General features: G+C 38.5%; 102 protein-coding genes, 9 pseudogenes and 1 riboswitch. Of the genes and pseudogenes, 85 read left to right on the top strand and 26 right to left on the bottom strand.

What is annotated here, in order from left to right; translation table 11 throughout:
• The first annotated feature begins 112 nt into the window (after positions 1-112).
• The 3 genes and pseudogenes from BSO02S_RS17965 to pgoN all read left to right on the top strand — a co-directional run.
• Entirely contained in the window at positions 113-538 is a 426-nt protein-coding gene (locus BSO02S_RS17965) for a hypothetical protein (protein ID WP_342352009.1), read from the top strand.
• A 354-nt stretch (positions 539-892) separates the two neighbouring features.
• On the top strand, positions 893-4,084 hold the full coding sequence (locus BSO02S_RS17960; RefSeq protein ID WP_066070489.1) for a DEAD/DEAH box helicase: 3,192 nt from the start codon (positions 893-895) through the stop codon (positions 4,082-4,084).
• 18 nt (positions 4,085-4,102) lie between these two features.
• A pseudogene (pgoN, locus tag BSO02S_RS26500) lies at positions 4,103-4,426 on the top strand (glyoxal/methylglyoxal reductase); the annotation flags it as partial.
• A gap of 82 nt (positions 4,427-4,508) precedes the next feature.
• Here pgoN and BSO02S_RS17955 read toward each other — a convergent pair.
• Positions 4,509-5,093 carry a M15 family metallopeptidase gene (locus BSO02S_RS17955; RefSeq protein WP_084375086.1) on the bottom strand — a complete coding sequence of 195 codons (585 nt, stop codon included), beginning with the start codon at positions 5,091-5,093 and terminating at the stop codon, positions 4,509-4,511.
• A 198-nt stretch (positions 5,094-5,291) separates the two neighbouring features.
• On the opposite strand from BSO02S_RS17955, the gene BSO02S_RS17950 reads away from it, so the two are divergent.
• From BSO02S_RS17950 to BSO02S_RS17915, 7 genes are all read left to right on the top strand, one after another.
• Positions 5,292-6,032, top strand: a complete 741-nt coding sequence (locus tag BSO02S_RS17950) for a GntR family transcriptional regulator (protein WP_066070486.1) — start codon at positions 5,292-5,294, stop codon at positions 6,030-6,032.
• 249 nt (positions 6,033-6,281) lie between these two features.
• Positions 6,282-7,001, top strand: coding sequence for a purine-nucleoside phosphorylase (deoD, locus tag BSO02S_RS17945; protein ID WP_066070483.1), 720 nt, complete (start codon positions 6,282-6,284; stop codon positions 6,999-7,001).
• Between the two features lie 79 nt (positions 7,002-7,080).
• Positions 7,081-8,439, top strand: a complete 1,359-nt coding sequence (locus BSO02S_RS17940; protein WP_425320406.1) for an MFS transporter — start codon at positions 7,081-7,083, stop codon at positions 8,437-8,439.
• Positions 8,440-8,671: 232 nt separating this feature from the next.
• Complete coding sequence (locus BSO02S_RS17935; protein ID WP_066070477.1) at positions 8,672-9,070, top strand: VOC family protein; 399 nt, start codon at positions 8,672-8,674, stop codon at positions 9,068-9,070.
• Positions 9,071-9,953: 883 nt separating this feature from the next.
• Positions 9,954-10,571 carry a LysE/ArgO family amino acid transporter gene (locus BSO02S_RS17925; RefSeq protein ID WP_066070471.1) on the top strand — a complete coding sequence of 206 codons (618 nt, stop codon included), beginning with the start codon at positions 9,954-9,956 and terminating at the stop codon, positions 10,569-10,571.
• Between the two features lie 60 nt (positions 10,572-10,631).
• The gene (locus BSO02S_RS17920) at positions 10,632-10,856 is read left to right on the top strand and encodes a hypothetical protein (RefSeq protein WP_066070468.1); all 225 of its coding nucleotides are present in this window, start codon (positions 10,632-10,634) and stop codon (positions 10,854-10,856) included.
• A 58-nt stretch (positions 10,857-10,914) separates the two neighbouring features.
• Positions 10,915-11,466 (top strand): hypothetical protein, encoded by a 552-nt coding sequence (locus BSO02S_RS17915; protein ID WP_157081477.1) that lies wholly within the window; start codon positions 10,915-10,917, stop codon positions 11,464-11,466.
• A gap of 286 nt (positions 11,467-11,752) precedes the next feature.
• Here the strand turns inward: BSO02S_RS17915 and BSO02S_RS17910 are convergent, their stop codons facing one another.
• From BSO02S_RS17910 to BSO02S_RS17900, 3 genes are all read right to left on the bottom strand, one after another.
• Complete coding sequence (locus BSO02S_RS17910) at positions 11,753-12,211, bottom strand: DUF2269 family protein (RefSeq protein ID WP_066070462.1); 459 nt, start codon at positions 12,209-12,211, stop codon at positions 11,753-11,755.
• Positions 12,211-12,954, bottom strand: a complete 744-nt coding sequence (locus BSO02S_RS17905; RefSeq protein WP_066070460.1) for an NAD(P)-dependent oxidoreductase — start codon at positions 12,952-12,954, stop codon at positions 12,211-12,213. The genes BSO02S_RS17910 and BSO02S_RS17905 overlap by 1 nt, the downstream gene beginning before the upstream one ends.
• A gap of 340 nt (positions 12,955-13,294) precedes the next feature.
• On the bottom strand, positions 13,295-13,627 hold the full coding sequence (locus BSO02S_RS17900; RefSeq protein WP_066070457.1) for a winged helix-turn-helix transcriptional regulator: 333 nt from the start codon (positions 13,625-13,627) through the stop codon (positions 13,295-13,297).
• Positions 13,628-13,889: 262 nt separating this feature from the next.
• Positions 13,890-13,993, top strand: a riboswitch (SAM riboswitch).
• A 108-nt stretch (positions 13,994-14,101) separates the two neighbouring features.
• Here BSO02S_RS17900 and BSO02S_RS17895 point away from each other — a divergent pair.
• Positions 14,102-15,138: pseudogene (locus tag BSO02S_RS17895) on the top strand (LLM class flavin-dependent oxidoreductase).
• Positions 15,139-15,165: 27 nt separating this feature from the next.
• On the top strand, positions 15,166-16,122 hold the full coding sequence (locus BSO02S_RS17890) for an ATP-grasp domain-containing protein (protein ID WP_066070456.1): 957 nt from the start codon (positions 15,166-15,168) through the stop codon (positions 16,120-16,122).
• A 196-nt stretch (positions 16,123-16,318) separates the two neighbouring features.
• Here the strand turns inward: BSO02S_RS17890 and BSO02S_RS17885 are convergent, their stop codons facing one another.
• The gene (locus BSO02S_RS17885; RefSeq protein WP_066070453.1) at positions 16,319-18,115 is read right to left on the bottom strand and encodes a dihydroorotate dehydrogenase; all 1,797 of its coding nucleotides are present in this window, start codon (positions 18,113-18,115) and stop codon (positions 16,319-16,321) included.
• Between the two features lie 54 nt (positions 18,116-18,169).
• Positions 18,170-19,282: a site-2 protease family protein gene (locus tag BSO02S_RS17880; protein WP_066070450.1), complete on the bottom strand. Its 1,113-nt coding sequence runs from the start codon at positions 19,280-19,282 to the stop codon at positions 18,170-18,172.
• A gap of 478 nt (positions 19,283-19,760) precedes the next feature.
• Between BSO02S_RS17880 and BSO02S_RS17870 the strand changes: the two genes are divergently transcribed.
• The 10 genes from BSO02S_RS17870 to BSO02S_RS17825 all read left to right on the top strand — a co-directional run bounded on the left by BSO02S_RS17870 (position 19,761) and on the right by BSO02S_RS17825 (position 27,883).
• Positions 19,761-19,949 (top strand): hypothetical protein, encoded by a 189-nt coding sequence (locus BSO02S_RS17870; RefSeq protein WP_066070444.1) that lies wholly within the window; start codon positions 19,761-19,763, stop codon positions 19,947-19,949.
• Positions 19,950-20,037: 88 nt separating this feature from the next.
• On the top strand, positions 20,038-20,220 hold the full coding sequence (locus tag BSO02S_RS17865) for a hypothetical protein (protein WP_066070442.1): 183 nt from the start codon (positions 20,038-20,040) through the stop codon (positions 20,218-20,220).
• Between the two features lie 16 nt (positions 20,221-20,236).
• Positions 20,237-20,578 carry a hypothetical protein gene (locus BSO02S_RS17860; protein WP_066070440.1) on the top strand — a complete coding sequence of 114 codons (342 nt, stop codon included), beginning with the start codon at positions 20,237-20,239 and terminating at the stop codon, positions 20,576-20,578.
• Between the two features lie 100 nt (positions 20,579-20,678).
• Positions 20,679-21,566 (top strand): aminoglycoside 6-adenylyltransferase, encoded by an 888-nt coding sequence (locus BSO02S_RS17855; RefSeq protein ID WP_066070436.1) that lies wholly within the window; start codon positions 20,679-20,681, stop codon positions 21,564-21,566.
• A 208-nt stretch (positions 21,567-21,774) separates the two neighbouring features.
• On the top strand, positions 21,775-22,389 hold the full coding sequence (locus tag BSO02S_RS17850; RefSeq protein ID WP_235846958.1) for a VanZ family protein: 615 nt from the start codon (positions 21,775-21,777) through the stop codon (positions 22,387-22,389).
• A gap of 210 nt (positions 22,390-22,599) precedes the next feature.
• Positions 22,600-23,487 carry an NAD-dependent epimerase/dehydratase family protein gene (locus tag BSO02S_RS17845; protein WP_066070434.1) on the top strand — a complete coding sequence of 296 codons (888 nt, stop codon included), beginning with the start codon at positions 22,600-22,602 and terminating at the stop codon, positions 23,485-23,487.
• Positions 23,488-23,944: 457 nt separating this feature from the next.
• Complete coding sequence (locus tag BSO02S_RS17840; protein ID WP_066070429.1) at positions 23,945-24,439, top strand: PTS sugar transporter subunit IIA; 495 nt, start codon at positions 23,945-23,947, stop codon at positions 24,437-24,439.
• Between the two features lie 159 nt (positions 24,440-24,598).
• Positions 24,599-26,137 (top strand): maltose/glucose-specific PTS transporter subunit IIC, encoded by a 1,539-nt coding sequence (locus BSO02S_RS17835; RefSeq protein ID WP_066070427.1) that lies wholly within the window; start codon positions 24,599-24,601, stop codon positions 26,135-26,137.
• A gap of 33 nt (positions 26,138-26,170) precedes the next feature.
• Positions 26,171-26,863 (top strand): N-acetylmannosamine-6-phosphate 2-epimerase, encoded by a 693-nt coding sequence (locus BSO02S_RS17830; protein ID WP_066070424.1) that lies wholly within the window; start codon positions 26,171-26,173, stop codon positions 26,861-26,863.
• A gap of 177 nt (positions 26,864-27,040) precedes the next feature.
• Positions 27,041-27,883 (top strand): MurR/RpiR family transcriptional regulator, encoded by an 843-nt coding sequence (locus tag BSO02S_RS17825; protein WP_066070423.1) that lies wholly within the window; start codon positions 27,041-27,043, stop codon positions 27,881-27,883.
• Here the strand turns inward: BSO02S_RS17825 and BSO02S_RS17820 are convergent.
• Entirely contained in the window at positions 27,880-28,350 is a 471-nt protein-coding gene (locus BSO02S_RS17820; RefSeq protein WP_066070420.1) for a divergent PAP2 family protein, read from the bottom strand. The two genes, BSO02S_RS17825 and BSO02S_RS17820, sit on opposite strands and share 4 nt — an antisense overlap.
• Before the next feature lie 435 nt (positions 28,351-28,785).
• Complete coding sequence (locus BSO02S_RS17815; protein ID WP_066070417.1) at positions 28,786-29,697, bottom strand: EamA family transporter; 912 nt, start codon at positions 29,695-29,697, stop codon at positions 28,786-28,788.
• A gap of 335 nt (positions 29,698-30,032) precedes the next feature.
• On the opposite strand from BSO02S_RS17815, the gene BSO02S_RS17810 reads away from it, so the two are divergent.
• The 6 genes and pseudogenes from BSO02S_RS17810 (at position 30,033) to BSO02S_RS17790 (ending at position 33,128) form a co-directional block, all read left to right on the top strand.
• On the top strand, positions 30,033-30,518 hold the full coding sequence (locus BSO02S_RS17810; protein ID WP_066070504.1) for a hypothetical protein: 486 nt from the start codon (positions 30,033-30,035) through the stop codon (positions 30,516-30,518).
• Positions 30,484-31,059 carry a hypothetical protein gene (locus BSO02S_RS17805; protein ID WP_235846957.1) on the top strand — a complete coding sequence of 192 codons (576 nt, stop codon included), beginning with the start codon at positions 30,484-30,486 and terminating at the stop codon, positions 31,057-31,059. The genes BSO02S_RS17810 and BSO02S_RS17805 overlap by 35 nt, the downstream gene beginning before the upstream one ends.
• A 134-nt stretch (positions 31,060-31,193) precedes the next feature.
• On the top strand, positions 31,194-31,619 hold the full coding sequence (locus BSO02S_RS17800; protein WP_066070411.1) for a hypothetical protein: 426 nt from the start codon (positions 31,194-31,196) through the stop codon (positions 31,617-31,619).
• Positions 31,595-31,792: pseudogene (locus tag BSO02S_RS28525) on the top strand (DUF1835 domain-containing protein); the annotation flags it as partial. The gene BSO02S_RS17800 and the pseudogene BSO02S_RS28525, both read left to right, overlap by 25 nt.
• A gap of 51 nt (positions 31,793-31,843) precedes the next feature.
• Positions 31,844-32,314, top strand: a complete 471-nt coding sequence (locus BSO02S_RS17795) for a DUF3658 domain-containing protein (protein ID WP_169802767.1) — start codon at positions 31,844-31,846, stop codon at positions 32,312-32,314.
• 169 nt (positions 32,315-32,483) lie between these two features.
• Positions 32,484-33,128: pseudogene (locus BSO02S_RS17790) on the top strand (response regulator).
• Here the strand turns inward: BSO02S_RS17790 and BSO02S_RS28065 are convergent.
• A pseudogene (locus BSO02S_RS28065) lies at positions 33,104-33,247 on the bottom strand (DMT family transporter); the annotation flags it as partial. The pseudogenes BSO02S_RS17790 and BSO02S_RS28065 overlap by 25 nt on opposite strands.
• Positions 33,248-33,326: 79 nt before the next feature.
• On the opposite strand from BSO02S_RS28065, the gene BSO02S_RS17785 reads away from it, so the two are divergent.
• Both BSO02S_RS17785 and BSO02S_RS17780 read left to right on the top strand, forming a co-directional pair.
• Positions 33,327-34,862: a multicopper oxidase family protein gene (locus BSO02S_RS17785; protein ID WP_066070405.1), complete on the top strand. Its 1,536-nt coding sequence runs from the start codon at positions 33,327-33,329 to the stop codon at positions 34,860-34,862.
• 226 nt (positions 34,863-35,088) lie between these two features.
• Positions 35,089-36,159 carry an LLM class flavin-dependent oxidoreductase gene (locus BSO02S_RS17780; RefSeq protein ID WP_066070402.1) on the top strand — a complete coding sequence of 357 codons (1,071 nt, stop codon included), beginning with the start codon at positions 35,089-35,091 and terminating at the stop codon, positions 36,157-36,159.
• 50 nt (positions 36,160-36,209) lie between these two features.
• Here BSO02S_RS17780 and BSO02S_RS17775 read toward each other — a convergent pair whose 3' ends face one another.
• Positions 36,210-36,392 carry a hypothetical protein gene (locus BSO02S_RS17775; protein WP_066070400.1) on the bottom strand — a complete coding sequence of 61 codons (183 nt, stop codon included), beginning with the start codon at positions 36,390-36,392 and terminating at the stop codon, positions 36,210-36,212.
• Between the two features lie 467 nt (positions 36,393-36,859).
• Here BSO02S_RS17775 and BSO02S_RS17770 point away from each other — a divergent pair, with 467 nt between their 5' ends.
• The 14 genes and pseudogenes from BSO02S_RS17770 (at position 36,860) to BSO02S_RS17710 (ending at position 46,987) form a co-directional block, all read left to right on the top strand.
• Entirely contained in the window at positions 36,860-37,834 is a 975-nt protein-coding gene (locus BSO02S_RS17770) for a UCP032817 domain-containing protein (protein WP_066070398.1), read from the top strand.
• Positions 37,835-37,891: 57 nt separating this feature from the next.
• Positions 37,892-38,344: a DUF3995 domain-containing protein gene (locus tag BSO02S_RS17765; RefSeq protein WP_066070396.1), complete on the top strand. Its 453-nt coding sequence runs from the start codon at positions 37,892-37,894 to the stop codon at positions 38,342-38,344.
• Positions 38,345-38,354: 10 nt separating this feature from the next.
• Positions 38,355-38,567 (top strand): annotated as a pseudogene (locus BSO02S_RS26495) (GNAT family N-acetyltransferase); the annotation flags it as partial.
• 14 nt (positions 38,568-38,581) lie between these two features.
• Positions 38,582-38,959, top strand: coding sequence for an SRPBCC family protein (locus BSO02S_RS17760; RefSeq protein WP_066070392.1), 378 nt, complete (start codon positions 38,582-38,584; stop codon positions 38,957-38,959).
• Between the two features lie 314 nt (positions 38,960-39,273).
• Positions 39,274-39,840 carry a sigma-70 family RNA polymerase sigma factor gene (locus tag BSO02S_RS17755; RefSeq protein ID WP_066070389.1) on the top strand — a complete coding sequence of 189 codons (567 nt, stop codon included), beginning with the start codon at positions 39,274-39,276 and terminating at the stop codon, positions 39,838-39,840.
• Positions 39,821-40,531, top strand: a complete 711-nt coding sequence (locus BSO02S_RS17750; RefSeq protein ID WP_066070385.1) for a helix-turn-helix domain-containing protein — start codon at positions 39,821-39,823, stop codon at positions 40,529-40,531. The genes BSO02S_RS17755 and BSO02S_RS17750 overlap by 20 nt, the downstream gene beginning before the upstream one ends.
• Before the next feature lie 250 nt (positions 40,532-40,781).
• The gene (locus tag BSO02S_RS17745) at positions 40,782-40,997 is read left to right on the top strand and encodes a hypothetical protein (RefSeq protein ID WP_066070382.1); all 216 of its coding nucleotides are present in this window, start codon (positions 40,782-40,784) and stop codon (positions 40,995-40,997) included.
• 238 nt (positions 40,998-41,235) lie between these two features.
• Positions 41,236-42,105 carry a hypothetical protein gene (locus BSO02S_RS17740; protein WP_066070379.1) on the top strand — a complete coding sequence of 290 codons (870 nt, stop codon included), beginning with the start codon at positions 41,236-41,238 and terminating at the stop codon, positions 42,103-42,105.
• A 75-nt stretch (positions 42,106-42,180) separates the two neighbouring features.
• Positions 42,181-42,936 carry an ABC transporter ATP-binding protein gene (locus BSO02S_RS17735; RefSeq protein WP_066070376.1) on the top strand — a complete coding sequence of 252 codons (756 nt, stop codon included), beginning with the start codon at positions 42,181-42,183 and terminating at the stop codon, positions 42,934-42,936.
• Entirely contained in the window at positions 42,911-43,642 is a 732-nt protein-coding gene (locus BSO02S_RS17730) for an ABC transporter permease (protein ID WP_066070371.1), read from the top strand. Before BSO02S_RS17735 ends, BSO02S_RS17730 begins: the two co-directional genes overlap by 26 nt.
• Before the next feature lie 12 nt (positions 43,643-43,654).
• Positions 43,655-45,115 carry a sensor histidine kinase gene (locus tag BSO02S_RS17725; protein WP_066070368.1) on the top strand — a complete coding sequence of 487 codons (1,461 nt, stop codon included), beginning with the start codon at positions 43,655-43,657 and terminating at the stop codon, positions 45,113-45,115.
• Positions 45,112-45,804, top strand: a complete 693-nt coding sequence (locus BSO02S_RS17720; RefSeq protein ID WP_066070365.1) for a response regulator transcription factor — start codon at positions 45,112-45,114, stop codon at positions 45,802-45,804. Before BSO02S_RS17725 ends, BSO02S_RS17720 begins: the two co-directional genes overlap by 4 nt.
• A 191-nt stretch (positions 45,805-45,995) precedes the next feature.
• Complete coding sequence (locus tag BSO02S_RS17715) at positions 45,996-46,517, top strand: DUF2269 family protein (RefSeq protein WP_066070364.1); 522 nt, start codon at positions 45,996-45,998, stop codon at positions 46,515-46,517.
• Positions 46,518-46,537: 20 nt separating this feature from the next.
• Positions 46,538-46,987 (top strand): DUF6220 domain-containing protein, encoded by a 450-nt coding sequence (locus tag BSO02S_RS17710; RefSeq protein WP_142303755.1) that lies wholly within the window; start codon positions 46,538-46,540, stop codon positions 46,985-46,987.
• Between the two features lie 225 nt (positions 46,988-47,212).
• Here BSO02S_RS17710 and BSO02S_RS17705 read toward each other — a convergent pair whose 3' ends face one another.
• A complete protein-coding gene (locus tag BSO02S_RS17705; RefSeq protein ID WP_066070358.1) occupies positions 47,213-47,845 on the bottom strand; it encodes an NUDIX hydrolase in 633 nt (210 codons plus the stop codon).
• Positions 47,846-48,118: 273 nt separating this feature from the next.
• On the opposite strand from BSO02S_RS17705, the gene BSO02S_RS17700 reads away from it, so the two are divergent.
• Complete coding sequence (locus BSO02S_RS17700; RefSeq protein WP_066070355.1) at positions 48,119-48,646, top strand: DinB family protein; 528 nt, start codon at positions 48,119-48,121, stop codon at positions 48,644-48,646.
• Positions 48,647-48,695: 49 nt separating this feature from the next.
• Here the strand turns inward: BSO02S_RS17700 and BSO02S_RS17695 are convergent, their stop codons facing one another.
• The gene (locus tag BSO02S_RS17695) at positions 48,696-49,541 is read right to left on the bottom strand and encodes a helix-turn-helix transcriptional regulator (RefSeq protein ID WP_066070353.1); all 846 of its coding nucleotides are present in this window, start codon (positions 49,539-49,541) and stop codon (positions 48,696-48,698) included.
• A 107-nt stretch (positions 49,542-49,648) separates the two neighbouring features.
• Between BSO02S_RS17695 and fabF the strand changes: the two genes are divergently transcribed.
• Both fabF and BSO02S_RS17685 read left to right on the top strand, forming a co-directional pair.
• Complete coding sequence (gene fabF / locus BSO02S_RS17690) at positions 49,649-50,899, top strand: beta-ketoacyl-ACP synthase II (RefSeq protein WP_066070349.1); 1,251 nt, start codon at positions 49,649-49,651, stop codon at positions 50,897-50,899.
• 374 nt (positions 50,900-51,273) lie between these two features.
• Positions 51,274-52,521, top strand: coding sequence for a cation:dicarboxylate symporter family transporter (locus BSO02S_RS17685; RefSeq protein WP_066070346.1), 1,248 nt, complete (start codon positions 51,274-51,276; stop codon positions 52,519-52,521).
• Between the two features lie 125 nt (positions 52,522-52,646).
• On the opposite strand, the gene BSO02S_RS17680 is transcribed toward BSO02S_RS17685, so the two are convergent.
• Positions 52,647-53,105 carry a Dps family protein gene (locus BSO02S_RS17680; RefSeq protein WP_066070341.1) on the bottom strand — a complete coding sequence of 153 codons (459 nt, stop codon included), beginning with the start codon at positions 53,103-53,105 and terminating at the stop codon, positions 52,647-52,649.
• 192 nt (positions 53,106-53,297) lie between these two features.
• Between BSO02S_RS17680 and BSO02S_RS26490 the strand changes: the two genes are divergently transcribed.
• Both BSO02S_RS26490 and BSO02S_RS17675 read left to right on the top strand, forming a co-directional pair.
• A complete protein-coding gene (locus BSO02S_RS26490) occupies positions 53,298-53,462 on the top strand; it encodes a DUF1328 domain-containing protein (RefSeq protein WP_084375081.1) in 165 nt (54 codons plus the stop codon).
• A 78-nt stretch (positions 53,463-53,540) separates the two neighbouring features.
• A complete protein-coding gene (locus tag BSO02S_RS17675) occupies positions 53,541-54,023 on the top strand; it encodes a hypothetical protein (protein ID WP_066070338.1) in 483 nt (160 codons plus the stop codon).
• A gap of 120 nt (positions 54,024-54,143) precedes the next feature.
• Here BSO02S_RS17675 and BSO02S_RS26485 read toward each other — a convergent pair.
• From BSO02S_RS26485 to BSO02S_RS28055, 3 genes and pseudogenes are all read right to left on the bottom strand, one after another.
• Positions 54,144-54,281, bottom strand: a pseudogene (locus BSO02S_RS26485) (GntT/GntP/DsdX family permease); the annotation flags it as partial.
• Positions 54,239-54,595, bottom strand: a pseudogene (locus BSO02S_RS28060) (hypothetical protein); the annotation flags it as partial. The pseudogenes BSO02S_RS28060 and BSO02S_RS26485, both read right to left, overlap by 43 nt.
• A 120-nt stretch (positions 54,596-54,715) precedes the next feature.
• The gene (locus tag BSO02S_RS28055; protein WP_066070336.1) at positions 54,716-54,901 is read right to left on the bottom strand and encodes a hypothetical protein; all 186 of its coding nucleotides are present in this window, start codon (positions 54,899-54,901) and stop codon (positions 54,716-54,718) included.
• Between the two features lie 295 nt (positions 54,902-55,196).
• Here BSO02S_RS28055 and BSO02S_RS17665 point away from each other — a divergent pair, with 295 nt between their 5' ends.
• Positions 55,197-56,501 (top strand): VTT domain-containing protein, encoded by a 1,305-nt coding sequence (locus BSO02S_RS17665; protein WP_066070501.1) that lies wholly within the window; start codon positions 55,197-55,199, stop codon positions 56,499-56,501.
• A 62-nt stretch (positions 56,502-56,563) separates the two neighbouring features.
• Here BSO02S_RS17665 and mprF read toward each other — a convergent pair whose 3' ends face one another.
• Positions 56,564-59,098: a bifunctional lysylphosphatidylglycerol flippase/synthetase MprF gene (mprF, locus tag BSO02S_RS17660; protein ID WP_066070333.1), complete on the bottom strand. Its 2,535-nt coding sequence runs from the start codon at positions 59,096-59,098 to the stop codon at positions 56,564-56,566.
• 419 nt (positions 59,099-59,517) lie between these two features.
• Here mprF and BSO02S_RS17655 point away from each other — a divergent pair, with 419 nt between their 5' ends.
• Entirely contained in the window at positions 59,518-60,225 is a 708-nt protein-coding gene (locus tag BSO02S_RS17655; RefSeq protein WP_066070330.1) for an MOSC domain-containing protein, read from the top strand.
• A gap of 95 nt (positions 60,226-60,320) precedes the next feature.
• Entirely contained in the window at positions 60,321-60,593 is a 273-nt protein-coding gene (locus BSO02S_RS17650; protein ID WP_066070327.1) for a hypothetical protein, read from the top strand.
• A gap of 56 nt (positions 60,594-60,649) precedes the next feature.
• Here the strand turns inward: BSO02S_RS17650 and BSO02S_RS17645 are convergent, their stop codons facing one another.
• Positions 60,650-61,840: a macrolide family glycosyltransferase gene (locus BSO02S_RS17645; RefSeq protein WP_066070324.1), complete on the bottom strand. Its 1,191-nt coding sequence runs from the start codon at positions 61,838-61,840 to the stop codon at positions 60,650-60,652.
• Between the two features lie 237 nt (positions 61,841-62,077).
• Between BSO02S_RS17645 and BSO02S_RS17640 the strand changes: the two genes are divergently transcribed.
• Positions 62,078-62,884 carry a GNAT family N-acetyltransferase gene (locus BSO02S_RS17640; protein ID WP_066070320.1) on the top strand — a complete coding sequence of 269 codons (807 nt, stop codon included), beginning with the start codon at positions 62,078-62,080 and terminating at the stop codon, positions 62,882-62,884.
• A 14-nt stretch (positions 62,885-62,898) separates the two neighbouring features.
• On the opposite strand, the gene BSO02S_RS17635 is transcribed toward BSO02S_RS17640, so the two are convergent.
• Positions 62,899-63,240, bottom strand: a complete 342-nt coding sequence (locus BSO02S_RS17635) for a DUF3889 domain-containing protein (RefSeq protein ID WP_066070317.1) — start codon at positions 63,238-63,240, stop codon at positions 62,899-62,901.
• A gap of 117 nt (positions 63,241-63,357) precedes the next feature.
• Between BSO02S_RS17635 and BSO02S_RS17630 the strand changes: the two genes are divergently transcribed.
• The 8 genes from BSO02S_RS17630 (at position 63,358) to modA (ending at position 69,221) form a co-directional block, all read left to right on the top strand.
• Complete coding sequence (locus tag BSO02S_RS17630; protein WP_066070314.1) at positions 63,358-64,185, top strand: PP2C family serine/threonine-protein phosphatase; 828 nt, start codon at positions 63,358-63,360, stop codon at positions 64,183-64,185.
• Between the two features lie 5 nt (positions 64,186-64,190).
• Complete coding sequence (locus BSO02S_RS17625; protein WP_066070308.1) at positions 64,191-64,862, top strand: alpha/beta family hydrolase; 672 nt, start codon at positions 64,191-64,193, stop codon at positions 64,860-64,862.
• Positions 64,863-64,920: 58 nt separating this feature from the next.
• Positions 64,921-65,775, top strand: a complete 855-nt coding sequence (locus BSO02S_RS17620; RefSeq protein WP_066070305.1) for a DUF4362 domain-containing protein — start codon at positions 64,921-64,923, stop codon at positions 65,773-65,775.
• A gap of 175 nt (positions 65,776-65,950) precedes the next feature.
• Complete coding sequence (locus tag BSO02S_RS17615) at positions 65,951-66,448, top strand: GNAT family N-acetyltransferase (protein ID WP_066070302.1); 498 nt, start codon at positions 65,951-65,953, stop codon at positions 66,446-66,448.
• A 124-nt stretch (positions 66,449-66,572) separates the two neighbouring features.
• On the top strand, positions 66,573-66,986 hold the full coding sequence (locus BSO02S_RS17610) for a VOC family protein (RefSeq protein WP_066070299.1): 414 nt from the start codon (positions 66,573-66,575) through the stop codon (positions 66,984-66,986).
• A gap of 156 nt (positions 66,987-67,142) precedes the next feature.
• Entirely contained in the window at positions 67,143-67,373 is a 231-nt protein-coding gene (locus tag BSO02S_RS17605) for a hypothetical protein (protein ID WP_066070295.1), read from the top strand.
• 194 nt (positions 67,374-67,567) lie between these two features.
• The gene (locus tag BSO02S_RS17600) at positions 67,568-68,383 is read left to right on the top strand and encodes a lipid II flippase Amj family protein (RefSeq protein ID WP_066070293.1); all 816 of its coding nucleotides are present in this window, start codon (positions 67,568-67,570) and stop codon (positions 68,381-68,383) included.
• Between the two features lie 46 nt (positions 68,384-68,429).
• Positions 68,430-69,221: a molybdate ABC transporter substrate-binding protein gene (modA, locus tag BSO02S_RS17595; RefSeq protein ID WP_066070498.1), complete on the top strand. Its 792-nt coding sequence runs from the start codon at positions 68,430-68,432 to the stop codon at positions 69,219-69,221.
• Positions 69,222-69,339: 118 nt separating this feature from the next.
• Here the strand turns inward: modA and BSO02S_RS17590 are convergent, their stop codons facing one another.
• The 3 genes from BSO02S_RS17590 to BSO02S_RS17580 form a co-directional block, all read right to left on the bottom strand.
• A complete protein-coding gene (locus BSO02S_RS17590; protein ID WP_066070290.1) occupies positions 69,340-69,957 on the bottom strand; it encodes an NUDIX hydrolase in 618 nt (205 codons plus the stop codon).
• Between the two features lie 406 nt (positions 69,958-70,363).
• Positions 70,364-71,038, bottom strand: a complete 675-nt coding sequence (locus BSO02S_RS17585) for a YwrJ family protein (RefSeq protein WP_066070287.1) — start codon at positions 71,036-71,038, stop codon at positions 70,364-70,366.
• Positions 71,039-71,066: 28 nt separating this feature from the next.
• Positions 71,067-72,428, bottom strand: coding sequence for an arsenic transporter (locus BSO02S_RS17580; RefSeq protein ID WP_066070285.1), 1,362 nt, complete (start codon positions 72,426-72,428; stop codon positions 71,067-71,069).
• 272 nt (positions 72,429-72,700) lie between these two features.
• Between BSO02S_RS17580 and BSO02S_RS17575 the strand changes: the two genes are divergently transcribed.
• Positions 72,701-73,207 (top strand): GNAT family N-acetyltransferase, encoded by a 507-nt coding sequence (locus BSO02S_RS17575; protein WP_066070282.1) that lies wholly within the window; start codon positions 72,701-72,703, stop codon positions 73,205-73,207.
• 99 nt (positions 73,208-73,306) lie between these two features.
• Here BSO02S_RS17575 and BSO02S_RS17570 read toward each other — a convergent pair whose 3' ends face one another.
• Positions 73,307-73,525: a hypothetical protein gene (locus BSO02S_RS17570; protein ID WP_066070279.1), complete on the bottom strand. Its 219-nt coding sequence runs from the start codon at positions 73,523-73,525 to the stop codon at positions 73,307-73,309.
• 485 nt (positions 73,526-74,010) lie between these two features.
• On the opposite strand from BSO02S_RS17570, the gene BSO02S_RS17565 reads away from it, so the two are divergent.
• Both BSO02S_RS17565 and BSO02S_RS17560 read left to right on the top strand, forming a co-directional pair.
• Positions 74,011-75,252 carry an MFS transporter gene (locus BSO02S_RS17565; RefSeq protein ID WP_066070276.1) on the top strand — a complete coding sequence of 414 codons (1,242 nt, stop codon included), beginning with the start codon at positions 74,011-74,013 and terminating at the stop codon, positions 75,250-75,252.
• Between the two features lie 196 nt (positions 75,253-75,448).
• On the top strand, positions 75,449-76,867 hold the full coding sequence (locus BSO02S_RS17560; RefSeq protein ID WP_142303753.1) for a hypothetical protein: 1,419 nt from the start codon (positions 75,449-75,451) through the stop codon (positions 76,865-76,867).
• Positions 76,868-76,965: 98 nt separating this feature from the next.
• On the opposite strand, the gene BSO02S_RS17555 is transcribed toward BSO02S_RS17560, so the two are convergent.
• Positions 76,966-77,331 carry a YbaN family protein gene (locus BSO02S_RS17555; RefSeq protein WP_268876013.1) on the bottom strand — a complete coding sequence of 122 codons (366 nt, stop codon included), beginning with the start codon at positions 77,329-77,331 and terminating at the stop codon, positions 76,966-76,968.
• A gap of 203 nt (positions 77,332-77,534) precedes the next feature.
• Between BSO02S_RS17555 and BSO02S_RS17550 the strand changes: the two genes are divergently transcribed.
• The 12 genes from BSO02S_RS17550 to BSO02S_RS17495 all read left to right on the top strand — a co-directional run bounded on the left by BSO02S_RS17550 (position 77,535) and on the right by BSO02S_RS17495 (position 91,875).
• Positions 77,535-77,990 carry a DUF2269 family protein gene (locus tag BSO02S_RS17550; RefSeq protein WP_096190900.1) on the top strand — a complete coding sequence of 152 codons (456 nt, stop codon included), beginning with the start codon at positions 77,535-77,537 and terminating at the stop codon, positions 77,988-77,990.
• Between the two features lie 407 nt (positions 77,991-78,397).
• Positions 78,398-79,306 (top strand): sugar ABC transporter substrate-binding protein, encoded by a 909-nt coding sequence (locus BSO02S_RS17545; protein ID WP_142303752.1) that lies wholly within the window; start codon positions 78,398-78,400, stop codon positions 79,304-79,306.
• A gap of 6 nt (positions 79,307-79,312) precedes the next feature.
• Positions 79,313-80,752: a sensor histidine kinase gene (locus BSO02S_RS17540; RefSeq protein WP_066070264.1), complete on the top strand. Its 1,440-nt coding sequence runs from the start codon at positions 79,313-79,315 to the stop codon at positions 80,750-80,752.
• Position 80,753: 1 nt separating this feature from the next.
• A complete protein-coding gene (locus tag BSO02S_RS17535) occupies positions 80,754-81,854 on the top strand; it encodes a response regulator transcription factor (protein WP_066070261.1) in 1,101 nt (366 codons plus the stop codon).
• Between the two features lie 96 nt (positions 81,855-81,950).
• Positions 81,951-83,039, top strand: a complete 1,089-nt coding sequence (locus BSO02S_RS17530; protein WP_066070260.1) for a sugar ABC transporter substrate-binding protein — start codon at positions 81,951-81,953, stop codon at positions 83,037-83,039.
• Positions 83,040-83,142: 103 nt separating this feature from the next.
• Complete coding sequence (locus BSO02S_RS17525) at positions 83,143-86,793, top strand: FIMAH domain-containing protein (protein WP_066070258.1); 3,651 nt, start codon at positions 83,143-83,145, stop codon at positions 86,791-86,793.
• Positions 86,794-86,931: 138 nt separating this feature from the next.
• A complete protein-coding gene (locus tag BSO02S_RS17520; RefSeq protein WP_066070255.1) occupies positions 86,932-88,194 on the top strand; it encodes an ABC transporter substrate-binding protein in 1,263 nt (420 codons plus the stop codon).
• A gap of 49 nt (positions 88,195-88,243) precedes the next feature.
• The gene (locus tag BSO02S_RS17515) at positions 88,244-89,128 is read left to right on the top strand and encodes a carbohydrate ABC transporter permease (protein WP_066070252.1); all 885 of its coding nucleotides are present in this window, start codon (positions 88,244-88,246) and stop codon (positions 89,126-89,128) included.
• Positions 89,128-89,976, top strand: a complete 849-nt coding sequence (locus BSO02S_RS17510; RefSeq protein WP_066070249.1) for a carbohydrate ABC transporter permease — start codon at positions 89,128-89,130, stop codon at positions 89,974-89,976. The genes BSO02S_RS17515 and BSO02S_RS17510 overlap by 1 nt, the downstream gene beginning before the upstream one ends.
• Positions 89,973-90,719 carry a glucosamine-6-phosphate deaminase gene (locus tag BSO02S_RS17505; protein ID WP_066070246.1) on the top strand — a complete coding sequence of 249 codons (747 nt, stop codon included), beginning with the start codon at positions 89,973-89,975 and terminating at the stop codon, positions 90,717-90,719. Before BSO02S_RS17510 ends, BSO02S_RS17505 begins: the two co-directional genes overlap by 4 nt.
• 164 nt (positions 90,720-90,883) lie before the next feature.
• Entirely contained in the window at positions 90,884-91,396 is a 513-nt protein-coding gene (locus BSO02S_RS17500) for an alpha/beta fold hydrolase (protein ID WP_066070243.1), read from the top strand.
• A 140-nt stretch (positions 91,397-91,536) separates the two neighbouring features.
• Positions 91,537-91,875 carry a hypothetical protein gene (locus tag BSO02S_RS17495; RefSeq protein ID WP_169802766.1) on the top strand — a complete coding sequence of 113 codons (339 nt, stop codon included), beginning with the start codon at positions 91,537-91,539 and terminating at the stop codon, positions 91,873-91,875.
• 19 nt (positions 91,876-91,894) lie between these two features.
• Here BSO02S_RS17495 and BSO02S_RS17490 read toward each other — a convergent pair whose 3' ends face one another.
• A complete protein-coding gene (locus BSO02S_RS17490) occupies positions 91,895-92,692 on the bottom strand; it encodes an alpha/beta hydrolase (protein WP_066070237.1) in 798 nt (265 codons plus the stop codon).
• A gap of 880 nt (positions 92,693-93,572) precedes the next feature.
• On the opposite strand from BSO02S_RS17490, the gene BSO02S_RS17485 reads away from it, so the two are divergent.
• The 6 genes and pseudogenes from BSO02S_RS17485 to lepB all read left to right on the top strand — a co-directional run bounded on the left by BSO02S_RS17485 (position 93,573) and on the right by lepB (position 100,266).
• Complete coding sequence (locus BSO02S_RS17485) at positions 93,573-95,207, top strand: M4 family metallopeptidase (protein ID WP_066070234.1); 1,635 nt, start codon at positions 93,573-93,575, stop codon at positions 95,205-95,207.
• Between the two features lie 597 nt (positions 95,208-95,804).
• A pseudogene (locus BSO02S_RS17480) lies at positions 95,805-96,145 on the top strand (PadR family transcriptional regulator).
• A gap of 167 nt (positions 96,146-96,312) precedes the next feature.
• Positions 96,313-96,849, top strand: a complete 537-nt coding sequence (locus tag BSO02S_RS17475) for a sigma-70 family RNA polymerase sigma factor (protein WP_066070231.1) — start codon at positions 96,313-96,315, stop codon at positions 96,847-96,849.
• Positions 96,827-98,167 (top strand): DUF4179 domain-containing protein, encoded by a 1,341-nt coding sequence (locus BSO02S_RS17470; protein WP_066070228.1) that lies wholly within the window; start codon positions 96,827-96,829, stop codon positions 98,165-98,167. Before BSO02S_RS17475 ends, BSO02S_RS17470 begins: the two co-directional genes overlap by 23 nt.
• A gap of 760 nt (positions 98,168-98,927) precedes the next feature.
• Positions 98,928-99,536, top strand: a complete 609-nt coding sequence (locus BSO02S_RS17465; RefSeq protein WP_066070225.1) for a transglutaminase-like domain-containing protein — start codon at positions 98,928-98,930, stop codon at positions 99,534-99,536.
• A 187-nt stretch (positions 99,537-99,723) separates the two neighbouring features.
• Positions 99,724-100,266 carry a signal peptidase I gene (lepB, locus tag BSO02S_RS17460; protein ID WP_066070223.1) on the top strand — a complete coding sequence of 181 codons (543 nt, stop codon included), beginning with the start codon at positions 99,724-99,726 and terminating at the stop codon, positions 100,264-100,266.
• A gap of 37 nt (positions 100,267-100,303) precedes the next feature.
• Here lepB and BSO02S_RS17455 read toward each other — a convergent pair whose 3' ends face one another.
• On the bottom strand, positions 100,304-101,035 hold the full coding sequence (locus BSO02S_RS17455; RefSeq protein ID WP_066070220.1) for a class I SAM-dependent methyltransferase: 732 nt from the start codon (positions 101,033-101,035) through the stop codon (positions 100,304-100,306).
• A gap of 246 nt (positions 101,036-101,281) precedes the next feature.
• On the opposite strand from BSO02S_RS17455, the gene BSO02S_RS17450 reads away from it, so the two are divergent.
• The 3 genes from BSO02S_RS17450 to BSO02S_RS17435 all read left to right on the top strand — a co-directional run bounded on the left by BSO02S_RS17450 (position 101,282) and on the right by BSO02S_RS17435 (position 103,363).
• Positions 101,282-101,812 (top strand): AAA family ATPase, encoded by a 531-nt coding sequence (locus tag BSO02S_RS17450; protein WP_066070492.1) that lies wholly within the window; start codon positions 101,282-101,284, stop codon positions 101,810-101,812.
• A 195-nt stretch (positions 101,813-102,007) separates the two neighbouring features.
• Positions 102,008-102,289: a hypothetical protein gene (locus BSO02S_RS17440; RefSeq protein ID WP_066070215.1), complete on the top strand. Its 282-nt coding sequence runs from the start codon at positions 102,008-102,010 to the stop codon at positions 102,287-102,289.
• A gap of 282 nt (positions 102,290-102,571) precedes the next feature.
• Positions 102,572-103,363: a GNAT family N-acetyltransferase gene (locus tag BSO02S_RS17435; protein ID WP_235846955.1), complete on the top strand. Its 792-nt coding sequence runs from the start codon at positions 102,572-102,574 to the stop codon at positions 103,361-103,363.
• Positions 103,364-103,637 lie beyond the last annotated feature (274 nt).

Genomic DNA, 103,637 nt, shown 5'->3' with positions numbered 1-103,637 from the left:
AAATATCCAACGTTAGGGGTAACTGCCTTTCCGAAAGCAGCAAGCAAGTGTTCATTTGAATACCATTATTTGCTAAACTAAAAGAAAGTGTTTTTTCAGGAGGAATGAGAAAGTGGAACGTCTGCCATTTGAACGCCCAACTGAACATTACGATGATCGAGTTTTCTCAATTGATGAGCAAATTTGTGTGTTGCTAAAAAAGAGAAAAGAAGTTTCAAATAATAACCCGGGATTCCCGCCTCCTGAATATATCACGAAGTGGGCTGGACAGTTTGAACTGTATGAGGATTTATTAAACTCGGTATTTGGGACACTGCGAATGGAGGACGAATTTAAACCTCGTGTGGAACCTAAGAATTTTATCAAGCATCTGCCAATCTTAAAATCCGTTGAAAAAGACGCCAAATTGTACACGGTAACCTTTATTCGTCAGTTTGAGAATGCCAGCGTTGTCCAACTAAATATTGATTGGGACAATTCAAATGATGAGCAAGATGACCTGCACCGCTTACGCCATCATCATCATAGATTTTTCTAATTGGATTTAGGGGAACTGTACGAGTGCCGACTGAGCGGGGGAGGTGGTTCGGATGGTAACTACAGACATGATTTTATTGTGTCGCCGCCAATACCAGATGATTATTCCGGAATGGAGCTGGTTTTTAAAGAATATCAGGGTCCATTTAAGGGAAAGCCAACAGGTTTTGAAATTGTTTTCCATGTAGATTAGGGTAGTCGGAAGCAATAAACGCTAAAATCAATTACCCCGATTTTAGCGTTTATTGCTTTAATTTTTTTTGCTAAAAAGTAAAAGGTTACCTGCCCTTATGGTACAATCACTAGGAATCAATATCGGATTATCAAACAATCCTCAAAGGAAGGGGCAGGGCAAGTGGACATAACATTAAATCATAAACTCATCAAAGAAATGTGCGGCGCTGTCTCCTTCAAACGAGGAGATTATTTTTGTCGGACGAATAAAGTAACCTTTGAACAATACCGTCCTGACCATTGTCAAGCAACGGTAACAGGTGAGGAAATGTTCCATGTTACGATTGAAATGGATGCTAATGAAAAAATTCGAACAAAATGCAGCTGTCCTAAGCTCGCTTCTTTTGATAAGGATTGTCAGCATATTGCGGCCGTTTTATTGGCGATTTACGAGCATCAATGTCAAGGGACCATCCCGACATTAACAAATACATCCAATCAGGAACTGACAGAAGGTTTATTAAATCTTTTCACTAATCAACCTGCCCGATTGAGCGGTCATCAGCTTCACTTTGAAAAAAGAGAGGTGCTTGATGTTGAGTTTACTTGTAAACCTGTCAAAATCGGCAATGGACAGAATATCTTCGGTATAGAAATGAAACTCGGGTCAAGCCAAGTGGAAAAAATCCGCGCTTTTCTCGGGAAAGTGAAAGATGGAATTCCAAGCATACTATCCAATTCATTCACGTACGACCCTCGTCTGCATTGCTTTCAAAGAGAAACAGATGCGGTTATTCAACAGCTCATCCAAGTGATTCGTGATGAAAAGGTCTATGCGGATCCGGTGCCTGACACCGAACAAAATCAGCTGTTGCTTATTCCATCATCCGCTTGGGAACGGCTCCTTCCTTCATTACTCATTGCCCCACTGGTGAAGCTGGAGATTGCTGGGCAAACCTTTGCTGGTCTGCATGTAACAGATGAACCGCTGCCATTAGAGTTTGACTTTCTTGAAACGAGTGAACAGGGCTATCAACTGAAGGTGAAGGGATTTAGCCGGATGGTTGTCCTTGAATCCTATCAGTCTGTTCTCTATGATGGGAAATTGAAACAGCTGGAAAGTCAGGACTGTCAAAGACTTTCGGACCTGAAGCGGATGTTGGCTGCATCAGGAACCAATCAAATTCCGATTCCGCAAGACCAGATTCATTTCTTTCTTGAGAAAGTGGCTCAAGGGTTAAAAAGACTAGGACATGTTTCGATTTCTGAAGCATTAACCAAGCAATTTATGAAGACACCTTTGGTAGCCAAGCTCTACTTGGACCGTGTGAAAAATCGTCTCTTAGCTGGTCTCGAATTTCACTATGAAAATAGGATTATCAATCCATTGGAAAAAAGAGAACTCCCAGCAGGTCCGTTGTTTGTAAGGGATGTGGACAAGGAAGAAAGCATCCTCCAACTAATGGAGGATAGCTCGTTTGCCAAGACGGATGGCGGTTATTTTTTGCATAATGAAGAGATGGAGTATGACTTTTTAGCTTATGTCGTTCCTAAGCTTCAAAAGCTTGTGCAAATTTATGCAACCACGGCCGTAAGAAATCGGATTTTCAGAGGACCTGCCCGTCCGCAGATAAGGGTGAAGGTCAAAAAGGAGCGGACTAATTGGCTGGAATTCAAATTTGAAATGGACGGTATCCCCGAAAGACAAATACGTGACATTTTATCCGCTTTAGAGGAAAAGCGGAAATATTATCGGATGCCTAATGGATCGCTGCTCTCGCTCCAGACGAAGGAAATGGAAGAAATTCAGCGTTTTCTTTATTCACCTCTTGTCAAGAATAAAGATATCGCCAATGGATTGGATTTACCGATTGAGCAGAGTCTTCAGCTCCTGGATTCTGTGGATGTGGGCGATGCCTACAAGTTAGAGGAATCGTTCCGTCAGCTCATGGATCACCTTCGCAACCCAGGCCGTTTGGAGTTTGAGGTGCCAATGAGTTTAGATCCAATCCTTAAAGATTATCAAAAGATTGGGTTTAAGTGGATGAAGACCCTTGCCTTCTATGGCTTCGGCGGAATTTTAGCCGATGATATGGGACTTGGGAAGACAATTCAAAGCATCGCGTTTATTGTGTCAGTCCTTCCCGATATCCGTAAAAATAACCAACCGGCACTCGTTGTTTGCCCATCATCCGTGACGTATAACTGGCTAAGTGAACTTAGGAAGTTTGCTCCTAACCTGCAAGCGGTTGTCATCGATGGAACAAAAGCAGAGCGGACCATGCTGCTTAACGAAGGACTAGGTACTGATGTGATGATCATCTCCTACCCGTTATTACGCCGGGAGATTACCTGGTTTGCGAAACAATCCTTTCATACCGTGTTTTTTGATGAGGCCCAGGCATTTAAAAATCCATTGACCCAAACAGCCCGTGCGGTAAAGAAGCTGCAGGCAGCCCATCGCTTTGCGCTGACTGGTACACCGGTCGAGAATTCGACAGAGGAGCTGTGGTCGATTTTTCACGTCGTCTTTCCGGAATTGTTCCTTGGGTTAAAGGAATATAGCAAGCTGACAAGGAAAAACATTGCCCGAAGAATCCGCCCCTTTTTACTGCGCCGGTTGAAGGAGGATGTGCTGTCAGAGCTTCCTGAAAAAATAGAGTCGAGGGAATCGGTGGAGTTACTGCCTGAACAAAAGAAGCTGTATATGGCCTATTTGGCAAAACTAAGGCATGACACATTGAAGCATCTCGACAAGGATACGATTCGAAAAAATAGGATTAAAATTTTGGCCGGTTTGACGCGCCTGCGGCAGATTTGTTGTCATCCAGGCTTGTTCGTGGATGGGTATAAAGGAAGCTCAGCGAAATTTGAACAGCTTCTGCAAATTATCGAAGAATCAAGGCTTTCTGGAAGAAGGGTGTTAATTTTTTCGCAGTTTACGAAAATGCTTGGTCTCATAGGTAGAGCCTTAACTGAGAAGGGGCTGCCGTTCTTTTACCTTGATGGACAAACACCCTCTGAAGAACGCTTGGAAATCTGTCAGCGATTTAATCAGGGCGAACGGGATTTATTCCTGATTTCTTTGAAAGCGGGAGGGACTGGCCTGAACCTAATGGGGGCGGATACCGTTATATTATATGATACGTGGTGGAATCCCGCCGTTGAGGAACAAGCAGCCGACCGAGCTCATCGGATGGGACAGAAAAACGTTGTCCAGGTCATCAAGCTTGTTGCCCGCGGAACGATTGAAGAAAAGATGAATGAACTGCAAGATAAAAAAAGACATCTTATTGAAGAAATCATTGAATCTGAAGCGAAAGGCGTCTCCACTCTAACTGAAGAGGATATTCGAGAGATATTGATGATCTAGCAGGGAGCTTCAAATCAACAAAAGGAGCTTCAGGCCTTTTGTAAAAAAGAAGGAATTCAACTGGAAGCGTGGTCGCCATTAAAACAAGGTTAGCTGCTTAACAAGCCTATTCTTGTAGATATCGCTCATAAATATAATAAATCGGTTGCCCAAGTTATCCTACGCTGGGATCTTCAAAATGGAGTTGTTACGATCCCGAAGTCAATCAAAGAACACCGCATTATTGAAAACGCAGATGTCTTTAATTTTGAATTATCCACAGAGGACATGGGAAAAATCGATGGCTTAAATCAGGATAGCCGCGCTGGCTCACACCCGGACACAATGACCGCAGGCTTTTAATTAAACCTGTAATTAATTGAAAAGCAAAAACTGTCCTAATGAGATGTTCATAAGGACAGTTTTTTGTGTGGGACTTTCCGAGCTACTTTGTATCGGCTGTCAAGGATGCTTCAGTAGGTCTCTCCCCATTCTGTAATTTGGCAATTGTCAATCCAAAATCCATTTGTAGATGGGGATAATCTTTAAATTTAGCCCAATCGCCACCCCAGTCAAACCCTAAAGTTTTTGCTAATTTAACAACCTCGGTCCAATCTGCTTTTCCATTTTTATTTCCATCATATTGCATATCCCAAATCACATTTCCTGAAGGGGTCTTTAACGCAAAATCAATGGCAAGCCCAAAATTGTGATAGGACTCTCCCCCTTTTGCATAGGTTACAATATTCCCTTCTGCCGACCGCCCTTTTTCATAAAGTTGATTCTGATTTTCCGCACTTCGGAAACCATCAGTAATCACGATTACAATTCCTTTATCCGCTGCTTGTTGAATTAATTGATTGCTCCGTTCTTTCACAATTGGATGGAGCTCAGTCGGTAATGAATCAGAACGATTTATTTTCGATTCCGTAAAAGGATTGGATCCATTAATATACAAAATAAAGAATAGGATAGCAATCAGCACGAGAGAAAATATATAAAATGAACTTCCTATCCGTTTTAGTTTCAACGTTTAAAATTCCTTTCGTATCTATAATCTTTTCACTATCTAAGACGTAAATCCTAGCCTCATAGTTTCACATTTTTACATACCTGCCTTTTCCATTCGAAAGTTTACGGTATAATGGTGTTATTATATCATCAATGTTGGTGATAACGACTCAGTTATAAATCCATTTTTAAAAACAAAAATTAGGTGTGAGGCAGTATGAATTTTAATCAAGAAGATTTGAGTAAATCAAAAAAACCACTATATATTATCGTATACGATAAGCTATATAAGCTGATTATGGAAGGGACGTTTCCACCTGATAGCAAACTGCCAACGGAACCTGAATTGGCAAAAATGTTGGGGGTAAGCCGAATGACATTGAGACAGGCTTTGGCTCTGTTGCAAGATGATGGCTTAGTCAAAAATGTTCATGGGAAAGGCAATTTTATTACAAAGTTTCATAAAAATCGCCATACGGCCGGACTCGAGAAAGTGGGAAACCCGCTTTACAAATGTCATTCGGAAACGATTGATGAAGTGGAGCTGAATTTCAGGATTGATTTGGTCAGTGATTATGCTGAGGAAGTATTAAAGAAAAAAATGGCGGCTGTTGTTGCTTTCGAACGATGGTATAAAAGTGGCAATAACGTGGTGGCCTATGCGTTGACAATGATGGCAGTCGAAACCGTGACCGAATTAAATCTAGAACTGCAGAATGACAAGCAATTATTAGACATGCTTGAAGAGAAAGTATATGAGCTTGCCAATTCTTCAACCATTGAAATCAAACGTTCGGTTGCTGTAAATAAAACTTTGCAGAAATATCAACTTTTTAAGGGTGAGGAATGCGATCTAATCCTGGAAAGCGTCTATATTAGCGATCAATATCCCATTGTATACAACAAATACTATATCCCAAAAGAGTTCAGTCAGATTAGAATTAATGCAGCTAAATAAATTGTTTTCCTAGAGCCTAACAGTGTAATTTCTTTATGAAAATACACTGTTTTTTTTTGTGAAAAAAAGCAAAACCTAAAAAAAATTATTGTTGCTAACGGAATAATTGTGTGCTATTCTTTGGTTGTATAAATTATATACAACTATTTATACAACTATACAACGTTGTTTGGGTATTCGGGTTATTATTGTAATATTTGAAAGCGGAAACAAGCCTAAAGTCTATTTAATCAAAAGGAGAGATTGATCATGAGTACATCGGAATTAAGAGAAACACCTCATATTAAACCTAATGGAGTAGAGATTGCCGAAACAATTCTATTACCAGGAGATCCATTGCGGGCCAAATTTATCGCAGAAACCTATTTGGAAGATGTGGTTCAGTTCAATGATGTCCGCAATATGTATGGTTACACGGGTACATTCAAAGGTAAAAGAATTTCTGTAATGGGAACGGGCATGGGGACACCAAGTATGAGTTTGTATTCATGGGAGCTCATTCATATATTTGGCGTGAAAAATTTAATTCGCATTGGGTCATGTGGAGCGATTCAAGATCAATTGAACTTGTATGATATCGTCTTTGCCATGGGAGCATCAACGGATTCCAATTATGTACAACAATACAATCTTCCAGGACAGTATTCAAATATTGCTTCGTTTGCACTTTTAGAGAAAGCGAAGAAAGTGGCTGACGAAAAAGGCCTTCCTGTTCACGTAGGAAATGTCCTTTCAAGCGACTTCTTTTATAATGCAGATCAAACAGCATTGGATAGATGGAGTAAGATGGGCATTTTATGTGCGGAAATGGAAACGGCGGGACTATATATGAATGCTGCCCATGCTGGCGTGAATGCATTAACCATTTTAACCGTAAGTGACCATATTTTTAGACATGAGCAAACAACAACGGAAGAAAGACAAACGGCGTTCACGAATATGATGGAAATTGCCTTGGAGCTTGCTTAAGAAGTACAGATTTTTTCGGGGAATTAGAGCACCTAAGAGGCAACGTGGAGAGGAAGTGTAGCAGATGACTACATTTAGCATGAATAAAGCCGAAACAGAGGCTGTTACGATAAAAAAGGCTGTCCCTATTTTATTATTATTGTTTGTTTTATGCTTGGTAATCGACAATTCTTTTAAAATTATTTCTGTAGATATGGCCAAAGACTTTGGTATTTCTGCGACAACAGTCAGCTGGCAATCTACTTTGGCAGGTCTTGTCATTGGGATTGGAGCGGTCGTCTATGCTGCGTTGGCTGACTCCATTAGCATTAGAAGGCTTTTGAGCGTTGGAATTATCTTAATTTGTGTCGGTTCATTAATGGGATATTTGTTTCAACATTCATTTGTGCTTGTTGTGGTATCACGTGTTATTCAAACAGCCGGGCTGGCATCAGCTGAAACGTTATATGTTATTTTTGTAACGAAGCATTTACCGGAAAAGGAACAAAAGAAATTTTTGGGATTCAGTACGAGCAGCTATGCCCTATCGTTGGTTATTGGCTCGTTGACAGGTGGCTATGTATCAACGTATTTACATTGGACAAGCCTATTTTTAGTCGCTCTTATCACAATCGTTCTACTTCCTTTTATCTTGAAATATCTTCCAAAGGGAAAAGGGAAGGGCAGCTATGTTGATGTCATTGGCTTGTTCCTGGTTGGGGTCATCGCCGCTTTTCTTATTTTATATATTTCAGGTTTTAATTGGATTTATTTACTCGTGTTTATCGCGGCAATTTTGTTATTCTTGGCGTATATAAGCAAGAGTTCAAAGTCATTTATTGATATTTCCTTTTTTAAAAATAAACGTTTTGTTTCACTGCTTGCTGTAGCGTTTGTGATTTACTCGGTTCAATTAGCGTATATTTTCTTGTTTCCGTTCCTGCTTGAAAATATTTATGGCATGAAGCTTGATACGATTTCGCTATTATTGATCCCAGCCTATGTTTTATCGGCAACTATTGGAGCTCTTTCCGGGAAAATTGCACAATTTCTTGGAAGTAAGCAATCAATTATTACAGCCATGGCTGGCATTACTGTAAGTGTATTATTGGGCGGATTGTTTATCCAAAGCTCGGTAGTTGTGTTCGTCATTTCGATGATTTTATTCTCCTCTTCCTTTGCACTCATGTATGCACCGATGATTGATTCATGTGTAAGTACAATTGCAAGGGAAAATTCCGGAACAGCGGTTGGATTCTATAACCTTGTTCTAAATGTAGCCGCTTCGATTGGAATTGCCTATACAGCAGCGATGATGGATTCACCATCTATGAAAAACAGCTTTTTAGGATATATCCATCTTGCAAATGCATCCTTATATAGCAATATCCTATTAACTTTAACAGTAATCTCTGCTTTCAGTTTAGTTATATACTGGGGATTCGTGGGACGAAAGTAATACCATTTTATAGGTAGATTGAATGGGAACCATGGGACTAAAAACGTAACGGATTTACTTCAGGGTGCAAACAATCAAATAACAAAGCAAAACACACGAGGTTTCTTATATGAAATCCCGTGTGTTTTTTTACTTTTATACCAACGATTATTAGTATGTTTATTGATAAATCACACCATAAAACCCATAATATAAACTAAAGGTCAGTTTAATGGAAAGGAGTTGATTTATAATGGAAAAGGTAACACCATTCTTAATGTTTCAAGACGGTAAGGCAGAGAATGCGATGAATTATTACACATCCCTCATTGAGGACTCAGCAATTACAAGTATTGTTCGATATGGTGCGAATGAAAGTGGGGATGAAGGAACTGTGATGCTCGCAACTTTTACCTTAAAAGGACAAGAATTTATGTGCATTGACAGTAATGTGAAGCATCAGTTTTCCTTTACACCGTCGTTCTCAATCTATCTTACCTGTCATACTGAAGAGGAACTTGACAATCTTTATCAAAAACTAATTGAAGGTGGACAAGCACTGATGCCTTTAGGCGATTATGGTTTCAGTAAAAAATTCGGTTGGGTAAATGACCGCTTCGGAGTTTCGTGGCAATTAAATCTTCCTAAATAAAAATGAATAACTTACTGTTTTCCTGCTGATACCCATCATCATAAAAGCATTAGTTATTCAACTATACTGCGTGCTTTAGTTGAAGAATACAATTAAAGATGAAAATGAGCTTGGGGATTTCCCAAGCTCATTTTTTGAGTGGTCTGTAATGTGAATTAGCTTGTTTATGTTAAAATATTTTCAATAAATTAACTTATGGAGAAATTTTTTACTATTTTAAAACGGAGAGTCGGGAGGAAATGAAACATTTTTATTTTGTTATTATACAAGCATTATTAATTCTCGTCCTTTTTGCAAATGAAATTCTATATAGAGCCATTAAATTACCTTTCTTGAGTAATAAGTTAATTTCATTATTAATTTATATATCAATTGGTGCGGTAACAATTTATTTTATTTATAAGTTTTATGATTTAATAAAAACTAAATTGCGATACAAAATATTATTGCATATAGCTGCTTTTATTATCGTTGCGTTAGCAATGTATATGGTGGCTTTATTTTCATAACAATAAAATTTCAACAAATTGTTCAATCATTAACGATTGAGCAATTTTTTTTTGTAAACAAAAAAAACCGCATTAGCGGTCTTTTTTGTTTGTCAGATGATATTCACTCTTTTGAAACACAATGTGAGCTCATTTGGGATATTACTGGCTTGTGAATTTTAGCGTGAATTACAACGTGAAAAACAGGTGAATTGCTCTGATATTTATATATGTGATTTTATGTTTTGCACCTCACAAGTAAACCCGTTACTAAAAACGTCCTGGGTTCTTTTTGGGTAAAATAGATAAAATCATCCTTTTAGGTGGAGACATTTCGAACAATTCAAACTACAATGAGATTAGCTACATATAATGCCAAATAAGGAGATTTGTCAATGTTAGCCTCATTTATTCATGGATTTATTCTTGCATTTGGACTCATTCTGCCACTTGGAGTTCAAAATGTTTTTGTTTTTAATCAAGGTGCGTTACAGCCACGTTTCATTAAAGCATTACCTGTTGTAATTACGGCTGCTTTGTGTGATACGCTTTTAATCTTGGTGGCTGTTTTAGGGGTTTCCTTCATCATTCTCGGATCATTTTGGATTAAGATGATTTTGATTGTGGGAGGGGGCGTCTTTTTAATTTATATGGGCTGGACCTCTTGGAATAGTAAACCAAGTATGGACAAAGAAGAAGCAGCGAAGAAATTTCCTTTAAAAAAGCAAATCTTTTTTGCCGCGTCTGTTTCCTTACTGAACCCTCATGCGATTATGGATACGGTTGGTGTCATTGGAACAAGTTCGTTGAAATACCAAGGGGAAGAAAAAGTCATATTTGCCGTTACCTGTATTTTGGTTTCCTGGCTTTGGTTTTTTGGGCTTGCCCTAGCGGGACGAATGAGTGGAAAATTGGATCAATCCGGAAGATTCATGCTGGTATTGAATAAACTATCAGCCATCGTTATGTGGGGGGCGGCTATTTACCTTGTCTTTTCTTTATTTAAAAATTAGGGCGATGCAAGGAATTTTTAGTACATAAAAGGCGAGGCATTGGAAATAGGTGAATATTTTATGGTTTGGATTAAAATTTTTGGATTAATTTTATCTATTATTTGTTTAGTGGCAGGACCTGTACAGTTGTATCGTTTTAAAAAAGAAGTTCAAAAACATGATGAAGGTCAGGTTATTACAGATAAATTGGCGAAAAAGTGGGTTAAGCGTTTGTATTGGGTGATCTTTTGGATTATCTTAGGAGTAATTTCTAGTATTGCAGCAACAATACTGAGCTATCTGTAAGCAATATTTAGACCTTTAATAATACCCTGAAAAAAATCGAATGTTGTTGGTTCGATTTTTGGTAGCAGTTCCAATATGGATCATGTACAGCATCGTCGTGGCTGTCATGTTTGTCTTTTTCCTGATTCGAAACCCTCTTTTATTCGGACGGGATACCGAAAAGATGATGACTTTTTTAAAGAAATCAAAAAGACCTTATTTTCAATTCCTTTATCACTTTCTTAATTATGATTTGTCAGAAGCGGAAAAAGCAATGGGGAAAATTCGCTCCGGAAAATTAAAAAGGATCATTGAAATGATGCTGCTCATAGAGCAAAAACAATTTGGGAAAGCAAAAGAACTGTTAGGGCAGATAGGAGAAAATAATGCAAAGTGGTATTCCTTTGCGTATATTGCAATGAGTGAAAGTGACACCGAAGCACTCAAGCAACATAAGGAGAAGATAAAAGATATCTACCTTTTAAAAACACTGGATGTTGACCAAGCCATTTATGACGGAAAAAGGGAAGAGGCGGTCGCGATGCTCGATGCCATGATTCCTAAGCTAAAAGGCTATAAATTACTGTCAGCCGTCCAGTTTCGCAAGCAAATTCAGGAGGGAAGGGTCTGAAAATTGATTAAAAATGGCGGGACCACATCTAATAACTGGTTCCGTTATCTATCACAAATATTAAAAATGTAAATTAAAATGAGAGCCAAATTGTATATGAATTTGACACTCATTTTTTATTGATAAAAGCGATTTGTGCAGAAATTACTCTAAAATTTGTATAGGAAAATGTACACCAAAATGAGAAGGGATAAATTTGAAAAAATGGCTCCCTTCATTATCATAGATCCCCGGATTCTGATGCGTTAGTGGTTAAAATGTGGTCAAGTCGCTCCCGTCGGCTTTTTTAAAAGGGCTTAACGACCATAAGCACCAATATGGTAATCATCAGCAGCTGTGCCGCCGTCTCGATTGGTACGATCTTTTTCATCAACAGTCCGAACTCGGCGGGTATTTCATTACCCTGGTCTTGACTTTCAGATACAATCTTTATGACCTTTTTCATACGCGGCTCGATCAATCCGTCGATCATGACGACCATGAGCAGCGATAAAAGGAAGGAAACATTCAGCCACATTTGAGATAACCCCATCTTGGTTATGATCATAAGCCAAACCCCGGTTATAATAAGTACGGCTCCGCCAATTTTAGGTATTATGGCAAGCTTGGTCGTTATACCAAAAGCAAAGCGCAGCTGACCGACGGTTCTAGCGGATCTTCGAATGATGGGCATCACGAAAGCTGGACCAATTATGGCGATCGAAGCCAATATATGCAAAACGAGCAGTAATCCAAACAAACCGATTATCTCCCTTCACCTCTGTGCACCAGAATATCGCTTTGATAGGCAAGACCGACCCTTTTTCTTTTAAACGATCCTCCGAGCTCTATATGGTCCAGCATACATTTCGCGACATCGTCATAAGCAACATCCAGCTCTTGAAGTCGGCTGAACAAGTGACGGGCTATATCTGCCTCGGAATATTCCTTGATCATCTCCGGAATCGGAACGGGTAAGGTTTCCGTTGTTACATGGAGATGAACCGGATCTGGATGCTCTATCGAAACAATCATTGTTCCCGGACACATAATGGACCAATCGAGTTGAGTCTGCTGTAGCCGTTCGAAATTCCGGTTGTGATTTTTATACTCAGGCGGGAAGCCGGGTAAATTGTTGCCGATAAGATCGGTATATGGAATACCCAGCAGTCCGGCTCCTCCCATTATCCATACACGCCCAGAGAAACTAGGTTGGAATTCACATTGGGTTATAATGTTATCGACGATACGAACAAACTCTTCACCCTGGCCCGCATGGCCGGCTGCAATAATAGCGGCGTCTTGATGCGCGAGCGCCTCACCGACGCTGACCGGGTCCATAATATCGGCCATGATCACCTTCACATGCTGTGCGGAACGCTCACCTAGTTGATCATAAAGCTTCTCAGAATTTCGCACAAATGCTGTCATTTCATGCCCCATTTTTATCCCTCGCGCCAACACTCTTTTTCCTGTATTCCCCGTCGCTCCAAAAACAATAATTTTCATTGTTCTTTCCTCCTCTTAAATGGCTCCTAATATTTGGTTAACTCAAGCTTAGCATCGTTTTAATATTATGTTAAGAACCCACTTTAAAGTACGGTACTTACTTAAAAGTAAGCATGACAGAATGGGAAGACTTAATTGTTCACGCGGAGTTCGGGGGGACAGGAAATATCAAAAGACAGATTGGCGACAATCCTACACTATCAGGAGTTTTATTAACTCAAGCCCGAAAATTAATTCATAACAGGAGTGCCGACTGTAGGTAAACAAAAGCTGCCCGGTATCCCGTGGCAGCTTTTGTTTTGAGTTGATTGAATTAGTGTACAAGTTCCTTGAACCAGCTTTAAGACGCTGATTCTTTATATTTCCGCTTATTATGATTTTCTCCCCAAGCGCACATGACTTCTGCTACAGGGATCAATGTTTTGCCGTATTCACTAAGGGAATATTCTACTTTTGGAGGGATGGTAGGGTAGATCGTTCTATTGACTATGCCTTCTCGTTCCAAATCTCGGAGATGTTGTGAAAGCATTTTTTGTGAAACATCAGGTATAAGCTTTTCCAGATCGTTGAATCGCTTATTGGATTCAATCAAATGCCATAAAATCATTGGCTTCCATTTGCCACCTAAAACATGAATGAGTGCCTCAACTGGACATTCACGCTGATGAATCATTGATAAATCCTCCCCTTACTTTTAAGTAAGTGCATTATCTAATGTAAACACTTAACAAAATTTTACAAGAGATATACAAACAAGTCAATCAAATGAAACTAAAAAGGAAGAGTTAACTTCATACTGAAACTGATTGGATGATAAAATTTCCTTTACCGTGTTTATAAGTTGTTATTTAGAGTTTAGAAATATTTGATTGACAATTTAATAAATTTAGACTATTATCACTTTAGTTAATTAAAAAATTGAATGTAAATTTTTCTTCTTATCCAGAGAGGTGGAGGGACTGGCCCTTTGAAGCCTCGGCAGCAGGTTCTTATGAATACTGTGCCAATTCCATCAAGCACATCGCTTGAAAGATGAGAAGAGGGTAATAAAACTCTCTTCTTAGGAAGAGAGTTTTTAATTTATACATAAATCCGACTTAAATAATAGGAAAACTATATAATTAGAATTGTAGAGGAGAGAATACAAATGAAATATGGCTTTTGGTTACCGATTTTTGGAGGCTGGTTACGTAATGTGGAGAATGAAAATATGCCGCCTACCTTTGATTATGCAAAGAAAGTAATACAATCCGCTGAAAAATGGGGATACTCGACTACCTTAATAGCTGAATTATATTTAAATGATATTAAAGGACCAGAGTATGACTCTCTTGAAGCTTGGTCTACAGCAGCAGCACTTGCAGCAGTGACGGAAAAAATTGAAATTATGACTGCGATTCGCCCTGGTTTTCATAATCCTGCTGTAGCGGCCAAAATGGCAGCAAATATTGATCAAATCAGTAATGGGCGTTTTACTCTTAACGTTGTTTCTGCTTGGTGGGCAGAAGAAGCACGTCAATATGGGGGTATTTTTACAGAACATGATGAGCGTTACGCTCGTACCGAAGAGTTTATTGATGTACTAAAAGGTTTATGGACAGAAGAAACCTTCAATTATTCTGGCCAATTTTACGAATTAAAGGATACGAAGCTTGCACCGAAACCTGTTCAAGGACCTAACCCGATTCTTTATGCAGGCGGTGAAAGTGAAAAAGGTAAGCAAACCATAGCGGAAAAATGTGATGCTTATGTTATGCACGGTGGTACAGTTGAAGAGATTGATAGAAAAATAACCGATATGAGGGCACTCCGTGAACAAACTGGAAATGCGCCATTTAGTTCATTTGGCATGGCTGCTTATGTTATTTGCCGTGATACAGAAGAAGAGGCTCTGGCTGAGCTTGAAAAAATCACGACTGTGAAAGATACTAGCGGATATGCTGGCTTTAAAGATTTCACTACTAAATCACATTTAGAGCAACAAATCAAATTACAGGATTACTCTTATCTAATCGCGGCCTACGACCGAATTTAGTAGGAACACCTGAGCAAATTGCAGATCGAATTTTACAATATGAAGACGCTGGCTTAGATTTATTGTTATTGCAATTTTCACCTCAATTAGAGGAAATGGAACGCTTTGCAAAGCAGGTTATGCCATTAGTTGAACAAAAACGTAGTTAAATAAAGAACTAGAAAGGTGACATAAAGATGAGCAAGGTATATGTGATCCATGAAAATAGTGAGTGGACAGTCCATTTAACAAAAAGGTTAGCGGAACTTGGTGTTCCTTATGAAGAATGGCATTTGGACGAAGGAACGCTAGATTTATCAAAAGAGCCCCCAGAAGGAATCTTCTATAGCCGAATGAGTGCATCTTCTCATACACGTAATCATCGTTTTGCAGCTGAATTTTCAGGGCAAGTATTGGCTTGGCTTGAAGCACATGGACGTTCGGTGATAAATGGAACGAGCGCACTAAAGCTAGAGGTTAGTAAGGTTTTACAATATTTGGAGTTAAACAAGTATGGTGTAAAGACTCCAAAAACTATTGCAGCGGTTGGAAAACAAAACATTTTAAAGGCAGCAGAAGCATTTGAAGGACAGTCCTTTATTACGAAGCATAACCGTGCCGGCAAAGGCTTAGGTGTTCAATTATTCCATAGTATAGAAGCTCTAAAAGCTTATGTGGAAGGACCTACATTCGAAGAACCGGTCGATGGAATTACCCTTATTCAAGAATACATTCAATCTCCTGAAAGCTACATAACCCGTTGTGAGTTCGTAGGGGGAAACTTTGTTTATGCAGTTAATGTTGATACCTCGGAAGGATTTGAACTTTGCCCAGCGGACGCATGCCAAATTGGCGATTTATTCTGCCCGGTAGGAGAAAAAGTAGAAGAGAAGCCTAAGTTTCAAATCATTGAAGGTTTTGAGGACGAAATTTTAGAAAAATATAAAAAGGTTCTAGCTGGTAATAAAATTCAAGTTGCTGGAATCGAGTTCATCAAAAATGCTGAAGGTGAAATTTTTACTTACGATATTAATACAAACACGAACTATAATTCTGATGCAGAAGCAAAAGCTGGAAAATACGGAATGCTCGAAGTAGCTTTATTATTAAAGAAGAAATTAGAAGAAAAATACGTAGCAACAGCAACGGCATAATTTAGAGATGTAACGAAAATTTCCTTGGAATTGACTGATAATGAAAGGGGTATTGAGAGTCTTCTTGATTTAATTAAAGAAGAAGAAAACCCCATAACACATCTAAGCCGTTCTCTTTTAGTGTACCCGCATAAGAAAAGGCACATATCAAATAATAGAAAAAAATAAGCCTACAGTGATGTCGGCTTATTTTTTTCTATTTCTTTTTTAATAAAAATGGCGCCGTGCAAATTACTCCAATTATGTATAGAACAACTGCTATATAAGCAGGTAGTAAGTGAACAAAATCAGTATAGCCAATAATAAAATGAGTGATAATCCCGGATAAAAATGCTGGAATGGCACCGATTGTAAAGGTCCACCAGACCCAGCTTTCTCCTTCACGAATTCCCCATAAGGCAAGCATTAATACCAGTAAGCCTACACTTAGCAGAGCACTGCCAAACCCGGCCCGGTCATGTGCAATCACAGGGATTAATCGTTCATTAAATTCGCTTAGCGCTTCCGTAGTAAGACATAAATAAGTAAGATCGGTTGGAACAAATATAGTTGATGCACCAACGATTGAGATTACAATTCCGCCAATCGTTAAAGCAAACCCTAAAAGGACAAACGATAATTGACCAATTAAGCTCAACTTCCAATCTTTATGATTGAAGAGGTTGGTGCTTGATGGCGCCGCTTTCGCATTTTGGGATTTCGTATATCCCAAAATAAATAACGGTAATAAAATAAGCCAAAACAATCCATGAAGCCATTCGAAATAACCATACCCGATAAATAATAGGATTCCAAGGAAGCCAATCATACCGGCGATATTGACCGCTTTTCTTGCCCAATGAAGGCCATACCTAATTCCGTGCCTCGAAAGCTGCATGTAGATGATTCCACCTGAAATCATGGTCCCTGAAAGAGTCATCCGGTCATGTGCCATAAAGTATAAAATGGCAGGGTTGAAAGCTAAGATATCTGTTCTCATTATCCCTAAAAAGGATTCATCATATGGAAGGATAATGGCGGTCATACTAAAAAACAATGCGATGAATCCAGCAACAGTAATGGCCAAACCAAACAACCAATACCACAGCCATCCTTTAGCCATCACGGATTCCTTCGGGAGCCTGTTGCTGTATGCCTCATTAATCCGCTTTGGCAGACCAGGTCCAGCAAATACATAATCAAAGCCTAACATGACAAGCGAAGCTCCGTTTTCCAATAATTTAATAGCATCTACTGGCTCTCTTACCCCGCTTGAAGTGATAATTGGCAATTCATCACCGAATATTCGCCTTAAGGCAGCAAGCATTTCGATTATCCCATCAGGCGAGTGCGCTCCATCAAGGAGTACCCCACTTGGATTATAGTTTTTCAGCTTATCAATATTCGCCGTATTTTCTGTTGAAAAAGCAAAAATAATGGGCTTACTTAATTTTTCTTGAAATTGGATATATTGATCAGCTGAAGCAAAAGCATTGCTGTCCAGAATAAATCCATCACTAAAAGGAAGGAGTTCTTCACAAATCTCAGTTATTTCCTGAAAAGTTCCCTCCACCCTGATAAAAAATGGCACCTTCTTTTTTTTAAGAGAGTGTAGTCGCGCCTTAACTGTAGATAGCTTTATAGATAAGTCGGAAAATCCCCTTACCTTTTCCTGTTTTTGATCTATGGAGAGTTTTTCCTTCCTTGCTGAACCTTGTATGGATACTGGGCCAATCTCAATGAAGCCAAAACCAAGGTTTTGAAAAGCTTTCAGTCCAGATAATTGTGGATCAATTTTCCCGCTTAATCCAACTGGAGTGGTAAACGGAACACCGAATAATTGTTTTTCGAGTTTATTAGAGGGTGCCATATGGCCAAGAAATTCTATCCATCCTTCCCCTATTGCCGAAGAAGATAACATACTCATCCCACGATGAATAAACTCCCGGCTAAAGGAGGGTGGCAGCTTATGAAGAATCGGCTTGAATATGGTGTGATACGACCAATCTGGCAAGGCTGATCTCCTCCCTTAATAAAAATTAGCACTTAGAAAAACAATGACATGTTTTTATCTATTCATGATTTTTTGTATTTCCGGATGGTTCATGAGAATTTCATTGCCATAATAATAGCTAAATGCCAGGGCAATGACTAGACCGATATAAATAAAAAATAACTGCATTTTTGTCTTCTTGCTCGTTTTATAATAGGTTTCCGTTGTCTGTACTTCTTTTTTGAAATTTGATACCTTTTCTTCTAAATTGTTGAGAATACCTTCGATAACTTGTTGATTGTTATGGATATCTTCTTCGCTCCATGTTTGAGTACCTGATAATTGTTGGAGATAAAGGTCCTTCTTCATTCTTTCAATTTCGGAATTCAGTTTATTTAATATTTCAGTAATTTCTTGATTTGAGACGTTCCATTTTGCTTTTCTAGCAATTTCTTGAACAGAATCTAGATTAGGTGATTCTTGCTTTAATCTTAGTACCAAGTGTTCAAGATCTTGTACTTCCATTTTATCTTTAGTTAAACTTTTTTGTTTTTTATATAATTTGTACCATTCTTTTGAACCGAGGATGACAATGATAAACCCTATGATACTAAAATGCATGACAGAAAAGGCTAATAATAATACAATCCCTAATCCCCATAATTTAGTACTAATCCCTGCTGCAATTCTTCCCCCATCTAATGGGGTAATCGGGATTAAATTAAATAAATTTATCATTCCGCCCAAATAAATCAGAAGTGCCCAGAATGATTCATGTGTATATAAATACAATGGAATGGCTGGCAAAAAGGCTAATAATCCAAATAAAGGACCCATGTATGCCAAAAACCCCTCGTCTTTTGCACTTTTTGGCATTTCCTTAAGGCCAATTACCGCACCCATAAAAGGAATAAATATAGCTGGGCTAACAGGCAGTTTCATCCTTTTAGCGGCATACATATGTCCCATTTCATGAACAAACAAAAGGTAGACTAAGGCCACGGCAAACGTCCAACCAAAAATAAGAGCATAGGTTCCGAGATAGATAATCATGCTTATAAGTGTATGAAGTTTAAGGAATTTTAAAACTACTAAAACGAATTTAAATTTACCTAATAATACTGCTCCAATTGTACCTAATATTCCCCAAGCGGTTTTCTTGCCGCCTTTAATATTCTCTTCTTTCAAATGAACATCCCCTTTAAAAAACAACACCTTTTGTAAAAGAAAAATATAGTCCTAAGTATATTATACAGGAAATTACAGAAGTGGAAGAAGGATTTAAAGTTTGGATTATCGAATTAAATGGAGTCAAAACATTAAATATAGGTGGAATTTATTATCGAGCAGGAACAATCGTTCAGATATTAAAATATTCCAAGAGGAATCAGTGTAATATACCATGGAAGAACAAGTGTGCAGCACTGTTGTGGATAAAGAAAAAAATTATTATTAAGTTGTTTATAGAGTTTTTCTTTTTGTATTAATATTGGAGGATTCTCAGAAGTAACATATGCATTACTTAAGGAATCCGGCTGCGGTTCCAGCCGGATTTTTCATATTCAATTACAAGGCTATTTAGTGGAAGAAGGGAAACACTCCTGTAACATAGAAATAATAGAAAACAAATAGATTTGGTTACCTATTATCAACTAAAAGGGGAATTATGGAATTTACTTTTAATAAGGCTCAAACCATTTATCTTTTTGCCGTTTTATTTATGTTTATTAATGCCGTCTTCATACCAGACGGTGAAAAATTAAAAGATATTTTGAGTATGATTATATTCTTAGTTGTTCTCATCGTATTCATTATAGGAAAGATAGTTAAGAAAAATAAAAGGGAAAAGCCTTAAAAAAATGGAATGAAGATTTAATGGAAATTAAGTAGTTTGGGGAACTAAATAATGTAGATTTTGTAGGACAGTTAGGGGGGATTCTTTTATGAGAATAGATAAACTTATCCTTACAGGAATATTGGCAGGTATTTACTCATTTCTATTAGATGGTTTTGAACAGGATTATGGACTGAATCATATATTAAGCAGTTTTGTCTTAATGATTTTAACAATTATAACAGGATATTTATTACATAGGTTCGGACGTAATAAGAAAAGAGAATTTTAACAAGGAGAAATGTAAAATGAAAATTATTGAATGGAATGTTGATGATATTGAACAAACAGTAGATTCTTTAGATGAAATGATTTTGGCTAATAAGCTAATTAATGAAATAAAAAGAGATGATTTTGACACAGATGAAATTAAAACAAAAGCTGCAATTGCAGTTTGTAAAATGAAATTGTTTGGAGAATATAACGCTTTACTGGTGAGAAATATGGAAGAGTATTTATCTGATGCAGAAGTATATGTATTGACTTGGGACGGTGAGGCATCGGATGGGGGAGACATGTTAAAGCTTGATGCCTTTAAGTTAGAAGAAATAATTAATGGAACTATATTTGGAGATACTAATGACTTTTGATTTTAAAAAAAACGGTGATATGCACATAAATAATGTAGCTAATTAGGGCGTGCCAGGCACCATCTCAATTTAAACGGAAACTCTATCGAGGAGAATAGCAATGAGAAGCGAAAAAGAAATGTATGATTTGATATTGGGGATTGCTCAAAAAGACGATAGAATTCGAGCGGTTTATATGAACGGTTCAAGAACCAACCCTAATGCTCCAAAGGATATCTTTCAGGACTATGATATTGTTTATGTCGTGACAGAAACAGCCTCTTTCATAAAAGATGAGACATGGATTCATAGTTTTGGAGATTTACTTATGATACAGGAGCCTGATAAAAATGATAAACTTGTTGGTTTGAATATGGATTTTGATAGGTCTTATGGATATTTAATGCTTTTTACAGATGGGAATCGAATAGACCTTCATATCGAAACCAAAGAGACAATGATTGCTGAATATGGCAATGATAAACTGACGGTTCCATTATTAGATAAAGACAACATTCTGCCACTCATTCCCGCTCCCACAGAAATTGATTACCAAGTAAAAAAACCAACAGAACCTATGTTTTATAGTTGTTGTAATGATTTTTGGTGGTGTTTTCAAAACGTTGCCAAAGGAATTTGGCGCGATGAATTACCATACGCAAAGCAAATGTTTGAAAATGTAATAAGAACTAAATTGGATGAGATGGTTTCTTGGTGGATCGGCATCAAGCACGACTTCCAAGTTTCAACGGGAAAGATGGGAAAGTATTTCAAAAAGTACCTTCCTGAACCCTATTGGGAGATGTATGAAAAAACTTATTCTGGCAATGATTATGAAAATTTTTGGGCCTCCATATTTGCCACTTGTGAATTGTTTCGAAGTTTAGCAAAAGTTGTTGCTGATAACTTATTGTTTACATATCCAATGGGTGACGATAAAAATATGACCAAATATCTAAAACATGTAAGAAATTTACCCTCTGGTGCAGAGGAAATACTACCTGAATAACAGAATACCAAAAAAACAAAAATGGCTTGATTCGTAGCCATTTTTGTTATTTCATAACTGGTACTAATCCCCTGCGCTTTTTGATTTTTGTTAATAAATGAATCAATTTGCGCCATATGTTTTTGATCATGTTCAATCATTCCAATAAAGTAAATAAGGGATATAAATTCTTGGGTCTGCTTGAAATTGAGGGAATGAGGATTAATGAATGGTAATTAAAATGAAAAACAGTGCATTCTGGCTATCGTTAGGTTTATCTCAGATTCTTTTTGTTATTTGTTTGCCGGTCTGGTTACGGCTTTTATCCTATCTTCACCCTATTGTTCTGGTAGTGGTGTGGATGTGTGTCACCATTTTTGTGTTTTTTTTCGTTTATTTTGCGCAGAAAGAAACCATACAAATCTCCAAAGCTATGATAAAAATTGTCTCGGGCATATATAGTGCAGGTTTATTGATTCTCCTATTTTTTCGCCCGGCAAACCAAGAGTATAGTAAAATTAATTACATCCCATTTAAAACAATCCTTGGCTTCCTTTCAGGAAATGGGAATTTTCTTATCGCATTTTATAATTTAGCAGCGAATATCCTTCTTTTTGTGCCATTTGGTGTGGTGACTTTACTGCTTAATAAAAATTCATCGAGGGGTCCGTTATTGTTCGTACCGGCTGTTGTCATTCTCCTAATCGAGACGACACAGCACCTTACAAGGCGTGGCAGTGCAGATATTGATGATTTCATCTTAAATCTGCTCGGGGTATGGATTGGCTACTTTTTGTATCCTTTGATTCAAAAAGTGGTGAAGGTTAAAGATTTGGAAGCCTAATCATTTTCTATTAACGACCTCAAACATTCAATGGGCGAATATAGGGCTCCAATGGGCGAATTCTAGGGTCTAATGAGCGAATTGGCGGATTCAATGGGCGAATTTTAAGGTTCAATGAGCGAATCTACAGGTTCAATCGGCAAATCTATAAGGCTGGGTCATCGAATACTGACCAATTACAAAAATAAAGATATTGGGAGGAAATGTTTCATGAAATCTGCGTTAATTCTTGGTGGAACACAGTTTGTTGGCAAAAGGTTAGTCCAATTACTATTAAATGAAGGGATGGAAGTGACCATCGCGACAAGGGGGAAAACTCCCGATTCCTTTGGTGATCAGGTGTCAAGATTGAAAATAAGTCGTGAGGATGCTAATTCCTTACAACAGGCCTTTCAAGATAAGAAATGGGATGTGGTTTTTGATCAAACCTGCTATTCTTCGCAAGAAGCCTTTGACACCCTGAAGGCTTTAGATGGGAAAATCCAGAAATATGTGTTTACCTCCAGTCAGGCTGTCTATGATTTCGGTACAAATCACAAGGAAGATAACTTTAATGCCCTAGACTATAAACCAATGTTAAAAAACAGGGGCGAGTACACCGGTTATGTTGGCTACCAGGAAGCAAAGCGAGCTGCTGAAGCGATGCTGTTTCAGAAGGCAAAGGTTCCCGTTGTGGCCGTCCGCTTTCCGATTATTGTCGGGAAAGATGATTATACCAATCGCTTAAAATTCCATGTGGATCATGTGGAAAATGGGAAAGCGATGTTCATTGAGAATCCTGACTTTAGATATAGCTTTATAGATTCGGAAGAAGCCGCTAAGTTTTTATTAGGGGTGGCCAAGTCCGATTTTCAGGGAGCGATTAACCCCGGCTCAAGTGATGATATTAGTTTAAGAGAATTAGTGACGTTAATCGAAGGGCTTACTGAAATAAAAGCCAATTTACAATTAAGTGGAGATCCATCGCCCTACAATTTGCCCGGTTCGTGGTCGGTCGATACTAGCCGTGCGAACGTACTAGGGTACAAATTTACACCATTAAAACAATTATTGGAAGAATTAATTCAGCACTATGCACTGGATTTTGATATTATCTGATTTTCAAACATTACAAAGCCCCTTGATTCAATCATCATAGGGGCCATGCTCTGTTTTCATGCAGTAGGTTAAGGAACAAATAGTCTGGAATCGGCTTATTATATTTAATGATTTATAGACATTCAAGGAAGCATCCATTTGTTGGGTGCTCTTCTTCCAGTACTGGCTCCGCCTTCGCCAAATACCATGATAGCCACGCGTGCTATCCCCTCTAATATGTATCATAACGCTATATTGTTAAAAAAATATGTCGTAGATGTTAATCATTAATTAAATTTCCTGGGATGTGGATTGAAATTCAATCGTACAATTACTAGCGCTGCGCACTTTTGTTACGTTAGAGAGTTGTTAAGTAATTTCACAAGGAATATTTGGTATAGACAACTGTACCTATAAAGTGCTAATATTTTTTCCTATTAAGAGCAAAGTAACAATTATCAAAAAGGAGAGATTTAAAATGTTTGGTTTTTTAAAAGGAAAAGAAAAAAATAATTCAAAGGAAATAAATGAGCAAGAATTTATTATGCCAATTGAAGGAGAGATCATTCCTATCACAGAAGTTGAAGACCCAGTATTCTCGGAGAAAATGATGGGTGATGGCTTTGCAATTATTCCGGAAAATGGGTTAGTCGTTTCGCCGGTCGATGGCGAAATCATGAATGTCTTCCCAACTAAGCATGCGATTGGAATTAAATCAAAAAAAGGATTTGAAATTCTCATCCATGTGGGCTTGGAAACCGTCAATTTAAAAGGTGAAGGTTTTACTGTTCTCGTGGAAGAAGGAAAGAAAGTTACAAAAGGAAAAGAGCTATTGAGGTTTGATCTTGAGTATATTAAAAAAGCTGCCGCTTCGTCTGTCACACCAGTAATATTTACAAATGCAAAAAGTATAACCTTGAAAAAAAAAGGGAAAATAACGCTAGGAGAAAGCGGTATAATATCCATTCAATAATATCGAGTAAGAGGATTACAAATAATAATCCGATCTTTTTATGAAAATCTTTTCACTAAATAGTCTGCAGATACGAAAAGCCTTAAAAGCGCATTCATCTATATTGAATGTGTCTTTTTTTAATATATATTTAAGATATGAAAAAAGGAGGTAGAAGCGATGAAAAAGTTTTTTGAAATAGCCCAGCAATTTGGTAAGTCGTTTATGCTTCCAATAGCTGTCTTACCAGCTGCAGGTTTACTACTAGGTATAGGTGGTGCGCTATCAAACCCAAATACAGTGTTAGCGTATCCATTTTTAGATATTACATGGCTTCAAGCGATATTTACGATTATGAGTTCGGCAGGAAGTATTGTTTTTGGGAACCTACCGATTATTTTTGCTGTCGGTGTCGCAGTTGGTTTAGCTCGTTCAGATAAAGGAACAGCTGGATTGGCAGCAATGATTGGATATTTTGTTATGAATAGTACGATAAATGCCCTGCTCTCAATTACTGGGAAAATTGCTAAGGATAATTTAGCTGGAGCAGGTCAAGGAATGGCTGTTGGTATCCAAACGTTGGAAACAGGTGTGTTTGGCGGGATTATCATTGGGATTATCGCAGCCCTATTACACAATAAATATAATAAAATTCAGCTTCCACAAGTGTTAGGCTTTTTCGGGGGCTCAAGATTTATTCCAATTGTTGTATCCTTTACAGCAATCTTTGCAGGGGCCGTTCTATTTGTTGTTTGGCCTTTTGTCCAACATTTCATTAACCAATTAGGAACATTGGTTAACAATACAGGTGTAATCGGTACATTAATCTATGGCTTTGTCTTACGGATGCTTGGACCCTTAGGCCTACATCATATTTTCTATTTACCATTCTGGCAAACGGCTTTAGGTGGCACAATGGAGATTGGCGGGAAACTTGTAAGCGGTACCCAAAACATCTTTTTTGCGCAATTGGCGGATCCGGGTACAAAACATTATTACGAGGGAGTTTCCAGGTTTATGTCTGGTAGGTTTATTACCATGATGTTTGGTCTGCCAGGAGCAGCACTAGCTATTTATCATTGTGCTAAGCCCAAAAATAAAAAACTAGTCGCAGGGATTCTTCTATCTGCTGCCTTAACTTCTTTCTTAACAGGAATAACGGAACCGCTTGAATTCAGCTTTTTATTTGTCGCTCCAATTCTCTATGTGGTCCATGCTGTATTTGATGGATTAGCTTTTATGATGGCTGATATCTTTAATATCACAGTTGGACAAACCTTCTCCGGAGGATTTATTGATTTCACGCTATTTGGTATTCTTCAAGGTGAGGCTAAAACAAACTGGATTTATGTATTGTTTGTCGGAATTCCATGGTTCTTCTTATATTATTTTACATTTAAATTTCTAATCAGGAAAAAGAATCTTAAAGTTCTTGGTCGTGAGGATGATGAAAAAGGTGTTTCTGTTAATCAAGTAGCAGTTACTGACCGTGCTAAAACCATTGTTGAAGGTTTAGGCGGATCACAAAATATTGATATAGTGGATTGCTGTGCTACTCGTTTACGTGTCACAGTCAAGGATGAAGCATTATTTAATGAGGACATTATTAAACAAACAGGTTCAAAAGGGATTGTTAAAAAAGGAAATGGTGTACAAATTATTTACGGCCCACAGGTTACAATTGTAAAAAATGAAGTTGAAGAGTACTTGGGTCATTGAGAAATGAACTTTTTCTACAAGGACGTGTATTGAATGCAACCAGTATTAGATCAAATCTATAAAGGATTAATCGTTTCTTGTCAGGCATTAGAGGGTGAACCATTACACAGCTCATTCATTATGGGACGTATGGCAGTAGCCGCTAAGGAAGGAGGGGCAGTTGGGATCCGTGCAAACTCTGTTTCTGATATTTTGGAGATCAAAAAACAAGTTAAGCTTCCTGTTATTGGGATTATCAAGCAAGTATACGGAGAACAGCCTGTTTTTATCACTCCAACCATGAAAGAAATCGATGCCTTAATGGAAACAGGCGCAGACATTATTGCGACAGATGCAACCGCTCGTATTAGACCTGACGGCAGCACATTAGAGCAATTTTTTAAAAAGATAAAAGAAAAATATCCGCATGTACTTTTGATGGCAGATGTATCCTCTGTTGAGGAAGCGATTTATGCTGACAATCTTGGGTTTGATATTATCGCACCAACTTTGTATGGTTACACGGAGGATACAAGAGGATTGAAGATTGATCATAACGAGTATAAAGTTATTAAAGAGATGATAAAACAAGTGAAGAATGCAAAGGTGATTGCCGAAGGAAATGTCTCTACGCCAGAAATCGCCCGTTCATTGGTAGAAAGTAATGTACATGCGGTAGTTGTAGGTGGAGCCATTACAAGACCACAGCAAATCACGAAAAGATTTGTTGATGCATTGCAAAAGTAATTCATTTGTAACGAACATAACGAATCAATTAAAAGGCTTTATAATCAAAATGACTCAGCATGATGTTTGAGTCATTTTTGTTATGAAGCTGTTTTATATGCCTATAAAATGTTATTGTCGAAAATGGTTATCCTAACTATGAGTGAGTTTAGAAAATATCCTAATAAAGGAGATTATATGGAATACCTTGGAGAAAATCTCATACACGGAATTGAGTGCAGTATGGACAAGTTAACAAATACAGAGGAGGAAATAGCAAATTATATCATTGAACATCCAGAGGAAATTAGCCAATTGTCAATTAGTCAAATTGCTGGAAAGCTCCATATTTCTCCAGCCACGATCACACGTTTTTGCCAAAAAATTTCCTTTTCAGGGTTTAATGAATTCAGGCACGAATTGAAACGGTATGTTGACCTTAGAAACAAACCAACCACGACCACTGATATTAAGCAAATCGATTATTTTGCGAAATTATATCAAAACCATCTCAATATTATCGACAAGACCTTCCAAAAAGTCACTTATTATGATATTCAGCAAGCAGTAGCCCTTCTCACTAAGGCTAGAAAAGTTCATGTTTATGGAATTGGCAACTCAGGAATTGCTGCACAGGAATTTAAATCGAAGTTTTTTCGAATTGGCTTAAATGTAGAGACCGTTACAGATCCACATCAAGCGGTCATGGATGCAGCATTAAGCACAGAAGATAGTGTCGTGATTGGCATATCTGTTTCAGGGAAGACCAAAGAAGTCATTAATGCAGTTAATATTGCCAAGAAACAAGGTGCATCTGTTCTCGTTTTTACTGGTGAAAAAGATTCAGAGCTAGCAGGGATGGCTGATATAACCCTAATGGTTATGAATAAAAGTAATATGCATATGGGACAGAATATATCTCCATCCTTACCACTCTTATTACTCTTTGATTTAGTCTATACCGAGCTCATAGCCAAAGACTATAAGAACAGAATTCAAATTCGCGATAAAACATTGCAGGCCTTATATGATACTTATTAAAACGGAAAGAACTGATATGTTAGACCGCCAACTATGATTCCTGTTATTGCGCCAAAAAAAACTTCTGCTGGCTGGTGACCTAATAATTCTTTTAGCTTTTCTCTGGACTCCGTTTTCTTTAAATTGGGGTCCTTTAATGTTTCGATGAGAAGATTGAAATTAGCTAACAAAGTATTTAAAACTTCTGCATGGTAGCCTGCATGTCTTCGAACCCCGGTCGCATCATGCATGACAATCATGGAAACCACCACACAAATGGCGAACTCATTTGACTGAATTCCTGAAGTTAATCCAATCGCTGTTGTTAAAGAAATAATGGTTGCTGTATGTGAACTGGGCATTCCACCCGTACTAAACATCAGATTCCATTTTAATTCTCTTGAAATTATATAGTGTATAGGTATTTTTACGAATTGGGCAATTAGCATACCTAATAGCGCTGCTAAAATGGGATAGGATAAAAACATTTTATTCCCCCTAATGATTGTTTGATGAACATCTTTAAATCGGTTGTAAAATACAATAATATTTTATTGGAAATCATTTAGGAAATCCAAATTATAATCAAGAAGACAGGACCTTTGTAAATGGCTTAACTATTGGAAAGACCTAGGCTAATTTTATCCAAGAAACAGGGATCGCTGCATTCAATTCTAGTCCTTTTCATTATATGAAAAAACTGTCCATCATACTCGAGCGTCAAGAATATTATTGACCAACAGTTGGTGAGTATAAAGATGTTAATAAGTTAATATTAGCAGAAAAGTGAAACAAAGTATGAAGAAATGATTCTAAAAGTTTCGAGGAAGGTAATGATGAAGGACAAATCCGTGAGGAAGCCAAAGAGATCTGTCCTTCATCTTCATGTGGGCCTTATAAAAAGCGGACGGTCCCCGCCAATCTTAAGATACAGATTCACTTTTCAATGAGACCGACTTCATTTTTGCTTTGGACATCTTTACATTTCCCGCCACAATTCCAGCTAATATTAACGCAACCCCGAGCCATTGGGATATACTCACGTTTTCGGCTAAAACGAGCGAAGATAAGATCACAGCAACCGGAAGTTCAGAGGCGGTCAAAATGGTGCCAAGCCCAGGCCCGATATGCGGCATTCCGATAGAAAATAACAGCGGCGGCAAAGCTACGCCAAATAAACCAAGAAACAAACCATACGGTGCCACGCCCATTAAAACAGGTAAATGGAATAAATCCGTGGGCGGAAACAGTAATAAGACAGTAATTAACCCGCCAGTGGAAAGAAAAGCACTTTTCTGCACTGGTGGTATATCTTTTTCCACGGAGCTGCTAAGAAAAATGAAAGTAGTATAAGTTAAAGCGGAAAGTAATCCCCAAACGGTTCCCTGCCAGGTAATTTCCCCGCTGCTTTCTGCAATTAAGCCGGCTGCAAAAATCGAGCCAATCACCAAAATTCCAATCGAAACAACCTTACCAGTTGTCGGTTTCTTTTTATAAAAAATCCACTCAAAGAACGAGCCAATCCAGACAAATTGAAATAAAAAGATGATTGCGAGTGAGGCATGAAGTGTTTGCAGTGATTGATAGTAAAACACACCAGTTAAACCGATCGGAATCCCTGATAAAAGTAATTTCCCTATTTTAGGAAGGGTAAGTTTCTTCTTTTTTGAAAAAAGAGCCACCATCCAGATTAACAATGTCCCAAGTAAGTATTGGCTCCCTGTCACCTCTGTTACAGTAAAACCAGCGGAATAAGCAAGCTTTACAAAAGTCGATAAGGCTCCGTAACAGCATCCCCCGATAAAAACAATTAATGCGTATTGCCAAGTTTTCATATTATTACCCCTTTCAATCAATAAATCAAAGTATTTCAGCATATCTGCCCCGTTAAACGCAAAAAAACCACACAGCTATCATAAGAAAGCTGTGTGGCGAAAATAGAGAAATCTCTAAAAAAGTCCACAAACAAATAAATTTTGGTATTTAGTTTGACTTTGTTACTTTAAAATAATTGAGAATGAATGTCAATAAAATTTTACAAATAAAATTGCAAACAGCATTCCTGCTATACAAAACAATATGCAATCATATGGACAGATCCCTACTGAATATAATAGGAAGGCATATTTAAGGAGTAGGGAAATGAAAAGGAGGGGTGATCTTCTTGAAAATGGACTCCAATCAGTGGAATGGTTATCTTACAGCCATTGAGGCAGCATTAGAGAAAGGGATGGCTGCAAAGGAGGTCGCTTGCTCTATAACGACCGGTTTTCGGGTGATTCCTTCACTACGGAATGCACCAGGGTTGAACCCCTACCATGCTTCCGTGGCAGATGTCGGCTACGGTTTTGATGCGGTTCGGGGGACGATTGAGCGGTTTCGTAATGGCGAAGCGATTCCTCTTGTAAAAGAAATGCTAGTCTTTGACCTTGATACATTGCGAATCAGCGAAAAACAATTGAGCCCGAATTTTGATCTAGTAGCAAAAGAATCGACATCAGCTACCTTTTATTTAATCGAGCAAAGCCGGTATTTAAATCAACAAATTGCTGAAAACATTAACGAGGCTATCAGGTACGGCAAAGCCCTTCTTGGACCGGAATGGAATGTGATTCTGAAACGTGTCCAAAACATTCAGTCCATTCCGCGTCTTTAGCAGATTATGTAAAGGAGAGTTGGAAATGGCTCAAAAACCTTCGATAAATATGAGTGAGGCGGAACAACAGCGTTTGTTGGATTGGTGGAACGCGACAGAAAAAGGTGTATTGGTGGTTAGACGTTTAGTTTCATTGATTACTGAGCTCAGGCTCCATCCTGAATCGAGCCGCGCTGATGGAATGATTCTTTTTTACCGTGCTGCATCAGAGGTTTCTTACGGGTATGCAGGGATGAGGGGCTGTATCCGTCGTGCTTTTTCTAATGAATATTCTGAGTTTCTGCAGAATAATATTGTCAGATGTCACAGCTTTGCTCGCAGGTTTTCTGTGGATACGAAGGTACTCTTGGAACGGGTCGCCAAACAAATCAACGGGGCCAACGCATTGTTGATTGTAGAACGGATCCGGGAAACACTTCGAGAAAATGATGCAATTCTAACCGAAATAGAGCGTAAAGCAAATGCATTTTTTGGGCAAGATACCTTTCAATCTCTGCAAAGCAACCTGATGAATTCCATCACTTTGCCGTTCTCCCAGTGACTGTCACCAGTTTTCACACAGCACAGTTTTTTAGAACCCACAAGAAATAGTCATTTGAATTTCTGCTATAATGAAGAGAAGATTGGTAAATTTATACTATTGAACATTTTGGGAATGGCTGGGGTTGATTGGTATTGAGAACGAAAGAAAATTATCCGTATATTTATTTTTTCGCGGAGCCCAATGTGGTGTTTGTTTTTAAAATTGAGGATGAAAAGTATCTAACTGTTTCGGAATTATCACGGCGTGGAGAATGGACACAGTTCGAGATCAACCATGAGGATGAATTTGAGACCTTTCATCATGAAGAATGGAAACATCTTGAGGGTCGAGGTTACATTCTTGGACAAGATGATACCAACATTATGGCCAAAAAAATAAATCAACTCATTCAAAAACAGCGCAAGTCTAAGCAAAAAAATGATAGGTCAGTAATTGCCCCGGTTCACCTCGTTTCCTCAGCATCTGCCGCTGGTGCTTTACGATATGGACTAGCGCGGCCCAAAACAGTCATTGGATTTGATGGTTTTTTTCAATCGGGCCCGTATGGAAGCTTGTAAGTAAAATAGGACAAGCCCATCGTAATGAATGGTTAAACGAGAATATTAATTCGGGGCATGATGAATATGAACGTGAAAATAATTTTACCAATACGTTGTTGGAGATAGAGGACTTACCCGCCAATGCTCCTATTTACATATGGTATGCCAATAATGGTGGCGAACAAACGGGGGTCAGGTACATTCTTCACTTATTAAAAGAAAAGGCTAATCAGATTTTTCTCATGAACACGACGGAACTCTATCAGCAATGGTTGGCTTCAAATGAAGAAATAAGGACAATTGTTCATACCGGTGAGCTTGACCTAGAACAATTAACATTCCTGTTTGAACAAAACAAGGCAGCCAGTCCTTTATCGCTGGAGGAAAGAAGTCACTTCCAAAGGGAATGGGAAGTACTAGCGCAATCAAAAGACGTTCTTCGTTTATGGGAAAATGGGGCGGTAACAGCAGTGCCAGATCATTTTTTCGACCCGCTCATCCTTAAAACAATTGAAAAGCTACATAAGGAACAGGAAAACAAAGATTTTATCAGAACTGGAAGAGTAATTGGTGAAGTGATCCATCAGATGGATGAGTCGGTTGGCGATGCTTATTTAGAGTACAGGATTAGACATTTAGTGTATAGCGGGGTCCTTGAGTTGAAAGGGATTCCAAAATCAATGAGGCATTACAGTGTGAAATTTCGTGATTGATAGGTTGGTGCCTGGCACCACCCGAAGTTTGTAGGATTTTGTCGATTGTTTATAGCGAAAGAGTAGGGCTACATTCGAAGAAGGCGCCCTTGTTCCTCTTTTATTGCAATTATGGCAGGTAGATAAAGTTACTCTTGGGAAGTGAAATGAGAGAGGAGTTCCCCATCCTATGAAAATTAAAGTGATAATCGCGGATGATAACTCGTTTATTCGGGAAGGTTTGAAAATCATTCTTTCTACATACAGGGAATTTGAAGTGTTGACACAATGAATGATGGAAAAGAGGCATGGCAGTATTGCCTAACGCATGCGGTCGACATTGCTCTTCTTGATGTTCGAATGCCCATATGAATGGGGTGGAAGCAACGAAGCTGATATCCGAGCAAACGAGCACTAAGCCAATTATATTAACCACCTTTGATGATGATGAATACATTCTTGATGCCATAAAAAATGGTGCTAAAGGATATTTATTAAAAAACATTGACCCGGAACAAATTCGTGATGCGATGAAGAGTGTCTTTAAAGGAAACAGCATTATTCAAGATGTTGATTTTTGAAAAAATAAAGGCGAATTTAATCGCAAAAAACGAAACAGAAACGAAAATAGATCTGACGCTCTTTACCGAGCGGGAACGAGAAATCATGTCGCTCCTCGCAAAGGGCTATTCAAATAAAGCCTTATCTAAACAATTGTTTATTTCATAAGGAACCGTTGCCAATTTATATCACCTCTATCTTAGGCAAGACTGGGCTTAAGCGCCGAACACAAATAGAGATTTACTATCTCATCACAAAGATTGGCGCAAAGTAATAGCTGATCGTGGCATTGGAAATCATCGTATATCGGTATGCCTCAAAAAGAAAGATCCAATTAAAGCCAACAGCCGCCCCTGATAATAGCAGTAGAATGGCATTTTCCTTTAATGCTTTAGTTAATCATGAATTGTGATATTGGTTGCTTTTTAAACATAAAGTGATGGTAACCATTTGTATAACTAGGAGTGGACCTATGAATCTTTCAAAATTTGTTGATGAACTTCCTGTGCCTTCTGTTTTAAAACCTCGTCAGAAAGATCGATTCCATACTTATTATGAAGTGAATATGACGCAGTTCAAGCAATCTCTCCATCGTGACCTGCCTGAGACAACAGTCTGGGGCTTTGAAGGTGTGTATCCAGGTCCAACCTTTGAGGTTGAAAGTGGTGAAAAAGTTTTTGTAAAGTGGATCAACAACTTGCCTGATAAGCATTTGCTGCCGGTCGACCATACGGTTCACGGTGCCCACTTGGGTGTTCCAGAAGTAAGAACAGTCATTCATCTGCACGGTGCAAGTGTGGAGTCGGAAAGTGACGGTTATCCGGAAGCTTGGTTCACGAAAGAGTTTGAGCAAGTAGGACCTCATTTTTCAAAGGAAATTTATCGCTATGATAATTTTATGCCGGCCTGCACCCTCTGGTATCATGATCACGTCATCGGGATTACCAGGCTTAATGTGTACGCAGGTTTAGCAGGATTTTATCTGATAAGAGATCAACGGGAACGTGAATTAAATTTACCAAGTGGACAATTTGATATTCCGCTGATTATCCAAGATAAATCCTTTCATTCAGATGGTTCACTCTCTTATCCGAAACAGCCAAAAAAACCAGTGCAGGAATTAGATACCTCTGTCATACCTGAATTTTTAGGTGATACCATCGTGGTGAATGGGAAAGTTTGGCCCTATTTCAACGTGGAACCACGTAAATACCGTTTCCGGCTGTTAAATGGATCGAATACCCGTTTTTACCGACTTAAGCTGGATTCGGAGCAGTTTCTTTACCATATTGCAACAGATAGTGGATTAATCGAATACCCGATTGGAATCAAAGAAGTCCTTTTGGCGCCTGCAGAACGGGTAGAAGTGATCATTGATTTCACTAAACTTGAAGGAAAACGAATCGTTATGACAAATGATGCCCCATTTCCGTTTCCAGCTGGCGAGTCAGTAGATTCTAATACGGTTGGAAAAGTGATGGAATTTCGAGTGGTTCTGCCTCTTTCAGACATTGATACGAGTGAGATTCCGTCCTTCATGGTGCCTTTTCCGAAAAGGAGAGTGCAGACAGCCTCAAAGTTCAGGTTTCTCACTTTAACAAGAAGATTTGATTCATACGGTCGGGAATTAATGCTGCTCAATGATCAAGATTGGGATGCACCGATAACCGAAAACCCTAAATTAGGACAGACAGAAGTATGGTATCTCCTCAACCTAACAAATGATGCCCACCCGATTCATCTTCACCTAGTCGATTTCCAAGTTATTGATCGCAGAGCCTTTGACGTCGAAAAATATAAACAGAAGAAAATTCTCGATTACACCGGCCCTGCAATGCCTCCGACTCCACAAGAAAGAGGACGGAAGGATACCGTCATCGCCTATTCTAATCAGGTTACTCGGATAATTATGAAATTTGGACCTTACACAGGATTGTATGTATGGCACTGTCATATCTTGGAGCATGAGGATTATGTCATGATGAGACCGTTTAGAGTCCTTCTTTAAAAAGGGAGGACACGATTCTTTTATCCCCAATCATTTTCACAGGTACTCCGGAAACCATCAGTAATGTGAATAACATTTCCCTTATCTCATTTGAGATGAATCTTCTGCTATCTTTACAAAAATTTTATCTCGATTTGATAATTATAAACTCGAGATGATTGCTTTTTTGAAGCATATGATAGTGGTAAGCAATTCAGTTGCAATGCAAATGTTAGGAGAGAGAAAGATGAAGAAAGAGTCGAAAACGAAACAATCCAGTATGGAAATAGGGATTTATACACTAGCTGATTTAGGAGCAGATCCGCAAACAGGGAACACCATTAGTGCAAGACAGCGGATTGTGGAGATTATTGAAGCGGGAAAAATGGCAGACGAGGCAGGGTTAGACGTATTCGGTGTTGGTGAACATCACCGTCTGGATTATGCAGTTTCAGCGCCGCCGGTTGTGTTGTCGGCCCTATCACAAGTCACAAAGAAAATAAAACTGACAAGTGCTACGACGGTTTTAAATACCGTTGACCCTGTCCGTTTATTCGAGGATTTTGCGACACTCGATCTTGTATCAAATGGTCGGGCTGAAATCATTGCAGGGCGTGGGGCGTTTGTCGAATCATTTCCTTTGTTTGGGTACGAATTGAGTCAGTATGATGAATTGTTTGAAGAAAATATTGAGCTTTTTCTGAAGTTGAATGCGGCTGAGAAAGTTACCTGGAACGGCCATTTTCGTTCAGGATTAAGTGATGCTGAAATTGCACCGCGGCCAGTGCAAGGTCAAATTCCATTATGGGTTGGGGTTGGAGGCACTCCGGAAAGTGCAGCACGTGCTGGGAGATTAGGTACGGGCTTAGCATTAGGGATACTTGGAGGCGATCCACTCCGGTTTAAGCCATTAGTGGACATTTACCGACAGGCTGCAAGTCAAGCTGGACATAGTCTCGAAGATTTGAAAGTTGGAGTAACGGGCCATACCTTTATTTCGAAAACGACACAAAAGGCTAAAGATGAATTCTTCCCCTATTATTCAAATTATTGGGGATACCTCAATCGCCAACATGGAATGGAGACAAAGATGTCCAGAGTTGATTTTGAACACCTGTCAGCGCCCGAAACGGCTTTATTTGTCGGAAGCTCACAGCAAATTATTGAAAAAATCCTCCGTCAATACGAGCTTTTCGGGCATCAGCGGTTTATTGCCCAAATGGACATAGGCGGTATGCCATATAAAAAAGTGGCCGAGAACATTGAACGATTAGCAACGGAGGTTGCGCCAGTCATTCGCAGGGAAACGAGCAAGTGATCATAATAAATATTCAAAATGGATAGTGCTTAGAAAATGGTTTAAAAAGGTTAATAAACTTTTCTAATACCGGATAAACGGATGGAGAATGAATTTTGCTGTTCATCTTTCATCGATAGAATTTGTTTACGTAAATTTAGGCGATAGACATGTCCTTTAATAGTTTGTAAAATACCATTTTTATCATAGTCAATTGTGATAAGTTTTCTCTCAGCCAGTTTTTTTAAAAACATTCAAATTCCCTCCTTCATAAGTAATGGCTCATACATTGCCATTGTAAACTGAACATATTAAGAAATAATGAAGTAGTTGTTAAGGATAGATGTTAAAAAGGTAAACATTTTGGAAATCAAGAAATCTCAAATCATAGAAGGGGTGCGAAGTATGTTTCGCATCCTTAAATAGTAAGTCCCCTTAATTGTATTATGTAAACGTTTTTCTTCTTCTTGAGATACCGTTAAAGTATCGTGAAGATTCTGTATATTAATGCGCGGCTGGATTAAAAAAATCTCAGAACTTGATAAAATATTGAAAAAGAGCTGGAAGTTGGTATGTAAACTATGAAATTAGAAAATGAAGGATTTCTCAACTGGTTTTTACCACGAAGTGAATGAAAATAAAAATTATTGAGAGGAGGGATATGGTAAATAAGTTAGATGGGAATTGAACCTATAGCATTTCGTTCAAAGGGGGAATTTACATGATTGCTGAAATGGTGGTTGGGGGTCTTTTGTTGATTGGAATAAGTGCAGGAGTTACGACAATGATAAAAAACAAACGGCCAAAATTGGCTAAGGAAAACATCCCGGCTCGGCTTGGAGCCCTTGATCATGTTCCGATCCAGCCATTGCTTGATAAATTAAACGCTGCATTAGATGATGATTATATCCAACAAGTGAAGCAGCGTTTTCTTCAGGAGAATCCGAAACGGACTGAAGATGAATTTGAATGGCTGTTATTTGAGTTAAAGCGCTATTTCTTATTATCGAATATCTTAAAGAAAACTCCGATGTTTAGTGACGAGGTGGATGAAATTTGGCATGATATGCTGCTATTTACGCAAAAATATCAAGTGTTTTCAGAGCAATTTCTTGGGAAAATGCTGCACCATACACCGAACACAAGTCCAGAGCCTGCACCCCAGGAACGGGCATTTTTTGATTGGATTTTTTCGCAGCTGTTTCAAATTACCCAATTCAGCTGGAAAACGTGGGGGAGTTTTTTTAAACATCCGGTCGATCCGCAACTATTAAAGGAGTTTAAAGCAGGTAAAAAAGAATATTTGATGGAAACATATTTTAAGATAAATGAAGATAACAAGGATACGATTGACTATCTGTTAACTAAAATGAAACAGCAATTATTCGAAGTCGAAAAAGTGTATCAAGTAGACAAAAAAGGCAATTTTTCGAAACAGCAATCATTTGGCGAAATGTCTTCTCTATCCTTAGCTATGATTTTCTTTTCCTCCTATTACTTTGATGATTATTGGAACTATGCGAAAGCATATGCCTTTGCCAATTCATCAAATTACATGAGTGGCTGTACCGCTGCCATTTTTTGCGGTTCTGCTTCTTCAGAGGGTTCAGGCGATTGTGGCGACGGCAGCGATAGCGGGGGATCAAGCTGCTCAAGCTCCAGCTGTTCCAGCTGCGGCAGCGGTTGTTCATCATAATCTACTTTAGATATGAAGTTGTTTTAAAATATTGCCATTTTAACGAGGAGCAATTTTATGGAAATTAAAAAGTGGATATTGTCTTTTGGGGTGATATGGACGATTCTTTTTTCCGGCTTGAGTTTCTACTGGGCAATGGGAGGCATGTTTGGTGTTAGATCCCTTGGAGGAGCCATTTATGAAATGGCATTAAACCCAGCGCCATCGTTTGTAAAAATAGTTTGGATAACTGGATACATCAAATTGCTCGGAGTCGTATGGCTCTTGATGCTGTTAATGAAATGGAGAAAACCTTGGATTCAAACGACGCTCTTTCTCACAACAAAGGTTTGTGGACTATTACTTTTTTTATATGGTTTGTTCAATTTCATTACAATATCCCTAGGTGCAATGGATGTTTTAAACCTTGAATTAGAAAGGTACGCCACCTTTTGGAGATTAGTCTTTTGGGAGCCTTATTGGATGATTGGAGGTATATTCTACTTTTTTTCAATAAAAAAAATGAATTAAGGAGATTTATGAAAAATATGAGCTATATGGCTTATATAAAGCCTACAATAGTGTAACGAATGAATTTATTGGGCTTGGACATTTAACATTAAATGAAAACGAAATCGAAGAAGCTGAAATTGGCTATATGATATTACCTGAATATTGGGGTAAAGGATATGGTAGTAAAATTGCAAAAAAATTAATTGAATTAGCTAAGCAAACAAAGTTGAGCATTCAGAAGCCAAACCCGAGCAAGTGTGGGATGCTGTACATGATATCGGTGCTGTACATCAACGGTTTGTGCCGGGGTATACATTGGATACCCAGATAGATGGTGATTATAGAATTCTATTCTTCGCACATGGAGGAAAAATTCGTGAACGGATTTTTTCGATTGATGATGAATCATATCGGCTCGCTTATGCGGTTATCGAAGGAAGTAAACCACCCTTAATTCATCATCATGCTTCTTTTCAAGTTTTTGCAGCGAATGATAACGAAAGTATACTTGTCTGGATCACTGATTTTCTACCAAAACATACAGAACCTGAAATGAGAATCCGTATTGAGCGAGCAGCCCAAATAATAAAGCAGACCATAGAGAACGAAGTAAAAAATAGTAAACCTTTATAAAAAAGAAAAAAGATTATTAAGTTATTTTACATAATAAACATAATCAGAAGTTGTTCTACTTCACAATATTTTTATAATGAGTAAAAACAATAATAATGCTTAGCGTAAAAAATTAGGGGTTTTAATTCCAAAAAATATATTAGCATACAAAATTTCTGAAATGTTGGCGGTACCCCTATAAGAGTACCGCTTTCTTATTGGACTAAGAGAGCCTAAAAATTAAAAATGAAATAAATTAACTTAATCTGTTAATAAAGTGAAACTTTTGAAACCTGTATCTCGTTGTAGCTATAGAAAATTAAGGTGGTGAGTAAATGGCAAAAGAAAATACGGAAAATAATCATTTTACCAAAAATAATCAAGATGAATGGTTAGAAATAATAATGAGTGAATACGGAGAACGATTAAAGAAATTAGCGTTTAGTTACTTAAAGGATTGGGGCTTGGCACAAGATGTTGTCCAAGAAGTTTTTGTTACTTGTTATAACCAATATTATAAAGCATCTGAAATACACTATTTCAAACCTTGGATTTATCGTATCACCATTAATCGCTGTAAAGATATGCTAAAAAGCTCATTTTTAAAAAGATACTATTTTAACAATAACTTACTCAAACACTTTATTAATAAGGATTTGTCTCCAGAAATGAAGTTGGTGTTGAAAAACGAAAAAGAAAAGCTTTCTCAAACAATCCTCTCCTTGCCAGTAAAATACCGAGAAATAATTATCTTTTTCTATTATGAAGAGATGACTATTACCGAAATTGCCGAACTCTTAGCCATTAATGAAAATACAGTAAAAACAAGATTAAACAGGGGTCGGATATTGGTAAAAAAACTATTAGGTGGAAGTGAACTTTATGGAAGAACAATTGAGTAACCTTAAAAGAGCAATGGATGATACTGTATTTAAGGGAAACCATTTTTCGGAAGAACATAAGGTGAAAATAAGAAGCACCATAAAGCATCCGCAAAAGAAAAACAGATTAGAGTGGTTTCCTAAGCTCTTAACAGTGACAGTATTCATAGGCTCCATAATATTTATTACAGATATAACAAAAAAGAGCATAAATTCCTCTGATAACCCATCACAATTAGAACAAAGAAATGGAACCAAAACAGAAGAACAAGGGAATAACTGGGTTCATAAGACAGTAATAGAAAAAGTTCTTGAGCATCAGTTTACTGGTCCAGATGAGGAGTTTATTGAGCTGAATAATAAAGAAGATATCCAAAAGTTAGGTAAGTATTACGTAGAGGTATACGGACCTTACTTTACAGAATCTGGGCTCGAGACTTTCATAGCTGCATTTGGTACTCAATACCCATCTGATGCTTACTATAATGGCTATAAGTTAAGTCTTAAGAATATCACGATTGAGCAAAGTGAGAATATTCCATATCGTTATTCGTTCATAGCAACGGTCGGTTGTCAGAAAAATGGAGATGAAGAAAAAACTGCAAGTGTAAATGGGGAAGTTCTTTTTTCTACAAAGGAAGAAGGGAAAATCCAGGGATTTCGATATATGAATGACAACAGCTTAACGGATCTTTTGAGATCGAGCAATTGAATAATTTAACATGCAAACACAAAAAGGACCTAATTTGGTTCTTTTTTTATGATTGAAATAAAAATATAGCCATTCCAAAAAAGAAGTATGTGGAAAAATGTACTTAAACTAAAGGGTGCTAGAGTTTAATAAAGAGTTGCAGTGGCGACTCTTTTCTTGTTCCACGAACGGGAGAATAGTGAGATAAGATAAGGAGGGATGACTAACGGGATTTTGAGATGAGGGGCATAAATTACTTGCCAATTTTCGCATGGAAATGGAGAATGGAACAAGTGAGAATGATCCAGTCGTAATAGAACTTGCACGAGAGTGGAAAAAGCAAATTAGTGCATTATTCGGTGACTTTCAAGGTATCAGTCAATCAGCCGAAAGGTATTATATTGAACACCCATATCAAGCTGCAGAATTCGGCATGGATGCGAAACTATATCAGTATATTCGAACGGCTTTAGAGGGGTTGGAATGATTTAGCTTCTATTTAGATTTAATCAAATATTTGCAACCAAGCTATCTCAAAGGTATTAAACCTTATTAGATAGCTTTTTTCAATTTGTGCATTTCCTCCTAAATTTTATACTTTTTTTAGAATTGGTTTAGAGGCGGTTTAGACATGGGGAGTAAGATGAATGATAGAAAGCTTTGGCAAGCCTGACTCGGAGGTTTGCAGCCAAGGCTTTACACTAAATAATCTAGGAGGTTTATCAATGAAAAAGAAATGGATGACGGCGGGGGCAGGATTAGGTATCGGGGCGGTACTGCTTTTAGCAAGTGGTTTTTCCGCAATGGCAAATACATCCGGTTATGATGCTTACAAAACAGCGCTGAAAAATACGAAGGCAGAAACGAGCTTAACAACGAATGTTGACTTGACGATATCAGATAACGGGAAAATGCTTGTCACAGGGGCTGCTGATTTGAAGGTAAATAAGGAGCAGAAAGCAGGAAGCGTGGCTGCAACAATTGGTGATTCTTCTGAAAAGCGCTCAATCAATGTATTTCGACAAGAGGGAAAGGTCATTTTTAAAAGCAGTGAAGAGGATGTTTATAAGGTCAGGGAAATGAATGCTCCAAAATGGCAGCGCAACGGGGATCATTCGAATCCTTCAAAAGTGGTGGAGCAAGTAATCGGGACATTGCTAGGTAATATTAAGGATCTTGCGACGGTTGAAGATCAAGGAAACGGTGGCAAGCATGCGGAATTGCATCTTTCTGGAGACCAGGTTCCTGCAGTAGTAAATGCGGTGGGAACAGTAGTTGTATCTAAGCTTGCAAATCACAAAAATAACGAAAAAGCACCAGACTGGATGACCAACATGCCGAAATTAACAGACAATATTAAGGTTGAAAAAATCGATATGGATGCTGAAATTAGCACAAAAGATATCCTGGAAGAGCAAACGGCAAAAATTAAGATTATCGGTACTGATAAATCCGGGAAAAAACATGAGCTTACGTTTACCATTCATGTCGATTACTCTGATCTTAATAAAACTGTACCTGAACATATCGATTTAACGGGTAAGAAAATAGAGGAAATCAAAAATAAGGGAATGAAGCGCGGCTGGCGTCATTAATAAGCAGGGCAGCTGGATAACGAAACGTCTGGTTGCCCTCTCTTAATATAAATCTGAGGAAGGATTGATTGGAAAGTGGATATCGTATTGGAAGTAAATGCAATTACTAAGCAATATAAGAATGGCCGTGGTGTACGAGATATCCGTTTTGACATTGCAAAGGGAGATATCTTCGGTTTAATTGGACCAAATGGGGCAGGAAAAACGACTCTATTAAAAATCATTATCGGGTTAATTCGGCCGGACCACGGAAGTGTCACTATTTTTGGGAATAATACGACTGATCAGTTTGAACAAGCAATGCAACAAGTCGGGTGCATGATTGAAACGGCTGATGCTTATGAATATTTGAGTGCCTACGATAATTTGAAACTATCTGCTCGTTTTTATCCGGAACTTCCAAAGACTAGGATTGACGATGTACTGGAACAGGTTGGTCTAGCTCCATACAAGAAGGAGAGGGTAAATGGTTTTTCGCTCGGAATGAAGCAGCGGTTGGGATTAGCTTCAGCATTGCTGTCGAAACCAAAGCTAGTAATTTTGGATGAACCGACAAACGGTCTAGATATCGAGGGCATCGTCAATTTCCGAAACACGATTCAGCAGTTAGCACGTGTTCATGGGATTACCTTCTTGATTTCGAGCCATATGATTACTGAACTTAGTCTTATTGTCAATCGAATTGGAATCATGCAAAACGGCCAGATGATACGTGTTGGTGGCGTGGATGAATTAGTGAAGCCAGGCATTAGGTTAGAACAGTATATTGTTTCACAATTACACACATCGATGGAAGGAGATCATGATGATCATCGCAAATATATTAAATGAGACAGAAAAATTATGGAAACATAATAGGACAAAGGGATTTCTGCTACTTGCCATTTTGCTCCCAGTGATATCTGCTATTATCCTTCATTATTTACCTAATAATTTGGGGATTGGCAGCAATCTTCCCATGTTGATGCTTCGTTTGTTCACATTTTCCTTACTCCCGTTGTTTTTGTTTATGTCTGCATCGGAGGCTTTTTCAGGTGAAGTAGCATCAAACACATTAAAGCTAGGGCTTGTTCGCCCTATTACAAGGGCGAAAGTGTTTGCATCGAAAGTGGCGGCTATCACCATCTTTCTAGCCATACTTCTTGGGGTAATAATGATTACGACTATCATTTCGGGATGGTTGGTTCCAGGGGGGGATTATGCGAGTGGTTTGCTCGATATTTTCACGGCCTATGCGGCAGCGTTTATTCCGCTAATGGCGATTGGTTGCGTTTCGGTGTTCATTGCCCAATTTTTTAACAAAAGCAGTGGAGCCTTGGTAACGATGATTCTCATTTATACTGCTGCAAAGTTCGTACCGTTCATATTCCCGGCACTTTCAGTATGGTCGATCTTTTCCTACACAAACTGGTATGTACTCTGGATTGGAAACGGGGCCCCTTTTGTGAAGCTTGCCAACTCGTTTATTCTGATGCTTTCATATTGTATAATGGCTTATTCAGCAGGTGTAATTCTGTTCGAGAAAAAACAGCTTTAAGGAGATTCGCCCATGTCCATCAAGAAGAGACTATTGCTTTCCTATATTGCTATGACCATTATCCCTATCGTCCTGTTTGTTTTAATAGCTACCACGCTAGTTTCAGCTTTTTATAAAGGTATGGCAGGTACAGAGGATGGAAAGGGAATGCCGGCCTTTTGGGAAACGGCCAACCAACGCCGAGACTTGATTGCCGGAGTCAAGTTTATGACGCAAACAGATCCTGACCGATTTACTGACAACGAGTTTTTGAAAAAAACCGACGTCCAATTGAATCGTCTGCATACTGGTCTTGTGGTGATGAAGAATAACCAAGCCAGCTTTACTTCACCCTTTGTGAGCAACCTTCATCTAAATACAGGGATTCAAGAGCTGCAAACTAGTCAGAAACGAGAACGTTGGGGAAAAAGTCGTTATTCTATTCAAAAATATACGATTACCTACAGTGATGGAACTACAGGTACGGTGTATTTGCTTTCTGATTTAATGTCTTTTTTTAATGAAGCAAGGAAGTTTTTTCCATTGCTTTTGTTGTCACTTCTATTGGTGATCGGGCTAACCAATGGATTTCTTACTTTCTTAGTTTCTCGCAGTTTTATTAAACCTTTGTACACGCTAAAACATGCTGCGGAACAAATAAAAGAAGGGAACCTTGAACAGGAAGTCGTGTTAAAAAGGAAAGATGAAATTGGAGAACTGGGCGCTTCTTTTGAAGAAATGCGCATCAGGTTAAACGAGTCCATCCATCTTCAGCTGGAGTACGAAGAAAACCGTAAAGAATTAATCTCCAACATTTCTCATGATTTAAAAACACCGATAACCGGAATTAAAGCTTGCGTTCAAGGCATTCAAGAGGGTATTGCGGATACCGCTATGAAACAGGAGAAATATATCAATATGATTGCGAAAAAAGCAGAGGATATGGATCATTTGATTGACGAATTGATGTTGTATTCCAAACTTGATTTAAACCGGCTGCCGTTTCATTTGGAGCCGATCGATCTTCATTTGTTTTTGCAGGATTGTGTGGAAGAGTTGCGACTTGACCCGCGAATGGAAGAAATCAATCTAACGTTCATTGTTGAAACTGATAAGCCGGTTCCTATCTTGGGCGACCGTGAAAAGCTGCGAAGAGTCATGATGAATATCATTGGTAACAGCTTAAAATATATAAACAAAGTTCAAAAGGAAATCAGGGTGGAATTGTTCGACGACAAAACGAAAGCTACGGTACATATCCGAGATAACGGGCCGGGAATCGAAAGTGGGGCACTAAGCCATATTTTCGATCGTTTTTACCGTGCAGATCCATCAAGGAATACAGAAACGGGAGGCTCCGGCCTTGGACTTGCGATCGTCAAACAGATTGTCGAAGGGCAAGGCGGTAGTGTTTGGGCAGAAAGTCAATTAGGAGAAGGAACTAGCATTTATTTTACGCTGCCAAAGACCAATAATGAGGGTGAACATGAGTGAAACGAATTTTAATCATAGAGGACGACCAGGTAATTGTGGAAGTGGAAAAAGATTACCTAGAAGCTAGCGGTTATCAGGTGGAATTTGCCTCCAGTGGGGAACTGGGCCTCAAAAAGGCCTTGGAGGAGGAATATGATTTGATTATTCTCGATCTCATGCTTCCACATACCGATGGATTTGAGATTTGCAGACAGGTTCGTATTAAGAAAAACATTCCAATCTTAATGGTATCTGCAAAAAAGGAAGAAATCGATAAAATACGCGGTCTCGGACTTGGGGCAGACGATTATATGACCAAGCCGTTTAGTGTTGGCGAACTAGTGGCAAGGGTTAAAGCACATCTAGCTCGTTATGATCGATTAATGACAGATAACCAGGTGAAACAGATGGACGAAGTCAAAATAAGAGGGATTCGCATTGATAAGTTATCGCGTAAGGTTTATATAAATGAAACGGAAGTTCCGTTCACCTCGAAAGAGTTTGACCTTCTGCTATTCTTAACTATCCATCCAAATCGAGTTTTCCGCAAAGACGAGCTGTTTGAAAGAATCTGGGGACTGGATTCTATGGGGGACAATGCGACGGTAACCGTCTTTATTGGCAAACTGCGTGAAAAAATTGAAACCGACCCGTCCAAGCCGCAATATATCGAGACGATTTGGGGTGTTGGGTATCGTTTTAATGTTTAATTGTGGTGGGAAAATTGAGTTATATGGAATTCTTAGCGGCCTTTTCACAAACCAGTGAAGGTCGTTTTATTTTTTCACAAGAGAACAACCTTGCTATTTTTATACTTTTTTTAGATTTGGTTTAGAGTCCTTTTAGAGACATCTATTAACATTAATAACGGAGAGGGTTTTGAAGAAAGGAGTTTCCAGGTATGAAAAGACTTAGCATTACTAAAAGAAAAGGGTTGCTAATCCTTCATCTATTGTTTTCGGCCATTATGTTAGGCGTGGCATTCGTTTTTCTGATATTAAGTATAACTGCTGCCACCACGGATGACGCGGGGGTGTTTAAAGCGTGTTATAGCAGCATGTATGTGCTTGCCAAGACATCTGTCCGCGCTTCGACGATTGGAACGGTTGTAACAGGGATTTTACTATCCGTGCTGACCAAATGGGGATTATTCAAATATTACTGGATTATCGTAAAAGAAGGATTAACCCTTTTCTCAATAGTCCTTGGGCCCATCGCTATGTATTTCTTAACGCTAAACGCGGTAACGTTGACAACAAATGATGGGTTCAATGCTCTTTTGGATCCAGCGTTTACGGTAAACAAGTGGCAGATGTGGATTGGAATCATCCTCCAGATCATTTCTCTTGTTTCCATGTTCGTAATTTCGGTCTTCAAACCGTGGGGGCCGCGAAAACAGAAACAGCAGTCAAATTTTGCTTGAAAATGAAGGGGAGAGAAAATGTGATTAACAAAATAGGTAAGGATAAGGGGCGCAATATGAAAAATAGTGAAGAAGAGATAATATCTTCAGGCGTGCGCACTGGAAGGTTTATATATGGATTACTTGCAGCGGGTTACCTTGTATGTATCATACTGCAAGTATTTTTTGCGGGAATGGGATTATTTGTAGATTCCGATAATTGGCAGATGCATCGCGTATTCGCGAATTATTTTGAGTTTGGTGCCATACTAATGTTTTTGCTATCGTTTTTCGGACGAATTCATGGAGGGCTCCGCTGGCTGCCTTTAGGTCTATTTGTCCTAACATCCTTGCAGCACATGACAATTCGAACGTTTTCCGGTTCATTCCGGGCACTGCACACGATTGATGCGTTACTGTTATTTTGGATTTCGATGTACTTAGTGAAACACTCAATGAAGTGGCTGAAGTTGGGAAGGAAAGAAGGTTAACGAATTAAAGGGGCTGGGGTGTGACACATGTGAAACATAATGAAAAGTTGGAGGATATTGGTCGTTTGTATCTTTTGGAGTCAACATTCCCTTTGTGGCTCCCTATTTAACCCTAAATCTTACTAATAGCCGTTTGTTTGCGAAACGCCTCATTTATTTGCGAACCCAAAAATAAGGCGAACAGTGTAAGGTACTGTTCGCCTTTTTGAATCAACGCAATACGGGTTAGCGTCGGTCATTTAGTTTTTCTTGTATCAATTGAATAATCGTTTCATAATATGAAAGCCCATGCGGGACAAAGGAATTTGTCCCAACCATTCTATCAATATCTAATGTTTTCCCATTAGGATCTATCTCAAATCCTTTTATGTGTACGTTTTGTTTAGCTCCTGTCCACAGGTCAATAAAATCAGTAAACTTCACTTTGATAACACCTGAAACTTCTTCTTTTTGTAAGGTGAATTCATCAAAAGCCAGATTCTTTTTATATAAAAATGTATGTGCTAGTTCATTATCAATTAAGTCCTCATGGTTTACACAATAATTGATGATTCCTAATGGTATAAGCTCTGAAAAAGTAACATCAATTCCTAATTCTTCTTTGATCTCTCTAATGCCATCCTCTGCAGATTCATGAGCTAATAAGTGTCCTGCAGAGGTAATATCGAACAGATTCGGATGGTCTTTTTTTAGTTCACAGCGAAGTTGAAGATATAAATAATCGGTTTCCTCTTCACGGCAAACAAACCAGCAATGGAAGGATTCGTGCCAAAGACCTAATCGATGCACTTCTTCTCTTGTAGCAACCCCAATAGGATTCCGCTTGCTATCAAAAACTTTTATTTGCTCATTTTCCATTATAAGTTCTCCTTATATATAAGTATTCTATATATATAGAATTTCTATGCATGTTTAGGATAATGTATTCAACCTTTTCTTGCAACTAGTTTTGCTTATTTTGAATAAAAATGAAACTATTTGGGCCATAAAAACGACTAACATTTATAACCCCCCCTTGGGTTGTAATGAATAGAGCCCAGCAATATGCTGGGCTTAAGTTGTTTGAAAACGTACTTATTGCTGAAAGAAGTTCCTTTTTCAATAAACCATAATAAAAAGAGGTGCTTAGTAATGAAAAATGATTCGCTGCGTTTGTATGATTACCATGTTTGGGCGAATGAGCGGGTTTTTAACCATTTAAAAGAATTGCCTAGCGAAGTATATCGACAGGAAGTAAAGAGTGTTTTTTCGAGTTTGGAACAGGTCGTTATACATCTTTTTAATACAGATATAGTTTGGTTGTATGCGATGTCAGACAAAAATTATGAAGAAATTCAGCAGTTGGTTGGAAAGTATTCTGAGGTTATGGAAAATAAAACTCTTGAAGAAATGGAAAAAGAGTACCTAGAATTTTCGAAGGAATATATTAATTTTCTAAGCAGCCAAGAGGATTTGGATGCCAATAAGACACTTAGACATCCGATGTTTGGCAAATTGGATACCCGCCTTTCTGAATTAGTGCAGCATGTCGTCAATCACGGCACCTATCATAGGGGAAATATTACAGCCATGTTGCGTCAATTAGGTTATCCAGGTCCGTCGACCGATTATATTTTTTACTTGTATGAAAAACAAGGTGAGCGGACACTTAAAAAATAGGGATAGGGCGTACTAGAGAGAGCGGTGGTGGACCCGCCGCTGCTGCTTTTTAAATCGCACTTTTTTTCATCAATCTTATTAACTTTTCTTCTGTCGAGGAATTCTCTAATGGGGTATAGATGCTGCATCTTAAATCCGTATCACCCTGGACCTGAAGAGAGGTTAAATTAAACAGCATTTTCCCCGCCTTCGCGTGCCTGATTTCAATTTGCACAACAGGGGCCGTGTTTACTTGACTTTCAAGCCATAAGGACTGAAATTCGGGATAAGTGTCACTCATTTCTTCAATAAATTGTTTATACCACACGTCCCCGACATATTGCCCATAATAGACACGGAAAATAGCTAGAAATCCTTTTACAAAATGCTCCCAATTGGCTGCTAGTGACCGCAGCTCTTTCCTCGCAAAGACTAAGCGAATTAAGTTTCTCTCTTCACCCTGCAGTTGTTCAAAATCTAAAAAGACACAGGTCGCTGCCTGATTCCAACTAACAATCTGACAGTATCGGTCGGTCACTACGGTTGGGCAATGCTTTAATTCCTTTAGAATTTTTTCTAAAGAACTACTAATTTTTGGTTGCAGCTCATCTTTTTTTGGAGAATTCGCATGGGCATCTAAAGCTAAATCGTATAAATATTTTCGTTCATCATTGCTCAATTGTAGGGCAGATGCGATAGCATCCAAAACAACCGTCGAAACTTTTATATCCCGTCCTTGTTCTAACCAGGTATACCAAGTGGTGCTGACTCCTGTTAACTGAGCTACTTCCTCTCTGCGGAGGCCCGAAGTTCTTCTGCGACTTCCCGCGGGTAAGCCAACAGACTCTGGCCTAATTTTTGACCGCTTGGTTTTTAAAAAATCGGAAAGAGCATCCAGTCTTATATTTTGATTCAAGTTCAACCCCTCCATCATGGTAGTATTTATACTAGTATAACCTACAACTTGTAATAGGATAACTTCTAAGTGAAAATATGGATAACAAGCTATAGGGGGAAGAGAACATGGAAAGAGTAGTCATTACAGGAATGGGCGTTATTTCACCGCTTGGCAATGAAGTGGAATCGTTCTGGAGGAATTTAAAGGCGGGGAAGTCGGGCGTCACGGCCATTGATAAATTTGATACAACTCTTCATAAGACAAAAATTGCCGCGCTTGTGAAAGATTTTAACGCTGAAGACATTTTAGGCCGTAAGGAGGCCAAACGATTAGACCCTTTTTGCCATTTTGCTATAGCTGCTGCCGAGCAGGCGTGGGAACAGGCTAAGTTAACACCTGAGACAGTTGACCCGGAACGTCTTGGGGTATATGTTGGTTCAGGAATTGGTGGTATTGAAACACTCATCCATAATATTGATACGTTCCGTGCAAGGGGCCCAAGAAAAGTAAGTCCTTTGTTGGTTCCGGCGATCATCTCGAATATGGCAGCAGCGCAAATCAGCATAAAATATCAGGCAATGGGGCCTAGCATGTCACCAGTCACGGCCTGTTCCATCGGTAATACGGCCATCGGAGAGGCATTCAGGCTGATTCGTTATGGTGGTGCGGATGTCATGTTTGCCGGGGGCGCCGAATCGTCTATCTCGGAGATTTCTATGGCTAGTTTTGAGAATGCTACCGCTTTATCAACGAGGAACGATGACCCTTCCGCAGCAAGCCGGCCGTTTGATGCGGGGCGGGATGGATTTGTTATGGCGGAAGGTGCTGGTATCCTCATTCTCGAATCGTTGTCCCATGCCTTACGTAGAAATGCACCAATCCTTGCCGAGGTCATTGGCTATGGTGCCAGTTCAGATGCATATCATATGGTCTCATCCCATCCTGAGGGTAAAGGGGCTTATCTTGCAATGAAATCTGCTTTACGTGATGCAGACATTTCAACGAATGAAGTGGATGTAATTAGCGCACATGCAACAAGTACGGAAATCGGAGACCGTTCAGAAATGCAAGCCATTAAAAGGCTATTTGGAACAGACGCATTCAAGGTTCCAATTACCGCCAACAAATCTATGACCGGTCATTTATTAGGGGCTGCGGGTGGAGTGGAGGCAATCGCATTAGTCAAAAGCCTCCAGGAGGGGATCATTCCCCCAACAATTAACCAAGAACAAGCTGACCCATTCTGCGATTTGGATTATGTTCCAAATGTCGCCCGTCAAACCGACCTGAAAATTGGCCTATCCAATTCCTTCGGCTTTGGTGGCCACAACGCAGTAATCGTCTTAAAGGTGCCTGGCACCACCCGAAGTTTGTAGGATTTTGTCGAATATTTGATAGCTAGAAAGAAGGGAGCGCATCCAGATTGGGGGCGCTCCTTTTGATTGTTTTCCTCGATTTAAATTTGCTGTTTTCCTTTTTGGTCAAACATGTTATTCTAAAATAATAAAGTTAACTACTCAAACGGTTGATTAAATGGGGTTTAAGTCTTTCCATGCTTGGTTTTTCGAAATTGCACAAATGGAAATAGAAGTACTTTCCACTAGCATTTTATTTTGAAAATAGTGAATCTTAATAAAGATAATCTTTATTAAAAGGGAAGTCTTTTCTATTTGACAAAGAAAGATTGAGGTATCAAAATCAATTATTTGTTTTAATCAATTTTTTATAGATATGAAAAGGGGAAATGTAGATGAAGAAGATTAGTTTAGCATGGCAGATTTTTATTGGACTTGCTCTCGGTATTATTGTCGGTGCAGTTTTTTATGGCAATCCACATGTGGCAAGTTACCTCCAGCCAATTGGAGATATCTTCATTCGATTAATAAAAATGATTGTTGTTCCAATCGTAATTTCCAGCCTTATTGTCGGAGTTGCTGGGGTCGGTGATATGAAGTCATTGGGAAAGCTAGGCGGTAAAACACTGCTTTATTTTGAAATCATTACCACAGTCGCCATCATTGTTGGGCTTCTTGCCGGGAATGTGTTTCAGCCAGGTGCCGGTGTAGATCGATCCAAACTGACAAAAACGGATATAAATAGTTACGTCCATACTGCGGAACAAACAGAGTCACATTCGATGATTGACACTGTTGTAAATATTGTTCCTACCAATATCATTCAGTCATTGGCGAATGGCGATATGTTAGCTATTATTTTCTTTTCCATTATGTTTGGATTAGGTGTGGCGGCAATTGGTGAGAAAGGACTGCCGATTCTCAATTTCTTTAGAGGAACGGCCGATGCGATGTTCTATGTCACAAACCAAATCATGAAGCTTGCACCATTTGGTGTTTTTGCTTTAATTGGCGTAACCGTATCGAAATTTGGGATTACCTCGTTGATTCCGCTCGGGAAACTAGTTCTTGTTGTATACGGATCGATGATTTTCTTCATTTTAGTCGTTCTTGGATTAACGGCGAAAATTGTCGGGTTTAATATTTTTAAGCTCATACGTTACTTGAAAGACGAATTAATTTTAGGTTATACAACCGCAAGTTCAGAGACCGTCCTTCCAAAAATAATGGAAAAAATGGAGAGGCTTGGCTGTCCGAAATCGATAACATCCTTTGTCATTCCAACGGGGTATTCCTTTAATCTTGACGGGTCGACCTTATACCAAGCGATTGCGGCATTGTTCATTGCGCAAATGTATGGAATTCATTTAAGTATTGGGCATCAAATCACCTTAGTTCTCGTCTTGATGCTAACCTCAAAAGGAATTGCCGGCGTTCCTGGCGTATCCTTTGTAGTGCTTCTTGCGACATTAGGAAGTGTCGGGATTCCTGTAGAAGGACTAGCATTTATAGCTGGGATTGACCGGATTCTTGACATGGCACGTACTTGTGTAAACATTGTCGGCAATTCGTTGGCAGCTATTGTTATTACAAAATGGGAAGGCTATCAGCTTGAAGACTCTTTGGAGGAAAAGGCAGCCTAATATCATGAAAAAGGACACCTTGTGGAAAGGTGTCCCTTTTTGTAATAATTACCATGCTAGGCATCAAAATATCTAGAGTTTGACCATTCTCCTAAAAGAATGCCCACCCAACGGAAATTCCATTTTTATTCCCCTAGATAAGCCTCAAGCATCCATCTATGTTTTTCTAAGGAAGAACGGATAGCAATGAACATATCAGCGGTTGGCTGATCATCCTGATCCTCAGCTATAGAAATTCCCTCCGTAAGCTCTGTGCAGATTGAGTCAAAATCATCAGCCAGTGACTTGACCATCTGCTCCGCCGTTTCTTCACCGTCGGCTTCTTTAATAGAAGCAATCTTTAAGTGCTCTGTTAGCGTTGCAGTTGGTAAAGTGAGCAGTGACAGCATTCTTTCCGCAATTGTATCTAAATTTAAAGCGGCTTCAGTATACATTTCTTCAAATTTAGGATGCAAGGTGAAAAAATTCTCCCCTTTTACATACCAGTGATAGTGATGCAGTTTCATGTATAGAACCGAGAAATTAGCCACTTGTTTGTTAAGAGTCTCTGTTACAGGAACTGCTTTTTCTTTTGTTTTTGCCATTTTTTCATACCTCCATTTATAGAACTAGTGTTGATTACTATGTTTTTTACCCTTTAGCTAGCTAGTTGAAACCTTTTAATTAATTGTTTGGCTCCCTTTTTCATAGATGTATGTTTCACTCGTAAACAAACAGGGTAAATCCTAAACAGAACAAATAGCCATACAAACTAATCTAAAAGGCAGGTGTTACAGATGTTAAAATGGGCTATTCTATTTCTTCTCATTGCCCTTATTGCTGGTGTCTTTGGTTTCTTTGGAATTGTATCTGCTGCGGTTGGTATTGCGAAAATCTTGTTCGTTGTCTTTTTGATTTTGTTCATTGTATCACTGTTCTTTAACAAACGAAGCAGCCATTAAGCCTCATAGATTTGCGGACAATTAATCTGACCCTTAAGCCCCGATATTTTTTTCAAAAATGAAGGAGATGAGGAAATAATGAAGGTGAACGCTCTCGCATTTGAAGAAAGACCATTTTCTAGGATAGACTCGATTTTGACAAATCAGGGATTTTCAAAAATTGGTTTTGGTAAATCAATAAGGTACAGAGTAGCATTGCGGGATTCTTCCACTGAATCCACTTATTGGTTGGAAATTCCTGTTAATCAAAATTCAAACGAGCCAAATCAGGCGAAACTTGGGGAACCCTCTCTATATGGGGAAAAGAGAATTCCGCAACCTGTTAGGGAAGCCGTAGAAAGTAAACTATTTGAAATTGCCGATTATTTGAGAAACATAGTTGGGAATGGAACGAAACCTCTTTCCAACCAAAATCATTATAATAGTTCGATGGTTCGGAATGAAAAGGAAATGGAGAAACTCGGGAAGGAAATGGAATCACTGCAAACAAATAAGGAGTTATCTGAAAATGGGGAAATCCCGGATCCGATTCAGTACGAAAAGAAAGATTTGGAGCCGTAAACAATAAAACCGGCAAAGCCTGTTTGGCTTTGCCGGTTTCTTTTCTTTAGGACACATGGTTGTCTTTGTTGCTCTAACGGAGGCAAATTTTTTAAATTATCGTAATTTTATCGTGTTTACTTAAACGAATAAACTTTGTAATAGAACAAACGCTAAACCTGAAACCGAAATAATTGTCTCAAGTAATGTCCATGTTGAGAATGTTTCTTTCAGTCTTAAACCGAAATACTCTTTAAACATCCAGAACCCAGCATCATTTTACGTGTGAAGCATAGTATATCTTCATCTAATACTCTTAATAAGTTAATAAAGATTGGCACAAATTGTCTATATTCCATTGCTGCGGCTTCTTTAGGTGTATGTTTATGGGTGCAGCCAATCATTTCCGAAGCTACATCAAAGAAATCAATTTTTCCTATTGCATATAGATTTAAAATACTAGCACCTAGTCACGAACCCTCATAGCTTTCTGGAACGACTACTTCTGATTCAAAAGTATTAGACATCATTTGACGCCAAACCTCTGATCTAGCGAAGCCTCCAGTGGCTTGAAAACGAGTCACTGGGCCATCTCAAAAGAATCCAGAAAAAGGTGCTAATGGCCATAATGCCAATACCATCGAATTGCAATACGAGCATAATAATAAATACCCAAATACGCTATATGTTTCCGAAATGTTAAACACACTTAATCATGTATCACTGACCACACTGACAGCTGTGAAAACTGTATCAATAAAAGACAATTCGACACCAGGTTTACGGACTGCCGGGATACTAAATAATAGAATAGATACCGTTACTGCCAGTAAATAATAGCTAGAAATAGCCTGGGCTGGTGACATTTTCTCCATCCAGTCTCGTACTTTACCCCACATGGAATACCATTCCCCTTCAAACTTACATACCCCTTTTCATAATGAAAATCGAATGGATTTGAAAGTATTAATTAAAAAATATAATGGTATTTGATTATTACAAATCAACTGCCGCATCTAAGTGGAGAAGCCACTTGGAAAAAAACGCAAACAACTTCCTGGAGTAAAAGGGAAGGTAGTGCAAGTTTATATAATTATTTTGTTTTGATAGAGTCAATTTATGAAACGGTATTGTTAATTAAAAAATAGAAAATACTTTACATATAATAATAAAAAGTGAGGGCTGTCTGTGGGTATGATTACATCATATATGGATCAGTATGGATATGTATTGATATTTATCGCGCTTATGCTTGAACTGTTAGCACTCCCACTGCCGGGTGAACTCATTATGAGTTATACTGGGTTTCTTGTATACCAAGGACATCTGGGATGGTTCACCAGTATTTTCGTTGCCGGTGTGGGCAGTTCAATTGGAATGACGATTGCTTATTGGATTGGTATAAAATTTGGTACTGTTTTTTTTGAAAAATACGGTAGGAAACTCCATTTGGGCCCAGAACGATTGGAAAACACTTCAAAATGGTTTAGTAAGTATGGGAATAAATTGCTAATCATTGCCTATTTTATCCCTGGAATAAGACATTTCACTGGCTATTTTTCAGGGATTACACATCTTAAATTTCGTACATACGCTTTATATGCCTATAGTGGTGCATTTATTTGGGTGGCCACTTTTATTTCGCTAGGTAAAGTACTTGGACCAAAATGGGATCAATTCCATGCATCAATTAAAAAGTATTTATTAATTGGTATCATAATCGCTTTGTTCATTTTGGTCATTGTTTATGTATATCGAAGAAAGAAAGAACAAATTAAAGGTGCAGCAATCTTAGGGATTAACAGGATGATGAAATTATTGAAGTCAAGAAGACAAACAGGGATATTTATTGTTTGCACTGTTGTCATCACACTTGTGTTAAGTGTTCTGTTGATCGAAGTCATCCAAAGTTTGTTGACCAATGAGTTTCAAGAATTCGATGAAACGATGACCTTTTTGGTTCCGTCAACTTTTGGTCAGGAATGGACTCCTTTCATGCAGGTATTCTCTTTCATGGACAATTCTAAAGTCTTATTTATAATATGCGCTTGTTCATTTTTGTGGATTATATGGAAAGGAAAGAACAAAGTGCTTGAATTATTAGCATGGCTGTTCATTATTTCAGGTGGAGAATTATATGAAGAAAGCTTAATAAGGCTATTTCACAGCTTGCCTCTACCCGAGCAAGCTTCAGCGGAGCAACTGTTTTATAAATTTCCAAGTGAGCAGCCGCTAATGGCATTTGTCATCTATGGATTTGCAGCCTTTGTGTTCGTGCGTTACACCCGTAAAGCACGGGTTCATTCAAATGCCGCTGCAGGAACTCTACTTTTATTACTTCTTATAGCAGTCAGCCGTATCTTTTTTGGAGTTCAAGATCCTAGCGATATCTTAGTCGAATACATATTTGGCGGAGTTTGGTTAGGTTTAAATATCCTTGTGTTAGAGATGTTCCGTTTGCTGCGAAATGTCCATATCTCACTAATAAAGTCCACATAAGTTCCATCCAAAAAGAAAGATTGGCTCAAAAAAAGCCAATCTTTCTTCCCGTCTATCCGTCACTATTTTTTTCTTATCTTTCCAATCAATAAAGTGATTTGTGCCATCGTTATGGGCAAGGAGGTTTTCTTTCGATGAGCTAAATATTTAGGAAGCCACATATCGGCATATTTTTCTTTGAACTTTCTTAACCCTTGAAATGAATAGAGAAATTGCCCATGCAAAAATATTTGCGAAGCCACTTTTTCACTTAAAAACGAAAACTTTGACAGTCCCACATTTGATAAAGGCGCCATCCCAATATTAAAGTGTTTATACCCTTGTTCTTTCGCCCATTCAAATAATGATAGAAAAACAAAGTCCATCGTTCCGTTTGGTGCATCCTTCTCGAAGCGCATCAAGTCCAACGAAATCGTTTGTTTTTGATCATAAACCGGCACCAAGCTGACAAATCCAAGAATCTTCGTTCCATTTTCTCGTACAACGGCAATTTCAGCTTTATTGAGGTAATCCGCATCAAAAAAACCGAGGGAAAATCCCTTTTCCGTTCTTCCCTGAAGCCATTCTTCTGATATTTCCCTTAGCTTATTTATGAAATCTTCTTGAAAGGGTGGGGTTACAATCTCAAACAGATAATTCTCACGTTCAAACTTGTTTTTTACTGCCCGGGCTCCTTTCATTTTTTTGCCGCTAAATGAAAAGCTGTCTAAGTCAACATAAGCCTCCTCACCGAGCTTGAAAAAGTCATAACCGTTTTCATGCAGAAAAGAGAGCATTTTCTCGCTGACCTCGTAAAAAACAGGCGTATACCCATGAAGATCTGCTGTTTCTCGGAATTCTTCTATGGCAAGTGGCATTTCTTCCCGGTCTCCAACAGGGTCACCGAGGACGACGAGCTTGTCCGCATATACTTGATAGGCAAACATGACGTTGTCTTTTTTATTCCAATATATAAATTTATCATGTAAAAAGATTAAATGGGTTAGGACCGTTCCATGATAATGCTCCAAATGGTCGATAATTTTTTCTTCCTGAGTACGGGAAGGTTGCAGCTCCCATTTTTTATCCCGTCTAAACAAATAACCGATGAAAAAAAGGACCATGGCGATAAACAAGCCGATTAACGCACTTTTAAATACATCACGATAGTCTTTAATCAGATAAGGCGATAGTTTTGGATTCACTTTAATTTCGGTGGAGGGCAAATTGAGATAACCGATTAATACAAACATCAAGGTAATGACGACAAACAAACCAATATCAAAAATGGTTTTGCCCCAGCTTAACACAAACCGCTCTCTGTAAAACCGCTTTTTTGAAACGCCTAAGAGCACTGTCACAATTAATATATACAATGCCTCCTCATAATCAAATCCTTTTAAGAAGGTGAATAAGGCCGCAAAAATCAAAACGACAATCGTTAGGCGGTATGCCCTTTTTTCCTTGTATTGAATGCCACGGGATAAACCGAACAGGAGAAAACCAGTTGCAACGGAGAGCTGATGCGAAATATTCATGATTGGAAACGATAAAAATTCTTGCGCAATCTTGAGCCTACCGATAATTCCCGGGACAGCTGCCGAAAGAAGCAAAACAAGGCCTGATAGAAAGACCAAAAGGGTTAAAAGGATGTGGCTAGTCCTCGCAAGGATGGCATCAGGCACATTGTTCCACGATTTATTCCATTTGTTCCAAAAATCCTTAATGAATAACACTAGCCCCACTAAAAATGGAAGGATAAAATAGCCGATACGATAAAACAGTAGCAGGATAACCACTTTTTCATCCGGAACCCCCAAGGACTGAGTTCCCAAAAGGAAAACTAGGTCAAAGGAGCCAAAGCCTCCAGGAATCATACTAATGATACCGGCGCATGATGCAACAATAAATACTGGCACAAGATGGGCAAAATCAATCGGAATTCTCAATATCAGACATAATAGCCAAAATACAAGAAAAATGGCGATCCATTCAAATAAAGAAACGAAGAGTAGTCTTAATGCGATTCCCCAATCCAATACGAATTCTGCCGCTTTCTTCCGTTGAATGAGAAAGACGACGAAAAAAACCGGCAAATATAAACTAACCACTGCGCTGGCCCAAAATAGCCATTTTTTATCATGAAGGAGAGGGAAATCTCTATATCCAACTAGTACAATCCAGGCCAGCAAGGAGATACCGGTAAGGAAGTAAAGTGAAACTGAAGCAATGATCTTCAACAGTCTTTTCTTTTCTGTTTCATATTCATGATAGGAAAAGGCTCTTATTGTTGCCCCAGCGAGACCCCCAAACCCAATGAAGTTTGCAAAGGTATTCGCAATAAAGGACTTTTTCAACAGTTCTTTTAAAGGTACTTTAATTGCTAAAATTTTTGTTAACAATACATCGTAGAAAATCATCGGGGATATAGCACAAAAAGTAATCAATAGGATCAAAGCAAGCTTCACAAAATGCAATTGACTAACTTCATGACGAAGCAATTGAACATTAACGTTTCCAGTAAATTTTTTAATTTCATAAACGGCAAGTCCTAACAGGATCATTGGAAAAATAATTTTTAAGAATGTAAAAATTTTTGCTTTATTTAAATGTTTCATTCGTATTCACCCATTTTCTCCTTGCAAGTCAATATTGGACATAACTAAATAATATCCTTTTTAAAGAAAGCTTCTATATATCGTATTTTGTTTTAAAAATACACAAATATACGTATGGAAAGAATACAGTAACTTATCTTTATCCTTTGTTCGGTAATAAATCTTCACAAGCTTTTGATTTGGGATGACAGCACGTCGATATAATCAGATAATTTTTGTTAGTTGTGATCCATGGATGTTTCCCCCTTAATTTCTATTTTTCCGGAATATTGGCAAGAACATGTAATCCCCGATGCTGCATGACACGAATGGTAACCTCTTTTTTATTCATAATTCTAGCGGTATTGAAGGAGTGTTTACTTTCTTGCCGAATTTAAATAGGATGAGTAAGAGGAAGGTTACAGGAGGAATTGGAAAAAGTGGACATTCTATTGAAAAAGGTTTTTGTTGGTTTGCCAAAAACGGTCGGAAATAATGAGGCAATTCGTCCAATGGACAGGGAATGGACAAGCGCCATTTTTAAAGAATCGGTTCAAGGGCCTGTCTGGGTTGGGAAAACAGGGTTAACGGGCGACGGGCAAGGTGATGTGGAACATCATGGCGGTCCTGAAAAGGCTGTTTTTGCTTATGCGTTTGAAAACTATACATACTGGCAAAAAGAACTAGGATTCTCACAGATATCAACAGGGGGAATGGGTGAGAATTTTGTTATGGAACATGTGAGTGAAGAAGAGATTTCGATTGGCGATACCCTTCAAATTGGCGAGGCCGTTGTCCAAGTATCGCAGCCTAGACAGCCGTGCTGGAAGCCGGCACGCCGTTTTAAGGTAAAAAATCTAGCATTGTTATTACAAAACACGGGCAGAACCGGCTGGTATTTTCGTGTGTTAAAAGAAGGATTTGTGGAGGAAAGGCATACCTTTACGCTAGTTGACCGGCCGTATCCACAGTGGACAATCCAAAAATGCAATGAAATCATCCATGCTAGGAAACAGGATTTTGAGGAAATGCGAGAATTGGCACAATGTGAATTGCTGGCGCCGGGCATGAGAACCACTTTGGAAACGCGGATTGAGAAAAAGGAAACACCGGATATTCAAAGACGAGTTTTTGGACCGAATGAATAAAAGATGCTAAAGGGGGATTTAAGCTTCCTTTTGTTTTTTAGAAAGGATAAAATTTCCCCCTATTTAATATAATGAGTAATAGAGGGGTGTTGATCATGAAAAACTTCCTATTAGGATTATTAGCTTTGATAGTAAGCGTCGCTTTATTTGGTTGCAACAAAACAGAAGCGGGACAAGCAACAAAAAGTGAACAATATAAACAGAAAATCATCATCATGAACTCTGTTAATGACCCGCTCCAGCCTGAAGCTAAAAATGTTGAATATATGCCAAGTGGCTTGGGACCACAACAAATTCCAAACGCTCTACTAGATAATCCAATTATCATAACGAGAATGCCCTATTCTGATAAGAAAAACAGTGACTAATTCAAGTATCTACTAAGGTAAAGTCAACAATAACGGCGGCTGAGAAATTTTTATTTTTAGATATCATATTGAATTTTAAATTTGAAAATCTCATCCACAGCTTGGTGATACCCACCCGATTCTTGAAAGGAGTCCCTAATATTTGCAACAGCTTTATGGAAGGATGGGTCGTTTAACACATGATCAACGGCTTCACGTAGTTGATTTGCAGTCAAGTTTTGCATTTGTAATTTAATACCTGCTCCGATATTGGCAACCTGCCCGGCAATGATCGGCTGATCCGCGCCTTGCGGGATTGCAATTAGTGGAACCCCGTAATAGAGACCTTCATGGGTACTGTTCATTCCGCTATGTGTGATAAACAACTTCGTGTATTTTAGCACCTCAGTTTGTGGAACATAATTTTTTACAATAAAGTTTTTTGGAATCTCCCCCAAATCAGATAGTTGAGCTTTTTCCCCAATAGACATAACAACGGTATGATCACTGTTCCCCAAAGCCTTTAAACAAAGTTTATAGAAATCATTTGCTTGGTTAAAGACAGTACCCAGTGAAATGTAAATTAGGCTTTTCCCCTTGATTGCAGTAAGGTCGAAATTTTCTTGCGTTAATCGTGATGAGATCGAAGGACCTACAAATTTGTATGTTTGGTCGAATGTTTCTCCAAAAGGTTGAAATTCCCTAGTTGTATAAACAATTGTAAGTGGTGCAGGGTTACAAAAAACTTCGTATGGTGAACGGATTTCCACACCATATTTTTCCTTCACCATTACCGTCAGGCTTTGAAATTCATCGAATGTTTCGGTTGGAATTTTTCCAGAAAGCTGATCCAACATTTTATCGAATGATGCTTTTGTCTCCGCAAAAGAAGTACACGAATTAATTGCCGGAAGTTTAAGGATTTGGGCAAGTAAACGTCCACAACCAAACATAGAATCATGGATGATGTAATCAAAATGCTCTCCTTTGATTTGTTCCAGAACGCTGGGTATCATGATATCTGCCGTACGTAAAAGACCGTTGATTCTTTCAAGGAGATTATTTCTTCCGCCAGAGATAAAGGCTTTTAAAAATTTTTGAACATCAATGGTTCTTACAGTTGCCCCCGTCTTCTCAATCCGTTCTCGAAAATCTTCGATAGTAAAGTATACTACCTCTTCTCCACGTGAAATAAGCTCTTCCACAACTCCAATAGTTGGATTGATATGTCCTAATGATCCAGCATTAATAAATAATACACGTGCCATTTCTACCACTCCTTTGGTAAATTGTTCTCTAAATTGTGTAAGAGTAAGGGTCACAGCCCCATACCATCGCTCAACTCAAATAATAGAATTAAATTAATCATAGTACAATCCTTGAACATCTCAAACTTTTAATCACCCTTGAAATCCATTGTCATTGAACTAATAATCCGAAATTAAGGAGGTATGTGGATCCCTTTTGACGAATTTAATAGAAAAAATAATCTAGGAGGCAATCATATGTTTACAAAACTCCTGCCTCACGACAAGGCAATGGCTGAAGGAAGTTCGTTTGTTTTTGATGAAGTGCAGTATAATCTTTTCCACCGAATATGCGAGGGCAGCGATGCCTTATGCCTCAAAACCGCGGATGGAAAAGTGATTTTTGCCCATACGCCTGGGCATAACGGCTGGTTGTGGATTTCAAAAGAGGTATCAGGTGAGAAACGGAAAGCTATTATTATTCAAGAATTAGTAAATCAATTAAAAAGGGAGTCATTACCTGGAATAACGAGTGATCCTGAGATTGCAAAGATGTTTGCGAATTATTTTTCAAAAAAATATACTGTCGAGATGACGATGGAATCCTATTATTGTCCGAATGTAGTTAAGCCTAACAATGTTCCTGGGGACCTCAAAAAAGCTGCACGAGAAGATGTGGATACCGTTGCCGATTATTTGGCCGGTTTCACTAGAGATGCATTCGGGACCCCAGTTGAGCCGAGCACCCAGCTTTCTAAGGCAAATACAATGATTGATACGGGCAATTTGTATCTTTGGCTGGTGGATGGGAAGCCGGTGTCGATGGCGAATATATCCCACCGTTCCCCAAGACATGCACGAATTAACGCCGTGTTTACTCCGATTAATCAGCGAAAAAAAGGATATGCAAGCGCACTGGTAGCGGAACTTTGTGCCATTTTAGAAAAAGAAAAATTAATCCCGATGCTGTATGCAGACATCAGTAACCCTGCCTCCAATAAGGTGTACCAAAACATTGGGTTCTTAAAAAGCGGGAAAATTGCCGAAATCAAATTTTTGGATTAGGGAAACAAATACAATTATCTGGAAGATTCCTTAAAAGTGACATTAATGACTTTTCCTGTTTCATTGTTAAATTCAATATTTACGAAGACACCAAATTCTCTAGTGTTATCTTTTAACCACAATTTGAATCTTTCGGTTGTGGAATGAGGACCATGAATTCTCCCGATATGAAGATAATCAATTATTTTAGCATTCGGATACCCCTCTTGCGTTTTCTCCATTGCAAAGGTACCCCACTTAGCATACGGGGGAATTGGTTTCTGTTGAGCAATGGCTGTGTTAATTAATTTCAGTGGATTTTCACTGGCAAAGATAAACCCAATTATGATAAAAAAACCTAATAACAGCTTTCTCATGTAAATTACCTCTTTATTTTTTTACGTTTAGCTTTGCGTTTCAAGCCTTAACTTATGTAGTAATACTGGAAAAAAGTATGAAAAGATTAGAACGGGAAACTTTTAGGGGGAATTAAAATGGAGCCATATGGGGACTGTGTTTCATTCCGGAAACTGCAATGGATAGGACAGGAAGACCCCTGTATTAACCAAATTAACATAGAATCATGTGGTCAAATGGTTTTGGGAAGATATGGCGGCAATCAACAGGCGGGGGCTCATAAAAATGAAGATGGGGCAATGGTGGTGAAGGGGAAAGATTGGGAATTTGCGATGATTTTAGACGGACATAACAGTGCCGCAAGTGTCGACCTGGTGATGAAAACCATCGAAAAAGAGTGGGACAAACTAGCTGCAAGCTTAAAGGAACCTGTAGAAGCCGCCTTTCAATCATTTGAGAAGCATATCCTGTCCATTTTTCAGTCCCAGTCATTTCTTGATTCATGTAAACAAATCCAGGGTGAAACCGCCTGCCTGCTATCCGTAAGAAAAGAAAATTATTTATGGTGGTTGTCAATCGGGGATTGCTTAATCTATCTTTTCCACGACGAATTACATAAGCTAGGGCAATACGCCTTAAACCAACGCCAGTTTTATGAATGGATTGGTCAAGTCAATACGTTTGCGCAGTCTGTTCCGTGCTATTCATCGGGAATTCGAGAACTGAGGGCTGGTCGTAATCGGATTGTCTTGGTGACAGATGGAGTATTAGAATGCGGCGGGAGATACAATGAAACACCTTCCAACCTTTATACGGAATGTTCGGGGCAGCCAGTCCACTCAAGTGTAGAGCGTATTTTACAGCATGTTCATGAAAATAATGGACGGGATAGTGCGACAATCGTTTGCTGGGATTATCACAATCCCCTACCAGCAACTTATCTAAGCAATCAACCAATGAGGTGAATGGAATGTATCAATTTACTGAAAATCAAGTGGTGAGAAATGAGTATTCAACCATCCCTTATATGTGGATTCGTAGCGAGAATCCAAATAAATCCATTTGTGTCATGCTGCCGGGACTTGGTTATTCCACCCAGCGTCCGCTTTTTCATTATGCTACCGGTGTGTGTTTGAACAATCATGTGGATGTTCTACATATTAATTACGATTTCGCTAAAAATGAACACTTTAAAAAGCTAACAAGAAGCGAACAAGATCGCTGGATGTATGAGGATGTGAAGGCGGTTGTCGACGAAGTACTGAAAGACAGCACGTATGAACAGTGCATTTTATTAAGTAAATCGATTGGAACAATCCCGATGGCAATCGAATGGACGGAAAAGAATTTCAGCCACAATGCGTTTGGCATCTGGTTAACACCACTTTTAAAAGATGATAATGTATTTAATACACTTTTAAATACCGAACTGCCATCTCTTTGTGTGATAGGTGACCAAGATCATCATTTTATTGAAGAGCGAATTTCTTCTTTTAAAAAGAATGAACTTGTCAGTTCAGTATTGATTCCAAATGCTGATCATGGGCTTGAAATAAAAGGTGATATTGTAGCATCAATTGATGCTGTAAAGGAAGTTATGGCAAGCGTTCAAGAATTTATTGTTAAGTTTACTAAAGGTTGATGTTTCGAAACCTTTTTGGAATTGCTTCGTCTCTTCTTTTAAAAGGATGTGGAGGAACATGATAAAAAGAATATTCCTGCTTGGTTTAATTACTGTGCTTTGTGCGTTTATTACAGCATGCCAAGAAGATCGTGCTAATTCAGACAACCAGCCCCATAATAACGGACAAAACGATAGACCTGCTAATAACGAAATAAAAGATATGCATGGAATGGTCGAAAATATCGAACGGTTAGATCTTTTTGTTAAAAATATGCAAAGTGGGAAAAAAGATAAGGTTCGACTGACTCGATTTACAATTGAGGGAGATCCTATTTTTCACGATTTAGATTATAATGGCTCTAAATTAGAGATTAAGGTAGACACTACGAAAGATAAGTTTGGCCAGGGTGAAATAATAACTTACGTTTGTAAAGGGATTCAAAAGCATGAATCCAATACAGAAACAAAATATAGCTTAATAGAATGTCCAAATCTCGAGGAGTTATTAACCATTTCCCACGATGTTGATCAACAGGATTATTTTGCTTTTGAGTTGAAATATGGTGTTGGCATGAAAAACATAATTGATACGAAGGACCAAAGGTTGGTCAAGGATCTACAGAATGGCGAAACTATTGCCGTAAGTGACTTTCAGTTTTCAAAAGAGGAAATGAACAAGATTTATAAACTTATGATTCTCTCCAATTACCTTGGGGAGAAGAAGTTAAACAAAGAATGTAATCAGGAACCGTATAAGAGCTATGAATTGAACGTATGGATCAATAGCGGTGAACGCCAATTTGAATGGTCGGAATGTGATAAGAGTCCTGATGGAAAAGAAATGATTGAACTTGTTCATGACATTCTCGATATCCTAAAGAACAACTCGACTTATCAATCGCTTCCGGAAGTTAAGGGGTCATATGAATAGTAGTAAAGTGGAGTTTGCCGGGAAAAAGCTTAATAAACAATATAGGAAATTCACCTGAAATATATAATTGGAATGCATATAAAATCCAAAATCAGGCTATAGAAGAGAAAACAGTGGATGAGAATGATGATACATAATCAAACATAAGGGTAAACTTTTAAAGGAGGAGATCACTTTGGGAATTAGAGAAATAATGGCCTCAGACGCGGAAGACCTAGTCAACCTTATTAAACAAGTTGAGAAAGAATCGGAATTTATGCTGATGGAGGCGGGCGAAAGACAAGTTACCGCTGAACAGCAAAGAAATAGAATAGAGAGTATGAAGAACAGTGAGAACTCTACTATATTCGTTGCTGAAAAGGACAACAACTTGGTAGGCTATCTGTTTGCGATAGGCGGTACTGCGAGAAGAACCCAACATTCTGTCTATATTGTGATTGGAATTTTAAAGGATTACAGAGGGCAGAAAATCGGAACTAAACTATTTGAAAGCCTTAAAGAGTGGGCGATTGAACGAAATATACGCCGCCTCGAGTTAACGACAGTAACTCGGAACACGGCAGGTGTGGCCTTGTATAAGAAAATGGGATTCGAGATTGAAGGGACAAAAAGACATTCCCTTTATATTGCTGGTGAATTTGTGGATGAATACTATATGGCCAAACTTTTATAAGCTTTTTACATATGAGAAGGTAACAGAAATTCTGTATCCATACCAACAGGTAAGTTTAGTGGTATAAGAAGTGAAAATGGTTTAAAGATTAGGGCAAATAAATTAAAAAAGGGAGAAAATAACTATGACAAAACAGTTTTGGATTAACTTGCCGGTAAAAGATTTAAATAAAGCAAAAGAGTTTTATAGCAAGCTTGGCTTTTTAATTAATACGCAACATGGCAATAGTGATCAAGCACAATTAATCATTGGAGATAGTAATGCTGCCGTAATGCTTTTTCCGGATTCCACTTTTAAACATTTTACGAGAAATGAAATTGTCGATACAAGGCAAGCGACTGAAGTATTGCTCTCCATTGATGCCGAGAGCAGAGAAGAGGTAGATGAAATGGCAAAGAAGGCGGTAGAGGCTGGCGGTACAATCTTTGGTGAGCCAGGGGAGAATCAAGGTTGGATGTACGGCTGTGGTTTTACTGATTTGGATGGCCATCGCTGGAATGTGTTGTATATGGATATGAGCAAAATGCCAAAGGAGTAGGAATTTCAAAACAATAACTGCTAACGGGCTCGTTACTCAAAATAGTGAGGCGAACTTTTCTTTTTGACAATATGTCCAGGGTGGTTGGAAAAGGTGAATAAACAAAAATATAAGGTTAACTCTATAGATATAAAGAAATAAAAAAGGAGATTAATCGTGGAGCCATCATATGAAATAAATAACATGATTATTGACGATGATTTTAATAGTGAAGAGTACGTTACAGCAGATTTTACGCACCAAAAAGAAGAATATAGCATTACGTTTAAAAAAGCAGATCTTGAAATCATTAATGCCTGGGTTTTTAAGGATGGAGCATCCATTCCAGCAAATTTATCTGACAATATCATTGACTTAATAAGGGAAGATATTAAAAAGAGAATCTAGGCCCATGGGGATGGTGTAAGATCAAAGCTGTCATTGAGGCAGCTTTTCTTAGTGTGCCGTTATTGAAAAAAACAATAGTAGCAATGGTTGTACTCTATTCCTAGGAACAATCTCCCATGAATATTTAGAAGTTGTTTAACTACCAGATATATATGATAATATAGGAATAAAAATATTTAAGTGGGAATCCAATTTTGGAACTATTTACGGAAAAATTAATACTTATATCACTATTTATCTTTATCATCCATTCCATCGAAACACTTGCCTATGCAGTCCGATTATCTGGGGCAAGAGTACGATTGTTAGCTTCAGCTTTATCTTTATTTAACTTGATGGTTATGGTCTCTCGATTGGCGAATATGATGCAGCAACCATTTACAGGCAGTCTAATTGATAATGCTCCAAAAGAAAATACATTAAATTTTGTAGAAAATCAATATAGGGTCATTATTGGCTCGTCAACATTGGGAACAATCATAGGAATACTTCTACTGCCGACGTTTATTGCCATTTTTTCACGAGCGATTATTCATTTATCTGAGGAACGAGGCTCTATTCCAGTTTTAATCAAAAAGGGCTTCACTCTCGAATACATAAAACGTGGAGTAAAACATATTCATTTGCCAAGACTGTCCTACTTAAAGGATATTAGATTGAAAGATTTTCCTTTAAGATTGTTCGTCATTAATATGGTTATAACGGCAATCTATACTATTGGAGTATTGTCAGCTTTATATGCTGCTTTAATAGCTCCTGAACGGGCATCGACAGCAATCATGGCGTCAGGTCTTATCAATGGAATTGCAACGATTCTACTAATCATTTTTATTGATCCGAAAATTTCCATTCTAGCGGATGACGTAATCAATCAAAAAGGAAGTTACCTCAATCTCAAAGGTGTATCGCTTATGATGATTATTTCTCGTTTACTAGGAACCATCCTGGCCCAGGCATTCTTTATTCCGGGTGCAGAATATATTGCCTGGTTTACTAAATTTATTGTCTAGTATTTTTGAATAATGTAACCATTGGGGTTAGAAGGGAAGAGGATTGGTGAAAAAAGTAAAGCTGTTATTATTCTCGTTCATGCTATTGTTGCTAGTTGTATCTGGATGTTCTGCAAATAAAGGGCAGAAGCAGAAAGCTTCAGAAAGACAAGTGGAATTGACGATTTCGGCTGCTGTTAGTTTACAAGAAGCGCTAAATGATATAAAGGTATCATTTGAGAAGGAAAATCAGAACATAAAAATAACCTATAACTACGGATCTTCTGGGGCGCTGCAACAACAAATCTCTCAGGGAGCCCCTGTTGACCTCTTTTTTTCTGCGGCTGAGGACAAATTTGATCAATTAGTCAAAGACGGGCTGATCGATAAGAAACAAGGAACCAATCTTGTTGGCAATGAACTGGTGCTCGTCGTTCCTAAGGATTCAAAAAAAGGAATAAACTCGTTGGAGGACCTAACAAAGGCCGGGAAAATTTCCATTGGTACTCCTGAATCGGTACCTGCCGGTAAGTATGCGAAGGAAACATTAGAAAAGATAAACGTCTGGAAAGCTGTTGAAGGGAAAACAGTTTTTGCCAAGGATGTCCGCCAGGTGCTTACCTATGTAGAAACAGGAAATGTTGACGCGGGACTTGTTTATAAGACGGATGCGTTAATTTCAACCAAAGTTAAAATTTGTGCTACAGTTCCGGAAAATAGCCATGCGCCGATTATTTATCCAGCTGGTGTGATCAAAAACAGCAAACATCTAAAAGAGGCCCAACTTTTCTACGAATATCTTCAAAATAAAAAGTCGATGCAAATTTTAGAAAAATACGGATTTAAAGGGTTAAAGTAATTAATGGCGGCAGATTTTTGGCTGCCAGCCAAAAGTAAAAAACCAAGATGATTTTGATGGAATTCAAAATCATCTTGGTTTTTTACTTTTTTGGGTTGAACAGAAGGGCTGGTTGTTATTAATCAAAATAAATGGGCTTTTGAGGATTTTTTAAATAGGTAAAAGCCATTTCAATTTGTGATGTTGTATTCCGAGCTGTTGAAAGCGGAGGCAATTCGTTTTCAGCAAAGAAATTCACATCACTTGTTTCGATGCCTTTCTTGGGCTTCCCGCCAATAATTTCACATTGAATAAATAGTTTATAAATGTGATAGGAAGAAGGCGGATGGGGATGACACTTCATATCCATGACAGCTAACAATTTGGTTGCTTTTACATCAAATCCCGATTCCTCTGCGACCTCTTTTACAGCCACTTCACTTGGAGCTAGTCCAATATCAGCCCAGCCGCCAGGTAACGCCCATAGGCCATCCATGTTTTCGCGGACCATTAAAATTTTCTCATCCTGAAAGACCACCGCCCGAATGTCTACTTTAGGTGTGGCATAACCAGTTTCGTTTGCAAATAAATCCTTGATTACAGTAGTTTCTATATCCGTATGTTGCGCTAAAATGTCTACACTAATATTTCTTATCGATTCAAATCTCTCCAAGTCATAGACATCGTTTGAATAAGTTAATCCGGCCTGTGCAATCGACTGAAGCTGCTTCGCCCATTCCAGCCATTTCGGTTCCATTCCACTCACCCCCTGCTTGTCTTATAATCCCTAATAATACCATATATATTATTAAACTTATTATTTGGGGCGACTCCTGTACTAGTTAGGAAAATAAAAGAAATAATAGTGTCCACCACTGGAAGACAAATGTACACGAATGGTGCCTGACACCAATCCCTAAAAATCAGCTTTTTTCCATGAACATTGTGTTGCGGTGATTCATATTTTATTATTAGGGATTGAAGGTGAATGTAAAGAAGGACCGCGGGGTTTGTGCCACGGTCAAAGATTGTATGGGAAGTAAGCGATAATCCATCTTAGTCGGTCAAACATGATGGATTATTTTTTTTGTCTTTTTCTAACCAAGCCATTCTCACCCCTGCCATCGTCTGAAATCAAACATGCCTAACACTAACACCAAAGGCTACGGTAAGTGAATTGTTTTAACATGCGCTAAATTACGATAAACCGTTTCCCTTTCAGCCGTAATAAGAATAAGTTTGTTACTGCGGACTTGTTGCAGTAAACCAATTTTTTCACTTTTATCGCCGCCATCGATGACCACCATTTGATTCACTATTTTTTTGCACTGTTCCTCAAACGATCTGGCGAGTGGAATCGAGGTAGGATGAACAGGGAGGTGCTGCTTGTCTAAAGAGTACGGTGTTGCATCCTCGGGATAGGGTGTCAGCCATTTTACATGATTCATCGAAATAAATAAGTTTTTATAAACAGGTGAGTAAAAGACGAAGTAATCGTTCATGATGCTCGTTAAATACCCATGAATGGATTTATTTCCTGTCACGTATACCTCAACAAACCGGCCCTTAGCATTCGTTAATATTTTCCGAAAGGATATCATTTGCGTTGCAGTTTCAAGCGGTTTTTCAGAAGGCGGATCGTACACTTCTTCATCTAGGATGAGCACTTCCTTTAACTGCTGAATATGAAAGGTTGGAATGTAGAGAAAGGTCCCACTTCTGCCGACATATAAAACAATGATATCTAACCCAGAATCGATTAAGATCCCTCTATACAAATTTCCTCCTGAAAGCTCAAGTTCAATGTTTCTACCGATTAATTCATTAAATTCAGTCATCGTAATTCTCCTTATTCCCTTAGTCTAGTTATTGAAGCATTCCACCAAAGATCCAAGTAACCCAATGCGATAAAATAATCAAAGTGAACAAAACAGCTGGAGGAATGACGACCGCGGTTATTTTTACATATTCAAACCAAGTAATTCGTACCTTCCCTTTCCTGACAATATGCATCCACATTAAGGTGGCGAGCGTTCCCATTGGCAGTAGCAATGACCCCATGTCACTGCCAATCACGTTGGCAAGATAAGCTACCTTCAGGGTAAGCGTGTCCAGGCCCATTTGAGTTAATGTCAGAGTACCAACCATAAGCGCAGGGTGGTTATTGAAGATATTGGAAAGAACCGATAGCAGGATACCCATCATGATACTCGCATGATGCAGGCTGCCGGAAACCATTGGACGCATGAAGGCAATCAGCCAATCCGTCATACCGATGTTATTCAACCCGTAAATAATGACATACATGCTAAAAGCAAAAACTAGGATATACCAAGGTGTTTTTTTCAGCATATCGTAGGGAGGTATTTTTAAATAAGCCCATCTCCAGCCTAAAAGGATGAGTGAACCGATGACGGCCATAACCGAGACCGGAATAGCTAAATACGATGCAACAAAGAGGCTGACACGGACGGCAAAGACGAACAGGAGAACATTCCGCATGAACTTAGAACGAGCTTTATCCGATGCGTAAATAGGTTCTTTTTTAAGTGGGTGGTAGGTTGGCAATGAAAGCCCGGATACTTTTGTTGGAACGGTTTTTGGCAGGACTTTGTAAAACCGTAGGAACAGAAGCCCGACTAGGAACAGGAGACCAAGTGTAGCCGGTACAAACATCATCGCGGTGTGCATATACAGGCTCATATCGACGATTTTAAGGGCAATTAGATTGACAATATTACTTACTCCTATTGGAGCACTTGATGCGGTGGCGATTAAACCGCCAGATAACAGATAGGGAATTTTTTGATGATTTTTTAAGCCCATATTGTTTAACAGCATGACAAGTATAGGTGTTGTGATTAAGATACTGCCATCGTTATTGAAAAAAAGTGTCATCAGAAAACATAAAAGATTGACGTACCAGAATAGGCGAATTCCTGACCCTTTTGATTTCGCGGCCAGCTTTTCCGCCACCCAGTGAAAAAATCCAAAACTTTCGAGGACGATGGCCATTACAATCGTAGCCATGATGGTAATCGCCGCGCCGCTAATTGTTTCGGTAATGACTCCGAGGTCAGATAATGTAACACTGCCGCTAAGGAAGACAAAAATGGCGCCAATTGTGGCTGGTATCGCCTCGTTCATTCCCCGTGGTCTCCAAAGAATAAGAATGAGTGTGACCACAAAGGATAATATCGTAATCCAGATCATAGGTTGTAAAAACATGGTGTTCCCCTTTCATTCTTGCTCGTGATTCATGATTTTTCATGAGACGGCTCTTCCTCCTCTAATCCTTTATTAATCCGCTCATGTCCCCCCCTTCCATCTATCCCTCTTGTCAGGTTGTACTTTATTTATATGTATCACGGTGTAGACGCGCTCTAGGTTTGTACCCTTTTCAAGCTAATTCCACAGAAATCTATATATTCAGACTTTAGTGTCTAATGGTAAAATAGAAAGAATACGCAGTGAAAAATGTTTGACGGAGGGGAATAGCGGTGAAAATTAGATTACTTGGCCCAGCAGATGCAGAAAGTTATTGGGTATTGAGATTAGAGGCATTACAACAAAATCCAGAGGCCTTTTTGTCCAGCTATGAGGAATCTGTAAAAAGAGAAAATCCTGTCGAACAGGTGGCTAGTAACTTTACCACGGAAGGAAACTATACATTCGGTGCTTTTGACAATGATGAACTAGTCGGGGTTGTCACCTTACTTCAGGAGGACCGGGTGAAAATCCAGCATCGGGCAAACATTTTTGCCATGTATGTCACCTCAAAGAAACAAGGTTTCGGCGTGGGGAGAGCATTGCTCACAGAAGCGGTCAATAAAGCAAGAAGTATAGAAGGAATTGAAAAAATTAATTTAACCGTAACCGCAAGTAATGAAAAAGCGAAGAAGCTTTATAGCCGATTAGGATTCAAAGCTTTTGGATTGGAAGAAAAAGCCCTCATCGTAGATGGCGTTTATTATGATGATGAATTTATGGTTCTGCATTTGAAGTAGAGATTGGGGGGATAGGGAAATACGGGTTATACGGATTACGTAAGCTTGAAAAACAAAAAGAACGAACATATTAAATATCATGTTCGTTCCTTAGTTTATTTACCTTTTTTTCTTTTTTGAATTATCTACAATTGGTTTATTACTTTTAACGGTTTCTAAAATAATTTGCACATGAATATTTTTTTCATCAATACTAGTAACGCTTGAAACTTTTCCTTTGCGGCCTTTGATGGTTAAATCTTCACCTACGGAAGGAACTCGTCTCAGCAGCTGGGTTAACAACTGATTTTTGTTTTCGAAAAAATGAACAGCAAACATTTTTGGCCTCACCTTATTTCTTTGGAATGTGTTACATAAAAATGCTTGTATTTTCTCCTTTATATAAAATATATGATTATCGTAAAATTTAGACCAAAAGACTAATATAAAAAGGCGGATGTAAAATTTAATGTAATTGGCAGTCAGTGGTAATAATAGGGGATAAAAGAATGAATAACTTCCCACAAAGTTACAAAAATTCCTTGTATCTCATAAACAAATAAAGTAATATAGAAATACGTGATTTCGGAAGGGTGAATTTAAGGCCAATGATCTACTAATCCCTATTTTGAACACAATTCGATAAAGTGAAGCTTCCATCGGTGGGAGTCATTCTGCCCGTTCATTCGGGATAAAACGAATAAATTTTCTTGGATAGGATTAGTACGGGCTTTTTTGATACAAACAAGGACAGATGGTGGAGTCTGACTTTTTGTTGCCTGTTGTACCTCCTATCCAGATTTATTGGATAAGGAGGTTTTTTTATGGAAAAAACAAATTCAGACATTACCATCGGTTCTTTGTTTCGGAATAAAGTAATCCGGACATTATTGCTCTCGACGTTTTTTTTGCAAATCGGTATTTGGGTAAGGAATTACTCAATCTTGTTATTCGTGGTTGAAAAGACCAATGAAGACCCAGTCGCAGTCTCGCTCATCTCTGTTGCTGAGTTTGCGCCCATCTTTCTGTTTTCCTTTATCGGGGGAACCTTTGCAGATCGCTGGCGCCCGAAGCGGACGATGATTTGGTGTGATTTCTTAAGCGCCATTTCCATCTTTGTTGTGTTACTAGCACTTGTCTTTGGCGGCTGGAAGGTTATTTTCTTCGCGACACTAGTTTCTTCTATTCTGTCGCAGTTTTCACAGCCTTCCGGTATGAAGCTGTTCAAGCTGCATGTAAAAGAAGAGCTCATTCAGATGGGGATGTCGATTTACCAAACCATCTTTGCGTTGTTTATGATCCTGGGTCCAGTCCTCGGTACCTTTGTTTACCAGCATTTCGGCATTGATGTCGCGATTGCGATTATGGGGGTTGCCTTCTTGCTTTCTGCCGGGATTCTGTTCTTGCTCCCGAAAGACTACGAGATAGAAGAGAAGGCCGAGAGTACGACAGTTATGCAAGAAATGAAGGCTGGTTTCAAGTATGTTTGGAACAGCCGGGCACTGACATTACTTGGCGGCAGTTTTGCTGCAGCGGGATTGGCGCTCGGACTTACCCAGCCATTAGCCGTTTTCCTAGTGACCGAACAGCTCGGTTTGCCAAAAGAACAGCTGCAATGGCTGATGGCAGCATTTGGAATTGGGATGATATTAGGCGGAGGTCTTACGGTGGGGCTGGCAAAAAACATCGCCCCGCAAATCCTGCTTGCGATTGGAATGTCGGTTAGTGCGCTTGGATTTATCGTGATGGGATTCTCTGATCTTTTCTGGCTGACTTTGACTGCGGAATTTATCAGTGGATTGTTCATGCCATGCATTCACATCGGGATCAATACGATGATTTTAAAGAACACCGATTCCGCCTTTATTGGCCGAGTCAACGGAATCTTAAACCCAATCTTTATGGGAACCATGGTCATAACGATGACAGCAAGCGGCTGGTTGAAGAAAACTTTCTCTCTTGTTGCCATGTATGAGACTACCGCCCTGCTATTCATTGTCGGCGTCCTTATCCTTGTTCCATTATTCAAGGGTGCAGCCGTTTTGAAAAAGAGCACAGAGGTTTAGTCAGTGAAAATTAAACGATAAGAATGGGGCTATCCAGTTATTTGGATGGCCCCTTTTTGACTTCCAACGGCGGATAACCAAACACACTTTTTCAATACTTGTGTTATAATAAACTCACAAAAGCGTATCGATAGACACGCTTGCATAATAAATGATGTTTACCCGTGTATTTATTATGATAGGGGGCTGAATGGAAATGAATAAAGAACTGATCATGCCAACAGAAATGACAATAAAGGATAAAAAGCAACTCGTAAAGGGTAATGTCATTCGAGCAGCCGTATTTGCCAGAAGCAAGGTAATAGAAGTGATGACTGCTGATAACGAAAGATATTATTTTATCTACTATAAAAATACCCTTATTTATGGGGATAAGCTTGATAAGGTAGAAGAAGGAACATTCATTAGTAAGGCGTTTTCCGAGGGTCTTGTTATCCAATCACCGCATCCGTTAGCAACCGCACTGATCCCCCACTTATCTGTTTCAATTCCGAATAAAAGCAGACTCTTCCCGCAACTCGAAATTCATTTTTCTCTAGAGGAAATGGCCTATATTGCGACAACACTTGACTCCTTTATTGAGAAGGAACAGTTGATCAAGACGATTGACAAGGTGTTTTTTCACTTCAGAAGAGACGGAAACTTTATGAAATCTTTTCAGGTCCTTCAAATGTTAAACAACTTTGCACCTGCATTTAAATCAGCAAAGGATCGTATGGGTTCACAAGAATTCCATTCCTACCACCATTTTTATCATTCCTCAAGTCTACCTGCCATCTTTAAGAAAGATCCACTTTATGTCGAAATCCATTGCTTCAAAAATCGTTCAAATCCAGAGGAACGAATATTGTTAGAAGAAATCCTAAGTAAACAAGATGGTTTAATTGGGTTATTGCTATGGCTAGAAACTGCCGATAAGCTTCAAGAGCCTAAATCCATAGAAAAATATACAGAGATTGCGTTAAGCTTTGTCACAATGGAGGAATGGATTCCAATATTAGGTGAGGTAAACATCAATCCGTTTTGCGAGTTACCCGAAACAAAATCAATTATCCAAAAAATGCTTCAAAAAGGTCATTATACACAGGCGGCCTTATGTTTATTGAATTTTATCGATGACCTGCCAGCTTCCTATGATGCATTTCTCAAAGAAATATGGGAAAACTCCGATTCAAAATTTGTAATTGCGCACTTTGATGAATTTATTAAATTGTTGCAGCACCTGCCCCATGATGAAAAATCAAAGCAATTGGAGCAAAAGGTTTTTCAAATTGCTGCTATTCTGCTTGAAGAGCATGACCTTAATACGGTCCATGAAAAACTTGCACCCATTCAAACGTTACATCCCGATTCAGAGGTGATTAGAAAAATCAATGAAATGTTCGAATTGGAAGAGAACCCCGACAGGATGATGGAATTAGGGGATTTTTATGCCGAGTTTAAACAATTCGACAAAGCGATTGATTGCTTCTTTTGGGAAATGGAACTACAGCCGCAGAATCCTTCTCCTGTCCGGAAAATCTGTAAAATGTATCAAAATAAAGGGATGGTCAATGAAGCTGCTGCCTACCAAAAGGTATATGCGCAATTAAAACGTAATCAAGAAACGGGCTGAGCACGCATCAATTGATTCTATTCAATAAAGTTGAAAGACATGTAAAACTAGAAGTGGGACCTTCCAATCATTTGGAAGATCCCACTTCAACGTTTGTCTTATTTGCCTTCAGCCTTCGCAACCTGTACAGTCTTTATTTTATTAAAAAAATAATAATACTTATATGAAATAACTAACAGCAGCATAATCCTCACAATAAGGCTGTCGATAAGGAAGAAAGGGATGGAGATCATCACGTCAGCAAATAGCAATATGGCAAGTTTCTGATTTAAGGTCATCGCTCGCTCATTAACGAAGCTCTCCAAATGACGTTTGTAGATCTTTGTCCCTTTGAACCAGCGCTCAAATCGTTTGGACCCTTTCACAAAGCAGAACGATGCCAAAAGTAAGAGCGGTGTCGTCGGTACTACAGGTAAAATAATGCCCAAAATGCCAATGCCGAGGGCTAAAAAGCCAATGATAATAAAGATAATTTTAATAATTTTATTTATGATACAAGCACCCTTTCAGGTATCCTATTGGTCCTAAGTTTTCTTACATTATACCATTTAACAGTGCGAGACTTAATGATGAAAAATGGACAAAGTCAGATTAGATATGTATAACATAAATAATAATGGGTTTTGTGGTAAAATGGGAGCATGTAGGTAATGGAGGTTGCATAAAGGTGGATACTTTCTATAGAGTCCTAGTGTTTATACATATTATTTCGGCAATCTTGGGAATGGGACCAGGGTTTATTTTAACAACCGTTGTTAAATCCGGGAAAAACATGACCGAATTGAGACATTCATATAGAATCAGACATAAGCTGCATATCTTTGTTATGGTAGGCGGCGTCCTTTTATTGGTCACAGGTCTAGGCATGGGATTAATGCATCACTATTTGTTTCAGATGGGGTGGTACGTAACAAGTCTCATTCTTTATTTGATCGCTCTTGCCATCGGTCCACTCGTCTTATCACCTAGATCAAAACCGGTTAAGGCCCTATTAGCCTCCCATACAGGCGAAGAAATCCCTGAAGAATATTGGCGTTTATCAAAAGTCCTCTTTCGATATGAACACCTTGAAAATGTGATTTTCTTGATCATTATTACATTGATGATATTAAAACCGTTCTAGGAATATGGTGCTAGTTTCATTAGGAACGAAAAAATATAGTTCCAACAACTATTCAAAACTAAACGAAAAAATCAGGTTGGTACGATTATGAAAGCCATCGACGAAAACTTAAAATCGGAAAAAATAAACCTCATTCAAAAGTAGGTTTATTTTTTTTTGACTGATTGCAGGTAACGATTAATAATCGTTACTTTACCCGAAGGAGATTAGAAGGTGGTTCCAATACACGCAAATAGTGTCGAATTAACAGAGATTCCGTTATATTTTGCGAATTAGAGGGTTTGCATTATCTTGCAGAGAAAATTATTCATAGATATCAGAGACAAAAGAATGGGGAGGGAAGGGTAATAAAAAAGAAAAGGATTATTATTGTATTCCTATATTTAGGTGGATTCATTACTTTATTTATGCTTGCAATTTTTACGTTTAAAGTGGTGCTGGTACACCCTAAAGTCCCTATCTATTCAGAGCCGAATGATACAGATATTTATCGAATCGTATTTATTTCGGGGGATTCGGGTAGTCCATTTTGGAATAAGGTTAAAGAAGGGGCACAAAAAGTGGCAAACAAGAATAAAGTGGCAATCGAGTTTAAAGAAACGTTTCAAGCTGACATCTTTGGCTACTTGAAAAATATCGACATGGCCATTTCTTCCCGAGTAGATGGAATTATTGTTCAAGGAAAAGAGCACCCGGAATTTATCCAAATTGTGAATAAAGCACTGCAAAAAGGGATACCGGTTATAACCGTTTTTACCGATGCACCGGATAGTTTACGTAAAACTTACGTGGGTCCCAATCATTATCAAGAAGGTATTATTTTGGGAGAACATATAGCCACTCAGATGGGAGACGGAGGGAAGATAGGGATTGTTTATGGTGATACACAGATTGGCTATCTTTCATTGAGAAAGCAAGGGGTAGAAAATGCTCTTGCGTCGAATTCAAATATACAAATATTAGATGTGTCAAACCATACCGCTGGTTCTCAGAACGGTTTGGAGGAAACGACGGAACTGCTGAACAATTACCCGGAATGCAGAGTTTTTCTCGGTTTGACTGAAGAGGCGACTAGTGGAATTGTCCAAGCTGTCAAAGGAAGGGGGAGACTGCAGGATTACTTAATTTATACCTTTGATCAGAATCCGGAGATTTCGGAACTCATTAACACCGGAGTGGTTTCCGCCGCACTAATGCAGAATCCAGAAGAAATCGGCGCTCAAAGTACAACCCATATGCTTAGATGGCTGGAAGGTATTGAGGTCCCCCTTGAGCCAAATTATTATACAAGCGTCCATTTGCTCGAAAAAAGGTGAGATACCATGAAAACAATCCGAAATAAGATTATATTTTTGTTTGCCGTCATATGGATCATGATTTCGCTTGTTTGGTTGTTAATGATTTATTCCAATCAAAAGACCATTGAAAATTATAATGAAATTTTACATAGGTATTTGCTGATAAAGGAGGTTTCTCAATTAAGTCAGGACTCAATTAATGCTTTAAATCACTATTTTATTAACGCGGCGGCTGACTCAAAAAATGAGTATTTGGTCTTGAGTGGAAAATTGAAAGAATCGCAAGAAAAGCTCATTGGTTTAAGAAACCAAAACAATATCATATCTCTTATGAATTACGACAACATGATCAAAAGTCAGCTAGAATCAATGGAGCTTGCAGCCTCATTCTTTCAAAAAAGAAATGATACGAAGGCATCATTTCTTTTTAATGAGGCAGCGAAGACTTCAACGTATATTTCTGAAACGACACTTTTACTTATAAATGGAGAATTAGAAACTTACGTTAATCTTTACAAGAAAATCATTCAGCAAAGCAAGGACTCAGTATTGTTAAGCTTTTTGACCTTAGCATCGACATCATTTACTATTTTATTGATTTTTTTCAAATTTTCCAACGAAATTACCCGCCCTATCGTAACATTAACGGCTGCCGCCAGGGAAATATCCCGTGGGAATTTTGAACAAAGCATCACTATTCGAACAAATGACGAAATAAATTTTCTAGCCAGCACCTTTAATCAGATGAGGATCAACCTAAAAAAGTTGATTGCCGAAATGCAGATTAAAGCAAAGGTGGAACGCGAATTGCAGGAACATAAATTGCTTTTAAAAGAAAGCGAATTGAAAACCTTGCAAAGCCAAATTAACCCACATTTTTTATTTAATACCTTAAACACGTTAGCTAAGAAAGCCTATTTAGAAAATGCAAAAGAAACGAGCAACTTAATTATCTCGGTGGCCGATTTGCTTCGCTACAATTTAAAAAGCATGGATAATTCTACAACAATCAAAAACGAAATCAAAGGTTTGGAAGATTACCTTACTATTCAAAAAGCACGATTTGAGGAAAGGGTCCAATATACAATCGATGTCGATGAGGAGTGTCTATCAGTTAAACTGCCGAGCCTCACTCTGCAGCCCTTCGTCGAGAATGCTTTAATTCATGCAATTGAACCTTTCCCAGAAGGCGGCGACATTGCCATCCGGATTCGAAACCAGGGAATACAAAACATTATTGAAATTGAGGACAACGGACCGGGTATTCCGCATGATACCATACAATCTATCATTAAAGGGGAACCGCAAAAAGAATATAAAGGACAATCGACAGGTATTGGGATTCATAACGTCATCCGCCGCTTACGACTATTTTATGGGATAGATGACATCATAGAAATTGAAAGTATTGTTAATCAAGGGACGCGCATTATTTTGCGATTGCCAGAACAGAAGGGAGATTAAAATGATTAATATTCTCATTGTTGATGATGAACGAGTGGAGAGAATGGCACTTAAACAAATTATTGAGCAAGGCATGGGAAATATCAAGATTGTAGGCGAAGCGGAAAATGGCCTGAGAGCCATTCGTTTGGCTGAAGAACTGAAACCCGATCTTATTTTGATGGATATTCAAATGCCAGGGATGGATGGTTTGGCAGCAATTAAGGAAATTAATAGGAAGAATTCGGCCATCCAATATATTATTGTCTCCGCATACGAAACATTTGAGTATGCAAGACAAGCGTTACGTTTGGGAGTAAAGGATTATTTGCTTAAACCAAGTCGAATAGACACGATTATTGAAACGGTTCAAAGTGTAACAAAACGAATTCAGCGGGAAAAAGACGAAAGCAATAGTAGAAAGCAGGAGAAAATAAAGATTCAAAAGTTGCAGCAAGAGTTTCATGAAGGCAGCAGGCGGGCGCTTGAGACGGAAAAAAATATCCTGGAACAATTACGACAAGGGAACGGGAAGGTGGTTCAAAAGCTAGTATTGTCATTCGTTGAATATTGTGAGGAAACTGGAAAAAGCATTTCTGAGACACATCAAAGGCTGCTTCGAATTGTATTATTAATTTCACGATTTTTAAATGATATAGGTATTGAAATCGAAACCCCTTTTTTTTCTCTTCAAGCGACCAATTATCAGCAATTGAATACTGAAAGCCGATTGGTATTAGAAAAAATGCTTAAATCATTTACTTCAATGAAAAATGAAATCTCACCAAATATATTTCAAACAATTAAACAATTTATTGTAGAAAATTCACATAGAGAAATTAGTTTAGAAATTGTTGCAGCACAAGTAAATTTAAGCCCCTATTACGTTAGCAAGCTATTTAAAGAGCATAGCGGAACGAACTTTATCGACTTTTTAACAGAATGCCGAATAATGAAGGCAAAGAAACTGATGTTGGATCCTTCCAAAAGTTTAAAGGAAATTACCTTTGAGGTAGGCTTTCATGATCCAAGCTACTTCAGCAGAGTATTTAAAAGAAGTCACAATATTTCTCCAACTGATTATAGGAAAAAATTACTAATCAAACACCAAAAAGTCCTATAGATAACAAGAATGTACAAGGAAATCATCTTTGTAAGCGCTTTAAACTTGGTACAATTATATTTGAAATATTCAAAGAGTATAGGAAGGTACAAAGGAATGAGTGTAGCTTGGAGAAAAAATATCCTAATTTTTTTGTCCTTGATTTTTATTATTTTCTCTACAGCATGTACTGACGCTGCTACTCAGACGACCAGTGAAAAGGCGGACGTAAATACAGAGACAGGCAGAAATGAAGAAAAGAAAATAACGATTGGATTTTCGATGGACACATTACGGGAAGAACGGTGGCTGCGCGATCGTGATTATTTGGTTGCGAAAGGAAAGGAACTTGGCGCTGAAGTGTTTGTGGAAGCGGCTGAAAGAGATGATGCCAAGCAAATTGCTCAAGCAGAAACCTTAATTAGCAAGGGTGTAGATGTGTTGATTGTTGTCCCGCATAATGCAGATGCAGCTGCAGCAATTGTGGAAAAAGCACATGCGGCGGGCATCAAGGTGATTGCATATGATCGTTTGATTACCAATTCAGATATCGATTTATATATTTCTTTTGACAGTATCTTAATTGGTGAACTTCAAGCTAAAAAGGTTGTAGAGAATACACCAAAGGGAAAATATGTGCTCATTGAAGGAGCTAACACTGACTATTCCTCCCATTTATATAGACAAGGACATATGAACATATTGCAGCCACTGATTGAAAAAGGGGATATTGAGATTGTATATAGTCAGTGGACAAAAAATTGGGATCCAGCTGACGCCCTGTCTAATGTGGAAACTGCTCTGAGAGCAAATAATAACCAAATTGATGCAATTATAGCGGCGAACGATGCTACGGCTGGCTCGGCAATCCAAGCATTGGCGGGACAGAATCTGGTAGGTAAAATTCCGGTGAGTGGGTTAGATGCGGAACTTGCTGGGTGCCAGAGGATAGTTGAAGGAACGCAATTAATGACAGTGTATACATCAATCAAAGATATGGCGGAAACAGCAGCGAAAGTAGCGGTAAAGATAGCGAAAGGTGAAAAAATCCACACAAATGCTTCAGAAAATAATGGAAAGATAAATGTCCCGACAATTTTGCTTGAACCTGTTGCGGTAACGAAAGAGACAATCGACGAGACTGTAATTGCCAAAGGCTTTCACAAGAAAGAGGAAGTATATAAAAACGTAAAAAAGGACGATTAAAGGGGGTGACAAACTATTTTTCCATTATTAGCTTTTTATATAAAGCTAGTAACAGCTCAAGTAGTTAGGTAAGAAAATGAATAACATGAGGGAGGAAGGAAAAGTGCATTTAAGCAGGTCATTTAAAAAGATACTTAATATTTCGATGGCTGTTTTGATCTCTACCTACGGTTTGGTTGCAACAGGCTCGTCCACTAAAGCCAAAGCAACAAATTCCAGTAGTACGAATGTTAGTTCATCCATTTCCAGCGAAGAGTATTCATTAAAGAAAGCGATTAAGTATGACAATGTATTTCAGTTGCACAAAGATTGGCAAATCCAGTCCTCGGCCATTGCAACGGAAAATGGGACTGCCATCTCTAAACCAGGCTATAAAACAAACGGTTGGTTTAATACAACTGTTCCTAATACTGTTATGGGAGCACTGATTGAAGCTGGTGATATTGAAGATCCGTTTATTCACGACCGTATATCTCGTACCGATGAAACCAGATATAATGTTCCTTGGTGGTATCGTACCGAGTTTACCTTACCTGCAACCGAGCAGGGAAAGCAAATATTAGTAAACTTCCAAGGGATTGGTTACCAGGGCGACATTTGGGTTAATGGAACGAAGATTGCAGATAAATCGGATATTATTGGTTCATTTAGAACCTACGAATTGGATATATCCAAATACGTAACTGCTGATGGTAACACCAAAAATACAATCGCAGTGGAAGTAACTAAATCTAACTTTGGTAAAGACTTTTCAGTCTATTGGGTGGATTGGGTCCCTAGACCGACTGATAACAACATGGGATTATGGCGTGATGTATTCATTACTACCTCTAGTGTTGTAACGACTCGCAACCCATTTGTAACCTCTAAAGTTGATCCTGACCTTTCAAAAGCAAGTCTAAATGCCTATGTGGATCTGACAAATTATTCTGATAGTCCAGTATCAGGAACAGTGGAAGCAACAATTAAAGACCCTAAGGGTGCGGTTGTGACAACCCTATCCCAACATGTAACCCTGAACGCGGGTGCAAAGGATCAGGAAATTGCTTTTACGTCAGATAATTTTAAGGGGCTAGAAATAAAAAAACCAAAATTATGGTGGCCAATAGGGATGGGTGAACCTTCTCTGCACACGGTAGAATTCAAGTTTACGGCAAAAGATAATAAAGTTGCTGACCGAATTTCCCAAAAGTTTGGTATCCGTGAAGTCACTACTGAGATGAATGTTTCCCCATCAACAAAGACCAATCCGCCGCTTAAGGATATGGTGCAGTTCTATGTGAACCACAAGCCTGTCCTTATTAAAGCTGGAGGATATTCTCCTACCGACTTGTACTTACGCCGAGATATGGATACAAATATTGCGCTTGTTGAATACCTAAAAGATATGGGCTTAAATGCGATCAGAGATGAGGGCATTTTCTTTGATGACCGATTGATCGACCTTCTAGATGAAAACGGTCTAATGTACATGGGTGGATGGACCTGTTGCAGTAAGTGGCAGGAACCTGCTCAATATACTGATCATGATCTAGAAGTTGTTAGTGAATCGTTAACATCTCAGCTCCGTGAATTAAGAGTACATCCTAGTATGATAGCGTGGATGAATGGAAGTGATAACCCCGCATCTTACTCAAATTCTGCCCGTGGGAGGGAAGTAGAGCAAGCGTTTTTCGATATCGAAAATGAATTACACTGGGACGATTATGGAGCTATTATTGCCAGCGGCTCTGCTAAGATAGCGACATTAACCGGAACGACTAGCGGTATGCACATGGACGCTTCCTATGATTATGCACCTCCTGCCATGTGGTTTGAGGATATGGATCAAGGCGGTGCCTTCGGATTTACTTCGGAAGCTGGTCCAGGTCCAAGTATACCGGTTATTGAAACGATGAAGAAGATTCTGCCTGAAAGTGCATTATGGCCTTATAATGTGGGTGGCGATAATTACCAACAATGGAATTTCCACAATGCTAGGGGCAGTTTTAGGGATCTTTCAAAATTTAACTTAGCGATGGATAACCACTATGGGGAATCTCATAATCTTGAAGAGTATAACATCAAGGCCCAGGTTCAACAATATGACTCGCAGCGTGCTGTGTTTGAAGCGCTGAATGCCAACAAATATACGAAGTCGACAGGATGGGTCCAGTGGATGCTCAATAATGCTTGGCCAGGTATGTTCTGGAACCTGTTTGATTTCTATCTTAACCCGAACGGCTCTTATTTCGGAGCGAAGAAAGGAAATGAGCCGCTCCATATCATGTATGATTATGCGTCCAAGGAAGTCAAAATTCTTAACAGCACGAATAAGGATTACTCCGGTTTGAAAGCGAAGGTTCAAGTCTACAATATTGATAGCAAGAAAGTCTATGACAAAGAGTTTAAAAACCTTGCTGTGACTCCGGATGGTGCAAGCACATCTGTCGGTGGCGAACCTAAGCAAGTGGGTTACCAAACCATCAATTTCAATGGCAAGATTGAAGAGGCAAGTGGAATTAAAGTGGTTGATAAAATTAATGAGGGAGATCTTCAGGTATCGCCTACTTATTTCCTAAGATTGGAATTAAGAGACGCCAAAGATAATATTGTAAGTATTAACTCCTATGCACAATCAACGAAAAAGGACTTGGTCAGATACCAGAATCATGGATGGAACTATACTCCGCAGGATCAGTTTGCAGACTTCACTCAATTGCAGCAGCTGGATCAGGCTGAGTTGCAAATCGAGGGAAAACCTAAAACGGTGACGAATGGGCAAGAACAAACAATTTCCTATACGGTTAAAAACAAGGGGAATTCCATTGCCTATGGCGTATTCGCCAAGATCAAGAAAGGCGTTAATGGTGATCTGGTAGCCCCAGTAAAAATGGAAGATAACTACTTTATGTTGTTGCCTGGGGAGAAGAGAACCCTTACAGCAACATATAATCTGTCCGATTTGGGTAATGCTGCCGCTGTCGTTGAGGTGGACAGCTACAACAACTTAACAGCGAAGAATGCACCAAGTCCGACTACAGTTAATTTAGCTTTTGGAAAGACGGCAACGGCATCAACAACTCAGGGTACAAATAGTGCTGATAGAGCATTAGACAGTACTATGTATACAAAATGGCAAAGCTCGACCAATGCAACGACCGGTGCTGACCCGCAGTGGTTCAAAGTTGATTTCGGCGAATCGACAACGTTTGATCGAACGATTGTCAGATGGGATTATGCGAACTATGCAGGGAACATGGTCATTGAAGGTTCCAATGATGGCGTAAATTGGCAGCCAATCTACAATGGAACAAACCCCAACGGTTCCTCTGTAAGTGATTTACAGTTTGACTCTGTAACAAAGCGATATATTAGGTTAACTATGTCCGGAAAACGTCCATTAGGTCCGCAGATTGGTCCAGGTGGCACAGGCAATGGGGTAATTGGATTAGGCGCAACTCCTGCGTCTACAAGCTTCAATATTGCTTCATTCGAAGTATATAACCGTCCAGTAAGTGTTGAAACGATCCAGGAAAAATTGGAGAAATATATTTCTAAAAATGAAGTTCGTTCACCATTGACCAATCAGCTAAGTAATAGTCTCCAACAGGCCAAGAATCAGGAAGAGAAGGGACACCGTGAACAAGCGATAAAAAGTCTGAACGATTTTCTCAAGCTAATGAACAACCAAGCACAGAAAGATAAAATATCTGTGGAAGCGAAAGAAAAATTAACAGCAGATATAGAATATTTAATTTCAGTGTGGCAATGAAAAGTTAAATATCAATAGAATAATAGTTTGTTAAAAAATATTTTGCTGTAAAGTGGTGACCACCGAATCAAAGGGCAATCTTTTTGCGATTGCCCTTTGATTTATGAAAGTTTACTAACCTTAGAGGGGGAGTTTTTCGTGAAGAAGGCGCTGTTAACATTATTAAGTATCATTCTATTAGCGGGAATTGTTGCAGGTTGCTCGACAAGCAGCAGCGGGAAAGACGGTAAGGTAACAATCAATGCTTTATTCATGAAACAAGCAGGTTATTCTGAAGAGGACGTTAAAGCGATTACAAAAGAGTTTGAAAATAAAAATCCAAGCATTAAAGTGAAACCAACTTTCGTGCCTTATGAAGCATTAGAACAAAAAATTCAAACTTCAGCCCCAACAGGAGGCTACGATATTGTTATTATTGATGCGCCGTGGACAGCAAAATTTGCAAAGGCAGGATTCGTAAAAGAAGTATCTGACAAATTAACTGATAGCAATCGCTCTGATATATTTGCAGGTGCTATTGATTCTGTTTCTTACCAAGATAAATTATATGGTATGCCATGGTTAAACGATACAAAATTCTTATTTTATAACACAGACATGTTAAAACAAGCCGGGTTTGATAATCCCCCAAATACATGGGATGAATTGTTAACTCAAGCCAAAGCAATTAAGGATAAGGGAATCTCTGATACGCCAATCGTTGGGTCATGGGCACAAGCGGAGGCACTTATATGTGACTTCACAGCGTTTACCTCATCCTTCGGTGGGGCATTGGTCGATGAAAATGGCAAACCAACCGTGAATTCAAAAGAAAATTTAGCCGCTCTCACCTTTATGACCCAGTCTCTTAAAGATGGCTTAACCAATTCGAAATCAACTCAATATTTAGAAGAAGATGTTCGCGGTGTATTCTCCAGTGGGAAAGCAGCATTCGCTCTAAACTGGACGTACATGTACAATATGGCCAACGATCCGAAGGAATCAAGCGTGGTAGGGAGAGTAGGGATTGCCCCAGTTCCTGGCACACAAGGTCATAACGGAATGAGTGTAAATGGCGGCATGGGTCTTTCGGTGACTAAAGGAAGCAAACATGCCGATGAAGCATGGAAATACATTCAATACTTATCATCAAAAGATGTTCAAAAGCGTTTTGCAAAAAATGCTCTTCCCATCTGGAAATCATTATATGAAGACCAAGATGTTGTAAAGACAGGACCAGAAGTTGTAGAGGCATCAAAAGTTCAATATGAAAACCTAGAGAATCGCCCACGTGTACCTTGGTATGGTGAATTATCAACTGAACTGCAAGTGAGTGTTCAGAAAGCACTGTTAGGCGAAATAACACCTGAACAAGCGTTAGATTCTGTGCAGAAAAAAGCAGAAGAAATCGCTTCTAAATAAAAAATAAAGGGGTCTTTGACCCCTTTTGTTCTATAAAGGGGAACCAATTATGAAAAAACAACTTTCCGAACAGAGATTTGCTTGGCTGGTAATTGCACCTGCATGTGTGATCGTTTTTGGGATTGTTATCTTCCCTCTTTTTACAACATTTATTTACAGTTTAAAAAATATGGATTTAACATCGAGCCAGTATGGACAATGGGTTTGGCTTCAAAATTACCTTGAATTGCTTAAAGATAAAGAATTTTGGTCAACGACAGGAAGAACGGCTTATTTTACCGGTGTTTCGCTTACAGTTGAAATTACTTTAGGAATCTTCATTGCCCTTCTGTTAAACGAAGATATTAAAGGGAAAACATTTCTTCGAACAATCATTATTATTCCATGGGCAGTACCTACCATTGTGAATGGGGCAATGTGGAAGTGGATTTACCATCCAGAATATGGAGCACTAAATGCTTTGCTAACTCAATTAGGGCTCATTGACCATTATCAGTCTTGGTTAGGAAGTCCATGGCTTGCGATGAATATGATCATAATTGCAGATGTCTGGAAAATGACTCCTTTAGTAGTACTCTTTTTTTTAGCAAGTTTGCAACTGCGAAACCTTTCGATTTATGAAGCAGCACGTGTTGATGGAGCAAATATCTTTCAACGATTCTACCATTTAACCATTCCATTTCTAAAACCAACGATTCTAGTTATCATTGTAGTGAGAACGATGGAAGCATTCAAAGTGTTTGATATTATTTACGCTACCACAAGAGGAGGCCCTGCAAACGGGACACTCACCTTAACCTATGATGCCTATCTAAAATCGTTCACCAACCTTCAATACTCACAAGGTGCAACGATTTCCTATTTGATAGCTTTTATGATTCTGACCTTAACCTTCCTATATGTGAAGGTCTTGAAAAGTGAGGGGGCAAATTGATGAAAAAGAATAAAGCTTTTTCCTTTTTTCAATATCTGTTTGCCATTGCCATAACACTATGCACATTGGGACCATTTTCTTGGTTAGTTATTTCAAGTATCTCTTACCAAAAGGAGTTAACAAAAGTCCCCCTTGATTGGATACCAAATGAGGTTACTTTTAAGCGTTATATCGATATTTTTACCAATCCAAATAATGATATCGCCTATGCGTTTAAGGTTTCTATGTTGAATAGTTTAATTGTTTCATTTTGCGTAGCCACAATCGCTTTAATTGTAGGTTCATTAGCTGCTTACGCCTTCGCTCGGTTAAAATTTCGCTTTCGTCAAAAGTTGATTTATTTATTTTTATTTACCTACATGATTCCTCCAGTTGTCGTTGTCATTCCTCTTTATTTGATTTTAAGCAATGTTGGAATGTTAGATACAAAAGGAACTTTAATATTGCTAGATTTAACGTTTGTGATTCCATTTGTTATTTGGATCATGCAAAGTTATTTTTCCTCTTTTTCTAAGAGTTTTGAAGAAGCTTCCGCCATAGATGGTTGTAGCAGATTTCAAACTTTGTGGCATATTGTATTGCCAATTGTTAGACCAGGTATCATTGCGACTGGAATTCTTGCCTTTCTTTTATCGTGGGACGAGTTCTTCTTTTCGTTATTATTCACCTCTTCACTGGAAGCAAAAACAATATCGGTTGCGATATCAGAATTCAGTGGGAAAAATGCCGTTGACTACGGTATGATCGCTACTGGTGGAGTGTTAGCCTCATTACCACCAATTATCATTGTCTTTCTGTTCCAAAGGCAATTGGTTCAAGGAATGACTGCGGGGGGAATTAAAGAGTGATTGTTAATGTTTTAAAAGATTATAAGGAAATGTCAAAATATACAGCTAAATTTATTATCGATTATGTAATTGAAAATCCAACTGCCGTTCTTTGTTTAGCAGGAGGAGATACACCTAGAAAAACATATCAATATTTAGTAAAAGCACACGAACAAAACGAGGTTGACTTTTCTGCTTGTACCTTTATTGGACTAGATGAATTTGTCGGAATTGGAAGAGAAGAAGAAGGAAGCTGCCTTCATTTTTTATATGACACGTTATTTACTCCTATCGGTGTTAAGGAAGAAAATATTTATTTCTTTGATGTTAAATCCTCTGATTTAGAAAAAGAATGCAAACGAATAGATGAAGTGATTTCGCAAAAGGAAAAAATTGATATTATAATTTTAGGCGTCGGAATGAACGGCCATCTGGGCTTCAATGAACCAGGTATTTCTTTCGATTTATTCGCTCATGTAGTTGAATTAAGTCATACGTCTAAAATCGTTGGGCAAAAGTATTTCAAAGAAGCTAGGGAATTGGACAAAGGAATTACCCTTGGTATTACGCACATTTTAGAATCCAAAAAAGCAATTTTAATCGCAAACGGAAGCAAGAAGGCCACAATCGTTCAAAAAACAATCGAAGAAGAAACAACTAATCTAATTCCTTCCACTGTAATAAGAATACATCAGGATTCTTATGTGTTTATCGATGAAGAAGCGGCAGCAAATTTAATGGATTTTAAACAAAAACATCCTTGATGGATGTTTTCCTTCATTTCTAATTCAAAAATGAAGGAAAATATAAGTGGTGGAAGGAATATATTAGTGACAAGAATTGTATCTCTGATATTATCTAAATCTTCCTAATCTAGAAATAGAATGTAACTCGAAACTATTGAAAATGCCGATGGGAGCTAATGAACATGTTTACAAATAAAACCCCAACTATTCCAAATGCGCCAAACAGTATCGCTTCACTTGAATCGATGAACATCGGCGGTGTGGAACAATGGCTGCTCCTTCGCGGACACGATCAAAGCAAACCTATCCTTCTCTGGGTACATGGGGGGCCAGGCGGAGCGCAAATTGGTTTCATTAGCCGGCACAGCTCCGAACTTGAAAAGGATTTTCTTGTTGTGAACTATGATCAGCGGGGGTCTGGTCTTTCTTTTTCAAAAAAAGTGCCAAAAGACTCGATGACCATTGATCAAATGGTTACTGATTTAATTGAAGTAGCGGGAAAGTTGTGCGCTCGTTTTAACCAAGAAAAAGTTTACTTGCTTGGTCACTCTTGGGGAACGATTCTCTCCTATTTGGCCATTGAGCGCAAGCCGGAACTGTTTGCCGGGTATTTTGCCGTTTCGCAAGTTGTAAATATGGAGGAAAACGAAAGAATCTCTTATGAATACACGCTCAGAAAAGCGAGGGAGGTATAGGAAATGAAAAGGCTTATTCACAACTTGAAAAACTAGGACCTCCCCCGTGGAAAAAGTTGAACGCAGATCGGATTCACAATAAATGGTTACAGGAATTTGGCGGAGGCCTTGTCCACACAGGGAATTTTGCGGGTACTATTGTGAAGTCAGTCATAAAAAGCCCTGAATATCGCTTCATTGATTTAATAAAATGGGTGAGGGGACAAATGTATTCCATGGATGTTTTTAAAGAGGAGTTAGCAAGGCTAGATTTGTTTCAATCTAGCAAAAATATTCAGGTTCCGGTCATTATCTGCTGCGTGCGTCATGATTTCACCGCCCCAAGTGAAATAGCAGCGAACTTTTTTAACCAGCTTCAAGCTCCCTATAAAAAATGGGTGTGGTTCGAGCAGTCTGCCCATAGCTTGTTCATCGAGGAAAAGCAAACCTTTGTGCAATTAGTGAAGGATACAGTTTTTGAATGGAACCATACAAAATAGTAGATGAAAGGTATGGCTATTACTCAGCCATACCTTTACTTATTTCGTCTGAAAATAAATAAGCAAGCATGGAAGGAATTCTTTTTCTAAAGAAGATATAAGCGTGTTCAGCTTCTTCAATAAGTTGATAGTTAAAGTTTGCTATTTTACCATTCAAAATCTCATATACTCTATTACTAAGGTCGAGAAAAACTTTATTCATTTCTTCATCTTCTCCTACTTCTTTTGTTCCAAAGTCCATGTAGAATTTCTCGAGTGCTGACAAGTCGGAGTTTCTCAATAAATTTTCGATTTCCTCTTGGTTTCGATAAAACCCAGTTGACAATGCAGCAACTCTTTTAAAAATCTTAGGATAACGGCAGGCTGCATAAGTGGAGATTAGGCGTCCTAATGAAATCCCTGCCATCGAAGTATGATTCTTTAGCGTGCGGTACTTCTGATCTATTAAGGGTTTAAGTTCTTCGACGATGAAATCCAAGTATTCTTCTCCTCTGCCGCCGGATGGACTGGCATAGCCTAATATTTGTTCGCTCAGTGCACCATTTACCCAGGGACAGTATTCGTTTACCCTCTCTTCACCTTCTGGATTTTGGTCAATCGCAATAACAATAAGCTCCATACCACTTTCGTCCAAGTAGTCTTTCATTCCTAAGGATACCCCTTTAATGGCACCTTCATCTTCAAACACATTTTGTCCATCATGCATATAAAGCACGGGATACCTTCTATTTTCATTGTTGTAGTTCTCAGGAAGATATACTCGAATCATTCTTTCTTGTTTAAAAGAAGTCATGTAAACCGGAAATTTTTCTAACATGAATGTCCACCCTCATTCCGTATAATCTTAATAGTAATTTACCATAATTTTCATTGAATTCGTAAAGTTTTCTTTTGAAAGGTCGTATTCAATTAACGTTTTTCAAAAGAATGGACGAGTACAGGGCTTTTGCCATTTCGCTTTCATGGAAGTTTCATATGTTATTAGTAATAAACCGGTAAGCTATGCTGGCTGATAATTGAAAACTGTATAGGAGGTGCGGGTTTTGCCAAGAAGAAGAAGAAGAAGGAGTCCATTTTCTTTATGTATTTTCCCCGGATATAGATGGTGTGGACCTGGCTGCAGTGGACCGGGTGCACCCATTAATGATGTAGATGCCTGCTGCCAAAGGCATGACTATTGTATTGGCAGAGGAATATCCCCCTGTCGCTGTAATGAGGAATTTATCGATTGCCTCCGCTACAAAAGGAACCCAAATACGGAAAAGGGAAGAAAGGCTGCACTCATGTACGACTTTATGAAAGTAACAACCACATTCAGATGCGGCAGGCGACCGTGAAAATAATGATTTATTTGAAAAACACGGCAGACAAAAGGCACGCGCTTCATCCCTTTTCATTCCTGAGGTCATAAACCGTCGTTTGGCGGTTTTTATTTTTGCATAAAATCCACCTTTCCTGGTATAAAAGACCTAGTTCACTTTATCTCCTAATTTTTCACAAATATTAGTTCAATCTAATTACTTCGAAGGCCGAAATTTATTATAGGATGGATATGTATCCTTCCTATTACTTAGTAATACCATTTTTCGTAGAAATTAGGTACTAGATTTCTATGTTTTAAGATAATTCTAACTAATCATGCAGCCTTATCCAAGGGACTCTATACTAAATATTATCAACGATTAGGAGGTAATATTTTGAAAAAAAGAATGATTGCACCAATTGCTTTATCTACTGCACTACTAGCGGGAACCCTTCCATTTAGTAATGTACTAGCCAAACAACCTGAGGTAAGCATAACAAAAAAATGGAATGAGAATGCGAATGTTCCGCTTTTTGTTAAAGAAAAGCAATTAGAAAAACGCACGTCTAGTACAAGTAGTGATGCCCTTAACTATTTAGAAGAAAAGAAGAATAAAGTGGGAATCAAGAATCCAAAAGCGAATTTAAAGGTAAAAAAGGTGGATAAAGATAATCTCGGGATGACACATGTTCGTTTCAACCAAACAAAAAGTGGTGTCCTGGTAGAGGGTACTGAAGTACTCGTCCACTACAACGAAAATAATGAGGTTATTGCGGTTAATGGTTCGCTTAACTCAGAAATAGAAGAAGCAACGCTTAATACAACACCAACTTTGAGTGGTGAAAAAGCATTGCAAGTGGCGAAATCATCTGTTGACGCTCCAGCCCAATTGCAATATGATCCGACAACCGAGCTTGTCGTTTATCCATTCGAAGGGGAAAACAGTTTAGCTTATAAAGTAAATGTTAACTTCCATGGTGAAGAGCCCGGCAACTGGTATGTCTTTGTTGATGCCAAGTCAGGTAAAGTCATTGACCAGTACAATGCGATAATGGACGCAGATGAAATCAAAACACAAACAGGGACTGGTACTGGTGTACTAGGGGCCCATAGACTTCTACATATATCTCAAAACAAAATGCCGGAACAGGGTACCGTTTTTCAATTAGCAGATTATTCCCATAAAAATTTAAGTGGAATTTTTACCTATGATGCAAAAACCGGTTCTTTATTTACAAGTAACAGTGCTTCTTTTAAAAAGGATTATGATAGAGCGGCAGTGGACGCTCACTATAATTCTGAAACAGTATATCACTATTACCTTGATGAACATGGCCGAAACTCACTGGATGATAAAGGTATGGCCATCAACTCTTACGTTCATTACGGAACGGACTATAACAATGCTTTTTGGGATGGTCGTCAAATGACGTATGGCGATGGGGATGGATCATTTATGATTTCTCTTTCTGCGGGCCTGGACGTGGCGGCCCATGAAATGACGCATGGCGTGACAACGAATACGGCGAACTTGCAATATCGTTTCCAGCCTGGAGCGCTAAATGAAGCATTTTCAGATATCTTTGGTGCCTTAATTGATGATGCCAATTGGGAAATCGGGGAAGATATTATGGGCCCAGGAGCGAAGGCAGACGGCAGAGAATCTCTTCGCAGCCTAAGTGACCCGAGTAAATATCCAGTAGGAGCAGCGTACGTTGCCTATGGAAATGGTAAATATCCTGCCCACATGGATGAGTTTTATGATCTTCCAAGAAATTTAGATAATGGCGGCGTTCACATTAATTCCTCTATCATCAACCGTGCTGCTTATCTTACGGCACAGGATATTGGACGTGAAAAATTAGGAAAAATCTACTACCGTGCGCTATCGACTTATTTAACACCAACTTCTGATTTTAGTGCGGCGCGCAAGGCTATTATTCAATCAGCCGCCGATCTTTATGGCCAAGGGAGCCCCGAAGCGGCAGCTGCTGCAAATGGATTTGATAAAGTAGGAATTTTAGAATAATAGATTAGTATCTGATGAGCATGGAGAGAGAAGATTATTCTCTCCATGCTTATTTTTGTTGTATTGATATTATTGCTTTAATAAGGGCTCTTAAAGACAAAAATGCAGGAAAGCCATGGGGTTTTGTCTTTAATAAGGGACCTTGAAGACAAAAATGCAGGAATGCCATGGAGTTTTGTCTTTAATAAGGGCTCTTAAAGACAAAAATGCAGGAAAGCCATGGAGTTTTGTCTTTAATAAGGGGTCTTAAAGACAAAATTGCCGGAAAGCCATGGGGTTTTGTCTTTAATAAGGGCTCTTGAAGACAAAAATGCAGGAAAGCCATGGGGTTTTGTCTTTAATAAGGGGCCTTAAAGACAAAAATGTAGGAATGCCATGGGTTTTTGTCTTTAATAAGGGCTCTTAAAGACAAAAAGGCCGGAAAGTCATGGGGTTTTGTCTTTAATAAGGGCTCTTAAAGACAAAAATGCCGGAAAGCCATGGGGTTTTGTCTTTAATAAGGGGTCTTAAAGACAAAATTTCAAAAAGCCATAGGGTTTCGTCTATTGATATAAACAGTTCAACTGTATAAATACAATCATAATACAGGAGGAAATGATGAAAAGGAATAAACATATACCACTCACGGAAACGGTTTATTATATCCTTTTGTCACTGTTAGAGCCGCACATGGGTATCTAATTCTACAAAAGGTGGAGGAACTTAGTGACGGGCAGGTAAGAATGGTTGCCGGGACCCTGTATGGGGCGATTGAAAATTTATTAAAACTCAAATTTATTCAGCTTGTCGAGAGCGGGAATAGCCGCCGGAAGGTCTATATGATTACTGAAGCGGGAAAAGAGATGCTGCGCCTTGATTCTGAAAGAATGCAGATTGCTTTATGCCTTATTTTTAGTTTCAAAGCGGAACGGCGATATCGGAAAATGAAAAAAATATGATTCTTAGCTGTATCTGATTGAATAGCAGAATATTTACTTATCCCGCCAGCCGGCGGGTTTTCTTTTTATAGTAAAATATGAATTAAACTTACTAAACGAACGATTATATAAAAAGTTGAAACTTTTTTGTAGGTACTCTTCTCTAATGTGAGAAAGGAGGCAGGGAAATGGATGAACCGCGACTGATTAAAAAGGCAATAAAGGGAAACAAAAGAGCATTTGAACAGCTGTTGATTTTACATAGTGATCAATTATATCGTACGGCTTATCTATATGTAGGCAATCGGGAAGATGCTTTAGATGTGATTCAAGAAACCGCCTATAAAGCCCTTTTAGGCGTAGTGCAACTTAGGGAGGAGCGATATTTTCTAACCTGGCTTACAAGAATTCTTATCTTTTGTGCTTATGATGTATTGAAACGGAAGAAGAAAGAAATGCCGATTGAAAAAATAAAGGATGTCTTACCAGCGAAAGCGGAAAAGCGGGACGAGTGTATAGATTTAATAGATGCCATACATCAATTAAAGGACCATTATCGAAATGCGGTAATTTTATTTTACTATCGGGACTTGCCCATAAGCGAAGTAGCCAAGGTAATGGAAGTGCCTGAAAATACTGTGAAAACGTATTTATTTCGCGGGAAAAACCAGTTAAAAAAACTGTTAGGAGGAATTGGGTATAATGGAGAAGAAACTATTTCATGACGAAATTGAAAAAATTGAGGTGCCCAAAGAGGATGTTTTACAGGCAATTAAGACAGGTGTTAGACGAGCAAATTCGAGTGAAAAGCAGCGGAAAAATAAAGTGCTTCTTTTTTCAACCGCAGCGGCGGCGGTTATTATGATTTCCTCTAGTTTTATGTTTCCTTCTATATCTAAAGTTATGGCAGATATGCCTTTAGTTGGACTGCTTTATAAAGACCTAGTTGGCGAAGACCTTGCCTCGCAAAAACTAATTACGCAAGTGAATGAAACAGCGAGCTCCAAAGGGATTAATGTAGCGATTACAAGTGCGTATTATGATGGGGCTGTTATTGGGGTTACGTTTGATGTAAAAGGAAACGTGAAAACGGATGAAGATGGTCGTGCCAGGGGCTTTTATGAAATTTTTAATGGGGATGAAAGTCTTGGTGAAACGAAAGAAGTTATCTATATGGACCCGTCAGGCAAAGGATTCAGCGGGCATATCCAGCTTAGTTATCCAAAATCGGAATTACCTGCGGACACAACATTTCCACTAGAATTCAAGAGTATAGGTGATAAAGAAGGGTCTTGGAGATTTAATGTTCCCATTAAGCAATTATCCTATGAAACCAAAGTGGTTGATCAAGAAAGTACGTGGAATCATTACAAAATCCATGTCGATTCCATTATCACGGGGCAGGCTTCAACCGCAATTAATTATACAGCCACAATACCAAGTCAAGGAAAACATGATGATATCAGGATGGAGCTCTATGATGACAAAGGAAATCCTATTCATCTGATAACAGATATGACTCTTGAAAAAAATAAGGTAGGGGACCAAATTATTATTAAAGGAAGAACGAACATCCTTCAGCCTTTAAAAGGCAAATCGAGTTATCTAGAAATTCGTCCACAAGTAGCTATTTCTGAGCCTAATCAATTTGTTTCCTTAAACGAACAGACTCCTGCTCAAATAAAGTCTGACAGACAAAACCTTTCCGTAACAGTGGAAAACATCAAGTTAAAGGATAAGACATTCACAGTAGATTTTCAAGTAAATAAGGGAGAGAAAGGAAATAATGGTTTTATGTTCTTTCATGACTTTGCCCGAAATGATGTCACGTTGGTGAAGGAATCTAGGAAAGAAATATATGAAAAACCAATAAACCATTCAGTAAAAACCATAGATAAGGATAAATTACGGTTCAGCAGCACCTTTGACCTTAGTGAACTAGATAATTTTAATGCCAATGATTTTGTTGTAAGGGTGGCATTAAACTCACTTGCCATGAATATGCCGTTTGAATTAGAACCGGTGAAAATTGATTTAAAGTAAACAATACTTTCGGAGTGAGGAGTGAAAAGCTGTCACGTAGAGCCCTTCTACGAGCCCGATTTCATTGCTCCAACCACATTTCGGTCACGTAGACTCTGTTACGTGACCGTTTTCAATGTTACCCAAGAAAGCCAAAAGAATAGCAGTTGCGTTGAAAAATAAATGAATATCGGTGAATATAGGAGTATAGTCAATTTTTTGAAAGGACGAATCTAATGTACTTTATTTATTGGTTACTTAAATTTGGATGGCTGTTGCTGCTGATATTCATTGGAAACATATATTTGAGCAACCTTGGCATCTGGTCCGTAGTCATCTGCATAATCGCATTTTTAGTAGGAAATATGATGATTAATAAAAAAATGAATCGATACATCATTAATAAAAAATGAAGATAAACAAGTTTCAAAAATAATTACCAAGATTCCCCTAGGAGGTTATTATAAAGGTTGAATTAAGCAAATTTCGGGTAAAAGAAGGGTAAGCTTGAGAAGGTTGATGAGTGGATGGAATTACTTAAACAGCATATGGATTAGGTTCTTCCTACTCTTAAGGGTGAAAAGATGTTTGTGGATACCATTTTTCGAGAAAAAGACGAAACGGGAGAATATGATGGTCTAAAGTGAAAAGTAGGAAGGTATAAATCTGATTTATATTTGATTTAGATTGTGACGCAGCTAGACTCGCCTTGATTTACATCACTGAATCCACCCTATTAACCTTTTATAATGGATTTAGTAATCAAAGATGGGGTGATTAAATGAATTTAATTCTTTGCCCGGAAGACATGGAGGCCTATTTAGAAGAAACTGAGCTAATCAACTTTCGACATCCAGTTATTCGTGGGAAAATTGAGGAGTTTCAGAGTATCGGGAAAAATAAGTATGATAGGGCGCAACTTGCCTTCGAGTTCGTCAGGGATGAAATTCGGCATTCATTTGACAATGGAAGCGCGAAGATAACGATTAGCGCTTCGGATACTTTAGTACAAAAAGAAGGGATTTGTTTTGCGAAGGCACATTTACTTGCTGCTTTGTTAAGAGGAATGGGGATTCCCGCGGGGCTTTGTTATCAGCGGGTAACACGAAAGGGAACACCTGAATCTGGCTATGCTCTTCATGGATTAAATGCTGTATATTTTCAGGAGCTCTACACTTGGTTTCGTGTCGACCCAAGAGGAAATAAACCAGGGGTACACTCTGAATTCAGTATTAGCCCGGAGAAGCTGGCCTACCCAATCCGAACGGAACTAGATGAGATTGATTACCCGTTTGTGTATAGCAGACCCTTAGAATCTGTCATTTCATCGATGCAGCAATCGGTGGATTGCAGAGAGTTATTTTTCAAACGGCCAGAATCGGTTTCATAACCAATCAAACGGTAGATTTAGGAACAGAGTGACTAATAATTGTCAGTCTGTTTTTTATATAATAAAACATCAAATCGATTACCCCCAACCAATCAAGAACTTAATTAAGAAGGATTTTGATTCCTAGATGTTGAATATACCATTTAGTAAGGGAAACCTTGGTAATTAGACGAGAGGTGGTTTAATAATGTTAGGTTCAAAATCAAAAGGTGATTTAAAAAGCTGGATGAAAACATTATTTATTGCGTTAGGACTGTCCATGGTTATTCGTACATTTCTATTTTCGCCATACATAGTAGATGGTGCTTCCATGGAACCAACCTTACATAATCAGGAAAAAATCTTTGTTAATAAAGTCCATCCTACAGATAATTTTAACAGGGGTGACATTGTTATCATTAAAGGACCCAATGAAAACTATGTAAAAAGAATCATTGGTATGCCGGGAGATAAAATTAAAATGAAGGATGATCAATTATTTATAAATGGAGTGCTCTTTAAGGAAACCTATCTGTCACAGAACCTTAAATTAGCTAAACAACAAGGAAGTAAATTGACGGAAGACTTCGGTCCAATCGTTGTCCCGGTAAACCACTATTTTGTTATGGGTGACAATCGCTTATATAGCAAGGATAGCCGGAATGGCCTAGGGTTTATAAAAGAAGCCAGGGTGGTAGGAACAAGTGAGTTTGTCCTCTATCCCTTTTCAAATGTTAGAAATATAAAGTAGATTGATAGTAAAGAAAAGCACTTGGCGAATCCAAGTGCTATTTTACACAAGAAAAAGCCAGTACCACTGGAATCCTTTGCCTTCTTAAGAACTCTTCATCACTGCTGAAATGCTCGCGTTTTGGCGTGCCTTCCCGTAAATCTACAACTGAAAAACCAGCATTAGTAAGGGCTCTGAAGTATTGTTCAATTGTTCGATGATACTTCACTACTACTTTTTCAATCCACGGCTCTTTTCTTTCTCCTTCACGAAAATAATCATCAACAATCCAGTTCCCACGCTTCTCTCCCGTTTGATTGCTTAGAAAAGAAGAAGTTGTGAGCGGATGTTGAACACTAAATACAAACTTGCCATTTTCTTTTAAGGCTTTACGCACATTGAAAAATAGCAGATGAACATCTGAAACATAGTGAATGGCAAAACGAGAAGTTACAATGTCAAATTCGTCCGCGGGGTAATTGTATGACTCCATTGTATCGAAATGGATCGTTCCGTTTTCTCCAGATAAATGGCTATTTGCAGAAGCAATCATTTGTTCTGAACCTTCGACACCAGTAAAAAACTTCGCTCCTTGATTCAGCAGCTCCTTGCCAAATGATGCATCACCACAACCCAGGTCTAAAATGCTTTTATCATGAAAGTCACCAATTAGTTCATAAATGATTGGTCTTTCAATCGCATTGTTGGGGCTATCTTGTCTGCCCCTTCTTTTCATATAATTAGATAAAAAATCTGCTTGGTCGTAAACACTCGCTCCTCTATATTCCATACAAAACATCTCCTCGCCTAGCATTTTTAACCTTCAAAGGATATAACCCGACAATTTTTTCTAGACTTCATTATGTTATAACCATTGAATATTTTAACAGAAACCTTGCGAATTGATATAATATTATGAAAACGTATACTCAGCTTTTCTCTTGGAAGTAACTTAGCCTTGGGTTGGAAAATAAACATGTAGGCTTCAATAATAAAAATAAGGTATTTTTCCTTAATGGCGGTGGTATAAGTGGGAATGAACATTCCTAATAAAATTCATATTATTGGATCTGTGGGTAGTGGAAAAACAACATTGGCTAGAACTCTATCAACAAAGCTACAAATTCCGTTTTATGAATTAGATAATGTTGTTTGGAAACGGTTTAAAACAGGAGACGTAAGGAGAACGGTTGATGAAAGGGATGATTATTTGAACTCAATTATTCAAACGGAGGCTTGGATTCTAGAGGGTGTTCATTATGAATGGGTGTCGCCAAGCTTTCAGAGTGCAGACTGGATTATTTTTTTAGATACTAATTTTTCCAAAAGAAAATATCGAATTACTAAAAGATTTATTTTACAAAAAATTGGACTTGAAAAAGCAAACTATCAACCGACATTCAAAATGTTTAGGAAAATGTTTCAGTGGAACACCCATTTTGAACACAAAAGTAAACCAGAAATCATGAAACTCCTAAACCAATTTCATGATAAGGTCATTATTTTAAAGGATAATAGTGAGATTGGAGATTACGTTGGAAAATGGCTTTCAATTGGAGGTGTTTGAAATTAGTAAAATGGCAAGAGTAATTATTGGGTTAATTGGTTCCCTTTTATTGTGCATACTTGGGATATATAACATAACGACTGCAGGTTTATCGTTTATTTCTATAATATTTTCCTTGGGAGGATTTGTTGGATTCATTGGTGGTATTTTTGAATTAAGAAAAATGAGAGTTTTTTAAATTAAGGAGGGAGTATTATGAAACCATTCAGTTTATGGTCAATAGTCTTTATATTTTTAGGATTACTTTCCTTTGGCTTAAATTGGATAGTGGAGGGCCATTTTGAACCGACTGTACTTATAGGCGTTATTTTTTTATTAATTGGAGTTGTATTAAGTTTTATTGCTATCTCTAAAAAGGAAAAAGGTAGTATAAAATTTTTATCACTCGCTTCCTTTTTTATTATCCTATTTTTAGTTACTTGGTTTGAACCATTTCAAGTTGTTCGTATAATGACCTGGCTTAAAAATATTAATTAACTACGCGTACGTTTCTACAAAAGTGGAGACGTTTTTTTTTGTTTAGTAACGAGCTTCTTAGTGAATTAGCAAATGTGGGTTATTATGGTAAAATGTTATTGACGATTGGAGAAAGTTATTTTAATGGAGAATGATAAATGAACGATTACGATGAGCTAACATTTTGCGCAAAAAAGTCATCCCATTCCCATGCTTTTCACCTGAACGATGCAATAGAAATAGAACAGCTGTAATTGATAAGCCTACCAAATTAATACTGTGAGACAAATGGAGGAACATATCTTGGAAAACTTATTTCAAAAGGTCTTGGAGCTTGAAATCGCCTACCTTGACACCTTTACAAAACGAAAAAACACATCTTGGGGTTATCTTTTTTATAATGAAGACCAGCCAACTTATTACGATGCCAATCACGCACATATTCACGACATACCGGAAAATCCAAGGGCTGTAATCGAAGAAGTCATTCAGTTTTATCAGGAGAGAAATATAATCCCGCGTTTTTATCTCTATAATCTTGAAAAACTAGTTCCATTCATTAAAGAATTAGATTCTTATAAATTTGGCTTTGAGGAATTAGTCAGCCCGGTTCAAATTTGGAATAAGGAAGTTAATGATCAAAAAAGAAATGAGCTAGTTTCGATTGAAATAGTTACGGAGGCTAATTTTCACGAGGCTTTAGAAATTGAATGCAGTATTAAAGAGTTTGGCGGGAGGGAAATAAGGGAAAAGGCTTTTCCTGAAGAGTTTAAACACCCTGCATTCACGCACTATCTTCTTCGCTATGATGGGGAAGCATGTGCAACAGCCTGTATATTTGAGCATGGCGATCAAGCCCGTATGGAGAGCGTTGCAACCAAAGAAGAATTCAGAGGAAAGGGCCTAATTGGCGAACTGATCTACTTCCTGCAGGAAGAAGTGAAGAAAAGCGGCAAAAAGGATTTTTGGGTTTTTCCAATCAATGAGAAAATTGAAAAGGTCTATGCAAAATACGGGTTTACAACGGCAGGCAAATTTATTACCGGCCACGCTTTTTTAGGTGGGAAGAGTATTAAGGAAATTCAGGAAGACTGAAGGTTTTAGTTTCTTACTTCCCGAGGATTCCTTAGACATCGCTCCTGATACCCCAAAAACCAAGGACAGCCTAAGAGCTATTTTTAAAGTGGACCAAAAATGTCTTTAATAAGAGCTCTTAAAGACAAAACTACCTGGGAAAGAAGAGAAAATGTCTTTAATAAGAGCTCTTAAAGACAAAACTACCTAGGCGAGAAGAGAAAATTTCTTTAATAAGAGAACTTAAAGACAAAACTGCCTAGGAAAGAAGAGAAAATGTCTTTAATAAGAGCTC

It is taken from the genome of Neobacillus soli NBRC 102451, assembly GCF_001591665.1.
Lineage (GTDB): Bacteria > Bacillota > Bacilli > Bacillales > Cytobacillaceae > Neobacillus > Neobacillus soli.
Note: the sequence above shows the minus strand (reverse complement) of the source record. Positions and strands in the feature narration are given on the sequence as shown.

Bases quoted from the DNA above. Each gene is read 5' to 3' on its own strand.
- BSO02S_RS17950 (WP_066070486.1), top strand. From the start codon at position 5,292: ATGAATTTTAATCAAGAAGATTTGAGTAAATCAAAAAAACCACTATAT.
- deoD (WP_066070483.1), top strand. From the start codon at position 6,282: ATGAGTACATCGGAATTAAGAGAAACACCTCATATTAAACCTAATGGA.
- BSO02S_RS17940 (WP_425320406.1), top strand. From the start codon at position 7,081: ATGAATAAAGCCGAAACAGAGGCTGTTACGATAAAAAAGGCTGTCCCT.
- BSO02S_RS17935 (WP_066070477.1), top strand. From the start codon at position 8,672: ATGGAAAAGGTAACACCATTCTTAATGTTTCAAGACGGTAAGGCAGAG.
- BSO02S_RS17925 (WP_066070471.1), top strand. From the start codon at position 9,954: ATGTTAGCCTCATTTATTCATGGATTTATTCTTGCATTTGGACTCATT.
- BSO02S_RS17920 (WP_066070468.1), top strand. From the start codon at position 10,632: ATGGTTTGGATTAAAATTTTTGGATTAATTTTATCTATTATTTGTTTA.
- BSO02S_RS17905 (WP_066070460.1), bottom strand. From the start codon at position 12,954: ATGAAAATTATTGTTTTTGGAGCGACGGGGAATACAGGAAAAAGAGTG.
- BSO02S_RS17900 (WP_066070457.1), bottom strand. From the start codon at position 13,627: ATGATTCATCAGCGTGAATGTCCAGTTGAGGCACTCATTCATGTTTTA.
- BSO02S_RS17890 (WP_066070456.1), top strand. From the start codon at position 15,166: ATGAGCAAGGTATATGTGATCCATGAAAATAGTGAGTGGACAGTCCAT.
- BSO02S_RS17870 (WP_066070444.1), top strand. From the start codon at position 19,761: ATGGAATTTACTTTTAATAAGGCTCAAACCATTTATCTTTTTGCCGTT.
- BSO02S_RS17865 (WP_066070442.1), top strand. From the start codon at position 20,038: ATGAGAATAGATAAACTTATCCTTACAGGAATATTGGCAGGTATTTAC.
- BSO02S_RS17860 (WP_066070440.1), top strand. From the start codon at position 20,237: ATGAAAATTATTGAATGGAATGTTGATGATATTGAACAAACAGTAGAT.
- BSO02S_RS17855 (WP_066070436.1), top strand. From the start codon at position 20,679: ATGAGAAGCGAAAAAGAAATGTATGATTTGATATTGGGGATTGCTCAA.
- BSO02S_RS17850 (WP_235846958.1), top strand. From the start codon at position 21,775: ATGGTAATTAAAATGAAAAACAGTGCATTCTGGCTATCGTTAGGTTTA.
- BSO02S_RS17845 (WP_066070434.1), top strand. From the start codon at position 22,600: ATGAAATCTGCGTTAATTCTTGGTGGAACACAGTTTGTTGGCAAAAGG.
- BSO02S_RS17840 (WP_066070429.1), top strand. From the start codon at position 23,945: ATGTTTGGTTTTTTAAAAGGAAAAGAAAAAAATAATTCAAAGGAAATA.
- BSO02S_RS17835 (WP_066070427.1), top strand. From the start codon at position 24,599: ATGAAAAAGTTTTTTGAAATAGCCCAGCAATTTGGTAAGTCGTTTATG.
- BSO02S_RS17830 (WP_066070424.1), top strand. From the start codon at position 26,171: ATGCAACCAGTATTAGATCAAATCTATAAAGGATTAATCGTTTCTTGT.
- BSO02S_RS17825 (WP_066070423.1), top strand. From the start codon at position 27,041: ATGGAATACCTTGGAGAAAATCTCATACACGGAATTGAGTGCAGTATG.
- BSO02S_RS17820 (WP_066070420.1), bottom strand. From the start codon at position 28,350: ATGTTTTTATCCTATCCCATTTTAGCAGCGCTATTAGGTATGCTAATT.
- BSO02S_RS17815 (WP_066070417.1), bottom strand. From the start codon at position 29,697: ATGAAAACTTGGCAATACGCATTAATTGTTTTTATCGGGGGATGCTGT.
- BSO02S_RS17810 (WP_066070504.1), top strand. From the start codon at position 30,033: ATGGACTCCAATCAGTGGAATGGTTATCTTACAGCCATTGAGGCAGCA.
- BSO02S_RS17795 (WP_169802767.1), top strand. From the start codon at position 31,844: ATGAACACGACGGAACTCTATCAGCAATGGTTGGCTTCAAATGAAGAA.
- BSO02S_RS17785 (WP_066070405.1), top strand. From the start codon at position 33,327: ATGAATCTTTCAAAATTTGTTGATGAACTTCCTGTGCCTTCTGTTTTA.
- BSO02S_RS17780 (WP_066070402.1), top strand. From the start codon at position 35,089: ATGAAGAAAGAGTCGAAAACGAAACAATCCAGTATGGAAATAGGGATT.
- BSO02S_RS17775 (WP_066070400.1), bottom strand. From the start codon at position 36,392: ATGTTTTTAAAAAAACTGGCTGAGAGAAAACTTATCACAATTGACTAT.
- BSO02S_RS17770 (WP_066070398.1), top strand. From the start codon at position 36,860: ATGATTGCTGAAATGGTGGTTGGGGGTCTTTTGTTGATTGGAATAAGT.
- BSO02S_RS17765 (WP_066070396.1), top strand. From the start codon at position 37,892: ATGGAAATTAAAAAGTGGATATTGTCTTTTGGGGTGATATGGACGATT.
- BSO02S_RS17755 (WP_066070389.1), top strand. From the start codon at position 39,274: ATGGCAAAAGAAAATACGGAAAATAATCATTTTACCAAAAATAATCAA.
- BSO02S_RS17750 (WP_066070385.1), top strand. From the start codon at position 39,821: ATGGAAGAACAATTGAGTAACCTTAAAAGAGCAATGGATGATACTGTA.
- BSO02S_RS17745 (WP_066070382.1), top strand. From the start codon at position 40,782: ATGGAAATGGAGAATGGAACAAGTGAGAATGATCCAGTCGTAATAGAA.
- BSO02S_RS17740 (WP_066070379.1), top strand. From the start codon at position 41,236: ATGAAAAAGAAATGGATGACGGCGGGGGCAGGATTAGGTATCGGGGCG.
- BSO02S_RS17730 (WP_066070371.1), top strand. From the start codon at position 42,911: ATGATCATCGCAAATATATTAAATGAGACAGAAAAATTATGGAAACAT.
- BSO02S_RS17725 (WP_066070368.1), top strand. From the start codon at position 43,655: ATGTCCATCAAGAAGAGACTATTGCTTTCCTATATTGCTATGACCATT.
- BSO02S_RS17715 (WP_066070364.1), top strand. From the start codon at position 45,996: ATGAAAAGACTTAGCATTACTAAAAGAAAAGGGTTGCTAATCCTTCAT.
- BSO02S_RS17705 (WP_066070358.1), bottom strand. From the start codon at position 47,845: ATGGAAAATGAGCAAATAAAAGTTTTTGATAGCAAGCGGAATCCTATT.
- BSO02S_RS17700 (WP_066070355.1), top strand. From the start codon at position 48,119: ATGAAAAATGATTCGCTGCGTTTGTATGATTACCATGTTTGGGCGAAT.
- fabF (WP_066070349.1), top strand. From the start codon at position 49,649: ATGGAAAGAGTAGTCATTACAGGAATGGGCGTTATTTCACCGCTTGGC.
- BSO02S_RS17685 (WP_066070346.1), top strand. From the start codon at position 51,274: ATGAAGAAGATTAGTTTAGCATGGCAGATTTTTATTGGACTTGCTCTC.
- BSO02S_RS17680 (WP_066070341.1), bottom strand. From the start codon at position 53,105: ATGGCAAAAACAAAAGAAAAAGCAGTTCCTGTAACAGAGACTCTTAAC.
- BSO02S_RS26490 (WP_084375081.1), top strand. From the start codon at position 53,298: ATGTTAAAATGGGCTATTCTATTTCTTCTCATTGCCCTTATTGCTGGT.
- BSO02S_RS17675 (WP_066070338.1), top strand. From the start codon at position 53,541: ATGAAGGTGAACGCTCTCGCATTTGAAGAAAGACCATTTTCTAGGATA.
- BSO02S_RS28055 (WP_066070336.1), bottom strand. From the start codon at position 54,901: ATGTGGGGTAAAGTACGAGACTGGATGGAGAAAATGTCACCAGCCCAG.
- BSO02S_RS17665 (WP_066070501.1), top strand. From the start codon at position 55,197: ATGATTACATCATATATGGATCAGTATGGATATGTATTGATATTTATC.
- mprF (WP_066070333.1), bottom strand. From the start codon at position 59,098: ATGAAACATTTAAATAAAGCAAAAATTTTTACATTCTTAAAAATTATT.
- BSO02S_RS17650 (WP_066070327.1), top strand. From the start codon at position 60,321: ATGAAAAACTTCCTATTAGGATTATTAGCTTTGATAGTAAGCGTCGCT.
- BSO02S_RS17645 (WP_066070324.1), bottom strand. From the start codon at position 61,840: ATGGCACGTGTATTATTTATTAATGCTGGATCATTAGGACATATCAAT.
- BSO02S_RS17640 (WP_066070320.1), top strand. From the start codon at position 62,078: ATGTTTACAAAACTCCTGCCTCACGACAAGGCAATGGCTGAAGGAAGT.
- BSO02S_RS17635 (WP_066070317.1), bottom strand. From the start codon at position 63,240: ATGAGAAAGCTGTTATTAGGTTTTTTTATCATAATTGGGTTTATCTTT.
- BSO02S_RS17630 (WP_066070314.1), top strand. From the start codon at position 63,358: ATGGAGCCATATGGGGACTGTGTTTCATTCCGGAAACTGCAATGGATA.
- BSO02S_RS17625 (WP_066070308.1), top strand. From the start codon at position 64,191: ATGTATCAATTTACTGAAAATCAAGTGGTGAGAAATGAGTATTCAACC.
- BSO02S_RS17620 (WP_066070305.1), top strand. From the start codon at position 64,921: ATGATAAAAAGAATATTCCTGCTTGGTTTAATTACTGTGCTTTGTGCG.
- BSO02S_RS17610 (WP_066070299.1), top strand. From the start codon at position 66,573: ATGACAAAACAGTTTTGGATTAACTTGCCGGTAAAAGATTTAAATAAA.
- BSO02S_RS17590 (WP_066070290.1), bottom strand. From the start codon at position 69,957: ATGGAACCGAAATGGCTGGAATGGGCGAAGCAGCTTCAGTCGATTGCA.
- BSO02S_RS17585 (WP_066070287.1), bottom strand. From the start codon at position 71,038: ATGACTGAATTTAATGAATTAATCGGTAGAAACATTGAACTTGAGCTT.
- BSO02S_RS17580 (WP_066070285.1), bottom strand. From the start codon at position 72,428: ATGTTTTTACAACCTATGATCTGGATTACGATATTATCCTTTGTGGTC.
- BSO02S_RS17570 (WP_066070279.1), bottom strand. From the start codon at position 73,525: ATGTTTGCTGTTCATTTTTTCGAAAACAAAAATCAGTTGTTAACCCAG.
- BSO02S_RS17565 (WP_066070276.1), top strand. From the start codon at position 74,011: ATGGAAAAAACAAATTCAGACATTACCATCGGTTCTTTGTTTCGGAAT.
- BSO02S_RS17560 (WP_142303753.1), top strand. From the start codon at position 75,449: ATGAATAAAGAACTGATCATGCCAACAGAAATGACAATAAAGGATAAA.
- BSO02S_RS17545 (WP_142303752.1), top strand. From the start codon at position 78,398: ATGCTTGCAATTTTTACGTTTAAAGTGGTGCTGGTACACCCTAAAGTC.
- BSO02S_RS17540 (WP_066070264.1), top strand. From the start codon at position 79,313: ATGAAAACAATCCGAAATAAGATTATATTTTTGTTTGCCGTCATATGG.
- BSO02S_RS17535 (WP_066070261.1), top strand. From the start codon at position 80,754: ATGATTAATATTCTCATTGTTGATGATGAACGAGTGGAGAGAATGGCA.
- BSO02S_RS17530 (WP_066070260.1), top strand. From the start codon at position 81,951: ATGAGTGTAGCTTGGAGAAAAAATATCCTAATTTTTTTGTCCTTGATT.
- BSO02S_RS17515 (WP_066070252.1), top strand. From the start codon at position 88,244: ATGAAAAAACAACTTTCCGAACAGAGATTTGCTTGGCTGGTAATTGCA.
- BSO02S_RS17510 (WP_066070249.1), top strand. From the start codon at position 89,128: ATGAAAAAGAATAAAGCTTTTTCCTTTTTTCAATATCTGTTTGCCATT.
- BSO02S_RS17500 (WP_066070243.1), top strand. From the start codon at position 90,884: ATGTTTACAAATAAAACCCCAACTATTCCAAATGCGCCAAACAGTATC.
- BSO02S_RS17490 (WP_066070237.1), bottom strand. From the start codon at position 92,692: ATGTTAGAAAAATTTCCGGTTTACATGACTTCTTTTAAACAAGAAAGA.
- BSO02S_RS17475 (WP_066070231.1), top strand. From the start codon at position 96,313: ATGGATGAACCGCGACTGATTAAAAAGGCAATAAAGGGAAACAAAAGA.
- BSO02S_RS17470 (WP_066070228.1), top strand. From the start codon at position 96,827: ATGGAGAAGAAACTATTTCATGACGAAATTGAAAAAATTGAGGTGCCC.
- BSO02S_RS17465 (WP_066070225.1), top strand. From the start codon at position 98,928: ATGAATTTAATTCTTTGCCCGGAAGACATGGAGGCCTATTTAGAAGAA.
- lepB (WP_066070223.1), top strand. From the start codon at position 99,724: ATGTTAGGTTCAAAATCAAAAGGTGATTTAAAAAGCTGGATGAAAACA.
- BSO02S_RS17455 (WP_066070220.1), bottom strand. From the start codon at position 101,035: ATGGAATATAGAGGAGCGAGTGTTTACGACCAAGCAGATTTTTTATCT.
- BSO02S_RS17450 (WP_066070492.1), top strand. From the start codon at position 101,282: ATGAACATTCCTAATAAAATTCATATTATTGGATCTGTGGGTAGTGGA.
- BSO02S_RS17440 (WP_066070215.1), top strand. From the start codon at position 102,008: ATGAAACCATTCAGTTTATGGTCAATAGTCTTTATATTTTTAGGATTA.